Below are 115343 nucleotides of genomic sequence, written 5' to 3' on the forward strand. Positions count from 1 at the left end.
TTTCCTGGAATATGGAATCGATTATAATTATTTGCTTACACCGATAATAACTGATGTTCAAATAATGATGAATGAGGTTTCAAGTCTGCCTGCTGTAAAACAGTGCAGATAATTCTCGTAAAAGAAAGTCATCTAAAAGAACATTTATTTTAACAAGTACAAAAAAAGATTGTATTTACCAGGGTCTATTCAAGATAGCTGCTTTATCCAGAAAGATTAAATGCTAGTTTAATGGCAAATTTCATCTATAAAATACTGTTGTAAATAATTTTAGAAAAAATCTTTTAAAAACTTACCCAATGATACTCTCTCTAGAGAGAATTAGATTTAATAGTATTATTGCTATAATTGTTGATATTTTATCATTAATCGTTTGGAATAAATCTGAAAATTTTTCGTTTTAATAATGTTGCTCTCTTTTTTATTCTAAAAACCATGTAAATCATTTATGATAATGATCTTTGTTATAAATTAGAAATGTAAAAGCTGAAAATATTTATTTCCATTCACAAAATATGTTTCCTAAGAAAGGTTTTTTCAAAAAGAAAATTCTTTTTCAATAAAATTCTTTCTTGAAAAAGAAGGGTGTATCATTATACACATTCATATTTATGAACCAAAAGGTCATATCATCGATCGTAATCAATCATTAATAGTAATAAATTACATTGTTCGCACAACTTATATTGGATTGGTATAATAAATTTGGTCGTAAAACACTGCCTTGGCGATTAAGGAAGACACCATATATAGTTTGGTTATCAGAAATCATGCTACAACAAACACAAGTAACGATTGTCATCCCTTATTTTCGACGATTTATAACCAAATTTCCTTCTGTTGAAAAACTTGCAAAAGCATCACTTGATGATGTGTTGTATTTGTGGACTGGTTTAGGATATTACAAACGTGCACATAATTTATATAAAACAGCTAAAATTATTCATGAACAGTATGCAAACAAATTTCCAGAAGATTTTGACCTTATCTTATCTTTACCAGGAATTGGACGATCGACTGCAGGCGCAATACTATCAATAGCTTTAAATAAAAGATATCCCATTTTAGATGGGAATGTGAAGCGAATTCTTTCACGTTATTACGCTATTTCTGGTTGGCCAGGAAAAAGAACAATAGAACGTCATTTATGGAAATATAGTGAAGAAATCATGCCTGAAAAAAACATTTCTCAATTTAACGAAGCGATAATGGATTTGGGAGCAATGGTTTGCACTAGTTCTCAACCAAAGTGCAAACTTTGTCCATTATGCTTTGGCTGCCAGGCTTATAAAACTAATAGTTGGGTTGATTACCCTACAAAACGACCAAAAAAAGTTCTGCCAAAAAAAAGTACTTGGTTTTTGATACTGCAATATGCCAATTATATATGGTTAGAAAGATGTCCAGAAGTGGGTATTTGGAGCAAATTATTTTGCTTTCCTCAATTTTCTAATAAACAGGAGCTGTTGACATGGCTTTTTCAAAACAGTTTTTCCAATGGCCATTATGAAAAAATGGAAACTTTTTGTCATACCTTTAGTCATTTCTGTTTAACAATTACTCCAGTTTTACAATCAGTTAGTATAATGAAAAATTATACGAAGACAAACATCGGTATTTGGTATGATTTATTTGATCCACCAGAAATTGGATTGGCATCTCCAGTTAAGCGTTTGTTAATACAATTATATCGATCTGAATACATTTAATTTATATTGAAAAAAAAGAAGAGAGCAATTCATAATATGAAAAGAAAAATTTATTGTACATTTTTAAAACAGAAAGCTGAAGGACAAGAAATACAATGTTATCCTGGAGAGTTAGGTAAACGTATTTACGATAATATTTCTGCAGAAGCATGGGCAAAATGGCAGACTAGGCAAACAATCATGATAAATGAAAAAAAGCTTAATATGTTAGATTCTTTAGATCGTAAATTTCTAGAAGAAGAAATGATCAGGTTTTTATTTAAAAATTAAAGTATATAACTGTTAAAATATTCAATTGAATGAGTAAATAATACTTTTGAAATATTATTGGAACTGTTCCCAATAAAGGTTTCAATGTATGAAGAAAAAATTATTATCAATTATAGTTCCTATATTCCTAACTTCTTGTTCTATTAACAAGAACAGTATAGAAAGCGCATCCTATACCGTCCATACAAAAAATACGCATGTAATAAAAGATATTTACAGTTTTGACATTTTAATGTGGCAATTAGCTCATAACATAGAGGATCTTTGGGGACCAAATGAAATTCTAATCAATACATCAAAAGTTTATATAAACTACACTGATCAGTGTAAAACTCGTAGCCATATTAATTTTAATACTGGTTTGATTACTGTTGAAACTATCGCTAATAGTAATCCAAATATACATTTACGTGCAGCTATTATTAATAGCTTGCTGATAAATAATTATCTAAAAATGGAGGACTTACATCTAGAAAAAAATAACATTGCCTTGAGTAAAAAACCTTTTTTACATGGGCAAACATTTGATCATACAGGTAAAGTTATCAGATGGAAGTGGCGTGCCAGCCGTTTTGCTGATTACTTATTGCGCAATCAATTGCAAACTCGTTTTGCTGGACCAAAACAAGTTTTTTATATTACTATCCAATTAGTTCCAGATTGTATAAATGAACGTTCTTATAAATATCTTAATATGATATTTAAAGCTTCTAAAGAATATAATGTTGATCGATCATTAATCTTAGCAATTATACAAACAGAATCGAATTTCAATCCCTATGCAGTTAGTCGCTCTAATGCCCTAGGTCTTATGCAAGTGGTGCAACATAGTGCAGGACGAGATGTTTTTAAAATGAAAGGTAAATATGGACAGCCAAGCCGAAGTTATTTGTTCGATCCTAGAAAAAATATCGATAGTGGTACCGCTTACTTAGCAATGTTACAAAATGACTATTTCAGTGGAATTATTGATCCAATATCACGACGTTACGCAGTAATCACTGCTTATAACGGTGGTGCTGGTAGTGTATTACGAGTTTTTTCACCTGATCCAAATCAAGCAATACAGATCATTAATCGGATGCAGTCGGATGAGGTTTACCAAACTTTATTCACACGGCATCCTTCAATAGAGGCTCGTCAATATTTATATAAAGTGAACAATTTACAGAATAATTATTGGCAACATTAAATTCTACAGAATATGTATTTTCTCAACTTAAATTTAATAAAATTCCTTTATAATTTTTATACGTATAAAAATTTATTCAAAGTAAAAATAAACTTATTTTTTCAACTTTTTTCAAAAAAAGTGCTTTTAGAAACAAATAATATCTTTCTTTAAAATTAACTATTGTACTTACTTAAGTTAAATAGTTTTAATAAAATGTATTTTACATTACTCATCCTTAAAATGGAGTTTTTAATTAATTTTTAGATCAAAAAAAACAAACTACGTTTGAATGTATAATGAATATCATGTAACTAAAATCATGTCTTTTTTAACATAGTTTTAACGATAGTCAAAAAGAGACTTTACTGGAACGTTTTTTGACTTTAAATTTCCAAAAATATTTCTATAATCAACTTCAATTAATCTAAATAGATAAAAGTATTGATTAAATCAATGATAGATCGGTTTGAAAATTAGTGAAAAGATAAGTTGATTCAACATGAAGTTTTAGTAAACTTATTGAAGGCATCATATCAATTGTAAAAAACATTTAAAAATTCTTAATGCGACTTCTCTGCCCGGATAGCTCAGTTGGTAGAGCAGGGGACTGAAAATCCCCGTGTCCTTGGTTCGATTCCAAGTCTGGGCATTTTTATTTTTTAAATTTTTTATTGTCTGATTATAAATCAAACTATTTCGTAATACTTATTTGTTATTTAAACGGAATAATTTTTTGTTTTTTAAACAGTTAAATTATTGTTATGATTTTGAAGAAAAATTAGTGTTATTTTTATATTATCGAATAGCAATTCGATAATTTCATTAAATTATCTGCGTATAAATCAAAAAATCAGCACTTAGAAAAAAATTCTTACATGTATATATAATTTTTACGACTGTTACAAGGAAAACTCAAAACTAAAGATTTTATATAAAATCTAAGAAAGTAGTTCGTTTTATATTTTTTGTGGCAAAAAATCTAGAATTTTTATTTTTATGTCTTTGTAAAACCATAAAGCTTAATTTCATCTTTATTTAAGAATTGATGAATAATAATAAATATGATTAAATCCTAAATTTATAGCTTTTAGAATTAAAATTGTTATTAGATAAGACTTATTTTTAGATTACGCAACTGATTGATAATATTAATACATTCCTATCCTAGGATAGGAATAAGATTTTTCTCTAATTTTTTAAAAACTAAAAATTAACTAATTCAGACTGAATAATAAATATTACTTTTAATATATTTAGCTTTAAGCCATATATCTAACGCGTTTTATTATGTATACAGTGAAGTTTTATGTCTAATGTGAAGAGGTTAAGCATCATTTTTTCTTTTTTTTCTTTCAACGAATCTAATATTTAATTGAAAGAACTATCTTTAGTGTGTTGTTATCTCTTTTTTACTTTATCGATGGTATTTAATTAATTTTATCTTAGCACGAACAGAGTAATAATTTATGGTTTTTGCTATATGATATTTCATCAAAATAATTTGCAAATAATCTTTGAATGGTAATGTGGTATGTCATAAAACTTTTGCTAAATTAAAAAAAATTAAAATAGAAGGAAATGACATTGTGGAAGAACGACTACTTGCTAATGCTATTCGCTTTTTAAGCATTGATTCTATAGAAAAAGCAAATTCTGGTCATCCAGGTTCTCCGTTAGGTATGGCAGATGTAGCAACCGTTTTATGGAGGAACTTCTTGAAACATAATCCGATTGACCCAAATTGGATCAATCGTGATCGTTTTATATTGTCCAACGGACATAGTTCGATGTTGCTTTATGCTTTGCTTCATTTAACTGGTTACGATCTTAGTATTCAAGATCTAAAAAATTTTCGTCAACTTCATTCAAAAACACCAGGCCATCCTGAATATGGGTGTACACCTGGCGTAGAAGTTACTTCTGGTCCATTAGGACAAGGCATTGCTAACGCAGTTGGTATGGCTCTAGCTGAAAAAATTTTAGCAACGGAGTTTAATCGAAAAAACTATCCAATCATTGATCACTATACCTATGTTTTTTTAGGAGACGGTTGTTTGATGGAAGGAATTTCTCACGAAGCCTGCTCTCTTGCTGGTAATTTTAAACTAGGAAAATTAATTGCATTTTGGGACAAAAACAATATTTCCATTGATGGTCGTATAGATGATTGGTTTACAGATGATACAGCATCTCGCTTTCATTCCTACGGATGGCAGGTGATTGATGATATTGACGGACATAATTTTAAACAGATCAATTTTGCATTAAATCAAGCTAAAAATCAAAAGAATAAACCTACTTTACTTTGCTTTAAAACTGTCATTGGTTATGGTTCACCAAATAAAGCAGGTCATCATGATAGTCATGGATCCCCTTTGGGGAAAGAAGAAGTAGCCCTGACGAGAAAAGCTCTGGGATGGAGTTATGCACCATTTGAAATTCCAAAATTGATTTATGCTCAATGGAACGCGTCTGAAAAAGGGAAAGCAATTCAAGCTGTTTGGAAGAAACTCTTTTCTGAATATCAAAAAGACTATCCTAAAGAAGCAACTGAGTTTCTTCGTCGTATTTTAAATAGGTTTCCAAAAAATTGGAAAAAAAATACTCAAGATTATGTTTATAAATTACAAACACAGAGCTCACCAGCAGCAATAGCAACTCGTCAAGCTAGTCAAAAAACTCTCAATTATTTTGCTCAATGGTTGCCAGAATTATTTGGAGGCTCTGCGGATTTGTCTTCCTCAAATTTAACTCGACATAATCAAGCTCAAGATGTTACTCCGTCGGATGTATCAGGTAATTACATTCACTATGGCGTAAGAGAATTTGGAATGTCAGCCATAATGAATGGAATAGCACTACACGGTGGTTTTATTCCTTATGGAGGAACCTTTCTTGTTTTTATGGAATATGCACGCAATGCAGTGCGTATGGCAGCACTAATGAAAATTCGTACGATTTTCGTTTATACACATGATTCCATTGGATTAGGAGAGGATGGTCCAACACATCAACCTATAGAACAACTTGCTACATTACGTCTAACACCAAACATGGAAACTTGGCGTAGTTGCGATCAAGTTGAAACGGCTGTTTCATGGCAGCAAGCTGTTGAAAGACTAGATGGTCCTACTGCGTTAATCTTTACTCGACAATCGCTTGTACAACAGATGCGTAGTGCAGAACAGTTACAGCAAATTGCTAAAGGTGGTTACATATTACAAGATTGTAAAAATAAACAACCAGATTTGATAATTATTTCAAGCGGCTCGGAAGTGGCATTAGCAATGCATGTTGCTACACAACTGAACGAAGAAGGAAAACATGTACGTGTTGTTTCAATGCCATGTGTTGAACGTTTTGAAAAGCAAGATATTGCCTGGAAAGAAAGTGTTCTGCCGTTTTCTGTACGAAAACGATTCATAATCGAGGCCAGCATAGAAGGTTTTTGGCGAGGATATGCAGGTTTAGAAGGTAAGGTTCTTGGAATTAAAGACTTTGGCAAGTCTGCTCCTGCATCAGTGTTATTTAATTATTTTGGATTTACAAAGGAAAACGCTCTTTCGATTGCACGCTCTTTATTAGAAAATAAATCAAAAAATTCTATCAAATAGAATAATAACTTTAAAAAACTTAAACGTTACTAGCTCTAATTATAAAAGAGGCAGACATACTTTTAATGTTTCTTTTCGTAAGAACTCAACGAATTTTTTAAACAAAAAGTTCCTATCTCTCTTCGCATTGGTTACTTCTTAATGAAGCTTGGAATCTTTTTTTTAGCGCCGCAACACAATTATTAACAATGATAGTAATTTCTTTTTCCTCCAAAGTATGAAAAGAATCTTGCAAAATTAAACTAATACCTAAACTTTTAAATCCTTTTGGTATTCCTTTTCCTTGGTATACGTCAAATAAATTTATTTCAACTAATTGATTTTTGACAACTTTCTTACATTCTCTAATTACGTCCGCTGCAGGAATGTCAGAGGCTACTATTAAAGCAATATCGCGTCGATTGATAGGAAATCGTAAAATATCATTTACTTGACAAAGTTTTTTGCGTTTTTCAGCTTTTTCCCATAAAAACTCAAATATTAATGTCTGTTCAGTCAAATTAAGTTTTGTTTCAAGCATAGGATGAATAGCACCAACAAAGCCAATAATGTTATTATTTAAATAAATTGCAGCACTCTGTCCTGGATGTAGAGCTGGATGACTTTGTTTCTTAAATTCAATATCTTCTAATGTTCCAATAAGATTAAATATCGCCTCAAGATCCCCTTTAATATCATAAAAATCTACTAAACGGTTCGATTGACTCCAATGCTCATTAAATCGTGGTCCACTGATAACTCCGGATAACATAAGATCCTGACGAACACCTAAATTGGCTTTGTCATCAGGAATAAAACATAAGCCGCTTTCAAATAAACGGATTCGTCGATGCTGACGATTTTGATTATAAGTTGCAACAGCGAGAAGTCCAGTCCATAAAGATAAACGCATAACTGACATATTTTTAGAGACTGGATTAAGTAGTGCCATTGATTTTTGTTCTGGGTGTAGTTGTGTCTGTTTCTTTACATCGACAAAACTATAGGTAATAACTTCTCTATATCCACGATCCGCTAATAATTTTTTCGCTCGTGTTAATGGAAAAACTGGTTCATGATCACACGATGACATCAGTAAACTAGTACATATTGGAATATTTGGTATCAAATCATATCCATACATCCGTATGATTTCTCCTATTAAGTCTTCCTCAAAAGATATATCAAAACGCCAACTTGGTGTTATCACTTTCCATCCATGTTCAACATAGCCAACTTGAAAACCTAAGCGAGTAAGAATATCAATTACTGTTTTATCTGGAATAAAATGACCAACTAAACGATAAAGATTTTTTTTTCTTAAAGTTATTGAATTTAGTTTCAAATTTGCACTTGGAATCTTTGCTCTGAAAACTGGACCTGGTCTACCATTACAAATTGTTATTAACAGTTCGGTTGCACGCTCTATAGCATAATGCTGTATCATTGGATCTATTCCAAGCTCATAGCGATGCAATATATCATCATTCCATAATTGATAACGACGGACACCATTGGTAATGACTAAAGGATTGAAAGAAGCACACGATAGTACTATGTTCTGAGTGTTCAGACTAATATTAAATGGTGCATTGACAAAAGAAACTCCTGCTATTGCTAAAATTTGACGCTGATCAGCAACTACCAGTGTCTTTGGAAATAACGTTATATTACTACGATCAAGGAGAGTAAATGACTCGCCCAAACGAGAATAACGTAGCACCATATTTCCTTCAATATAATTTTTATTGAAAACACTTATTGGCTGTCCAAGTTCTAACAAAACATAGTTAGAGATATCTTTTACAACATTGATTGACTGTAATCCACAACGACGTAACTTTTCAATCATCCATAATGGAGTGTTAGCTCTAACATTGATATTTTCTATTACCCGTATTGCATAACTTTGGCAAGCATCTTTTGTTTTAGGATCAATACAAACAGACAATTTAGTGCTAACTTGGGGAAAAATTGTTTTGATGGTTGGCATAAATAATGGAAGTCGATTATATGTTGCTACATCACGGGCAATCCCTAACAAACTAAGACAGTCTCCACGGTTTGGTGTTACGTTAATGTCAATGATATTATCATTCATTTTCAGGTATGTACGAATATCTTGACCAATCGGTGCATCCTCTGGCAGCTCGATAATATCGTTATGGTTACTTGTAATTCCTAAGTCAAAAAAAGAGCAAAGTAGACCCTCTGTTGGTTCTCCGTGTACCAAAGTAGTATCAGTTTTATCTTTTTTACCTAAGGAAAAAAGTGTAGCATCAACAGTAGCTACGGCAACTCTTAAATTTGTACGACAATTGGAAGCACTACAAACAATATTCAAAAAATGGTTTTTCCCGATATCTACTTTAGTAACAAACAACTGCTTAATAGTAGCATGTCGCTGACACGCTATTATTAAACCAACTACTACCCCAGCGAATTGACCAGAAGCAGGATTAACGCAGTTCACTTCAAAACCTAGCATGGTAAGTTGATGTCCCAATGTTTTGCTATTGATAGCTGGGTTAACCCATTCGCGTAGCCAGAGTTCACTAAACTTCATAAATTAGATTATATTTTATTATTTAAATAGTTTAAGAAAACGTAAATTATTTTCAAAAAAAGAACGGAGATCAGTTACACCGTAACGAAGCATTGTTAATCTTTCTATACCCATACCAAAAGCAAAACCGGAATAAACTTCTGAATCGATACCAACGTTATGTAATACACTTGGATGAATCATTCCACATCCTAATATTTCTAGCCAACGACCATTTTCTTTCATTATATCAATTTCAGCCGAAGGCATAGTAAATGGAAAATAAGAAGGGCGAAAACGAATCTGTAGACTTTTTTTAAAAAAACTGTGTAAAAAATTACATAATGTTCCTTTTAAATTACTGAAGTTAATGTTTACATCAACAATTAATCCTTCCATTTGATAAAACATAGGCGTATGAGTTTGATCATAATCATTGCGATATACCTTGCCTGAAGAAATAATACGTATTGGTGGTTTTTGTGTTTTCATGATGCGAATCTGCATACCAGAAGTATGAGTACGAAGTAATCGATTTTTATCAAACCAAAAAGTATCATGACTAGTGCGTGCAGGATGATTAGATGGAAAATTTAAGGCATCAAAATTATGATAATTGTCTTCAATTTCAAGTCCAGAGACTATTGTAAATCCTAGTTTACTGAAACAACTTTCAAGGCAAGCAATTGTATGTGATATTGGATGCAAACTGCCAATATCTGTATCACGCCCTGGTAAAGAGATATCTATTGCTTCTCTAGCTAAAAATGTATCTAACCTGATTTTTTCTAACTTTTCCTTGCGATCTATTATTGCTTGCAATATTTCTCGTTTAGCTTGGTTAATCATTGATCCAATCACTGCACGCTCTTTTTTAGCAATTGATTGATCTCGCAATATTGTTATTTGTTTAGCGAAGTGTCCTTTTTTACCTAAATATTTAATACGTACTAATTCTAGTGTTTCTTTACTTAAAGAACGTTCAATCTCTATTTTAGCTTTTTTGACTATATCTATAGGGAGCACCGTCATCATTCTTTAATCTTTTTTTGTTTATTCCATTTGAAAGACATTTTTTTAACAGCCGTCTATAAGTTAATGAAAATTTTTATTTCTTCAAATAGGCATTGATTTACAAACAATTTATAAAGCAACATAAAGATTTTTTTATTTAAAATGATAAAGATATCTAGCTTTAGATAGGTTCTAACATTTAATTCTTAAAAACTGTTTCAAAAGGAAAATTTTTGAAGAGCAAATCTTTTTTCTTTTTTCTAAATTAGAAACTCACACTTCTTTTTATTTTAACAAAAATTTTTATTTTCGACATGTCATTTCTCCTCTTTATCAAGAGAGTAGCTATGATTCACTTCTTTCTAAAGCTTATAGGAATATAAATAGATTAATAACATAGCGAAAACGCAAAAAAATTATTAGAAATAATTTAAATCAAGGTAGTTTTTGCTCTGGTAGATAAGACAGAAAAAGCGTTTTTATCTGAAATAGCAATATCTGCTAGAACTTTTCGATCAATTTTAATCGAAGCTTTCTTTAAACCGTTAATAAATTTACTGTAAGATATTCCATTCCTACGAGCTTCAGCGTTAATGCGAAGGATCCACAGCTGACGAAAGCGACGCTTTTTCTGGCGACGATCACGATAAGCATATTGTCCTGCTTTAATAAGTGCCTGAAATGCAGTACGGTAAACACGAGAACGTGCGCCATAGTAACCTTTTGTTTTTTTTAGAACTTTTTTGTGGCGTGTATGTGCCACTACGCCTCGCTTTACACGGGTCATTTTTCTTTACCCTTCCTTCTTTTCTTAAGATCCCAATTAGTTTAAGCTAATTAACAGTTATATATATGGCAGACAACGGACGATCAAAATCGTATCTCCTTTGGAGATCGAAAATTTTGAACGTAAATGACGTTTTCGTTTGGTTGGTTTTTTTGTTAGAGTGTGACGCATATTAGCGCGTTTATGCCTAAAAGTACCTGAAGCTGTTTTTTTAAAGCGTTTTGCAACACTACGTACCGTTTTAATTTTTAACATGTATATTCATACACCTTGATGCTATAATGTTTTTTTTAAGTTACTGTTCTTCTTAGGCGCAAGAACCATTGTCATTTGACGCCCTTCAATTTTTAAAGGGAAAGATTCTACCACTGCAAGTTCGCTTAAATCGTCTCGAATGCGATTAAGAAGTTTGATACCAATTTGTTGGTGAACTATTTCACGCCCACGGAAGCGTAAAGTAATTCTTGTCTTATCGCCATTTTCTAAGAAACGAATTAAACTACGTAATTTTACTTGGTAATCTCCTTCATCAGTGTTAGGCCTGAATTTGATTTCCTTGATTTGAATAAATTTTTGTTTTCTTCTTTGTTCTTTAGCAGATTTGCTTTTTTGATATAAAAATTTTCCATAATTCATAATTCTACAAACTGGAGGTTTAGCATTAGGGCTAATTTCAACTAAATCAAAGCCTGCTTCTTCGGCTTTTCTAAGTGCTTCATGAAGCATAACAATGCCAATTTGTTCGCCATTGACGCCAGTTAGACGAACCTCTAAAGCTTGGATTTCTTCATTGATACGATTGGAACGCACTGTTTGAACTCGTTTTCCAACTTTAATATTCTATTCCTCCAACTGATGAAGATTTCGATTGAATATTTCTCTTGCTATCTTAGCAATAATTTCTTCAGCGTCAACATCGCCTAGATTTTTATTATGCTGTGTACGAACGGTAACTTTTTTATTTTTTATTTCTTTTTTTCCACAAATAAGCATATAAGGTACTCGTAGTAATGTATGTTCACGAATTTTAAATCCTATTCTTTTATTTCTCAAGTCTGCTTTTGCTCGAATACCAGCTAAAGATAATCTTTCTGTAATGTTTTTAACATACTCAGACTGATCATCAGTGATGCTCATTACAACGACTTGCACTGGAGCTAACCAAGTTGGATAATAGCCAGCATATTCTTCTGTAAGAATACCAATAAAACGTTCCATCGAACCTAAAATAGCACGATGGATCATTACTGGTATCAATTTTTCTTTATTTTTTCCTATATAAGTAGCATTTAAACGAATAGGTAATGAAAAATCAAGTTGAATCGTACCACATTGCCAGGTTCGATTTAGAGAATCCAGAAGAGTAAAATCAATCTTTGGACCATAAAAAGCCCCCTCTCCGTATTGATATCCAAAAGATATATTGTTTTTTTTTAGTGCGGTAATTAAATTTTGTTCTGCTTTATTCCAGATTTCATCGCTTCCAATGCGTTTTTCTGGACGGGTAGATAGCTTTACTGAAATTCTTTTGAACCCAAATGTTTCATACACATCGTATATCATTCTAATACAATTATCAACTTCATCGCAAACTTGTTCTTCGGTGCAAAAAATATGAGCGTCATCTTGAGTAAAATTGCGTAAACGCATTAAACCATGCAATGAACCGGATGGCTCCTTACGATGACAGCTACCAAACTCTGCCATTCGTAGCGGTAAGTCACGGTAGGATTTTAAGCTCTGATTGAAAATTTGCACATGCCCTGGACAATTCATTGGTTTAATACAATACTCTTCATCTTCTGATGAAGTGATATATATGTTTTCAACATAGCTTTCTAAATGCCCAGTTTTTTCCCACAGGATTCGATCCATCATGAAAGGACCTTTTACTTCTTGATAAGAATAAGATTTAAGTTTCGTGCAAATAAAAGTTTCTAGTTCTCGAAATATAATCCAACCGTTGTTGTGCCAAAAAACCATACCTGGCGCTTCTTTTTGAATATGATATAAATCAAGCTGTTTACCTATCTTACGATGATCACGCTCTATTCTTTCTTTTGAAGAATGTAAATACGCGTTGAAGTGTTGTTTATCATTCCACGCCATACCATAAATACGCTGCAAAATTTTATTTTCTTTATTTTTTAACCAATGAATGCTGGAAACTTCTTGCAGAGAAAAGAAACGACAAAAACCTATGTTAGGTACATGTGGACCTCGGCATATTTCAACATATTCATTATGATAATATAGCGAAAGACTATTGTTAGGGTTAGTGCTTTGATCAAGAATAGCAACTTTATAACATTCATTTCGTGCTAGAAAAATTTCTCTAGCTTGTTTCCAATTAACCTTTTGTTTTCTAATAGCGTAAGCTTTGCTAGCTAACTTTTTCATTTTTGCTTCTAACAAGCAAAGGTCCGATTGCGCCAAGTTATAATCAAGATCTATGTCGTAATAAAACCTTTTATTTATGACTGATCCAGTGACCATTTTAGCCTCTGGCCATAATTGTTTAATCGCATATCCTAACAAGTGTGCACAGGAGTAACGAATAATTTTTAATCCAGCGTCGTCTTTATAGTTAATAATAACGAGTTGAACGTAATCGGATTCAATTATATCGATAGCATCCGTTAGTTTTCCATTAACAAGACCAGCAATACAACCTCTAGCTAAATCAGGATTAACCTGTTTAGCAATATCAAGGATAGAAACGGGATAAGCAAACCTATGCTGACTTCCATTAGGGAGAATTATAACTGGCATAAAGTTTCCTTAGATTGTATCATTTAATGGTAATAATAACCAGTATGAGTTAAGATTACAAAAGGCTTTATTTTTTATTAAAAATAGTGTGACGATTTAATCAATAATGAATTAAATCTGTACTAGTTAGTACGCGTTAAATTAAGTTTCTTATTACTCATAGTAAAGTTATTGAATCAAATTATCAAACGCTAGCTTATTATAAATATACTTTAATGTCGTTATACTGCACAACGTAATAAACTACTTATTCATATACAATATGATGAAAAACCATTTAAAGAAAAAATGGAAATAGCACATATTCCGTAGTAGTATTTCCTGATCTTCAAAAACAAAATATAAAAAAGTTAATTAAAAAGTTAAAATTATACGCTCTTTCTATTTTAGGACAAAATAAAAAACTAAAAGAAAGTTGATGAACCAAGAAAAATTTTTAACATTAAAAAACAAGCTTCTTTAAAAGAAGAAAAAGTTTTCTTAATCTTTTAATTAAGATAATCTATTTTTTAATTGTGATAGGACGTATTAATACAATTTTTTTAAAAATTAGCTTCTTTTAGAAAAACGATCTTTCAATTTCGACTGAATTAACTTGCGTTAATTAAAATACGACTTTTAGTTGCTAACGTTAATTAATGTTGACAAAAATTTAGATCTAAATCTTCTTTTTTTTGTTTTAGTTATCAAATTTTTTTAAATAAAAACTTAAAATAATCCTAAATAATTTTTTTTATTTTTAATCTAAACTGATACTAGATCTGTTATCAATTTTAATAAATTGACTTTAGAAAATTTGTTTTTAGTAAAAATTACAATTTCTTTTTTTTGGTTTGACTTATGTTTTATATATAAATAAATACAAAGCTTTATTTCTACTTTTTATTAAAAATTACCTAGTGATTACGATTTGATCGTTCTCAATTAAGTTAGTTGTTGATGTCAAATACATGAATCTAATTTCATTACTAACAACAGGTAATGTGAAAATAAATTTTGATCTAAATTAATCTGTTTAGATAATAATTTAATTGACATTAAATAATGCTAGTGTAAGTTTCATGAACTTTAGCAATTACTTCTACCATATTTATCAACAAATAAATAGTGAAGTTACGCTCCTTTTCAAGGGAAAATACATGTCAAAACAGCAGGAAATTATAACAATTTTAGGTGTAAAATCAAAAATTGATCCAGCAATCGAATTTCGTATCAGTGTTGAGTTTCTCAAAAAGTATCTAAAGAAACATCAGTTCATACGGACACTCGTTCTCGGAATTAGTGGTGGACAAGACTCAACATTGACAGGCAGGATTTGCCAGCAAGCAATTAATGAGTTACGACAGGAAACTCATATTACGGATTATCAATTTTTTGCAGTTCGTCTTCCTTATGGAAGGCAAATAGACGAAACAGACTGCTTAGACGCAATTAAATTTATCCAACCTGATAAGGTGATAACAATCAATATTAAGAAAGCTGTTCAAACCAGTGAAGCTATACTATATGCAGCAGGAATTACGTTAAATGATCATGTGAAAGGAAATGAGAAAGCAAGAGAACGCATGAAAGTGCAATATAGTATAGCCGGTATGACTGCTGGTTTAGTAGTAGGCACTCATCATGCTGCAGAGGCGATAACAGGGTATTTTACTAAATATGGAGATGGAGGTACTGATATTAATCCAATCTTCAGACTAAATAAGCGACAAGGGCAAAGTTTATTAAAGTATTTAAAATGCCCCAATCATCTTTATTTAAAAATACCAACTGCCGATCTAGAAGACAACCGTCCTGCTCTTTCAGATGAAGAGGACATGAATATTACTTATGAAGTAATTGACGACTATTTAGAAGGAAAATGTATCAATATTGACCAGGCAAATATGATCGAAAATCAGTATCGATTAACCGAACACAAAAGAAGGTTACCAATAACAATTTTTGATAGTTTTTGGGAAAAATAGCTTATAAACTGATCAGATTTATTTTCAATAACTAAAAAGTTAAGATGTTTTACTGCAAACGCAAAAATCTATTACTTTTGATTTTACATGAATTGGTATAAGTTTATTACTAGATTAGTTTCGGTCAATTTTCGAATTCTGGAAATGATTTTACTAATTTATCAATTGCTTTTATTTGTTGTAGTAACGACTCAAGCTTAATAAGTGGTAAAGCTGAGGGGCCATCACATTTAGCGTTTTCTGGGTTTGGATGTGCTTCAATGAAAAGACCAGCAATTCCAATTGCCATGGCAGCGCGTGCTAACTCATATATTTGTTCTCGGCGACCTCCTGAAACTACATCATGTGGATTACGTATTTGTAATGCATGAGTAACATCAAAAATTACCGGACAACCTCCGGAGATTTTTTTCATTATATTAAAACTTAACATATCCACTACTAAATTATCATAACCAAAATTACTCCCACGATCGCATAAAATTAGTCGATGGTTACCAAATCCACGGAATTTTTCAACAACATTACCAATTTGTTCTGGACTAATAAACTGTGGTTTTTTCACATTAATTACCGCATTAGTTTGCGCTATAGCTTTAACTAAATCAGTTTGTCGTGCTAAAAATGCCGGTATTTGAATTACATCTACCACATCTGCTACACTTTTCACTTGATTTGGCTCGTGTACGTCGGTTATTATCTTTACCTTAAAACTCTTTTTTAAATGAGAGAAAATTTTCATACCTTTTTCTAATCCTGGTCCACGATAGGAATAAATAGATGAACGATTAGCTTTATCGAATGAGGCTTTGAAAATAAAAGGTATCTTTAGTTTTTCTGTTACATTAATGTAATGTTCGCAAATTTGCGTTGCTAAATCACACGATTCTAATACATTCATTCCACCAAATAGTACGAAGGGAAAGTTATTAGCTACTTGAATCTCGCCAATATTAACTATAATATGCTTCATTTTAAGTTCTATTGATCTACTATTTCTAATTTAAATAAACAATAACTATTCTATTTGAGTTATTCAGACCTTTCTTGATATATTGAATATCATTCACATCATGTGAACGATATACTTTATACCCATAATATATAATTTTACTTTTAGTAATTTCATATTAATTGCATGAAAAATTAGCAATTAGATATTCATTCTTAGTGAAAGAATGAGAAAGTATATTGATTTTATGGCAAAATCTTGCATTACGCTTTTTTTATCTTTACTTATTACTATTAATAATAAATTATTCTTTTATTTTCGATGTCTTTCTTTATCTATTAAACATCCATTTTCCTTGACTTACTCTCTCATTACCGCTGTAATCTTTTATTGTATTAACCTTTTCAAATCCAAATTTAGAGAACATTCTTCGGACAGATGGTCCTTGTTTCCATCCATGTTCCAAAATTAACCAACCTCCTTTTCTTAAATAATCCCTAGCGTATTTAGAAATAAACTCTAGATCTTTTAATCCATCCTTACCCGCTATTAAAGCTTCGCGCGGTTCAAAACGAACATCGCCTTGCGTAAGGAAAGGATCGCCCTCCTTAAGATAAGGAGGATTACTTACAATGAGGTGATAAAAATTTCTTTTCAAGAATTTGAACCAATCTCCCTTATAAAATTGAACGTTTTTCACTCCTATTTGTAAAGCATTAGCTCGGCAAAGACTTATAGCTTCGGATAACCGATCGATGCCAACTATATTCCATTTAGGCCGTTCTACAGCTAACGCTAATGTAATTGCGCCGCTGCCAGCACCTAAATCTAATGCTTTAGTATAAATTGGCAATGATAAATTTAGTGCACATTGAACTAAATGCTCAGTTTCTGGACGTGGAATTAAAGTACTTACCGATACTCTTAATGAAAGAGACCAAAATTCACGTTCTCCAATTAAATAAGCGATGGGCTCACCTTGTTCCCGTCGACTTAGTAGCATTTCAAGCGTATTGCCTTGTTTAGTTGTTATTAATGATTGGCTGAAAGCCAGAAGATGAGCACGTGTCGCGCCAGTTACTTTCATTAATAAAACTTCTGCATCACATTTGGGACTAGGACTTAACGATCTTAGCAAACGAAACGTAGCTTGATCGAGCCATTCTTTTCAGGTCATCATAAATTCTTACATAACAAAACAAGCTGATCTGATTGATATTTTTGAATAAGAGGCTGAATTAGGATATCTAGCTTCCCATCGATTATTTCATTTAATTTATAAAGGGTTAGGTTGACACGATGATCTGTTATTCTTCCTTGTGGAAAATTATAAGTGCGAATTCGATCTGATCTATCGCCGCTACCAAGTAAGTTACGACGTGTAGTTGACTCTTCTTGCTGTCGTTTTCGTACTTCAGCGGCGCGTAATCGTGAGCCTAACACTTCCAAAGCTTTAGCTCTATTTTTATGTTGAGAGCGTTCGTCTTGGCATTCTGCTACCAGTCCAGTAGGCAGATGAGTAACACGTATAGCAGAGTCAGTAGTGTTAACATGTTGTCCTCCAGCGCCTGAAGATCGAAATGTATCAACACGTAAGTCTCCTGGATTAATCTTTAATAACTCAACTTTTTGCATTTCCGGAGTTACTGCTACGGTGCAAGTAGAACTATGAACACGTCCTTGCGACTCAGTTTCTGGTATTCGTTGAACCCGATGACCACCAGACTCAAACTTCAGTAATCCGTATGCACCTTTATGAGCTACTTTGATAATAACTTCTTTAAAACCACCCCGCTCGCCGTAACTTATATTTATAACCTCTGTTTTCCATCCTTTAGATTCAAAATAACGACTGTACATACGAAAAAGATTGTTTGCAAAAAGAGCCGCTTCATTGCCCCCTGTCGCAGCGCGAATTTCTAAGAAGCAACCTCGTTTATCATCTTTACCCTCTGGTAACAGCAGTGTTCGTAGTTGATTTTCAATCTGTTCTAATCTTAGATTAGATATGCATATTTCTTCCTGAGCTATACCTTTCATTTCTGGGTCTTGCAGCAAATATTTCGCAATGCGAATATTTTCTTTTGTTTGTTTCCAGTTCTTAAAGTGACAAGTGATCTCAAAGAGACGTACATATTCCTTTGATAAAGTACGAAAGCTAACTTGATCAAATATAACCTCAGGCTTGCGAAGTAAAATTTCCACTTCTTTACAGCGTTTTCTCAGTGCATTTAATTTGGTAATCACTGAGTATTTCATAAATATGAATCCTTATTTTTACAGACGTTTATTAAAACGTACTAATTATAGTTTTATGCGTAAAATATAGATTTTTATTTTCTATAAAAATAGATTGTAGAAAAATTTTTCTTAAAAAGAAGATTAAACTTTATTGTCTTAATTAGACAATTAAAGCATTTTTAATCTATCATTAATTATTTTTCAATGCATTTGAAACGTTTTTAACTGAAAAACTTCTAAATTGATTTTAGATTCAAAAAAAATATCGCACTAGTTTGTTGGAAATAAACAATCATCAAAAGTTCTCGTATTTATCTTGCGCATTTTATACAAACAATTAAGATTAGAGCTAATAAAGAACGCATCACTACACTTTAACATAAATCTCTCGATAGAGAAAATTCTAATAAATTAGAAAAAATAGTTTACTTCTAAAATAAATTTTCCTCATGAAATGAGAAATATATCTAGTTCTTATCATTAAAGTATTTAATATCAAGTATTCTCTCTTAAAGAGAAAATTTTTCTAAAAAGCTAAAAATCCTTTCCTTTAAGAGGAAATTATAAATAAATTTTACTGTTTAAATTTACTATTAGTTTAATTTTAGTTAGTAAATTTGAATAAATGTTTTTATGAATTTAGTAATTTAATCTTAATTCCCTTAAGGGAAGACAAGAAAATTAAAATAATTATTAACATATATACTAGCAATATAGACATATAATTTTTTAAATCCTTTGTTTTTACTTTAAAAATTGGTTCTAAAAAGAGCTGTACTAGCGACACTATAGTAATAGGTCTTCACTAAGACACTTATTGAAAATGCGCAACATAGATTAGTAAAATAAACAAAGTAAGTCAGAGTCTTTCGGCATAGATAAAAATTTAATTGCTTTATAATGATTGAAAGGAAGATTGAAGTGATGTCTGGATATAGTTATATTATAATCTGTTTGTGTCTTCTATTTCCAGTTTCCTGTAGTATGTATACTCCCCCAGAAGCAATTAGGAATCAAATCCTATCTGAAAAGTGGAAACTTCATAAACAATCTTTATCTAAACTTAGCTCTTATCAAGTTCGTGGTGCTCTCTCTTTTCTTTCCGATAAAAAGAAAGTTTTTGCACGATTTAATTGGCAGCAAAAAAATGATAAATGTTATCGTTTAATCCTTACTAATTTGCTTGGTAGCACGGAACTAGATTTAAATATTAATCAAGGAACAGTGCAACTGATTAACGATCAAGGAAAATATTATATTGGCAGCAACCCAGAAGTAGCACTTCAAAAATTAATTAATATGCCTATACCACTCAACGAATTACGTGAGTGGTTAATTGGTCTACCTGGAAGTTCTACTAATTTTACTTTGAATTCTAATGGACTTATATATGTTTTGAATTCTGATGTTAATGGATACTTTTGGACCGTTGTTTACCACGGCTATTACGAGAATACGTTAGTAACTTTGCCGTCTAGCTTAGAGTTAAGACAAGGTAATAATCGAATCAAGCTAAAAATAGATAGTTGGAAATTATGATGATTCAAGAATGGCCATCACCAGCTAAACTTAATTTGTTTTTGTATATTACAGGACTTCGTGCAGATGGTTATCATTTTTTGCAAACATTGTTTCAGTTTCTTGACTATGGAGATGCTCTAACTATTATACCAACCAAAAATGGACGTATCCGTTTAACAAGTAAGATAGAAGGATTAAAAGAGCAAGATAATCTTATTATTCGTGCTGCAAGATTATTGCAGCGTTACTGTCCATCGAAAAAAAATTCCAAAAAATTGGGAGCAGATATTAAAATAAAAAAAATCCTTCCAATAGGCGGAGGACTCGGAGGAGGGGCTTCTAACGCAGCGACTGTTTTATTAGTTCTTAATATTTATTGGCTTTGTGGGATGGATATTGCTACCCTAGCTCAATTAGGATTAACTCTTGGTGCCGATATTCCGTTATTTGTATATGGAAAAGCAGCATTTGCAGAAAATATTGGTGAACGTCTTACTCCAGCAGTTCCAGCAGAAAAATGGTATTTGATTCTTAACCCACCGATTAATGTTTCTACACCATATATTTTTAATAATCCAGAGTTAGAAAGAAATACTCCACGTCGACCGTTTGCTCAACTCATGAATACTCCATTTCATAATGACTGTGAGTTTATTGTAACGAAACATTTTCCCATAATTCGACGTTATCTTTCATGGATTTTGAATTACGCTCCATCATCACGATTAACTGGAACAGGTTCTTGCGTATTTGCTGAATTTGATACTGAAGCAAATGCTCGTAAGGTTTTACTAAAGGCGCCTGCATGGATTCATGGCTTTGTAGCCAAAGGCGTTAATATTTCTCCATTGCATTCTTTGTTATCATCAATAGATATACAACATATTCGAAATATAGCTGAATAGTCTTCATGTATGTAGCTTTTACTGTATTTAAAATAAAATTATCCAGAAATTAAAAAGACTAAGGAGATTTCTCAATGATTGCATAGTACAATAAGCATTATTAATGTTAAAGTCACAACACATTCTTTTCTTTTAAAGAAACATTCAAGGTTTCTTGTGCGAGATATAAAACTTTTTGCTGGAAATTCTATTCCGGAACTAGCAGAGCGTATCGCCAATCATTTATATATTAATCTTGGAAATGCTACTGTCAGTCGTTTTAGTGATGGTGAAGTAAGTGTTCAAATTAATGAAAATGTCAGAGGTGGAGATGTTTTTATTATTCAATCTACTTGTGCGCCTACAAATGATAATTTAATAGAATTAATTGTAATGATTGATGCGCTTCGTCGGGCTTCTGCTGGCCGTATTACCGCCGTGATTCCATACTTTGGCTATGCACGTCAAGATCGTCGTGTGCGCTCTGCACGAGTTCCAATCACTGCCAAGGTTATAGCTGATTTTTTATCAAGTGTCGGAGTCGATCGTGTATTAACAGTTGATTTACATGCCGAACAAATTCAAGGTTTTTTTGATGTTCCAGTAGACAATGTATTTGGAAGTTCAATTTTACTAGCAGATATGTTACAAAAAAATCTGGAAAATCCAATTGTTGTTTCTCCTGATATTGGCGGAGTAGTACGCGCTCGTGCGGTAGCTAAATTGCTTAATGATACAGATATGGCAATTATTGATAAACGACGCCCTCGTATTAATGTATCTCAGGTTATGCATATCATTGGTGACGTGGCATGTCGTGACTGTATATTAGTGGATGATATAATTGATACCGGAGATACTTTATGCAAAGCCGCAGAGGCTTTAAAAGAAAGAGGAGCGAAAAGAGTTCTTTCCTATGCTACACATCCTATTTTTTCTGGTAAAGCGCATGAAAATATTAAAAATTCAGTTATTGATGAAGTAATTGTTTGTGATACTATTCCTTTGAATTCATCAATTAAAACACTTACAAACGTAAGTACATTAACATTATCAGGAATGCTAGCTGAAGCAATTCGCCGTATTAGCAACGAAGAATCTATCTCTGCTATGTTTAAGCACTAAATTTAAAATTAATTTAAATTTACCAAAAGTGCTAATTGGTCTCTTGAATGACTATGCATTACGCAACTTTGACAGTTTGAAATAGAAAGATTCTCCCTCTCTAAAAGAGATAAGATAATCTGATCTCCTATGGTTACAATAACTATTTTTATTAGTTAAACAGTGTTATCATTAAACTTTTAAGTCAGTTTGCATGCGAAAGAAGGGTTTAATTAAAAATTAAAACTATAGACTTTTAATTCTAAAATTTAATATAGAGTATTTCGGATATTAGTTTTTACTTCGGACCTTAAATAGGTTCTATACCAGACATTCTTTTTTTTAATTTTTGAAGAAACTATTTTTACTGCAGAACATAAACTTCTATTAAAATATAAACCCTATTATTATTACTAGTGTAATCGTGAGCTCTTTTCTCTAATTATTTAATAATATAATATCATTATGAAAATTAAATTAATTGCAGGATTATCTAACCCTGGACCTGAATATACTTTTACTCGACATAACGCTGGATCATGGTATGTGAAGTTATTAGCAGAATCTTACCAAGAAAGGTTAAAAAGTGAAAGCAAATTTTATGGTTACACTGGTCAGTTAACAATCGGTAATTATAATATTCGTTTATTAATTCCAAATATTTTTATGAATTTTAATGGTACAGCAGTAGCATCAATGGCGACCTTCTATCAAATAGAGCCAGAGGAGATCTTAGTAGCACATGATGAACTAGATTTATTGCCAGGTATAACTCGATTAAAATTAGGTGGAGGACACGGCGGCCATAATGGTCTTAAACATATTATTTCATGTTTAAAAAATAATCAACAATTTTATCGTCTTCGTATTGGAATTGGACATCCAGGGGAAAAAAGCAAAGTTTCAAATTTTGTTCTCAGCAAGCCTACCTTCATAGATTATCAACTGATGACGAATGCTATTAAAAAGGCAGTAGATTGTACGGAAACTCTATTTTTTCATGGAATTATAAAAACAATGAACCGACTACATACTACCATCCAAAGCTCAAATACTAAATTTTAGTCTGCAACTATAATAGAACTCTAAAGATTTAATTTCTAAATTTGATTTGCTAAATAGCAGCAATTTTTAATTAAATAAAGATTCCTCAGTGAGGAGATATGAATTTTAAGTGTGGTATCATCGGACTACCTAATGCAGGTAAATCCACATTATTTAACTCTTTGATTAAAGAAAATCTCAAAATAGCAAATTTTTTGCTTTATAAAATAAAACCAAATATCGGTACAATCATAATTCCTGATCCACGTTTAAATCAACTAGCAGAAATTGTTAAGCCAAAATACGTTTCGCCAGCAACTATAAAATTTATTAAAATTTCTGGATTGATAAAAAACAGTACACCTAAATGGCTAGAAAACCATTTTTTAAAAAAAATCCATAAAGTTCAGATTATTAATCATGTTATACGTTGTTTTGAAGATCACAAAACTATTTACAACAATAAAACTAGACATCTCTGTCCAACGAGAGATATCGATATAGTTAATACTGAACTAATTTTTTCAGATTTAGAAACATGTCAACGAGCGATTCAACAAATAAAAAAATTATCTAGTAGTTCTGATATCAGTTCTGAGTTTACACTGTCAGTTTTAGAAAAATGTTTTTCTCATTTAAACAGTATCGGCATGCTGCGTCTATTTAACTTAACAGAAGAAGAAAAAAATGCCATTCGTCATTTAAAATTTTTAACGTTGAAACCAATGTTATATATTGCTAATGTCAATCAGGACGGATTTGATAATAATCCTTATTTAAGAGAAGTATACAATATTGCTGTACGTGAAAAATCTTCAGTAATCGCTGTCTGTGCCAAAACGAAACCTGATAATGATACTAAACATAATGGAAGAGAGTATAAAGAAGATTTCATGCTACAAAATTCTTTCCAAAATTGCATTATTTCTGCTAGTTATAAATTACTTAATTTAAAAACCTATTTTACTACTGGAGTAAAGGAAGTACGTGCATGGATTGCACCAATCAATACTACTGCAATTCAGTCAGCTGAAAAAATTCATACTGATCTTAAAAAAGGATTTATCCGAGCTAAGATAATTGCCTTTTCTGATTTTATCCTTTATAAAGGGGAACATGGAGCAAAAAAAGCTGGTAGAGTTTATTTTGAAGGAAAAGACTATATAATTAAGGATGGCAATATAGTGTACTTTTTATTTAAAATTTAAATTAGAACAATGCATATTGCACGATTATATCGTTCTAGATTCCCTAAAAAAGATTTTTAATGTAAATTGAATAAAATTTAATACTTATTAAATTTTAGAAACGTCCTAGCGAAAAATTTAATATCTCCTCTTTCGGAAAATTGCAAACCTCTTTTAAACAAAAAGAACACTGCTGAAATTTAGATAATTTTACCTGAACTTGTATGTCAGTCATGGATAATAGAATCTTACTTAATGTAAACACGTTAAGTCGTTAACCTAAAATGAATTTTTTGTTAAAAAATTTATTTTAAAAGTAAAATAAAAATATTTTTGCCTAGAAAAACTCTTAGTTTAACAAAATTCTGGAAAAGAGATAAAAAGGATGTTGCTTTTGTAAGCAAAATATCTAAATATTTTAGGATGTTTTACTATAGCTTATAACTAATTTATTATTTTAACTTTAATAGAATAAAATTTACTTGTGGTATAACGATTCAGATAGTTTGGAATAAGTTCTTCAGAAAAGAACTGTTAGCTATGTTCTACTTGAATTCCTAAAATTTCTATTTATTTATTCTTAAATAATTAAAAAAGCTTTTTAAAAAGATTATGTATGGAGATTTTATTTGCAAAACTTAATGTTTGCTCTTCCGAGAAGAGCAGCTAAAGATAATTTCTTTAAGAAATTCTAATTAAAAGAAAAACTTGTTTATATCCATATGTTAGGAAAATTATAACTTATTTTTGCGTTCAAATTTATATGATAAAGTTAGTATTAATACAATATATCTTCTCGATTTACTTTTTTTACTTTGTAAAAAGAAAAAATCCCGATCTGTGTTTAAAATATTTTCTTTCAGATTAATAAATTATTTTTACAATTCTTAATGAATCTTAATAGTTTTCCGTTTTTATATAGTGCAATTTGTCAAAATTCTTATTAATTTAGAGTCTAAAGAAAAACTGACGAAAATTAATTTCCTTTTTTTTGGTAAAATTCCTCTTTTTTGCAAGAAAACGAATCATGTTTTATCAATTCTTATGATGATTTTTATTTTTTAGGTGATATACTACTAATTTTTAGGGATAAAAATTTCTCTAAAAATAAAAAAAGCGCATACTCTTGATTTAATAAAACAAATTAAAATTACCAAAGAAATAAAGTTTCATCGCATTTATTAAATGAGGTATCGTTTTTATATGCATACTAAATGCAGGCTTCTTTTGATAAAGAATGTTTAGCACGCGTATTTATTATTTTTTATTCATTACTGTAAAACAATTTTATCGTGTTTTTTGAAAAAATTTTAGTTTTTTAAACTATATTATTACTTCGTTAACAAAATAATATTTTTGTCAAATTAGTAAATATTCATTTTTAATTAAATTTGTTAAGAAGAAGAAAATAAATAACAATCTAATAAGTTTCAAACATTGTTGTAATTTATAATGGAACTATTTAGTATTCTGAATCTTTTTATTTAAAAATAGCAAAAAAAACAAGTTAATTATTAATTACTTATACTTATAAAGGTAACTAATTCATTGTAAATACACAAAAAATTAATAACCCTATTAAAGATAATCCCAATTGGAGCTTTAAATAAAGCTTATGACACAGAATCTCTATTTAAAAACCATCTTTATTCTAAACAGATAAGGTCAACAATAGAATTATATAATATGCAACATGCAACTTACAGTGAAAATTTGTTTATGAAAATGAAGTAAAACTTATGAACTATCAGGCACTTGCTCGTAAATGGCGTCCACAAATATTTTCTGATGTAATAGGTCAAGAACATATTTTGACAGTAATAAAAAATAGCCTCTCTTTAAATAGAGTTCATCATTCTTACCTGTTATCCGGAACGCGTGGTGTTGGTAAAACTACTATTGCTCGTTTATTAGCTAAGGGATTAAATTGCAAAAGTGGTGTTACTTCTACTCCATGCAGAGATTGTACTAATTGTAAGGAAATTGAAAAAGGGTGTTTTGTCGATTTGATTGAAGTTGATGCCGCATCTCGAACTAAAGTTGAAGAAATTCGCGAATTATTAGAAAATGTTCCATACGCTCCATCAAATGGAAATTTTAAGGTATATCTAATTGATGAAGCACATATGTTATCCCGATATAGTTTTAATGCTTTGCTTAAGAATCTTGAAGAACCGCCTAAACATGTTAAGTTTCTATTAGCTACTACTGAGCCGAAAAAACTACCAATTACTATTCTTTCTCGCTGTCTTCAGTTTCATTTAAAACTACTTAATGTCAAACAAATTTACAAACGACTATCTTTTATTTTAAAACAGGAAAAAATTATTACTGATTCATATGCGTTACAATTATTAGCTCGTGCCGCTAATGGCAGCATGCGAGATGCACTTAGTCTAACTGATCAAGCTATTGCTATGGGAAACGGCAAAATTAATTATCACACTACGCGATTAGCTCTTGGTTCGATTGATGATGAGCATCCGCTCGATCTCATCGAGGCGTTAGCTAATGCCAACGGAAAGGAAATAATAAAAAAGATTTCACAGTTTGCTGACTGTGATATAAATTGGGATAATTTACTTATTGAAATATTATCTTTATTACATCAATTAACGTTAGGTCAATTGTTTCCAGAGCAATTGATTAATGAAGATATGTCTAATAGAGCAAAGCGACTGAGTAATTTAACTGAACGTTTTTCATCAAAAGACTTACACCTATATTATCAATCCATCCTTACAGGGAGGAAAGTTTTACAATTTGCACCAAATCCTCGAGTTGGAGTTGAAATGATCCTTCTACGAGCTTTGTCAGTTAGCTCAACGCTATCAAAACCCAATATAAACAATAATAATTTACTTATCATAAACGACGAAAAACAGTTGTATTAAACAATAATAATCAGTATAATGACGCCTTTATCAAGGATAAAATATAATTAAAGGGAACAATAATTAACAAAGTTGGCCGTTGCTAAGTTTTCTACATTATCGTTGCCAAAAATTAATGATAAACCAACTAATTAAAAAAGTAAAATAAACCATTATTGGTATTTAGTAGTGTTCTTGTTTATTGATCGTTTTTTTTAAAAAAATTAATTAAATTGGAACAGTGAAAACAAAATGATGAAACTTTCAATTCTAATTCTATTAAATTTTTAACGATAAAATCAGTTTTAAAGAGATCGTTAACTGATAATGCACTGATTTATTCTTTATTGGTTAAAGGATCTCTTCTTAAGGAAGACAACAAAAAATAAAAAACGTAAAATATCTACCTACCTTTCTTTTAAAAGAAATTAATAGTGGAATAGGGCGTCCGAAAAAAATAAGAAAGTTTTTAACTTCAGAGGATAATATTGTACATGCTAGAAGCGATATACTCCCTTTCTGAGAAAGCCTGTGTTTCAGCATAATTGTATAAATCCTAAAAACTTTTATTATCCTAAAAAACTTAGAAAAAGAAAAAACAGAAAAACAGGTAGTTTTTTTAAAAATTAAATTAAAAAGTAAAATGTAAAATACGGTCATTATTCTTTTTTTATTTAAAACTTTTTGGCAAACAATCTTATGAAGATAAATCTATACCTTGTGAATCATTTTAGTCGAAATTGTTCTATATAAGTAAAAATTTAATAGAGATATTTCAAAAATATGAGCACAGCAAATTTTTATATACAAAATACATAAAGCCTCTTCCTATTCTTCTGCCTCACTAAAGAGTTTTTTTATGCAAACAAGTTCCTTGTTAGAGAAGCTGATAGAAGCTTTGTGCATTCTTCCTGGCGTTGGACCAAAATCAGCACGTCGTATGGTTTTTTATTTACTGAAAAATGAACGTAGTAACGGAATGCATTTAGCAAAATTGCTCACTCGTGCAATACTAGAAATTGGACATTGTTTAGAATGTCGTACTTTTACTGAGCAACCCATTTGTTCAATATGCAGTGATCCAAAACGAAAGGAATCTGGACAAATTTGCGTAGTGGAAAAACCAGCAGATATCGGTTTTATTGAACAAACTGGCCAATTCTCTGGTCGATATTTTGTATTAATGGGACATTTATCACCTATTAGTGGTGTTGGACCGGAAGATATTGGTCTTCATAAATTAAAAGAACGACTTAATAATGAAAACGTTGTGGAAATTATATTAGCCACCAACCCAACAGTAGAAGGAGAAGCAACTGTTAACTACATCGTTGAAATGTGTTCACATTATACAACAAAAGTAAGCCGTATTGCACAAGGAGTTCCAGTAGGAGGAGAGATTGAAATGATCGACGGCAGTACTCTTGCTCGTGCACTAATATTTCGCTACCTTGTAAAATCTTAATGTTAACCAACATTCTTATAGAAAATTATTTTCGGTAAAAAATAAACCATCTTATTAAAGTAATAATTTTATCATACAGTAGAGTAGTTAATGTAAACGTAGTAACCTATATAAATTTAAAAAGAAAAAACTAATCTTAATTTTTTAATAAAAATTAGAATTTACTTACTATTAACAATAACTGCAAAATTAAATGTAATTAAAGATCTTAGGATAAGATCTAATAGACTTGTATTGATCTTGCACAAATTTTTTTAGAAAAATTACAGTTTTTTAGATTGATTAATTTATAGTCTAAGCTTTAAGCTTAACAGAAGAGCTGAAAATTAAAAATAATAAGTCACAAAAAGCAGTAATTGTTTTTAGTAAGGACTTGCGAGAAGGTTTTTATTTTTTTTGGTATTTATAATTCCATTGAAGTGATTCTTTCTTTTAAGAAGAGTGTATTTATTGATCACTTCGGTGGTTCTAACTGGTTCTTTCTTAAAACTATTTTAGCTTATTGTTGTTTATTCAGTATAAAGCCTTCTATTGATATAGAAATTTATCAGTTAAAAAATTAAGAATGGAATTGCATTATGGTTCGTATTGTTTTATTAGGTCCTCCAGGAGTTGGAAAGGGAACTCAAGCTCAATTTATTGCAGACAGGTATAATATTCCGCAAATTTCTATAGGAAACATACTTCGCGACGCAGTTCATTCAGGATCTAAGTTTGGAAAAAAAATTAAAAACTTTATGGATACTGGAAAATTAGTAACAGATGAACTAGTTATTCCCTTAATTCAAAAGTTTATTAAGCATAAAGATTGTCGTAGAGGATTCCTTATAGACGGATTTCCTCGAACCTTTTTTCAAGCAATCTCTATGAAGCAATCAAATATTATAGTTGATTACGTTTTGGAGTTTAAAGCACCAGATAGCTTTATCATTAGTCGAACTGCTGGTCGTTTAATTCATCCTTCTTCAGGACGAATTTACCATACAAGATTTAACCCTCCTAAACAAAGGAATAAGGACGATGTAACTGGCGAACCATTAATTATTCGTAACGATGATAAAGAGTTAACTATACGTAAACGCCTAGAAACATACCATCAAACAGCAAAACTTCTAATTGATTATTATCATCAGGAAGCAAGTAATGGATATGTAAAATTTTTTACCATAAACAGTACAAAAAGTATTGAAGAAGTTAGTACCGAAGTAACTTCTCTCCTTGGTTAAAAATTAGTTTAATAATCTTTATGAATTTTATGTTTTGTAAAACAAAGTTAAATTAGTTAATCTAAGATGCTGCAATATTGTTAATTAATAATTTAATTACTTAAATGAAAGTATATGAAATTTGATTTTTCTAGAAGAAATCTCAATGGCTGATCCTAGGCTACTCCATGCACCCAAGACGATCCGACAGCGTTTTTTGGACAAAAAATGTACACCAGGACTATGAGTATGACCATGAATCATTATTTTTGCATTTGTTTTATTCATTATAGTCATAATTTCTTGAATGTTAACATTCAAGGTTTGATTAGTTTTATTAATTTTTTTACGCGAACTATGCGTACACACTTTATTAACGATGTATAGACGTATCTTTTTTGGCAAAAACAAGAAAAGTCGTTGCAAAAAAAGGCAACGCGCTAAATGACGAAAATATTGATAAATTTTATCATTAGTACATAATGTATCCCCATGCAGTATTACAATTTTAGTTTTATCTAGTTGAATTATCTGTTGTTCAGATGGTAACAATTCCATGCCACAAATGGCAGCGTAGCGTTTACCGAGCAAGAAATCACGATTACCATGAAGAAAATAGCAATGAGTGCCTTGCTGGGTTAACGTTTTTAATGCAATAGCAATTTTATAATGCAATGAATTTAGATCATCATCTCCTGTCCAAATTTCAAATAAATCTCCTAGAATATAAAGTGCTTCCGCATTGGTTACGCGTGTTTTTAAAAAACTTAGAAAATTCGCAGTAACAATTGATTCCCTCACTAAAAGATGTACGTCAGCAACGAAAAAAATTGACATAAGGATTCACCTTCTAATGCCATCAGAAGAATGGTTTTTCTCCCTTTGTAAGAAATTTTATTGTGTTTTGGTGAAATTATTTGCGATACTGCTTATGTTTTTGACAATGTAGTCAAGCTTTGAATTTTTGCTTTTATATTGTTTATTGATTAATAATTATAGTGTATATGACAAAAGTAATTTTCTTGAACGATTTAACACAAATCGATACAACAGTAAATAGAAATATATTTATTGATTCAATATTTTCGCGAAAATTAATTTAGAAATAAAAATTATTCTTATTGAGATGGCACCATTCTTTTAGAATTTACTTAGCTTGCTAGTAATTCTTTAAAAGTGTTATTCTCTGACTCAATTTAGATTGAAAATCAGGTAATTTTATACTAGATAAGGTATAAAATCAATGACCATCAATCTTAACTAATTCATTGAAAAGATACATAGATTTTATATAGCTCAACTATTTATGTTAAAAATTTTTAACACTTTAACTCGAAAGAAAGAGGAGTTTAAACCTATTCATGTCGGTAAAGTTGGCATTTATGTATGTGGAATCACTGTATATGATTTCTGCCATATTGGTCATGGACGTACTTTTGTTGTATTTGATGTTGTTACTCGTTATTTGCGTTATCTTGGTTATGAAGTGAAATATGTTCGCAACATTACTGATATTGATGACAAAATTATACAACGTGCAGCCGATAATGGAGAAACTTTTCAGAAACTTGTCCAACGTATGATTAAAGAAATGTATAGGGATTTTGATCAACTGGATATTCTTCATCCTGATCAAGAACCTCGTGTTACAGATTATATCAATGATATTATTGAACAGATTGATCGTCTTATTAAAAATAATCATGCCTATATAGCAATTAATGGCGATGTTATATTTTCTGTAGAAACTAGTAATAATTATGGATTACTATCCAACCGGAATTTGAAGCACCTTCAAATTAGCAATCACACTGAAACAATTGAAAAAAGAAATCCAATGGATTTTGTTTTATGGAAAATGTCAAAATTTGACGAACCAAGCTGGCCATCTCCATGGGGTTATGGGCGTCCTGGTTGGCATATTGAATGTTCTGCTATAAATAATCGACAGCTTGGTCATCATTTTGATATTCATGGTGGTGGTTCAGATCTTATTTTCCCTCATCATGAAAATGAAATCGCACAATCTACTTGTTCCTATGGAGGTCCATATGTAAACGTATGGATGCATACTGGCATGGTAATAGTAAATCAAGAGAAAATGTCTAAGTCGTTGGACAATTTTTTTACCATACGTAACGTTTGTCAACATTACGATGCTGAAATAGTACGCTATTTTCTAATGGCTAGTCATTATCGTAAACAATTAAATTATAGTGAAGATAATCTTAAACAAGCTAAAGCATCTTTAAAACGACTTTATATTTCCTTGCATGAAACTGATCCAAAAGCTGTTCCGTCTAATGGTAAATATTTTGCAATACAATTTTTTTCTGCAATGGATGACGATTTCAATACACCAAAAGCTTGCTCTGTTTTATTTGAAATTGCTCGTGAGATTAATCGATTAAAAAATAAACAAATGAAAATAGTGCAAGGATTAGCATCAACATTACGCTCTTTAGGTGGAATCCTGGGAATTCTTCAACAAAATCCTATTACGTTTCTTCAACAGTGCCGTGTTTCAAGATTTGAAAAAATTGGTAACGAAAAAATAGAAGCACTAAATCAAAAACGCAATGATGCTCGTAAAGCAGGTCAGTGGGAATTAGCAGATGCGCTTCGAAATGAATTAATTAATCTTGGCGTTGTTTTAGAAGATGGTCCTCATGGAACGACGTGGTATCGTAATTAGAAAAACCTGATTATTTTAAATATATACCTCTACTTTAGATTCTCATCGTAAGAGTTTCCTATTTAAGTTAACAGTACATCTTAACTCGTACTGATCGGAGTATAGTTAATTAGCAGAGTTATGGAAGCTCTTTTCATAAGATTGCATAGTATTCTGAATAAGCATAGCAATTGTCATTGGTCCCACACCTCCTGGAACTGGAGTAATATAGCCAGCGCGTTCAGAAGCACTAATATAATCAATATCGCCTACTACTTTACCGTTTTCAAGATAATTTATTCCTACATCAATTACTATAGATCCTGGTCTAATCCATTTACTAGAAATAAAACCTATCTTTCCTATAGCTACAACTAATAAATCAGCATTTTTAATATGTTGACGTAAATTGCGTGTTAAGCTGTGAGTAATAGTTACTGTACAACCTGCTAGCAATAATTCTAACCCCATAGGTCGTCCAACAACGTTAGAGGCGCCAACCACAACAGCATTAAGTCCAGGGGTATTAATATGATAGTATTCAAGCAGTTTCATTATACCTTGCGAAGTACAAGGGCGTAAAATAGGTTCACGTTGGCATAATCGTCCTATATTATAAGGATGAAAGCCATCTACATCTTTATTTAAGGCAATACGTTCTAATATATTGATAACTTTAATTTTTTTTGGAAGAGGTAACTGTACTAAAATGCCATCAACTGAAAAATCATTATTCAGTTCATCAATCAAAGTCAATAAATCTTTTTCTGTAATTGTGTCGGATAAATTATAAAGAAACAAAGAAAAACCGATGTCTTTGCAAATTTGTTGTTTTCTATTTACATATATTTTAGAAGCTGGGTTATTACCAGCAAGCACAACGGCCAGACCTGGAGGACGTTTTCCAGATTTTAGATACTTTTTTACTTTTAAAGTCATTTCATTTTTGATTTGTGAAGCAACAGCTATACCATCAATTATTTTTGCCATTATTACACTAAATAAATTCGTGATTTTTAATAAACTTACATGATTAAGATTTATATTCTGATATGATCTGAGAATATTATTTATTAACCATCAGAAGTGTTGCCATATAAAATATTTTCGAATATTAAAATTCTATTGAATAGAATTCAAAATCTATTTGACCTAATATCTCTTTATGGGATAGCATTTCCTCCTATCTAAAAGTGAAATAGTATATTATATTGCGTCCTTAGCTCAGATGGATAGAGCAACGGCCTTCTAAGCCGTAGGTCACAGGTTCGAATCCTGTAGGACGTACCTATTATATAAATGTAGCTGATAAATTCTTTTAATCTAACTTCTCTACTGTTTGATTTAATCTTTTGCATGAATAAAAGTTTTATATCGAATTTTTTACCTCTTATTTCATGTTTTCCACATGAGACTTATTTCGATGATAAATCTGTCGGAATCATCGGTTTTAACTTTTTAAAGATTTATTCTAGAATAATAGTATACTAATGTTGTGATATTTTAATCGTATTCGCAAAAATCGTTGATTTAGCTTGTTTCAGGTTAGATTAATCTTTTTTTAAAGAAAAATTTTCTTTAAGCAACATTTGCACCATCCAAATAATAAAATCAATTAAAATTTCAATATGCACTTTTTACTGGATCAAATCTTAAAAGTTGCTGTAAAATTTACAAGTTTAATTCTAATATAACTATTAGCATCTAAATTTAGATTTTTTGGATCTAAGTGTTAGAAAAAACAATTATCTTGTTGCTTTTTGAAAAAAAGTATCCTAAATCAAATTGAACTTTTTTCAGATAAAAACTATCCAACTTCTATCCCTTTAATTTGCAGGTCTGCATGATAAGATGAACGAACAAATGGACCACAGGAAGCCCGGAGAAACCCCATGCTTAAAGCTTCTTGTTTCATTTCCTTAAATTCGCTTAAGCTAACATATCGCTTAACCGGAAGATGTTGAGAACTAGGCTGCAAATATTGACCTAAAGTTAGCAACGTCACGCCATGACGACGTAAATCGCGCATAACATTAATTATCTCTTCATTCGTTTCTCCCAGTCCTACCATTAAACCTGATTTAGTTGGTATCTTAGGATGAAAAACTTTAAAAGTTTCTAAAAGTTTAAGGGAACAGTAATAGTTAGCTCCAGCACGTACTGTACGATACAAACGTGGCACACTTTCTAAATTATGGTTAAAAATATCAGGAGGTGTGGCGTTTAACATTTCTAATGCACGATTCATACATTTTCGAAAATCAGGTACTAATATCTCAATAAGAATATTAGGATTTTTAGAACGAATTGCGGTAATACATTTTGAAAAATGTTGAGCTCCTCCATCATGTAAGTCATCCCGATTAACAGATGTAATTACAACGTATTTTAATTTCATATCAGCAATTGTTTGTGCTAATTTTTCTGGTTCACTTAAATTTGGAGCAGTTGGACGGCCATGAGCAACCTTACAGAAGGAACAGTGTCTTGTACAAATAGCACCAAGAATCATAAAAGTTGCCGTGCCTCGATGAAAGCATTTTGGTAAATTAGGACAAGAAGCTTCTTCACAAACTGTGTGTAAGTTATTTTTATGAATTACTGATTTAACATCTTGCATTATCGCAGAATCAACAGGTAATTTAATTTTCATCCATAAAGGCTTACGAAGAATCTCTTTACGTTTTACCTTAATATTTTTAATTGGAATTAATGCAATTTCATTAGTATAGGAGTTAAATTGAAATGATTTTTTCATTAGCGCAACTATAACAACAAAAAGTTTGACTCTAAATCTTAATAAATGAAAGAATTCTTCTTCTGTCTTGCAGAAGAAGTTCAAATCGACATCATCACAAAATGATAACTTAAATATCTAATTTAGGTAGATAAATATTATCATATTTAGCTTATTAATCTTTTTTTTTGCATTACTTTATATTAAAAATACAAATCCTATTAAAAGTTTTTAGGAATCTTTTTCTCAAAATTTAAGCCAAAGAAGCATCTAATCGACGTAAACATTCCTTCAATAGGATTGGAGCAACATCGTCGATTTCAATATTAGGAATTAATTCCTTCATTTGTGTCATCCGTATATTTGCGTCACCGCAAGGATTAATGAGCAAAAAAGGAGATAAATCCATTGCTATATTTAATGCTAATCCATGAAATGAACAACCTCTATAAATACTCAATCCAAGCGAGCAAATCTTGTCTGTCCCAACATAAACCCCTGGCTTTTCTATATAAGACACACTTTCAATTGAAAAACGACTTAATGTAGAAATAACAGTTTCTTCTAGCAAAGAAACTAAACTTCTTATATTTAATTTGTATCGATCTAGGTTTAGAAGGGTATACATTACTTGTTGACCTGGTCCATGAAAAGTGATTTGACCTCCACGATCACTTTGCACTACCGGAATAGAACCGATATTTAATAAATGTTCCGTTCTTCCAGAACGACCTTGAGTAAAAACTTGAGGGTGTTGTACTAACCAAATTTCATCATAGCTATCTTTATTTCGTGTTTTAGTAAAGCAACGCATCATCGATAGGACTTCTGCATAAGGACGAAGTCCAAGTTGCCGTATAATTACTTTTTTAGTTTCACTTTTTATTTTCTTAATTTGTATCGATTAGTGTTTAGAATAATTCTATCATAGTTAGATTTTAACATTAAAAGATCTGAATGAAAGGATAGAAAATTAATCAAAAAAAACAACCTGGATTTTTTAAATTTGGAAAAAAAACAGTTATCAACTGAACGTAATTTAATAATCAGGTAAATCTAAACAGATTACATAATTTTCTATCTACGAATTTTCTAAAAAGAAAAAATCTAATCCTATTAAGTATGGGTTAACTTTTGTTAGTAAATTACTCGTAGTGATTTTTTTTTCAAAAAAATAGTCTTATCTAAATTAAAATCATAATATTTCCAATTGCGACAAAAAAACGGAAAAAATTAAACATTCCACGTCTGTTTATTCAGGATTAATTTAAAAAGTATTCATTAATCAATAGAAGCGTAAAAATAAAGTCAATTTTTTTGATGCATTATTCGTTAAAAATTAGTTTTTAAATTAAAATTATTAAAAAGTTTATAAAAAATAGCTCAATCATCTTTAATAAATTAATTGATAACCAGATTTTTTGAAGAAAAAAATTGATATAGGTGCTTTATTTATAAAATAACTCCGCATGGTACATTGTTATGTTCTCACTGGTAAATATTTTAATGTAATAAATAAATGTATGGTATTTATAAAAGGATTAATCAACAATGCATTGAGATTCTTTTATCGTTTTAACTCAAAATTATATTGCCTTAGATAATATTTTTTGATGAGTGCTTATTGACATAATAATACCAAACTCTGTCATTAGTACAATGAGTGATGAACCTCCATAACTTATCAAAGGTAACGGAACACCTACTACAGGTAACAATCCACTGACCATACCGATATTTATGAATACATAAGTAAAAAAAACCAACATCCAACTGCTAACTATTATTCGACTAAATGCATTTTTTGCTTGTATCGCAATTGTTAAACCGCGTATGATAATACCAAAATAAAGACTAAGGAGCACTAGGCCTCCGACAAGCCCCATTTCCTCCCCCAATACAGAAAAAACAAAATCTGTATGTCTTTCTGGTAAAAATTCAAGTTGAGACTGGCTTCCGCATAACCATCCTTTGCCAAACAATCCACCGGAACCTATAGCTATTTTTGATTGAATAATATGATATCCGGCACCAAGAGGGTCAATTTCAGGATCAAGCATAACTGCAACTCGATCTCGCTGATAATCGTGCATTAAAAAGAACCATAGTAAAAGAATAAGTATTGATACTAGTAATATAGTAATACCTATTGTTATCCAGCTCAACCCAGATAAGAATAAAACAAATAGTCCAGAAACTATAATAAGAGCAGCTGTTCCAAGATCTGGCTGTATAGAAACCAATAAAGAAGGGATCAAAATTAAAAAAAGTACAATTATAGTATCGGATAATGATGGTGGGTAGATATTTCGACGATAAATAAATCGTCCAATCATGAGCGGAACTGCAATTTTAGCGATTTCTGATGGTTGGAATCGAATAATACCTATATTTAACCAGCGTTGTGCACCTTTACTGATTTCTCCAAAAAACTCTACTAAAGCTAACAAAAGAATACAAAGAAAATACAAGTATGGCGCACTTATCTCGTAAGAACGAGGTGTGATCTGTGCTGTGATAACCATCACTATAAGACCTATTATTATTTGAATAATTTTATTTTCTATTATTTTGATATTTTGTCCGCTAGCGCTCCATCCTATCAGGATACTATATGTCAATAGTAGTAGAATAAAAAACAATAAAATTACATCAATATGTAATTTATTCCATATAGAAATTCTTTTTAGACGATAAATCATAATAATTAATTGTTATTTTTGAACAGAGTTATCGGAGAATTAGATATGTTTCTTGTATTCTCTGCAAGAAGAAGATAATCCAATATCAGACGGGTAATTTCTCCTACTGTTAGTCGCCCGATACCACCATTTTCTAAAATGGCTACTACGCAGACTGTTGGATTATTATAAGGAGCAAACGCAGTCATTAACTTATGATCACGTAATCGTTCATCGACTGTATATGCTTTGTAAGTTTCATTAATTTTCAAACTATATACTTGAGCAGTACCGGATTTGACTGCCGCTTTATATGGTGCGCTAAAGAAATTTTTCCATGCTGTGCCATTTTCTCGATTAGCAACCCCATACATACCATCTTTAGCTATTTTCCAAAAATCAGGATGAGAATTATCAATTTTTTTATTTTGCAATTGACTCAGTAAAGGAGCTTGATAATTATCGTTTCGTAATAGATGCGGCGTAAGCACTGTACCATTGTTAATTAATGTCATTAATGCCTTAGACATTTGTATTGGTGTAGCAGTCCAATAGCCTTGTCCAATCCCAATTGGGATTGTATCTCCTTGATACCAAGGTTTTTTAAAATGTGCAATTTTCCATTGTCTGTTTGGCATAACACCAGGATGTTCTTCTGATAGATCAATGCCAGTATATTTACCATATCCAAATTTAGTCATCCACTCAAAAAGTCGATCAATACCCATATCATAAGCTACTTGATAGAAAAAAGTATCTGCTGACTCCTCCAATGCTTGTACAACATTTAATTGACCATGGCCACAACGTTTCCAATCACGATACCGTTTATCTGATCCCGGTAATTGCCACCAACCCGGATCATATAAAGAATAGTTTTTATTAATAACCCCGAGAGAAAGTGCCGATACAGAAATATAAGGTTTAACGGTAGAAGCGGGTGGATAGGTTCCTTGAGTAGCACGATTAATAAGCGGACGATTTTTATCACTTAACAGATTTTGAAATTTTTTTTTAGAAATACCGTTAACAAATAAGTTAGGATCATAACTTGGGCTAGATATCATAGCTTGAACACTTCCATCTCTAGGGTCCAATACAACTACTGCAGAACGACTTCCTATAAGCAATTTTTCAATGTACTGCTGTAAACCTAGATCTAATGTCAAGGTAATGCTTTTTCCTGCTTGAGGTAATTTTTTACATAACTGACGAACTAGTCGACCACGATTATTGACTTCTACTTCTTCATATCCAGTTTTACCATGTAATATGTTTTCATAGTAACGTTCTATACCTAACTTACCGATATTGTGCGTTGAAACGTAATTAGATAAAATTCCATTTTTATTAAGGCGTTTTATATCTTGATTATCTATTTTTGATACATAACCGATAACGTGTGTAAAAGTCGAACCATATGGATAATAACGTTGCGAATAACCTTTTATTTCAATATGAGGAAAGCGATACTGATTAACTGCAAAACGAGCCTGTTGCGCCTCAGTTAAACCAGTTTTAAGTGGTAGCGAAGTAAAACGAGGAGCACGTTTTCGTGCTTTCTCAAAATTTGAGATATCTTCGTCAGATAAATCAACAATATGACGTAAATCAGAAATAATTTGAATTAGATCGTCAACTTTATCTGGAATGAGTTCTAACTGATAACTAATACGGTTTAGTGCCAAAGGAATGCCGTTGCGATCATAAATTAATCCTCGATTTGGTTCGATTGGAATTATCCTAATTCGATTTTCATCTGATCTAACTTGATAAGATTTGAAACAAGTAACTTGTAAATGGTACAAGTTGATAACGAGAACTACGCTTAGCAATAAAATGCCAAAAATTGCTACCAAAACGCGTTGCATAAATAATGCTGACTCAGCTGAATAATAATTCAGAAAGGAGATATACTTTTTTTTCATTTAGTAAACAAGCATTAATCCTTTTACCATACTTGCTTGGCTATGCGCTATTTTTTACTAAAAAGTAAGTGTCGCAACAGCATATCTATATAATTTAATCTCTTCAAGTTTTTATATTCATTAAAGTAAATGAAATTAAACCACTAATTAATTTGTTTAAGATTAGATAAGAAATAAAATTAAATTGGTTCTTTAAAAGAAAATATGATTATTATTATCCTTTCATTTTTAAAAAGCTATAAGCAATAAACTAATTTCTTGAGAGGTTCCATACAAGACCATTAATAAATAAATTTTCAAGAAAATAATAGTACTTCTCTCTTAGAGAGATACTATTTATTCCTTCTTTAAAAGAATTTTTCGTTTAGAATAAATAGTTTCGTTTATTAAAATAGTTTATCCAGATAACATCCTATCGATATAAGCCTTGTTGATCAATGTATCCCTGTACTGAAGAAGGGAGTAGCCCATCGCAAGCAAGACCATTCCTGTAGCGAGAGCGGATATTACTGGCAGAAATTGCTAATTGCATTGTAGTTGCACAATAAACGAGTCCTGCTGGTTTTTTATAAAGCGCCTGAGGATCATGAGTTAGTCTGTTAGCAAACCAAAAACTGTAGCGTCTAATGTCTGACCAATTGCTATAGCCAGGTCTAGCGCACATTAAGAGATGACAGAATATCGGCAATTCTAGGCCGCGATACCATCGCGGTAATGTTAATAAAGAATCCTGACCAATAATAAAAGCTAGTGGCGCACTTGGACCATACTCTTTTCTTATTGCTTCAAATGTATTTATTGTATAAGAAGGCGTTGAATATCTTAATTCCCGTGCATCAACGTCAAATGAACGGTTAGATAATTCAGAAATTGCCAAACGTGCCATTGCGAGTCGTTGCTGTGCTGATGCTACTGGAATTGGTCGATGAGTTGGAATGTTGTTTGGTAGAAAAACTACTCGTTGGAAATGGATAAACTTTGCTAGCGAAATAACCAGTCGTAAATGACCATAATGAATAGGATCGAACGTGCCTCCGTAAAAAGCGATAAGTCCGTGTTTTTCAGACATTCAATGTTGCCATTTTTGGTAATAGTATGATGATTTCTCGCATAGTAATAATATCAAGATATTTAGATCATTCCATATAGGATAATTATAATCTTGTTTAAGCATAATCTCCATCTCTGTTATTAACATTATCGCATTGTACAATTGCTCTGTAGAAAGTCGTTCCAAAGCCTTTGTTAAAAACAATCTACGTCTGCTCCAAACTCTATAATGGTTATATAACAAAGACAAAGGTTCAGTATTTTTTTTTCGACTGATTTTAAATAATAGCAAAATTTCTCTCTGTATACTGTGTAATAAAATAACTGGATCTATAACTTCCAATTTTAACTGATATAAGATGCGCATGGCACGTTGTCTATTACCTATTAGTATGGTTTCAATCCAAAGAAGTAAAGTAAAGCGCACATCGTTATTTATTGATTTTTGAACTTGAAAAAAAGTTATATCCTTTTTAGGATATAGTATAGCTAATTGATTTAAAGCTTGATTTAATCCTAGCAAATTGCCTTCATAGGAATCAGATAGCAATTGAAAAGAGGCATCGTCCAATATTAAACCCATACTTCTAGCGCGCTTCTCTATCCACTGTAGCAAACAAATTTGTTCTGGTGTATTACAATCTACTAATAATGCACTTTTTTTGATTGTTCTAAACCAGGCGCTTCCCTTTAAGGATTGATTAAGTTTATTTCCAGAAATAATTAAAATTATGTCCTTGTGTAGCATCGAAACCAAATTGAAAAGTTCTCTGTTAATGCAGGAATTAATACTTACTTCCGGCAAAGCAAGCAGAACTGTTCTTCGATCAGAAAATAAGCTCCTTATTTGAAACAAATTAAAAATTTTAATCCAATCAGTATTAGTTTCTATTGAAAAGTTGAAGTGTTCTTTAAATTGTTGCAGTCGTGCTAGTTTTTGGATATAAAGTTGGCTTTCTTGAATTAAGAATAAATCGTTTCCAAATAGTAGAAAACAAGATATACCTGATACATCATGTAATTGTATGTCCAGTTGTTCAGCATTTAGTTGAATCATAACATTTTGCTGTTTTTTGAGTTCATAAATCATTAAAAATTTAGACTACGTTTCTATAGAAACGTTATCTATTTTAATTTTTATTTACGAGTTTTTACTTCTTTTAAAAGAATTTTCAATAAAATTGTTAGCTATTATCAAGAATTGATGAACCATCTGATGTGCGGCTTCTTCTTGCATTTCTTGTCGAATGATTGATTCTTCAACGTTATTTGCTAATGCTGTGACTGGATTATTAAAGAACGAACGATATATTTTTATGTTAATAGGATAAGTATCCTTTCCTATAATTACCACTTGTGCATTTACGTTAAGTGTTATTTGACACTCAACAATTTTTTCGCTTTGAAATACTGAGGAAAAAATTTGATTTTCTGATGCATCAATAATATGTAATAGTGGTGAAGAGTTATTTTTATTATGAGCGCTATCATTGTTAACTAACTTTATATTATTCAGGCGAAGCTCCTGTCTTACTGCGTAAGTTAACGGTCCATAAGGATCATAGCTACTTAAAGTTACAATTTTTATTTTTTCTAATCGAGTCTCTGGTTTAACATCGCGCAAGTGGTAACCACATCCTGTAATGATCATTGTTGCTAGCCATATTACTAATGTCCAGCATCGGATCATACTTCTTATTTCCATTTTAAGTTAATTTACAACTAAATTAAAAAGTTTATTAGGAATGTAGATCACTTTATGTATCTTGGATTTCTTAATAAACTTTGCAACTATAGGTTCTTGAATAGCACGATTGTATACTAAAGTTTCGTCAGCATTGATGGGTACAGTCACTTTTCCTCGAAATTTACCATTAATCTGAATAATTATTACTTTATTGCTATCCTTTATAGCAGACTTATCCACAGTTGGCCATGCTGCTTTATCAATTTCTTCTTTTTTACCGAGCGCCTTCCAAAGAAAAAAGCAGATATGCGGAGTAAATGGATAGAGCATTAATACAATTGCCGTTAATGCTTCATGCAACAACGCACGGTCCTGCATAGTTGTCTGTGGTGCATTAATTAATTTATTTGTTAGCTCCATTATAGCTGCGATAGCAGTATTAAATTTCTTTAGACAGTCAATATCTTTGGTAACTTTTGCGATAGTTTTATGTATTTCTCGTCGCAATATTTTTTGTTCATCTTTTAATAAATCAGGATTTAATACACCTCCCAGACCGTTTATAGTATGTTTGTAGACTAACTTCCAAATACGATTTAGAAAACGGCTACCACCTTCAACTCCAGATTCCTTCCATTCAAGAGCCATTTCTACTGGTGCTGCAAACATTACAAAAAGACGGACAGTGTCAGCACCGTATTTCTTTACCATTTGTTCTGGATCGATACCATTATTTTTAGATTTTGACATTTTGATCATGCCAGCATATATCAATTTATGCCCATTAACATCAATAGCACTTATAATTCGTCCTTTTCCATCGCGTTTTATACTAACAACGTTCATTGGTGAGATCCAAACTGGATTTCCTTTTTTTTCAAAATAATAGAAAGCATCAGAAAGCACCATACCCTGGCATAACAAACGTTTGACCGGTTCATCATTTGAGACTAGCCCTGCATCACGTAATAATTTGTGATAAAATCGAAAATATATAAGGTGCATGGTTGCATGTTCGATGCCGCCAACATATAAATCTACGGGTAACCAATAATTAGTAGCAATTGGATCTAGCATGCCGTAGTCATAGTTTGGACACGTATAACGTGCATAATACCAAGAAGACTCCATAAATGTATCAAATGTATCCGTTTCTCGTAATGCTGGACGATTATTATAGATAGTCTTTATCCAATTTGGATTGGATTTCAATGGATTAGATATTCCGTTTACTAAAACGTTTTCTGGAAGAAGAACTGGTAACTGTTTTTCAGGTACTGGTACGATAGACCCATTTTCAAGAGTTATCATTGGAATCGGAGCTCCCCAGTAACGTTGCCGAGAAACTCCCCAATCGCGCAAGCGATAGCTTACCTTACGTTTCCCACTGCCTTTGGCAATCAAGGTATCAATAATAGTATTGATCGTTTTTCGCACTTTAAGGTTATCTTTAAGTTTATTAATTTGAAATACAGTATTATGTTTTTTTAACAAATTAAAAGAAAGGTTTAGCTCACTGTCATACAAATCATGGTTAATTACTTTTATTGGTAAACCATATTTACGGGCAAATTTAAAATCAATTTTATTGAATCCAGGAATTGCCATAATTGCATTTTTACAATAATTCGCTAATCTAAAGCTAGTAATCCAAATTGGCAACATCTCATTAGTTATTGGATGTACCGCATATAGACCAGTAGCTATTCCTTTCTGTTCTATTAGAGTTGTTTTTGATTCTGATAATTTCTTGGTCAGTTGACATTTTTGAATAAAGTCAGCGATTTTTTGATCGGACTTTGCAACTTTTAGAGAAAGAGGATGATCTATTGCTAGAATAATATAAGTTGCACTTATAATTGCATCTGGACGTGCAGTATAAGCTGTAATAACCTCCTTGCTGTTTGATATTTTTAATATGATTTCTACTCCATCTGAACGGCCAATCCAATTTCTTTGCATAGTTTTTACCTTTTCTGGCCAAAAATCTAGTTTCTCTAAACTATCCAAAAGTTGATCAGCATAAGAAGTAATTTTTATAAACCATTGTGGTATTGCTTTATATTTAACCTGTGTATTGCAACGCCAGCAATAACCATCGATAACTTGTTCATTGGCCAATACAGTTTGATCTTGCGGACACCAATTAACTACGGATTTTTTTTTATATGCTAATCCTTTCTTATATAAGAGAATAAAGAACCACTGTTCCCAACGATAGTAATTTGGACTGCAAGTGGTAATCTCACGACTCCAATCGTAACTAAAACCTAATAGTTTTAACTGTTTCTTCATATAATCGATGTTAGCATAAGTCCATTTTGCTGGAGCAACGTTATTTTTAATTGCTGCCCTTTCAGCTGGTAAGCCGAAAGCATCCCAACCAATAGGATGTAAAACATTTTTTCCTAACATACGTTGGTAACGAGCAATTACATCACTAATAGTGTAGTTACGCACATGTCCTATATGTAAACGGCCAGAAGGATAGGGAAGCATGGAGAGACAGTAATATTTTTCTTTGCTAGGATCTTCAGTAACCTTAAATGTATTATTTTCCTTCCAATATAATTGGACCATAGGTTCTATTTTTTCTGGACAATAAAATTCTTGCATAATAAAAAAAGTGTTCCTTATATTAAAAATAAAGATCAATGATCTCTTTAAATAAAGAGATAAAATCGCAATAGTTACGACAACTCGATAAAAGTCTTTTTTTAAATCATCAATCTAAGATTGATTGTATATCTAAAATAGATTTTTTATTTTTTCAACCGTAATAAACACATAGGCTATTATAAATAGTGATTGTATTTCAAACGAATCATAGATTAATTAATAACTACCTCGTAGTATGACTGAAAACCACTAACAATTAATTATTATAAATCTTTTCCTTATTTGCGTTGGTTATGAAAATCATAAAGATCCTCTTATTGAGGAAGAATAGTTGATAAGTATTGATAATATTTATTTTTCTTCTTTAAAAGAAAGCTATGCGATTGCTATTTAAAAAAAACAGTCTGTATTGTATTTTTTAGCTGTATATTTTATTTCATCAACTTATATTTCATTTTTTTAATTCAAATTTAAATATTCTATCTTAACTTCTATAATTTTTCTTGCCTATGTTATGAACTTTATTTTTCTACTTTTGATAAATTCCGACTGCATGAAATTGATGTTAGTTTTTTTAAAACGTAAATACATCATATAAAAAAATAAATGTTATTTAGTTGTTTTGATGGGGAATCATATTTTTTCTTTTGAAAAGTAAATTTAATGCTTAATTAAAATTTCTATAACGATCAAGAACAAATGCAACGAGACCTGTCAAGATTATAATAATCCATATTGGCCAGGAGCCAAGTTGAGCGTATAAGGTCATTCCTGTTGTTGGGGTTACGCACACGTTAAGGATCCCTCGAGTAAATTGTGGTAGTTGTGCTTGCACAGTCCCACTTGCACTAATAACGGCAGTGATGCCGTTATTAGTGCTTCGCAATAAAGGTCTTCCTAGCTCTAGTGAACGCATACGAGCCATTTGAAGATGTTGCCACGGTCCAATAGAGTTTCCAAACCAAGCATCGTTGGATACAGTCAGTAAAAAATCAGTGTCTGGACGAAAATTATCTCGTACTTGATTTCCGAAAATAATTTCATAGCAAATAACAGCTGTCAATTTTATTCCAGCTGCTTGTAGTTGGGGTTGCTGATAAGGACCTTGAGTTAGTGATGACATCGGTAGATTAAACATTGGAGCCAATGGTCGCAATAAATTTGCAAACGGTACAATCTCTCCAAATGGAACTAAATGGTGTTTATCATACCGTTCTTTAGAGGGATATTGGTACGGTACAGGTCCACCAAGTAAAATAATACTGTTAAAGTAATTTTTTCCATATGAGGAAGATCTTGCATCAATAATGCCGGTAATTAAATTAGTATTATTTTTTCGCAATTGTTTATCCAGCTGAGTTAAAAAATCACTTTGAGTAATTTCACTATCTGGTATAGCTGATTCTGGCCAAATAACTATTTTTGATTTACCAAGAACAGATAAGGTTTTTTGCAGATAAACTTCTAACGTTGATGCTATTTGATTTCGTTCCCATTTGATTGACTGTGGAATATTTCCTTGTACCAAAGATATGGAAACAGTACGCCAAGATTGAGATTGATACCAACGTAATGAACATAAAGGATAAAAAAGTATCGGTATAATTAAACCGGACATTAGTGCTAATTTTTGCCGCTGCAACAGAGCAAAAATGATCAGTCCACTGATCATTACTAGTAAGAAAGTAATTGTTTGTACGCCAAATAAAGGTGCAACACCTTTTAATGGACCATCTATCTGACTGTAACCAAATTCCAACCAAGGAAAACCGGTTAATATTCTAGCTCGTAAAAATTCAGTAACAGACCATAAAGTTGGTGCACCAAGGGCTAATCTAAAGCAGTTAAAGTAAGGCCATAATCTAACAAGTAAGATAGTAAAAAACATTGGATAAAGAGCCATATAATTCGTAAGAATTACTATTAATAGTATATTAACTAACTTTGGCAAACCGCTGTATTGTGCAATGCACACGTATATCCAATTAATTCCAACACCGAAAAATCCAAGGCCCCAAATAAAACCTAACCAGCTAGCTTGTCGAACAGATAGATTTAGTGTAATACCTAATAGTCCGCTTAGCGAAAAAATAGCTGCCGGCCAAAAACCATAAGGAGAAAATGCTAGAGTGCCAGAAGCGCCAGTAATAAAAGCAAAAGGTACACAAAATCTTTTTCGGTGTTTGAAAAATAATGACACAGCTTTTCTATTAGAAATAGGTTCTCTATGGTCGATTTTTTTGATTCTAAATTATTTAGAGTGATATTACTGAATAATAATATAGTTCTTATTGTGTTACATGATTATTGAGAAATAGAGCACACTTCTGGATCTTTTGTTTTGTCAGAAAAATATCGGTTCTTTTAAAGAAGAATCGAATTGAAAAAGTCACGGAAATTGTTTTTTAATAACAAAGAAAATAAAATCCTGTTGGAATAGAACATTAATAGTAGACGCACTCTTTTAATTTAAAAATATCTTTATAAGGATAAACTATTTTATAGTGAATTAAATATTTCTCATCTTAAATTTATTTTTTTATTGATAAATAGCATATAAGCAGTTCAACTAAAATTGGTACAAACTTCTTCTTTCTATATTATAGAAAGAAAATTAAAAGACATTTCTTTCCAACGAAAGAACTGATTAGTTTTTTTTATAGAAAAACTAAAAAAGAAAATTTTATTTAAATAAACTTAAATAGTTATAAAATAATTGACTTATCTTTTAACTTATTATTCTCCTCTTCAAGACATTTAAAAAATCTTTGCATAGGAACTCGTCGTTTGCTTGTTAAACAGTATGCAATTATTTTACACATTGCTTTTTTGATATTCAGCACTGTAACATTAAATTCATTTCAAAAGGTCAGAATTACTGTTTAATACGGATTTAAATAACCGAGTTTATGCATTATCTTAATTTCCAATGACTCCATCGTCAGAACCTCTCTATCTAAAATATGGTTAAACCCTAACAGATGTAATGAACCATGGATTGTCATATGTGCCCAATGTGACTCTAATTTTTTTTTCTGCTGCCTTGCTTCAAATTCTACCACTTGTCGACAAATTACTAAATCTCCTAGTAAAGAGGATTTTATTTCAGGTGGAGCTGTAAAATGAAAGGAAAGCACATTAGTTGGTTGATTTTTTCCTAGATAAATCATAGCTAATATACGGCTTTCTGCTTTGTCTACTATTCGAACGGTAATTTCTTTACTATTTTTCTGATGATAACATGATGACACCGCGCATTGTACCCAACGTAAGAAATCTTTCTTTTTTGGAAGTCCTTGTTTTTTTTTACAAGCTAACTGCAAATTAAGCACTATGCTTCTCATAATTTCTATTTCGTTAGAAATAAGTAAATAAAAGAAGATTAATAAATTAATATTCTATCAGAAGTCTATGAAATATAGCTTTTTTAAGCTTAAAAAAATTGATAAAATTTATTTATTTTCATTTTTTCAAAAAAACTTCTTCTTTATTTTATGGTTTACCTAAATAAAGAGGCTTCAAACATTGAATTTGCTTAATAAATTTTTTTATAAATTAATTTTTTTTTAAAACAAAAAATTTTCGGAAAATACATAAAAACTTTTTGTCTTTTAATTGAAAAACTTGTTTTAAAGACCGCTTTTTTTAAAGCGTGAATTTTAATTAATTTCGATTAATTTTGGTTTTTTTTATGCTGTATCCTTTGTTTGTTTATTATCATCAAAAGTCGCTAAAACTTAGAAAGTTATAATTTAAAAACCATCTTTAAGTTTTTTCCAAAATAACCTTTTGAGAAGGTCTTACCGTTTAACTATTTCCATAATGACATTTTAAATATTTTATTTTTGCTTGCAAGTTGTTGCAGTTTAGATAACTAAAAATAATCAATGAGTTAACTGGACATGTGGCATTTATTGTTTTCATGTAATTTTATCTGATCTTCTGTTTTTAACAGCAGACCACGAAGAAAATGTGAATGAACATCAATAATTTTTACATCAACAAACGTTCCTATTGTGGTTGGTAGACCTTTAAAATTAACTATCCGATTGGTCTCAGTCCTACCAAAAAGCTCCATTATATTTTTACGAGATACGCCTTCAACAAGAATACGTTGTGTTGTTCCTTGCATACGACGACTATGCTGCATAGTCTGCTGATTTATACGTTCTTGCAACATGTACAGTCTCTGTTTTTTTTCTTCTTCGCTAGTATCATCTAGCATATTTGCAGCTGGTGTTCCAGGACGAGGAGAATAAAGAAAACTGAAACTCATATCAAAATTCATATCGATAATAAATTGCATCGTTTTTTCAAAATCCTGTTTAGTTTCTCCAGGAAAACCAACAATAAAATCAGAACTGATGTGAATATTTGGACGCACCTTTCTCAATCGATCAATTATTGACTTATATTCAGAAACAGTATGAGAACGCTTCATCATCGTTAAGATACGATCAGAACCACTTTGGACTGGTAAGTGCAAAAAATTAACTAATTCAGTTGTATCACGATAAACTTCAATAATTTCATTAGTAAATTCTGTAGGATGACTAGTAATATAACGTATTCGATCAATACCATCGATAGATGCTACGAATCGTATTAACTCAGAGAAAGAACACAAACTACCATCATGATTAGTACCGCAATATGCATTAACATTTTGTCCTAGTAATGTAACTTCACGCACACCTTGTTTTGCAAGTTGAGTTATTTCAGATAAAATATCTTCACATGGCCGGCTAATTTCCTCCCCACGAGTGAAAGGTATAATACAGAAACTACAATATTTATCACAGCCTTCCATAACAGATACAAAAGCAGTTGGTCCTGTTGCCCGGGGTTTCGGAAAAAAGTCAAATTTTTCAAATTTTGGAAAACTGACATCAATCACAGGATTTCTAGTTTGATAGACCTGATCAAGCATTTTCGGAAGTCGATGTAATGTTTGTGGTCCAAAAATTATATTTACGTAATTGGCCCGCTCGTAAATATAAGCACCTTCCTGTGAAGCTACGCATCCTCCGACACCAATTATTATTTCTGGTCTTTTTTTAATTAATTTTTTCCATCGTCCTAATTGATGAAATACTTTTTCTTGTGCTTTTTCTCGAACAGAACAAGTGTTAAGTAATAAAATATTTGCTTCTTCAGGGTTTTCTGTCAGTTGATAATTATGAGTATTGTTTAATAGACTAACTATCTTAGATGAATCGTATTCATTCATCTGACAACCCCAAGTTTTGATATAAAGTTTTTTATTCATAGTTTTAAAATATTCCAATGTAGGTTTAAATGTAAAGCTGATCAAATCAAACATACTCTCTTCATTTGGAATGCTGTTTTATAGTTATTAGTTTATTTATTTAATAAGTTTTATAAAAAACATAAATATTTTATATTAATTTTTTATATAAGAGATAGTAGGAATAAAAAGAAAGTAAAAATAATGAAAAACAATAATGCAGATTATGACATAGCCGTAGTTGGAGGTGGGATGATAGGATCATCTTTAGCGTTAATGTTAGCTCAAGCAGGATTTCAGATGTTGCTAATAGATCCAACAGAACCGTTAGTATCCATTGAAAATGGCAAATTACCGGACTTAAGAGTATCCGCAATTAATCATGCTTCCATTTCACTTTTGCGTTGCATCAATGTATGGCATCGTATTGATGATCGTTTTATTACTCCATACGATCAATTAGAAGTTTGGGAATGGCCTATTTCAAAATTAGTATTCAATGCGTCTTATTTTAATCTACCAGAACTTGGTTTTATGGTTGAGAATTGGCGAATTAGGCAAGCCTTGTGGAAAGGTTTCGAAGACTGTAGTACATTAACAGTATGTTGTCCATCTTCATTAGTTACAATGATTCGAGAAGGCAACTTATGGCGTCTAATGCTTAATGATCATAGTAGCGTTACAAGCAAAATTGTAATTGGAGCAGATGGAGAAAACTCTTTAGTGCGCCAAAAGGCTGGCATTGTAGTTAATGGATGGGAATATCGCCAGTCTTGTCTTTTGTTTACCATAGAAATGAATTCTTCTAATAAAAAAAAAAATATAACTTGGCAAATATTTCATCCTTCTGGACCAAGGGCATTTTTACCTCTTTATGGATCATGGGCATCACTAGTTTGGTATGATAGTGTTGCAAACATACGCAAATTAGAAGCGCTTTCTTTATCAGAATTAACACATGCGGTAAAAACAGCTTTCCCAACACATCTTGGTGCTTTTTCTTTGCATAAAGCAAAGTCGTTTTCTTTAGTCTATCGGCATATCAATAACTATGTTACGTCAGGAGTAGCGTTAGTTGGAGATGCTGCACATACCGTCAATCCTCTTGCTGGTCAAGGGGCCAATCTTGGATTTCTTGATGTTAAGACCTTAGCAGAGATTTTAATTTCCGCTCTTAATCGAGGTGAAAATTGGGATAAAGAAATGGTACTAAAACGTTATCAAAAAAAAAGACAGTGCAGTAATTTTCTAATGCAAACGGGGATAAATCTATTGTATGTAATGTTTAGTAATGATTTGTTACCGATAGTGATAACGCGTAATTTTGGATTAATGCTTATGCAAAAAACTAACATACTTAAGCGGTTTGCTGTACGTTATATGCAAGGATTATAATGTTCTCTTTTTAAAAAGAACCAAAAGAAATCAATTTTTTCCTAAAAATTCTCCATTTTTAATTTTTAAATTCTTTAACGAAAGAAATATTAAAAATCGACCATCTAAATTAGAAACGAACGAGTTGTGATCTATATTTAAACTTAATTTCTACGTCTAGAATAGCTTTCGAAACAGAAAGAATCAAATAAATTTGTAAAATTTATTTATCTAATACATCAATTAAAAAATAAATATTTCTTCTTTTAAAGAAGACAATTAAAAATAAATAATGTTTTTATATGTTTACTGAGGCACCAGGATTCGAACCTGGGCATGGCGGGATCAAAACCCGCTGCCTTAAATTTTTATACTGATTTCTTTAAAAAGAAAACTTTTTAGATTTTAACTGGGGCACCAGGATTCGAACCTGGGCATGGCGGGATCAAAACCCGCTGCCTTAAACCACTTGGCTATACCCCATCTTTATAATAAAAGATAAAAAAAGTATACGGGAGGCGAGATTTGAACTCGCACATCTTCCGATGCCAGAACCTAAATCTGGTGCGTCTACCAATTTTTCGCCACTCCCGCAAAATTTTTTCAATGGCTACGACGGGATTCGAACCTGTGTCCTCAGCATTATGAGTGCTGCGCTCTAAACCGACTGAGCTACGTAGCCATATTTTCCTTATCCAAAGGAATCTAATAAACCTATCTTATGAGATTTTTTTATTTCAGTCAACTTACAGTGTTTTTAAAGCAGCTATTTTCATATCAGTAATAGAATATAATGATCACCCTTAATAGAAAAAGACCGTTCAATAATTAAATATTCATTCTAGATTTTATAATTCTTGAGTAAACATATTCATACTTTTTATACTTAATTTTAATCAGTGTTTTTCTTAATTTTACCTTAATAATTATTAAACAAATAGAGTATTCGCTAATTTTTTAATTATTAGGATTTTAAATGCTATTCAAGGACTCTTAATATATTCTAAAATAGAAATTTTTATTTAATAACATTATTTGAATAGTTATTAAATAATTTCTTGATTTTAATTTATCTAAATCGATGGTCTAAAATAGACACTGTTAGGACAGGCTTATCCTTGGATGAAATTTTTTTTGATTATTAATATTTCCTTATTAAGGATTAATCGTTATAAAACAAACAAGTTTCTAATTTCATTAGAATTTATTTGTCTTCCTTCTTTTGAAAGACTCCAGTGCAGTTTTATTGAAGATAGACTTATATGATACGTTTATTATCTTAATCTTTATTAATATGGAAAGATCAATAACTATTATATTTCTTTATTTATGAAACTGAATATCTTATGCATCTTTCTTCTAAAGAAAGTTTTAGTTCAAAATTAATATATCTTTTGAAAAATTCAAATAAAGTCAGTTTTTGCTGAAGCTCTAGTACACTAAAAATGTAAGTAATTCTAAATTCGTTTAATGAAAAAAACTTTTGTCTTAAAGAGGAAGAGCTATCTCTAAATAGAAAATATAACGTATTGTTTTTTTGTTATTAAACGTACAATCTTCTCTTCAAAAGAGACGTATTTTTGTTTACTAAATTATAAAATATTTTCTTAAATTTAAATCAGTAATGGTTTTTTAGAAACCTTATCAGAATAAATCAAAAAGTAACAGTCGCAAGGTTTCATATTATCATCAAACTCGTATATTATTGGAACAGCTGTTGGAATATTTAACTCTGAGATACTTTGTTCACTTACATTATCCAAAATCTTTACTATTACACGTATAGAGTTGCCATGGGCAACAATGATAATGCGTTTACCTGCACTTATATGAGGGAAGATAGTCTTCTCCCAGAAGGGAAGAATGCGATCAAAAGTCAATTTTAGACTTTCACCTGTGGGTAACTCATTAGTACACACATCGGTATAACGAACATCATGGCCGGGAAATCGTTCATCTTCACATGTAATTTTCGGTGGTGTAACTGTAAAACTACGTCGCCATTTTTTTACTTGTTCATTGCCATATTTTTCCGCAGTTTCTAATTTACTAAGTCCTTGCAGTGCTCCGTAATGGCGTTCGTTTAAACGCCAAGATTTCTCCACTGATAGCCAGGCTTGATCTAACTCGTCTAGAATGCCCCATAGGGAATGGATAGCACGTTTCAACATCGAAGTATAAGAAAAGTCAAAGGAATAACCTGCTAATTTTAATATTTTTCCTGCCGTTTTTGCTTCTGCATATCCTTTTTCAGATAAATCAATATCACTCCATCCAGTAAAACGATTTTCTTTGTTCCACTTACTTTCACCATGACGTATTAGAACTAATTTATTTATAGCCATAATATAAATCTCTTTTTTTTAAGTTCTTAAAAATTTTTCATGAATTATTAATAAATAAACTATTAGTTAATAATTGTATTGTGCTTGATAATTTTATAGACTCATATTGAGCTAATTTAATTAGCAACCCCACTCTTCTCCAGAGAAAGACCCCTTCTACTAAATTATAACTTACTCGTAAATAAAATATATCAAAAAATTAGATTTTTTGTTAATAATCTAGTTTAAACGCACAATAAAACGTTTTTAACGAACAAGAAAACAGGCTAAATTTTAATTTAGAAATTTTTCTATAGAAAAATGTGCCATTAAGCAAAAAGCCTTGTTTTTGAATAAAAAATTTGTAAGTAACTTGCTTAAATAAATTAATTTCATTAAAGTAGATTTTTGATTTTTTCGTTAAATTTTTTTGCAGTTTTTTGTTAAATCTTGATAGAAAATAGTTTCTATCTTATTCCCACGATATTGTAAAACTTAATATCTAAATTTTAGAAATTTTTTGATATTCGACATCAATGTATTTTGACAAAAATATAAAAACAAAAAAAAAACGAATAGCAGTGTTGTTTGGAGGTCAATCTACCGAACATGAGATATCATTGCGTTCATCAATTAATGTCATTCAGGCTATCAGTCAAAGAAAATATGACCTGACTCTTATTGGGGTAGATAAAAGTGGACGCTGGATATTATACAATAATCAGGATTGTCTACTTAATGCTAATAATCCTTCCTCCATTTGTTTGTTACCCATTAGTCGTTATCTAGCAGTAGTACCGGGTTATTTAAAGCCACAATTGATTGATATAAGTAGTGGTCTACCTTTACCATTGATTGATGTCATTTTTCCAGTGTTACACGGTGGAAACGGTGAAAATGGATCAGTACAAGGACTTTTACAATTACTCAATATTCCTTTTATCGGATCAAGTGTATTAGGTTCGGCGATATGTATGGATAAAGATATGACTAAGCGTATTTTACGTGATGCTGGTATTCCAGTGACACCTTCAATAACCTTATTACGCTCAAATAATATAATGAAAAACATTAACGTTATTTTTGAAAAAATCGGAGGTTTACCACTTTTTATTAAACCAGCAAGCCAAGGTTCTTCTATTGGAGTAAGTAAAGTAATCAATCTAAATGACTTTAGAGAAGCAATATTGTTGGCTTTTCAATATGATACCAAAATTTTAATAGAGAAAGAAATAAATGGACGAGAAATCGAAGTTGCTATTTTAGGAAACGATCTTCCTGAAGTAAGTGTTTGTGGTGAAGTGTTCACTGGAGATACATTCTATACTTACAAAACTAAATATTTTGAGGAATTTAAAGCAGAATTGCCGGCAAAGATTCCAATACCTATTTCTAGATCCATCCAGGAAATAGCCAAAAAGGCATACTTAGCGCTTAATTGTAGCATAATGGCGCGTGTGGACTTCTTTTTAACAAGCCAGGGACAGATTTTTCTTAATGAGGTTAATACATTACCTGGCTTTACATCAATTAGTATGTATCCTAAATTATGGGAAGCAAGTGGATTAGATTTTACTCTATTGATGGATCGTTTGATTAGTTTAGCGTTAGCAAGAAACGTTACAACAAAGCCAAAGCTTCAAGTTAAAAAAGATAAATACAAGCTCCCTATTTAAATTTTATTCATTAAGTTTTAAATGATTTGCTTAATTGTTTCTTCTTTTTATCCTAGTTAGTTTTTAAAATTACTAGGAAATTAAAGGTACATGGACTTATGTTTAAAATAAATGAAAACATAATTCTAGCATATTTCGTTTATTTATTGCAATAAAAGAAAATGGCGAAAAATATTAATCATAATTTAGATTTTATAGTAGAGGTATGTCGTAATTCTACAGTACGATTAAACACTGGACGAGTGGACTTAAAAGCATGATAATTATCATCAACATAAAAGTAACCTTCTCGTTCAAATTGAATAGGTTGATTTAAATTAGTTTGTAACACACCAGGTTCAACAAAACCATGATAAATATTCAAGGAATTAGGATTTAGAGCAGAAATAAAATTTTTTACAGATGTCGGATTAGCTTCTTTAAATAGTTGCTCGTAAAGCCGAAATTCTGCTGAAATGCCATGAGTGGCCGAAACCCAGTGAATTACACCTCTCACCTTACGTCCATCCACAGGGTCTTTACCCAAAGTATCAGGATCATGGTGGCAAAAGATCGTAATAATTTCCCCTTTAGAATTTTTTTTGATACTTTCCGCCTTAATTACAAAAGAATTGCGTAATCGCACTTCATTCCCTAATGAAAGTCTTTTATATTGTACGTCCGCTATCTCGCGAAAATCAGAACGATCAATATAAATTTCACGACTAAATATAACTTGACGAGTCCCCATTTCTGATTTGTAAGGATGATTTGGTATTAAAATATTTTGTTCATGTCCTATTGGTAGACTTGTGATTACCAATAATACAGGATCGATTACAGCCATAATGCGTACTGCTTGATTGTTTAGATCATCTCGAACACAAGCTTCAAGCATAGCCATCTTAATGTTTTGATCTTGTTTTGTCACACCAATTCGTCGGCAAAATTCTCGAATTGAAGCAGCTGTATAACCACGACGTCGAAGTCCTGCAATAGTTAACATACGAGGATCATCCCAACCTTCTACAAGTTTTGCTGTTACTAAAAAATTTAACTTTCTTTTAGACATAACTGTATATTCTAAGTTAAGTCTAGAAAACTCATATTGTTTAGGACGAAAATTAATCGTGATGTTATCTAAAATCCAATCGTACAAACGACGATTTTCTTGGAACTCTAATGTACAAAGTGAATGGGTAATACCTTCTAGTGCATCAGAAATACAGTGAGCAAAATCGTACATTGGATAAATACACCATTTATCTCCCGTTTGATGATGATTAACAAATTTGATGCGATATAGAACTGGATCACGCAGTACCATAAGTGATGAAGCCATATTTATTTTTGCTCGTAAACAAACACTACCTTCTGAAAATTCACCTTTTCGCATTTTTTCAAATAAAAACCTGTTTTTTACAACGCTCTGATCTCGGTAGGGGCTATTTTTGCCTGGACTTTTCAATGTGCCGCGATAGTCGCGGATTTTATCTGCAGAAAGCTGGTCAACATAAGCTAGCCCTTTATCAATAAGTTCAAGCGCATAATTGTAAAATTTATCAAAATAATTAGAAGTATAACGAACTTCGCCATTCCAATTAAAACCTAGCCATTTTATATCTCGTTGAATAGCATTAATATATTCCATTTCCTCTTTTGCTGGATTAGTATCATCAAAACGAAGATTGCATTGACCATGATAATCTTGAGCTATTCCGAAGTTAAGACAAATTGATTTGACGTGACCGATATGTAAATAACCATTTGGTTCTGGAGAAAACCTGGTACGTATTAACTTATGTTTACCTGAATTAAGATCATTATTGACTATTTGGCGAATAAAATTCATTGGGTAAATTGTTTTATTTTGATTCATAATTAACATCCTTCTTCTCTTTATGAGAGAAGATACTCTAACGTTTAGAATTCCGATATATTTATATTAAAAAGTTTAATTTTATTTTTTTCAGAAATTTTATTAAAATCTTAGGATAAATTATAAAAAGTTATTATATCAATAACTCTTCTTCAATAAAAAAGAAAAAGGCATGAACTACAATAGCATTGTAATACTATTTAGAATGCGACGCCCAGTTTAGATGATTGTTATCTAATATAATTTAGCTGTACTTGTTTTGTTAGAAATTGAAATAAGTTACAGGTTATTGATTATCGCTTATTTGTTAAGTAAGTGATTTTATTAACTTTAGTAAGTCATCTGGAATGAAATTCAATGTTGAGAAATGTCACATTTTTGCTATAAAAACATCGAAATGCATTTGATGGCGATAGAATTAGTTATGTGAGATTTTGTTGGAGGAGCAAGCGATAGTTTTAGAAAATATAACAAGAAGCCGCAATAAAACTAAAACCATATATTATAAAAGATTTTACTTGTCTTTTTCATAAATTATTTTTTTTGAGCTATGGTACGTTTTGCTGTCAGAGATTTGTAAGAAATATTTTCGTTTAAAAAAATTATTTATGATGATTATAAATCAAATTATTTTAGTGTTTGCTTAAGTAAGCAAGCTATGCATTGCATTTCAAAAAAATTCTATTAATTGAAATTGAGGTATTTTGATTACTTCTATTTTCAATTTAACCCTTTCGGAAAATTAACTCTCGCGATATAAACTTTTTATCAAAAGATTAGGTAATTTTCTTCTTGAAGAAAGAGATCAGGTATGGATCTTATTTCTTTCAATATTTAGATTAGATGCGAATGATAACATGCGATTTAGAGGAACCAAAGCCTGTCGACATAATTCTTTGTCGACTAATATCTCATGCTCTTTTCCACCTTGATACAGTCCTGTAAAAATAGTCTTAAGGCCATTCATTCTCATCCATGGACATTGCGCGCAACTTCGACAAGAGGCTCCTTCTCCAGCAGTCGGAGCTTCCATTAGGATTTTTTCTGGGCACAATTGCGTCATCTTATAAAAGATACCTCGATCAGTAGCAACAATTATTCGTTGCTGTTTGATTATTTTAGCGGCTTGAATTAATTGGCTAGTAGAACCAACCACATCAGCTAAATCAATCACTTCTTGCGGAGATTCTGGATGCACCAATACAGCAGCGTCGGGATAAAGTTTTTTCATACGAAATAAGGCTTTTGCCTTGAATTCATTATGTACAATACATGAACCTTTCCAACAAAGCATATTTGCACCAGTCCGTTTTTGTACATAGTTTCCAAGATGTTGATCTGGTGCCCATATAATTTTTTTCCCTAAACTGTCAAGATAATCAATAAGCTCAACCGCGATACTAGAAGTAACTACCCAGTCGGCTCGCGCTTTCACTGCTGCAGAAGTATTTGCGTAAACTACTACAGTTCGCTCGGGGTGAGCATCACAGAATACATTAAATTCTTCTTTTGGACACCCTAAGTCAAGGGAACATTCTGCGTGAAGTGATGGCATCAGAACTGTTTTTTCAGGACTAAGAATTTTAGCGGTTTCTCCCATAAAACGAACACCGGCCACCAATAGAGTAGTAGCTGGATGCTTTTTTCCAAAGCGAGCCATCTCTAACGAGTCCGCTACACAACCTCCAGTTGCTTCAGCCAAAGCTTGCACTTTAGGATCAGTATAATAATGAGCTATAATGACCGCATTATTCGCGCTAAGTAAATGTTCAATTTCACTTCGCAAATTAATTTCTTCTTTTTCTGTTAAAGGTTCATTTTTAACTGAAAATACGTCAGTAGCACTAAAGTTATTCATTAATTCGTTCATGAGTTATTCTCTGTCACAGATTTTAAATAGACATTTAAATCTATCTAATTTTTAAGTTGAGGAAGATTACATATTTTATTACGCATATTATGCAATAATTATTATAATTAAGTTATCTTCTATACTTAATTGGAAACATTAAAAGTAAAATTTTCATAGTCATTCCCGTATTTAATGAAATTAGAAATTTTTGTCTTTAATTTAAAAATTAAGGAATAACAATGATCTAACATTATTAGATATATGCAATACTATCTTATCAATTGATAATTTTTACTCAAAATCCAGCATTTATGTATTAAAACAAATTAAGTAGCTTTTTTTTTGCTTTTCCAGCTGCTTCATTATTTGGATATAGATGACTAATTGTTTGATAGACCGCTCTTGCTTTTTCTGTTTGATTTTTTTCTTGCAAAATGACACCTATCTTAAATAATGCATCAGGCGCTTTGGACGAATTTGGATATTTTTTTGCAACTAAAGCAAAGTAATAAATCGCTTCATTTTTTTTCCCTTGATTATAATTAATTTGCCCAAGCCAATAATTCGTATTAGCTTGATAATTTGAATTAGGATAACGTTTATTAAAGTTAGTAAATGCATTGATAGCTTGGTCGTACTTTTTTTTTTCCAAAACTAACGCTACTGCCTTATCGTATTCATTTTTAATATTTGAAGTCGCACTAGTTAGGAATTTATTCTGGATTTTACTAATATTTTTAATATTAGTAGTTTTTTCTTGAGATCGATCATTTTTTAGCAGTGGGTCTGATATTAGATTTGTCAGATCATTTATCTGATTAAGAATTTTTTTCTGCTTGTCAATAATTTTTGATAGTTGATATTCTTCCTCTTGAATCTTTCCACGTAATGTGTCTATTTCAAATTGATTTTCAGAAGACTGTTTCTGAAGTTCAATTAATAATTGACTATGTGAAGCAGTAATATGCTCAATCCCCGCAAGCCGATCCGTGATAGATGCGAAATTAGAACTGTCATTAATCATGAGTTCAATATTACTGATCGATGCTCTAGAAAATGCAAAAAAAGGAATTATCATATTTATAATTAACAAAAATGCACCGTATGAGTATCTCATAAGGTTGTTTCTCGCTTTTATTTTCAATAAACTAATATGGCGCGACGATTCTTAGAGTAAGATAATTCATCATGACCAAATGTAATTGGTTTTTCTTTACCATAAGAGATAATAGTAATTTGTTGTGCAGAAACGCCTTTGCTTTGAAGATAAACTCTTAAAGAGTTAGCCCGACGCTCTCCTAAAGCAATATTATATTCTGGCGTACCGCGTTCATCTGCATGACCTTCAATAATTACTTTTTGGAAAGGATTTTTAATTAAAAAAACAGCCTGCTTATCAAGCAAGTGATAAAATTCAGGACGAATACAGTATTTATTTAAGTCAAAATAAACAATATTATTATTTTGATTTTCTTGTTTGAACAAAGATTTTTTAGCTTCTTCGAAAGAAGAAGCTTGATTTATCCCCATTTCACTCTTTGTTCTTTTGTAAGAACTACTACATGCGCTTATAATACTTAATAAGCCTGTTATAAGCACTAGCTGCTTTAATATTTTTTTTGATTGCATCTCCTTTTTGCTCCTAAGGTTATAAACCATTTCATGTATATTAAAAATATGGTGACCAAGTTGGAAACTTTCCTTGCCCATCGATTATGGGAAGACATGTTTGAAAACGCCCATCAGAAGAGATCAACCTTAACTTAGAACTTAACCCCTGGGAGGTACTATAAATAATCATTACTCCATTTGGAGATATGCTCGGTGTTTCGTCTAAAAATGTATTTGTTAAAATTTTAAAAATCCCTGTCTCTAAATCTAGTCTAGCAATATTTTGCATATCATTGTTATTATTAACCATAACTAAAAATTTTCCATCTAAACTAATATCTGCATTTTGATTTCTAGATCCAATCCAAGATAAACGTTGTGGTATACCATTATTGTTGATGTTAATTTTATAAATCTGCGGTGCGCCTCCTTGATCAGAAGTATATGCCAGTGTTTGACTATCAGGAAACCATTTTGGTTCTGTATTATTACTACGATCATGTGTTACTTGGTAAATTTTTTCAGATTCCAGATCCATGACATATAAATTTAGACTACCAGTTTTCGATAACGCGAAAGCAAGTTTTTTTCCATCTGGAGAAAAGGAAGGTGCACCATTGTGTTGTTGAAAACTTGCAACCTGACGAACAATTCCACTATCCAATGTTTGAATAACTAGAGCAGAACGTCCACTTTCAAAGGTGACGTAAGCGAGTTTATTTCCATCGGATGACCAAGATGGTGACATTAATGGTTGTGATGAAAGATGTACGGGTATTTGATTTTGGCCGTCATAATCAGCAACGCGAAGCTCATAAGGGTACCGCTCATTTTTCGTTTTGACTACGTAAGCAATACGTGTTCGAAAAGCTCCTTTAATCCCTGTCAGTTTTTCAAAAACTTCATCGCTAGTTGAATGCCCAGCATAACGAAGCCATTCACGTCTTACCTTGAATTCATTCTGCTCTAAAATAGAGCTACTAAGATGATTAGAAGTATCCACTAATTGATAAGATACAATATAACTGTTTTCAGAACTGGGATAAACTCTTCCTACTACTACAATATCGATTCCAATTGTCATCCAGTCTTTTGACTTAACCTCTGATGCAGTCGACGGATATTGTGGTAAATCAGCAACATCAAGAGGATTAAATTTTCCACTGTTACGGAGATCAGAGGCAATCACTTCACTAATGCATTCAGAATATCCTGACGTGTTATCTGTTTTTGTTTCCCATTTAAATGGGACAATTCCGATTGGACGTGCTAAATTTACTCCTTGAGTAATTTCAATATGGATTTCTGCTATGTTCTGCATAGAAATGCATAAAAATAGAAAACTTATTATGATTCTAATAATCTGTCTCATTTTACTTTCTACCTTGGTCTAATTAAGGATGATAATTTAGATCTATTTTAGTAATTCACCTTAATTAAGTTGTTATACTAAACTTTTATTACTCCTTGAGTAGGTCAATTGCCTACTTTATTTTCTAAAATATTTATAAACATAGTGATAATTATTTTAATTCATTGGCTTGGTCAGGCGAAAATCTGAGAGTAGCGTTTTTGAAAATTTCGTAAACTTCCATATTTGGTGGTTTTGGTATTGTTGCCATCTTTGCTGCTGATATTGCCGCTTGACACAATGCTGAATTAGCATTATTAGCAGTTTCGATAGAAATTAATGCTCCACTAGGAGCTAGTCTGATATATAAGTTACAAATTTCTCCATTGTATCTGGATGCGTCATAAAATTTGCTGCTAATAGCTTGAATAAGTCTTCTTTTATAAGAATTTATTTCCGGACTTTGTGATAATCTTTGTTGCTCATTATTTATTTTTTCAGTATAAAATTTAGTTTTTGGAACAACTTTGGCGCTAGTTAACTGATTCAACAAAGCATCTACTTCTTTAAATTGTTTAGCAAAATTCTTTTTTTGATTTTTTCCTACAATATTTTTTTTCATAACATTATCTCTCTTCTCGAGAAGTTGAGGTCCATTCGTTTTGCTAAGATTTTTTTCAGGCTCTTTTTTTAGATTTTTTTTTGAACCTTGTCCTACTAATTTTCTCTTCTGACAATTTTTCGTTTTTTGTTTGATTTGCTCTTCGTTGTGACATTGATATTTATGTTTAGAATCAATGTTTTTTTGTTGCAACTGGTGATGATTATATTCTTGTTGAATTATCGCATCAGAGTTAATTATTAAAGTCTCAATGGAATCTTTTTTTGTATTTATATCTATTTTTGATTTATTGCAAATAGAAAACCATATTAACGCAGTAATCAAAATACAATGTAATGTAATTGAAAAAATGACAGCGGGTAAAAACATACCGTACCGTGCAACAACTTTTGTTGACACACTCTTTTCCTAAGTAAAGAAATAATATTTTTACAATTGATTGTCAGAAAAAAAGCTAGGAATTGCTAGGTTTTGTCATTAAACTAACCGATTTTACACCGGCTTGATAAAGTAAATGTAACACCTTGACAACTTCTTCATAAGGAGCGTTCTTATCACCACCAATCAAAAACATCGTTTTTGGATTAGTTGTCAAATAGGTATGTACTTTAGCAATTATTTGTTTAGGTAGCAATTTTTCTTGACGATAATTCTCAATTATTAAACTAGACTTGCCATTTTTAGAAACTTCTATAATTATTAGTGGACCATAAAGGTTTCTAGCTATTTTGGAGTTGACTTTTTCTTCTGGTAGAGAAACATCAGTTATCTGGATAATACTTGGACTAGTTGCCATGAGCATTAATAACAATACTAATAATACATCAAGTAGTGGAACAACATTAATTTCATACTTGACTCCTCTACATAAGTATTTTCTATTCATATTTATCTCTCTTGAGAGGCATTACTAAAAAAAACTTGACGGTGTAGAATAGCAATAAACTCTTCTGTAAAATTAATATAATTTTTCTCAAGTTTATTAATACGTAAATTTAATCGATTGAAAGCTATGACTGATTGAATAGCGGAAAATAAGCCTACCGCAGTGGCGATTAGCGATTCCGCTATCCCTGGTGCAATCATCTGTAGCGTAGTCTGTTTTGCTGCACTAAACTCAGTAAACGTGTGCATAATTCCGCATACAGTACCAAGTAGTCCAATGTATGGACTTATAGAACTAATTATTCCAAGAAATGGAACATTAGTTTCCAATATCTCTAATTCACGATTCATTGAAATACGCATAGCTCTCGATGCTCCTTCTATCATGGCTTCAGGAGTGTGTTTATTAGTTTGATGTAGATACGTAAATTCCTTAAAACCAGCATAAAAAATTTGCTCTGGTCCAGTTAAGTTATTGCAACGTCTTAACATATCTTGATATAAGCAAGATAACTCAATACCAGACCAAAATTTATCTTCAAAATTTTCTATTTCATTTGCGATAGAAGTTAAAACATAAGAACGATGAATGGTAATTGCTAAAGACGCAACAGAAAAACATACTAGGATTAGTATAACAATTTTTGCTAAAAAGCTCGTCTTTAAGAACAAATCAAAAATACTCATGATAGTTTTTTTTGCATTCTTTTATTACAATATTCAAACATTAAGAAAATACAATTAAGAATAATTCTTGTATAGATCAGTAATTCATTGTGCCTATATTTTTACATAAAAGTCGTACATACCTATCAAAAGCTTAAATAGTTGTTTTTGCCTGCCTTTATGTAATTGTAAATTCAACGTAACATCCTCTTTTATAAGGAAATTTTTTTATAAAAAGTGAATAATAATTCAAATAAAAATACTGAAATCAGTAATTGCAGAAAGTTTTAAATATGCATTGTAAGATCGATATTAACTCGTTGATATTGATACAATGAAAAACACTCAATTTTTGAAAATGAAAAGTCAATACGATTTTTTATTGTGTTGATAAACATTTGTATGCTTTATGCTAAAGCACTTATTATCTAATATATCCTATATAATGCGCTATCTTAGTTTACATATTTTGGTAACTCTCTCTAAATACATCTTTAGAACATGATTAGTAAAAGTTAAGAAGTAATAATTAGGCGTTCTACAAGTTTAATGAATTTTTATTGCTTAAATGTACTTAATTTCTTAAATTCACTTACTTTTCTTAAACAGAATTTTCAAATTTAGTAATAATCTAATTTGAAACAATTATTTCTTGATATGTGAGATCACTTGTAAAAATAAGTTCTTGAGATAGTTTTGACATTTTTAAGATAAAAAAATCTGCTATGTCAGCGAAAATTTACTATGTCGATTAAAAAAACTTAGTAAGACTATACTTATTCTTAAGTATATGAGTGAACAATAAAAAGTTTTTTTACAATCTAAGCATGGTCGGCATCCGCGTACTCTAACTTACTTCAGTTAAAAAAACAATCATATTTATACCTATATTATTTTTGTTATTGACTAATAAGACAAAAAAGTCATTAGCTACACAGAACAGCGCTAAATTGTTATCATCATAATAAATCGCAATTTGATTAAAAATTATAAAAAAAGATTAATATAAATATAATTAGTAATTTATGCGCTTTTTTTATTTAGCAAAACATTTGCAATGTTTATTAACTATAGGAATTGACTTATCATCAATAGTTGACTTCTCAATGAAATTGTTTTTAAATATCTTTAAGACTTTCCTAAGTTACAAAATGTTCGATCATCTTATTTCTCCTAAAAATCACTTAATACTTGAAAGTGTTAATTTTGTTTCTTTTCCAATATCGGCTAAATTTCTTATGATTTTAATACCAGCAGACATTAAAGCAGTACATTTTTCGTCTGCTGTGCCTTTTCCCCTAGAAACGATTGCACCAGCATGACCCATTTGCCTTTCTTTTGGCGCTGTCATACCAGCAATATAACTTATTACCGGTTTGGTAACATGATCCTTAATGTATGCAGCTGCCTCTTCTTCTAAGTTACCGCCAATCTCTCCAATCATTACTATGATTTTTGTTTGTAGGTCTTTTTCAAATAACTGAAGAATATCTATAAAATCGGAACCAAGAATTGGGTCACCACCGATACCTACGCAAGTAGATTGTCCTAATCCAATATCGGTAATTTGTTTTACCGCTTCATAAGCTAGAGTTCCTGATCTAGATATAATTCCAATTTGACCTGGTCTATAAATATACCCAGGCATAACACCAATATTGCATTCGCCTGGAGTAATCACACCAGAACAATTCGGTCCTATCATGCGAGATTTACTTTGCATAAGTTTTGTTTTCACAATAAGCATATCTTGTATTGGCATTCCCTCAGTAATACAAATAATCAAATTGACACCTGCATCAATGGACTCTAGTATTGAATCTTTACAAGATGGTGCTGGAACATAAATAGCTGAAGTTGTAGCGCCAGTTTTATCAATTGCTTCATGTACAGTATTAAATACTGGCAATCCAAGATGTATGATTCCACCTTTTCCAGGTGTTACACCACCAACCAAACGAGTACCATAGGCAAGTGCTTTTTTTGAATGTAGAGTTCCTTGATTACCAGTAAAACCTTGATAAATTACTCTCGTATTTCTATCTATCAGAATAGGCATTTTTATACTGCCGCAGTAATAACTTTTCTTACCATATCATTAAGATCGGTAGCAACAATAATATTTAGATTGCTATTTTTTAATTTCTGAGTACCTAGTTCAGCATTATTACCTTCCAAACGAACCACTATAGGAATAGCGATGTTCGATTCAGATACTCCAGTAATGATTCCATCAGAAACTAAATCGCAACAAACTATTCCTCCAAAAATATTAACTAACACTACTTTCACCTCTTTAATCAATAAAAGAATTTTGAACGCTTCAGCGATATACTCCTTTTCTACCGCACCCCCTACATCAAGAAAATTTGCCGGTTTGCCGCCATGCAATCTAATGATATCCATTGTTCCCATTGCCAAACCGGCACCGTTTGCTATGCAACCGATATTACCTCCCCCTAAAGCAACATAATTTAAGCCCCATCGAGACGCATGTACTTCACATTTATTTTCTTGTTTAAGATCACGCATCTCAAATAATCTCTTTTGACGAAACATTGCGTTGTTATCAGCGTTTAATTTTCCATCGAGACAAATGAAATTTTCATCACTATTGATCGCTAGTGGATTAATTTCAACTGAAACAAGATCTTTTTCTAAAAACAATATCGATAAACTCATAAAAATTTTACTGAATTGGATCAATAACTTTCCACTTAAACCTAATTTAAACGCCAATTTTCGTCCTTGATAAAGCTGCGGACCTGTAAGAAAATCTAAAGTAATTTTATGAATTAAATGTGGTGCTTCCTTTGCTACTTTTTCAATTTCTGTTCCTCCATTCATAGATGCCACGAATATTATTTGATTTATACTTCGATCGATTGTTATTCCCAGGTATAACTCTTTGGTAATGTCAGTGGTTGTTTCTATTAAAATTTGATTAACCGGATACTTTAAACAGATATTTTTTTCTTGGTAAATCGAGAAGTGTTTTCCTAACCATTTTTTTGCAAAAACATAGACTTCTTCCCGTGAATACACTATTTTTACGCCACCAAATTTCCCACGACCATTTGCATGTACTTGACACTTTACTACCCAAGGTCCGACACTTGCTTTTATAGCATGCTCCACTTCACTTAAAGTGCTACATAAATAACTATTTGGAACAGGTAATCCGTACTGAGAAAACAACTTTTTTACTTGATATTCATGTAAATTCATGATATTTATCCCTTCTTTGTCTTGAAGAAGTTCATCAACCATTAACACTTTTTCATTTGTACCTACATAGACGATAAATAATGTTACAGTATTTTAGTAATTTTGATATGAAATGATCTTTGAATCAAAAAAAAACCGTATTAAAAGGATTGTTACAGTCGCTTAATGTATAGAACAGTTTGGAACATTTTACTTTTTCTTTAAAGAAAGAGTGTAGAAGATCTCCGATAGAAACTAATCCGATTGATTAGTTAAACCAATTTATTATAGATAACATTAAACTCGATACTAAAATTGAACATTAAAGTTTTAATATTTGTTTTTATATAAAAATTTATATTTTAAAGAAAACACCTTAAGTCTTTTTAGTGACTGATATTAATTCTATTTCCAATAGAATCCCTAAACTCTACATGTGAAATGAAGAGATTTGAGAAAAAATTACATGTATTCTGTTTGCAAAAAAAGTAAATCTAAAATGACATTACTTTGATAATAAATCAAATTATGTATTGTGTGCATATCTTTGTTTTTACGCACCAACAAAACCTGTCAGAAAAATTTATAAATTTTAACGATAAGTTTTTTCTTAAAAAATTAATTATTAATTACAATTTGGCTAATTTATATCTTGTTAGGAATTTTAAAAAGTTATTTATTTTAAGTTAATGATTAAGCTTTCACTTTAGTGCTAAAAAATTTTTAAAAATTAACATTACATCATAGACACAATACGTTTTTTTAACTCAAGCGAGCTTCTATAGATTCAATTAGCTTTATTAAAAAATGTGAACTACTTAATAAAACGAGGTCATTTAATCATACTTTTTAAGATTTAAAATTAATGTATAGAACGTTCAAAAATGAAATCTAAAATTAAACCCCATATTCTCTAGCAATGTGGATAGTTTGTTCAGATACTTCTCCAGTAATAAAAGCATCCACACCGGCCTGTGCAGCTAGTTCAATAACATTAAGGTTCCATTCTTCTTTTTTAGAAGAATAAATTGCAAGCTTCTAGGCAGGATTTGGAATATCAATAAAAACTACATTTAAATTGCACTGCTTGCTCAACCAATCTCCTAGAGCAAGGATACCTCCACGTTCAGTGACATGATGACCGGCAGCATAAAAATGAACCCCATATTCTCTAGCAATGTGGATAGTTTGTTCAGATACTTCTCCAGTAATAAAAGCATCCACACCGGCCTGTGCAGCTAGTTCAATAAATTGCTGTCCGTTTCCTGTGCACCAAGCCAATCGTTTAATCTGCAATGGAGCATTATCACTGCATTGCAATATGTTATGTCCTAGCTTTTCTTCAATACGTCGACGAAAATCATCACCGTTGATAGGACTTAACAATTCGCCTTGTAATACAAATGGATTTAATGATCCAGTTATTTGAATATCTAACATTATTGCGAGCTGTGTATTATTACCTAATTCTGGATGAATATCTAGAGGTAAGTGCCATGCATATAAATTGATATCATTGGCTAGTAATGTTTTAAGTCGGCAACGCTTTATTCCACGAACAACGGAAGTTTCGTTTTTCCAGAAATATCCGTGGTGAACTATGATTGCATCAGCATTTTGTGTTAATGCACTATCTAATAATGCTTGACAGGCAGTAACGCCTGTAACGATGCGCTGTATAAATTGACGGCCTTCTACTTGTAGTCCGTTAGGAAGATAATCTTTCAACATGCTATCATTATTAAGTTTCTGATTAATAAGGTGTTCCAGTTCATTATTATGCATACACACTCTTCTCTCGCTTTCTTTATAATTAAAAAAGTATAGATAGTTTTATTTTTATGACTCAATTATAATTGATATTTAGGCAAATAAAGAATGTTTTTCTTTTTGATCTGCTAGCTTAGGGTCCAATGATAATACCGGTTAATGCATTAGGATTTGATACTGATAAAATTAACGTACCAACATTTTTATAAAGGGTTAGTGATAAGTTGGCATCTAATAATTATTTATTCTATCTTAACGTCCTTTTTAAGAAGTCTTTTTGAAGAAAAATTCAGCTTTCTAATTTTAGATGTCTGTAACAAGGTACTTCAAATCGTTGCAATACGTCTTAATATTTTTAGATGATAAGAAATAATCATGATTATTTCTTTATATAAAGAAGATAATCCAGCAAGGAAAGGAATTTATCAATGTTGCCCGTATTCAATAACTATTGTGCAATACTACGTAAGTATTACTCTATATTTTTTCGGTAATCTGTAAGTTAAAATTTAATAATCACATGATCGAAAATTATTAAAAGTAATTTACATTTAAATACACTGTAACGTTAATTACTCATCATAAAAAACTATTATTCTGATAATAATTATGATAATTTATTTATTTAATTCTTAATTCCCTAATTTGAAATTAATGATAAGCAATTACATTAATGTTAATCACATTAAAATCAAAAACGATATGACGCTAAATTTTAGAAAGATTTCTTATAAATTATTAATGAAGTAATTTTATTTTTAATGCTTAACCATAAGCAACAATTAAAATTAGATTTTTAATGATTGAAGTAGTATATTTCCAAATTGGTAACACGGTTTTCTTGCTTAAGATATATTTAGAAGCTATTCTAAATTATTTGAAGTAAATCGCACTGCTGTTTCGATTAATAAATTGAATGCTTTGATTTTTAATCAAACTAGCATATTTTTTTAATTATTTGAATGATAATTAATTCTAATTTAGGATTAGGACAGTGTTGCACGATTACAACATACATACGTTTTACTTTTCAATCGTCTTTTAATTCACTCATACTTTACATTATTTATTTTAAATAAATAGGTAATACAAAAAACTACACGTTTACAGCCTTTTCTTTTTAAATTGAATTACTGATATTTTTACATCTCTTTTACATCTGTCTGCTTACGAGTAAATTTACTGATTGTGATTTCCATAGAAATACTTCTTAAGATTTAAGAGGGATAAATATTTATAAATAGAAAAATCTATAAATATACTGATTCATGATTAATTTTTTTCAAAATTATATAAAATAACCCAATTTTAAAAATTAAAGGAAGCATAAAAATCATTAAGTAATTACAAACATGTTCTTAAATTTAAAAAAATAACCACCTATTAGTGAATATTTTCAGCAAATTAGTCGAAACTAAATACATTATTCCCTTTTAGAAAGAAAACAAATTCCCGTTTATTCTACATGTTTTTCCTTTGAATTTTTACGCAAAGCTTTAATTCTTCTAATTTATTTGATAAATAAAACATTTAAATAGTAAAAATTAACGCTTGAAAGAATCTAGTCGATTTTTTTCTGTAAAAAAAAGATTTTATGTGAAGATGATGCTATACTTCTTTCTAAGTAAGCGATTGACAACCGATACTAACAATTACTATCATAACAGATATTCTGATAAAAATATATGTACTATTTTTGAGGCAAAAAAGTCTATGTCTATTATAGGCATTTTTTTTGGTAGTGATACAGGTAATACTGAGAACATTGCCAAAATAATTCAAATGCAATTGGGTACTGATGTTGCTGACATTTTTAATATCAGCGAAAGCAATAAAGAAGATTTAGAACAATATGATCGCCTGCTATTTGGGATTCCGACTTGGTACTATGGAGAAGCCCAGTGTGACTGGGAAGATTTTTTTCCTACTTTAGAAAAAATTGATTTTAGTGAAAAAACTGTTGCATTGTTTGGATGCGGTGATCAAGAAGATTATGCTGAATATTTCTGTGATGCAATGGGTATATTACGAGAAATTGTAGTCTCAAATGGAGCCATGCTGGTTGGCCGATGGCCTGTTTCTGGCTATTACTTTGAAGGTTCCAAAGGACTTGTCGATGATAATCATTTTGTCGGTCTTGCTATTGATGAGGATAGACAACCAGAATTAACTGCTAAACGAGTCGATAGTTGGGTCAAACAGATAAGTATGGAGATGCATTTAAACTAGCTTAGTTTCTAAAAATTACAAGCATCATAAAAACCACTATTTTTAATAAAAATTTTTTAAATTACTCGTCGTTTGTCAAAACAAGTGTTCTGATTAATTTATCAAAAGTATTAACAAGTTAAACTAAAAAAATTTCCAAAATTTAAAGAAATTATACATGCTGAACATATGCCTATTATAAATATTGATATCTGTTTAAATCACTAAACTATTAAACTGGTTATAAACTTTATCCCATAAAGTAGAGTCCAAAAAAAACAGAAATCTCATAAAAAAGATCTAATTACATTTAGTTTATTGTTTCCTAATATATCTAAAGTTATAGATTAACTTTCTAAAGCGACATTTGGAAGAATCTTGGTATTATTTCTAAACAAAAAAAACAAAAATAATTTTTTCGAGATTAACAGTTGTGATTATTAGTAACTTTCAAATAATTCATAAATACGGATATTAGAGTCAAATTTAGAAAATTAAACAACAAACGCGCAAAAAATTTGAACTAATTAAAAAATTATTGGGGACTGGCATTTCAAAATATATTCTAAAATTCTTAATAAAAAACTGTAGAACATATTTAATTGGCATAATGGAACAGGTTAGTACTTACTTTTTTAAAAATCAAAAAAGTTAAGTCGAACAGGAAGGCGCATGAAACAAATAATTTATGTTGTTAGTTCAGATAGTCAGCAAATATATGTTTGGGAAATGAATAGCCGCGGCGCTCTAGAATTATTGCAAGTAGTAAGTACGCCTGGAAATGGACAGCCAATTTTAATCCACCCAGCGGGAACTTATCTTTATGTTGGCGTTCGGCCAATCTCTGGGATAGTTAGTTATTGTATTGACGAAAGAGGATTACTAACTGAATATAACACAACACCGTTACCTGCTTATCCAAGCTACTTGACAATTGATTGCTGCGAAAACACGTTATTCAGCGTTTCTTATCATGGGAATTGTCTTACAGTAAGTTCAATTGATATGAAAGGAATTATTAGCCCTCCATTTCAGATTTTAAATAATTTAAATCGTTGTCATTCTGTAAATATTAATACTATTAATCATACGGTTTGGGTCCCATGCTTAAAAGAAGACCGAATAAGGATTTATACCATTGATAAATTTAACAGTCTAACCCCACATAAATTAGAAGCGTTATCTGTCAAAATTGGTTCGGGACCTCGCCATATGGTTTTTCATAAAAATGGTAACTATGCCTATGTGATCAATGAATTTAGTGGTACTGTTGATGTAATTTCTACAAATTTCAAGTCTACGAGACCGCCACATATTGTTCAAACTCTTGATATGATGCCTTTTAATTTTGAAGGTAATCGTTGGGCGTCGGACATTCATATCACCCCAGATAATCATTGGATTTATTGTTGTGATCGTACAGCTAATATTCTCAGCAGATTTTTAGTTTCCAAAAACGGCGAAAATTTAACTTTTTTAGGGTATCACAATACTGAAACGCAGCCCCGTAGTTTCAACATAGATTCGCAAGGACGTTTTTTGATAACTGCAGGACAAAAATCAAATTATATTGCGGTTTATTCTATTAATAATAGATCGGGATCTTTATCCTTTTTATCTCGCTATAAAGTTGGAAAAGGGCCATCTTGGTTATCTATTTTAGAGCTTTGATAGATGTTCATGAACCATTCTCCATGAGAATAAAATTTATCTATACGATAAGGCTCATTAAGTAACGAATGTAACAACTCTTTTCAACTGTAAAATTGTTAGTAAAAAAAACACTAAAACAAGTACTACCTTGCAACTTAAAAAATAAAAAATTAAGAATAGTAAAAAAAATAAATCAATGCTATCTACTACTAGATCTTTTCTTTTGGAAAGAAATAAGAAACATTCAACGTAATTTTCTTTTTAAGAAATTAATAAAATACCCTACATTGGGAATCATATAATAAAATTTTTTCTATTACAACTAAATAGTTTCCATAATTTAGAATAACAACTATAAAAAAGTTTCCAAACATTCTGGAAATTTTATAAATTCAAAAAATTTATGGTAGATTCGTATAACGAATATTTTTCTTTTAAAGAAAAATTTCTCAACTTTAGTAAGTTAATAATTACCTAAATTTTTTCTTATAAACTGGAGAGTATCATTATCCTTACTTTTAGTAAAAACGCACCAATTACTATCTGAAACTCTAGTTATGCTTCGATAACAATTTTCTAACTTCCTAAATAAGACAGCCTTATGTAATTTTAATTGCATTAAAAATGCAAATGCTTTGTACGTAAAATGTTAATTTATAAAAGAAAATGTGACGGCAAATCTAGACACTCAACAATTGCTTCAATAAGCTTAGTAAGCTCTGATGACGAAATAATATAAGGAGGCATCAAATAAATTAACCTACCAAAAGGACGAATCCAGACACCATGATCAACAAACCAGCGCTGTAACGTTGCCATATTCACTGGGTGTGTTGTTTCTACTACTCCTATAGCACCCAGAACTCGTACATCAATTACTCTTGGATGATTAATTAATGGTAATAATCCAGATTTAAGCTGATTCGCAATTGCTGCCACGCAGGATTTCCATTGTTCATCTTCTAGTAATGAGATGCTGGCATTAGCAGCAGCACAAGCTAATGGATTAGCCATAAATGTAGGACCGTGCATAAAACAGCCAGCATCACTATTACTTATGGTATCTGCTACGTGGCGACATGTTAGTGTCGCTGAAAGTGTCAAAACACCGCCAGTTAAAGCTTTTCCAACACAAAGAATATCTGGGGAAATGCCGGCATGATTGCATCCAAACCATTCACCGGTTCGACCAAACCCTGTAGCAATTTCATCAGCAATTAATAGTATTCCATACTTGTTAGATAAATCTCGAGCTAAGCGCAAATATTCGGGATGGTAGAATCTCATTCCACCTGTTCCTTGCACAATTGGTTCCAAAACTATTGCTGCTAATTTGTAATGATAAGCTTCTAATAGTGCGATTAACGGAACACCATCTTCCTCATTCCAAACATCATCAAAACGACATTTAGGAGGTTCAATAAATTTATGTGGTGCCAAATAGCCACGGTACAATCTATGCATAGAACTGTAAGGATCACATATCGACATTGCACCAAAAGTATCGCCATGATATCCTTTTCGTAATGCTAAAAATTCATATCGAGGTTCTTTACGGCCTTGCCAATATTGTAGGGCCATTTTTATTGCTACCTCTACTGCTACAGAGCCAGAGTCCGCTAAAAAAACACAATCCAAACCTTCTGGAGTTAAAGAAATTAATCGACGACACAAAGCTACTGCAGGCGAATGAGTAATACCACCAAACATCACATGTGGCATACGAGCAATTTGTTCGTTCATTGCTTGATTAATTACAGGATGATTATATCCATGAACAGCTGCCCACCAAGAGGACATTCCATCTACTAAGCGACGACCATCCTTAAGGATTAATTCACAACGATCAGCAGAGGTTACCCAGTAAGTTGGAAGAGGTTTAGTCATAGAAGTATAAGGATGCCAAATATGACGCTGATCAAAGGAAAGGTCATCGACTTGTATCATTAAATTTCCTCCTTACTAACAAATCAAATTTTAATAGCTTCGTTGACATTTTAATACTTACCTGTAGTATACTGAAAGTGTTTAAAACCATACTTTGGACGGATTAACATGTCAACATCTCAACGCTGGACACTATCACAAGCAGAAAATCTATTTAATAAACCTTTTTTTGAGTTGTTATTTGAAGCGCAGCAAGTACATCGTCAGTATTTTATACCAGGCGAGGTACAAGTTAGCACGTTGCTGTCTATTAAAACAGGCGCTTGTCCTGAAGATTGCAAATATTGTTCACAAAGTATTCGATATACTACTAACATAGAAAATGAACGTTTAATGCAGGTAAGAAGAGTTCTTGATGCTGCTCGAAAAGCCAAAGAGGCTGGCTCAACACGATTCTGCATGGGAGCAGCTTGGGGGCGTCCACTTGATCGCGATATGCCGCTATTAGAAAAAATGATTAGTGGCGTTAAAGAAATGGGACTTGAAACTTGTATGACGCTTGGCAAACTCAGCGCAAAACAAGCTCAACGGTTAGCAGATGCAGGACTGGATTTTTATAACCATAATTTGGACACTTCACCAGAGTTTTATTCAAGCGTTATTACAACTCGTAGTTACCAAGATCGACTTGAAACTTTAAAAGAAGTGCGAAAAGCTGGCATTAAAGTATGTTCCGGAGGAATAATTGGCTTAGGAGAGAAAGTTCGTGATCGTGCAAATCTTATTGTTCAGTTAGCTAATTTGCCAACGCCACCAGAAAGTGTACCAATCAATATGTTAGTTAAGATAAAAGGAACGCCTCTAGCTGATAACAACGATGTGGATCCATTTGAATTTATTCGCACTATCGCTGTAGCACGTATTATGATGCCATATTCATATGTACGTTTATCTGCTGGACGAGAATATATGAATGAACAAACCCAAGCATTGTGTTTCATGGCTGGAGCCAACTCTGTATTTTATGGCTGTAAACTTCTTACAACTTCTAATCCAAAAGAGGAAATAGACCAAGCGCTTTTTCGCAAACTAGATATTAAAGTCATGCGTCGTCGTATTACGACTCATGATGATGAAGAACAGATAAATAAAAAATTTCTTACAGAAGATACACCACAATATTACAATGCAGCCTCTTGAAATAAGAAACTCTGTTGGATGGGAATCGCGTATTAACAATGCATTAACACAGCGACGTTGTACATGGTCTTATCGTGAACGCGTACCAGTGAAGGGTGGAAATAATCGACTTATTCAATACGAAAATAGATGTTATATAAATTTTTCTAGTAACGATTATCTAGGTTTAGCTTATCATCCTAAAGTGATCAAAGCTTGGCAGGATTATGCTTCACTTGAAGGAGTTGGAGCAGGAGGATCTGGCCATGTAATTGGATACAGTTCACATCATCAACAATTAGAAAAATGGTTAGCTAATTGGTTAGGCTTTCCTCGTGCATTGCTTTTTACTTCTGGTTTTGCTGCTAATTACTCTTTAATTAGAACATTAGTAGCTTCCGGCGATCATATTTTAGCGGATCGTTTGAGCCATGCTTCATTATTAGAAGCAGCCATATACTCTCCAGCAACGTTATTGCGATTTGCACATAATAATCCAAATTCTCTGAAACGTTTGTTGCATCGTAGTTGCAATGGGAATCGTCTTATTGTAACAGAAGGGGTATTTAGTATGAACGGCGATGTGGCACCATTAGAAGAATTAAAAAAAGTTATATGTGGTACTGGTAGTTGGTTAATGTTAGATGATGCTCATGGTATAGGAGTTATTGGTGAAGAGGGACGCGGTTGCTCTTGGGAGAAAAAAAATCAGCCAGATCTCTTGGTTGTTTCTTTTGGAAAAGCGGTAGGAGTTAGTGGTGCAGCTGTTTTATGTACTGAACAAGTGGCTGAATATTTATTGCAATTTGCACGTCATTTAATTTACAGTACGGCGTTGCCCCCTGCACAAATAGCAGCTATTCATGTTGCTTTAAACATCGTACGACATGAAGATTCTTTACGTCAACGCCTTTTAGAAAATATTGCATACTTTCGAAAAGGTATTGAAAATTACGGATTTATGCTTTCCTCTTCAAAAACCGCTATACAACCACTGATAATTGGTGATAATTTACGTACGTTGCAATTAGCACATCGTTTACGTGAGCGAGGTATATGGTTAACAGCGATGCGTCCACCTACTGTTCCGCCAGGTAATGCACAGCTTCGTATTACGCTTACTGCAACCCATCTAGCTGAAGATATCAATATGTTGTTAGAAGCATTGTCTAATGAACGAAAGGGTTAACTTAACATATGTCAATTGACGATCATAAATCCGGTATCGCCCTTTGTTTTAGTCGTGCTGCGTCGCAATATGATCGTTATTCTTCTTTTCAGCGGACTTGTGGGAAAAAGCTTTGTGATTTGGTAGGAACAATTAAAGGAAAATGGGTTCTTGATGCAGGTTGCGGAACCGGATGTTTTAGTCAATTCTGGAAGAATCAAGGAAATAAGGTAATTAGTCTTGATTTAGCAGGTGCTATGTTGGATATCGCTCAAAGACGAAAAGCTGCGAAGGCTTATATAATAGGAGATATTGAACAATTACCGCTAGCAACGGCGTCAGTTGACGTTATTTATAGTAATTTAGCAGTGCAATGGTGCAATAATTTACCGAATGCATTAGCAGAAATGTACCGTGTATTGCGACAGGACGGCATTTTAGCTTTTTCTACTTTAGCACAGGGTTCATTGAAAGAATTAGCACATATTTGGAAAAAAGTAGACAACAGAATACACATAAATCAGTTTTTACCACATAACGTTATTGTTAAGGCGATAATCCCATATCGTCATCGAATAGTAACCGAATTACACATTTTGCATTATGAAAAGATAACAGATCTGTTACGAGGTATTAAAGGAGTAGGAGCTAGTTATCTTCATGCAGGTCGGAATCCTGGACTTACTACTCGAAGTCATTTGCAAGCTTTGGAAACAATTTGGCAAAACCAGTCAGTCGATCTTCGTTTAATGAGTTATTATGTTGTTTACGGAGTAATTTATCGTGATAAGTAGCAAAATTTATTTTGGTTAAACGTTTCTTTATAACAGGCACCGATACTAATATTGGTAAAACTGTGGCAGCTTGCGCTTTGTTGCAGTCTGCGGTTAAGCGTGGTCACCGTGCTGTAGGTTATAAACCTGTAGCATCAGGATGTAGTTTAACTCAATACGGAACAGTAAGTCACGACGCATTAGCGTTAATGTCTAGCGGAAATGTAGCAATTAATTATCATCAGATTAATCCTTTTGCTTTTATTATGCCGACCTCTCCGCATGTTGCAAGTCGATACACAGGACGCGTTATTGAAAAAACAACATTATCTTCTGGACTACGAAAACTAGAAAATAGTGCAGATTGGATCATAATCGAGGGTGCAGGCGGCTGGTTTACTCCATTAGGAGTAAAATTTACTTATGCCGATTGGGTACTCTCTGAGCAACTCCCAGTAATTATGGTAGTTGGAATAAAGCTCGGTTGTATCAACCATGCATTGCTTACTGCATTAGCAATTCAACAAGCACATTTACTATTAGTAGGATGGATTGCTAATAACCTTAAGCCGATGATGCATTATTGTAAAGACTACATTGCAACATTACAGGATAAAATAAATGCCCCATTACTAGGAGTAATTCCTTGGTTAGATTCCGCAGAAAAAAAACATTTAGCCTGTTATATTGATTTTTCGTTACTGTAACATTACATCTAAAATGTAAACTATTGAAATATAGTTATTGATTATTTATAACCATAGTCGATATATTGCATGTATAGATAAAAATTGTCCGCTTCAATAATCGAACAGTGTAACATATTTTTAATCCTTAATAAGGATGATTTTTTAACAAAACAATTAAATGAATATAGTTAATTTTTTTATTAATTATCTGTATAAAAGGCTATTTAAAAAAAGTTTAAAACTTAGATTTTTTATTAGTTGTATTCATACGTAATAACTATTATGTTTAGACATAATATCTAGATTGTATTATTTTTAATTCAAAAAAAATAATTTCACATATAACCTCAATATTATGTATTTTTTTATTGTTAATCATAATGTTGCTTGTTAATTAAAGCAACGTTATCTAAAGTTATTGATGTCCAGAATGACCAAATCCTCCTTTATTACGTTTACTTTTACGAAAAATTTTTACTAAATTAAATTCTACTTGTACAATAGGAACAAAGATCATTTGTGCAATGCGCTCACCGGGTTCTATGATATAAAGTTTAGAACTTCTATTCCATATAGGAATAATTAATGGCCCTTGATAATCCGAGTCAATCAGTCCAAGTGAATTACTAAGTACAATACCATATTTGTGACCTAAGCCAGAGCGCGGTAAAAGTATTGCTGCTAAACTTACATTATCAATATGGATGGCTATTCCTGTCGAAATTAAACAAGTTTTTCCTGATGCCAAGAGAATATGATCGTCAATGCAAGCACGTAAATCTAATCCAGCAGACCCTTCAGTAATGTAAGTTGGGAATGGGAACTGATTACCAATACGATAATCCAAAATCTGGATATTTATTTTTTGCATCATAATAAATAATTAAATCTTCAGCAGAGTCAATTTTTAATTAATGAAAATGATTTTTGTTTGTTTGTCCTTCTTATAAAGCAAAATTTTTCGACTTATTAAAAATAAATATAGTTTTTACTAGTTTAGATAGAGAAACTTTTTTTATAAAATGCATTAAATTAATTTATAATTTTTTATGTTGGTTGCTAAATTGATTTTTATAGCATTAGCAAACCTTTTTTTCAAAAAAAATTAATTACTGAAAATAATAAAGTTATTTAGAATATTTTCCGTTATAATCATAATTAACTAATGAATATTAAAATAATTATGAGTACTTTTCAAAAAATTTTTGGACGATACTGATAATAGTTAAAGGTAGTGAATAATTTTATAATATCTTCTTCTTAAGAAGAAGATAGCATTCAATAAATAAAAATATGGTAATAAAGTGCTTTTTACTTGTTTTGTACAGCTATCTCGTTTTTACGTTTTGATATATGAAATAATCTTTTAAAGAAGATCAATTGTTTTCCATTGCAAAAAAAGTAATAATATGTTGTAGATCTATTCTAGTTTTAGAAAAATTTACTTGAAAAAGAAGACATTAAATTTCGAAAACTTTTTAGATTAAAAACTGTTTTTTTATAAAATTAAAGAAATCCAAATACACTAGAATTAAAGTTTGAACATGTCCAAAATTTGCCAAATTACCGGAAAGCGTCCAGTTAGTGGTAACAACCGTTCACATGCAATGAATGCAACAAAGCGTCGGTTTCTGCCTAATTTACATTATCATCGCTTTTGGATTGATAATAAAAACCGTTTTGTTAAACTACGTGTATCTGCTAAAGGTATTCGTATAATTGATAAAAAAGGTATCGAAACAGTTTTCGATAATCTTATTTCAAAAAGAAACAAACATAGTAATAATAAAAAAGTTTGAGAAAAAAGTATGGCAAAAAATGTTCGTGAAATAGTGAAACTTATTTCCTCTGCTGGTACCGGTCACTTTTATACTACTACAAAAAACAAACGTAATAGTGCATCAAAAATGCAACTTAAAAAGTTTGATCCGAAAATTCGTCAGCATGTAATATATAAAGAAACTAAAGTTAAATGATCTTTTAAAAAGTTCTAAATTAAAGCTCTAATATAGAGAATTTGAGAACTTTAAATTTTAATTTAAAAAAAGTGTTCTTTTTAAGAAATTAACATTCTCTCTACTGAGAATGAGTAAAAATTATTAATTTCAGTTGGTTAAAAATACATATACGTACATGGAAATTTAGTCTAAAAATTTTAGAAAACTAATTTCATCGTTCTTAAAATAAGAAGTCTTGACTTAATGAATACTATAGGGAAAATAAGTCAATAAGTTTTAACTATAGTAAATGAGGTTTTAATAAGTTTAAGAGGTGGTTTGATGCGCCTTTATTTTGGTGAAGCACCTTTGCTGCGTGATATCCACGATGTAAACGATAATTTTTATCTGTTAGCAAAGCGGAAACTGAGCTAATTAAGGAGATTACATTAGTAATAGTAATTAAACCTCCGGATTTATTTAGTTTTCTGCAAATATCGTGAAAGTTTAAAGTATGAGGCCCCATAAGGATCGGAATAGCATGTAGGGCCGCTTCTAGCGGGTTATGTCCTCCGTGTTTAACTAAAGTACCACCAATAAATGCTAAATCAGCAGTACCATATAGCAATATTAATTCTCCCATAGTGTCCACCATTACAACTTGTGTGGTACTGGATGGAGTTTTTCCACTACTGCGTAAGATATAATTAAATTTAGCCTTTATTATTATTTTTAATACTTTCGAAAAACGTTCCGGATGTCTTGGAGCCAAAATTAACAATAAATTAGGAAACTTAGTTAGTAACTTGCGATATGCTTGCAATAATATAATTTCTTCACCATCATGAGTATTTGTAGCAATCCATACTAATCTATGCGAAGCCCATTTTTTACGTAGAATAAGAGATTTAATCATTAAAGAAGAATTAACTGAAATATCAAATTTTAAGTTTCCGCTAATAACTAATTGGTTTTTTTGAAGACCTAATTGAAGAAAACGCAGTCCATCTTCTTTACTTTGAGCTGCGACAAATGTAATACATCGCATAATATCGGAGATAAAGTTTCTAAATTTTTTGTATCGATTGAAAGAACGAATAGATAGGCGAGCGTTAGCAATTATTAATGGAACTTTTCGAGAATGTAAAATTTTAATAAGGTTCGGCCATAGTTCTGTTTCCATAATGATTACTAGTTTTGGGTTTGTCTGATCAAGAAAGCGTTTCATTGAACCAGGGAGATCATAAGGAAGATATACATGATATATGTCTTTGCCGAAGATTTTCTGGACTCTTTCTGAACCAGAAGGTGTCATTGTAGTAACAGTGATAGAAAGAAACGGATAATAACGACGAAGCATAAAAATTAAGGGGACAGCTGCCATTGTTTCACCAACCGAAACAGAATGTAGAACAATACCTCCACGGCCAACCTTTCCATAACAAAAACCGTAACGTTCATTCCATCTTTGTCGGTAAATAGGTGCTTTCCTACTTTTCCACAAAAGTCGTACCCATATCAAAGGTTGAATTAAATATACTATTACACTATATATCATTCTATTTTAGAAAAATTCTTTACTTTAACAATAAAGTTAAAAGATCAAATTTAAAAAATAATAAACTGCTAGTTTTTGTATAAACTTGCAAATTTTGAACTAACAAACTAACTATTATTATTAATAAGTAAATCAAAATTAATAAATCTATATGCTAATCATTAAGTTTTTATTTATTTAATTTTAAATAAAAAAATATCTAATTTTTCTCTCTTGAGAAGAATCTAATAATTAGTTGCTAAAATAGCAACAATTAAAAATATGCTAGTTATTTTTGTTCTATTTAAATAGAACTTCAATTTCTGATTAGAATTCACGCTTTAATTCAGTTATTTTGTTACATAAAACTCTAAATTGATTAGGACTAAAAATTTTTTACTTATTCAATATGGAAATAACATTCCAGTTAAAAATTTCTTAAAAAGAAAAAATTGAAAACATTTTTATATTTATTGAGTATAATGGTTTATTTAGAAAAATTCGCAGAAAGTTTTTTTTGACATTTTTACTAAAAATTTTTAAATACTAAAAATAGTTATGCATGGCAATTTGGATTTTTCACTAAAAAAATAAAAGAATCATTAATTCGATTGAATAGATCAATATAATAAAAGACATTATTTCAAGAGATATTAATTTGAACCTTAATAACTAATCATTCCTCGTGAAATGATTCTCCTATAATCCAACTGTTTTAAAAACATTAAAATTTAAAAACTATTGATAATAAATGTTTTTTCTTAAATTAATTAACAAACTAAAAATAAATAACATGTAATATAGTTTTTGCAAAATTGGAATCTTCTTCTTTTGAAGAAAACTATTTATGATGATAAATTGTTTCATTCATAATAATGAATACTTTTTGATAAAATCAAGGAACTTTTATTTTAAAAACTAGGGGAGTTTTGTAAACTAGGCAAAACTATGACTGGCTAGTGCTGATAATAAAAAGCATCTTTCTTCTTAAGAAAGAAGAAGAATATGGGTATTAGTTTAAATAATTTAGAAAAATGCATTAGCAATGGTAAATATTTACATTAATTAAGTTGACAAGTAGCGTTGTCAAAAAGTTGATGAAAATAAAAGAAGATCTCTAGAGTTTTCTAAAAAAAATCAAGAGAATACTGCTATATCCAATAGATATATTTCAAATAATTTTAGTTTAAATTACAAAAAACTATATTAACAACATTTTTATTAATTTTTGTTCATAGTTTGGCGTTTATCTAACTTGAAACTTTTCTGCAATTCAAAAAAGTTGTCCTCATAAATCAACCGTAACGCACTCTATCTGAGTTAGAATTTAATTAATTATTCAATAAATATGAAACCTTCTTCTAAAGAAATTCATTTTTATTGTTTTAATAACATAATCTGTAATCGTTTCCAAACGTACTCTGCGGTTATACTTTCCATATTTTTATCTTTTGCTTGAATTACGCTTTGATAACGTCCATAACCGCCAACAAGCACTGAATCAGTAGGTCCAAATAATGTTAAGTTTGGTTTATCAAGTGCTGCAGCTAAATGACTAAGACCAGTATCCACCGATACAATAGCTATCGCATCTTTTAATTGTGCAGCTAATTCTTCTAATGTTAGAGGTGGAAGAACTTCCATCATATTTGGTGATTCTTTAGCAAATCGCTTGGAACGAAAGTATTCTTCTTTTGTTTTCCACGGTAATCTAATCTGATAACCAATATCGTTAATCAAGTAAATTAATTTTTTCCAGTGAGCTTCTGGCCAAAGCTTCCTTGATTGACTGGCTGAGTGTAAAAAAACTAGATAAGGTTTTTTTTTATAGCTAAAATGGAAATAATTAGAAATGGAATAGTTTCCAAACTTTCTAGAAAATGGATAATTTAAACTTTCAGCAAACAGTTTGCGAACTCGCTCAACAGCATGTTGTTGTTTTCCTATCCTATGTTTGCGATGATAAAATAAGCTAGCAAAAGGCTCCCGTGCACTTTTGTAGTCTAAGCCATGACTTTCTCCTCGCGCTATGCGCGTAATAAGTATCGCGGTTTTTATTAAACCTTGTGCATCGATGATTATATCGTAATCTTCATGTTGTAATCGTTGCTTAAAATGAAAACGTTCCTGACGTACATTTAAGCTAAACCAATTTTTTTTCCATCTTCGAATGGCAACAGGTATCACTTGACGCACCCCTGGATGCCAGGTTGGAATTTGAGAGAAGTCTTCCTCTACTGCCCAATCAAAACAAATTTCTGGCATTGCATACATCGCGTCAGTTAATGCAGGCAGTGTATGTATTACATCACCCATTGAAGAAATTTTAACAACAAGTACTCGCATTACTCTTCTTTTTTTTGAAAAAAATTAAATCATTAGTGCCCGATAATCTTGACAAAATACTTAACTTTTATAAACTCTATCTAAAGTTTGGATTAATTAGTTCCTTAAAGGAAGGAAAAATGTAACTATGTTTTTAGTTGATTAAACCTTTCGATTGTTATCATTACTAATATTGACTATGCACTTTTTCAATACTTTAAGCTAAAAATTAGTTCGATTAGTTTTAATTGATTTAAATAAAATATTATTTTCCTACCTTATTAATTGCAAATTTTTTTATTTATCGTTTAATAAAAACCTTTTTAAGAAGTAATTGGGTTATCTTCAGAAAGATTACAATCAAAGGTTTTTTAACACTTGTTTTAACTTTGACTCTTTTTCTTCTGACTTCATGAAAGAAATTTTACAATTCATTAAAAATCATCCCGTACTTTTTATTACATGGGCTTTTCTTTTTTTTTCTGTAGCTTTTATTGCAATTCGAAATTACCTTTCTAAGGTAATCAATATTACATGTTCTGAAGCTATTTATTTAATTAATAAAGAAGATGCCGTAGTTATCGATTTGCGAAATAGTGAGGATTTTTGTAAAAAACATATTGTTAATAGTTTAAATCTTTCTTCGAAAGAAATTAAAATTGAAAATTTAGGCAAATTAATAAGGACGAAACGTAAACCAATAATAGTTGTCTGCACTAACGGTACTATTTCTTGCGGTGTAGCAAAAAAATTGGTTAATTTTGGATTTGAACGGGTTTTTTTGCTTAAAGAAGGTATATTTGGTTGGAATAAAGAAAATTTGCCGCTAGTTCGTTCAAAGCAAAAAATATGACTTGTTATTAACAATGAGTGTTAATAAAGAAATTATAAATTTTGTTCAAAAAGATTTTTTTAAAAAAACGATTTGTTTATTATATTTGAGAATAAATAAATAGTGCTATTTTTCTAAATTTTATCTCTAGATAACTCTAGCATTGTTCGTACAATCTAAAAAATAAATAAAAGTACATACTAAAACTGAATTTTTTAGCATTAGCAATCAGAAAAAATGAATCTTTAACATTAAATCTTCTATTACGAAATACTCTTAATTTTTAAATTCGCACATGCATTATTATTCAATTGTTTCGTCATGCATTGCTTTTATGCAAAAAGATCTGATACTAGATAATTACCATGAAATATTTATAAGTTGTAAACAATGATAAGTAACAACCAAAAATATAATCGATTATTTTAGGAAATTTAAAATGCTTACTAAGTCTTTAATGACTATTGTTGGTGCCGGCGCGTATGGTACTGCACTAGCTATTATACTAGCAAGTAATGGTCGTGATGTATTATTATGGGGACGAAACCCTTCTCATATGCATGCCCTGAAAAAGGCACGATGTAATCAAATGTTTTTGCCTAACATCCAGTTTCCTCCGATTCTTCGACTGGAGTCATCTTTGCCAATAGCGTTATCCGTCAGTCGAAACATATTAATTGCAGTGCCAAGTCATGCCTTTGGATGTTTGCTTACTGAACTCAAACCATATTTGCGCAAGGACGCTCGTATTGTATGGGTTACTAAAGGGTTAGAAGCTGGAACCGGTCGTCTTTTGCAGGAAGTAGCAAGAGAAATTTTAGGTAAAGAAATACCTTTAGCGGTTCTATCAGGACCAACTTTTGCATGTGAATTAGCAATAGGGTTACCTACTTCTGTTGTGTTAGCATCTACTGATGTCACTTTTGGTATTGATTTACATCAAATATTACATTGTCGAAATAACTTTCGTGTTTATAACAGTGTTGATCTTACTGGTGTCCAAATAGGAGGAATAGTGAAAAATGTAGTCGCTATTGGTACTGGTATTTCTGATGGGATTGGGTTTGGTGCTAGTGCCCGTACTAATTTAATTACTCAGGGACTGATAGAAATGTCTCAACTAGGCTCCGTAATGGGAGCAAAATCAAAGACTTTTTTGGGGATAGCAGGATTGGGAGACTTAGTACTTACTTGTACTGAAAATCAATCTCGTAATCGTCGTTTTGGTATACTGATTGGAAAAGGAGCAACTACTGAAGAAGCGAAAAAAAAAATTGGAAGGTTGGTGGAAGGATATTCCAATGCTAAAGAAATATTAATATTGGCTAATCGTTATAAAATAGAAATGCCCATTATCGAACAAATTTACAAAGTGCTTTATCACAATCAAAACGCGCATCAAGCGATAGCAAGATTGCTTGATTGTAAGGATAATAATAAAAATGAAAAAAAATTATCTTTTTAGACCTAAAAGATATTTAGATATTGATTTTCTGATAAATAATTTTCAATTTATGGTTGCTTTATCTTCTTTTTAAATTAGTGCAATCTTCCTAATTCAATACTCTATTTTTAGAAATTTAAAATCTGTTTCATTATCTAAATAAATTTCTTGAAAAGAGATACACAAGAAAGAAAATTATCGGTTTTTATTAATTTTAATTGCTGTAATTGCTTTATGTTAATGGTCTGTCTAAACTAAGTGTGATATGAAATGAATCAAGTTTATTCTATTGAGTGTAACTAGCTTTTTTATTTTCTTAATCCAACCATTTAGTAGCTGGAACTTCATAATTAAAAAAATACTGTGTTATCTCTTCTAAATCTTCTGAAAAAAGAAGCATATCCTCGTAGATTTTTCTTAAAAATCCTTCCTTAACCATGTGATGAATCATATTTTTTAGCGGATGGTAAAATCCGTTAATATTTAGAAATGCGCAAGGTTTTTTGTGCAATCCTAATTGCGCCCATGTCCATTGTTCACAAATCTCTTCTAGAGTTCCAGAGCCTCCTGGCATAGTAATAAACGCGTCCGACATTGCTGCTATTTTCATTTTACGTTCATGCATATTTGTTACTACATGTAAATAAGTTAATCCAGCATGAGCGATTTCATGTTCAAACAATGAACTCGGAATTACACCAATAACGCGACCTCCTCTTTTTAAGGCTGCATCAGCAACAGCCCCCATAAGACCAACCTTTCCTCCTCCATAAATAATACCTATTCCTTTTTCGGCTAATGTTTGACCAACGCGTATAGCGGTTTCTCTGTAAATTAGATTTCTTCCGCTAGAGGAGCCGCAAAAAATCCCGATGTTTACCATACTTAACAACCTTTTATAAAACCAGTTTTAATCTAAAAATGAATTTTTTTAGAAAAATTTTAATTTGATATGTTCGAAATATATGAACCTATTAGTCATAATAAACATTTTCACTTTATGAAAAAATTATTGTTTTCAGCTATGTTCCAAAAAAGAAGGTATAGTACTTATATCTGAATTACATGATAAATAATGCTTTTCTTTTAGGAAGTGGTATATTTCTTATAAGTACACTGCTCTTTGAACAGGTAATACTCCATTCCGAAATTTACTTCATAATCTTACTTTTTGGCATAGATTTTATCAGTAAAAAGTTACTTCTATAGTAAGATTATAAAAGGACAAAATAGCATTTTTAATATTTTTAATAAAGTCTGATATACGCTTGAAAACTGACGTAATATTTTATATTACGTCAGTTTATAAAAAAATGATTAAGAAAACTACAAGTTGGAAAAGGGAACATAACATAAAATTTTTCTTCTGTAAAGACTACAAATTAAAGCAAATGTAAAACACTTACCGTATGGCAAAATATTAAAAATAATATGTTGAATCAAAGTAAAATAGTTAGTTTTAACTAAAACAATGAATTAATAAAAGTAATTCTTATTTAAGAAATTTAATGTTTAAAACAGTAAAATAAATAATCAAATAATCAAGTATGCCTTATAAAATAAAAAAAACTATTAATACACTAAGGTTTCTTTGCAGACCCTAATTTTTGCCTCGAGTAGAGAAATTAGCAAAATATACTGCAACCGAAAGAAACTCTACGTTTTACATATAGAGGTAATTATGACTAAAAAAATTGGCGTGTTAACAAGCGGAGGGGATGCGCCAGGAATGAATGCAGCTATCCGTGGTGTAGTGCGATCCGCACTTTATGAAGGATTAGAAGTTTATGGGATATTTGATGGATATTTAGGTCTTTTTCAAAATCGAATGATCAAGTTAGATCGTTATAGTGTGTCAGACATCATTAATCGAGGTGGTACTTTTTTAGGCTCTGCACGATTTCCAGAGTTTAGAGAAGAAAAAGTTAGGACTATTGCAATTAAAAATATGTTAAAACGAAATTTAAGTGCATTAATGGTAATAGGTGGAGATGGTTCTTATATGGGAGTTAAATATTTAACAGAAATGGGATTTCCCTGTATTGGTCTTCCTGGTACCATTGATAATGATGTAGCAGGAACTGATTATGCCATTGGATATTTTACCGCACTAGGAACCGTTGTTGAGGCAATCGATAGATTGCGTGACACATCTACTTCACACCAGCGTATTTCCATCGTAGAGGTTATGGGAAGGCACTGTGGTGATCTTACTATGGCAGCTGCTATTGCTGGAGGATGTGAATTTATCGTGGTTCCTGAAATTGAATTCAAATCAGAAGACTTAGTTTATGAAATCAAAGCAGGTATTGCTAAAGGAAAAAAACATGCCATTGTTGCAATTACTGAACATATTTGCGACGTTGTTAAGCTAGCAAAATACATAGAAAAAGAGACAGAACGTGAAACCCGTGCTACCGTTTTGGGACACATTCAGCGGGGTGGCAGTCCTATAGCTTACGATCGCATTTTGGCCTCTCGCATGGGAGCATTCTCTATATCTCTGCTCTTAAACGGTTATGGCGGTCACTGTGTAGGAATACAAGATGAGAAGTTAGTGCATCATAATATCATCGACGCTATAGAAAATATGAAACGACCTTTTCGAAAAGATATCCTAGAAATTGCAAAAAGACTTTTTTAAATTTAACCTCACAACGTCTCTCAAAAATAAATATTGATTTCTAATTACCCAAAAGTGTATGAAGGGATTATCTGATAGAGAGCTGTAAGTATAAAGTACACTTCTTTCAAGCATTTGACTAATATCTAATTTAGATTTAGCAATGCTCGTACAAATTAGTTAGTAAAATAATGAACGTTTATTATATAGTGATTTTACTAAATTCAAGCCTGCCACCTATTCATGTGGCTCAAATGAAGAAGTGGCAGAAGAGATCCATCGGATTTGCAAAATAGAAGTTATCGTCGGTTACTGCCAAAAATACGCAGTAACATTAAAAATAGATTAATAAAATCCAAATATAAGGTTAAAGCACCAATGATAGAGTATTTTCTAAACTGATCTTTTTCATCTAAAGATAATTGAGTACCCATGTTTTTTAATTTCTGAGTATCATAAGCAGTCAAACCAACGAAAACGATTATACCAACATAGGTCATTATCCACATTAGTACGGTGCTTTTTAGCCAAACATTCATTAATGATGAAAAAATAATGCCAACAAGAGCCATGAGAAGCAAATTACTATAGCTGCTTAAATCTTGTTTGGTGAAATAGCCATATAAAGTCATGACTCCAAACATACCAGCAGCTACAACAAATGTGCCTGTCACAGATGATGCAGTATAAACAATAAAAATACTTGAAAGCGTCAGTCCTGTCAAACCAGAATGAAGCATAAAAAGCGATGTTGCCATTGCGCCATTAAGACGGCTAACCATACCTGAAATAATAAACACCAGCGCTAGTTGAGCAACAATTAAACTAAAAAAAACTAGCTGATTTGTAAAAATACACTGTAATAAAACAGGAGTGCGAGCTGTATACCAAGCGACAAAGGCAGTTAATAGCAATCCACAAGTCATCCAACCGTAGATCTGAGCCATAAACGGTTGTAGTACACTATTCACGCGTGATACAAGCGGACCCTGAGAGTGAGGAAAGCGTTCCATTACCATATCATCATACCTTTTAGTTAAGAAAATAAATTATATAAGTGATTTAACATTATCTAATTTAATATTGTACCATAGTTAAATATATTTTATATAGTAATTCATTATTTAAATGAAGTGCGTTATGAAACAATTTTCTTCTTCTTAAGATTAGTTTTGTAAGATCGTCAACAAATCTTTGAAAAAAATCTGTTTGTTTCTTATTTAAGAAGATGTGTATTCTACCATGGGTTAAAATATGATTTTAACTAAAAGTAAATTCTTTATTGATTCAGACTAGTTATATAAATAGAAGGAACGTAATCATTTCATATTCAACATTTATTGAAAATAATGAATGAAGGCAAGAAAAAATTTTTCTATTAAAAGGTAGTATTTTAATTTTAATCAATCAATGATTCATTGTTTAATGAAAAGAGCGATAAATTATTTTAATTTAAAAAGACAATGTACAATATTATAATTTTTTTAAAAAACAACTGATGATTGTAAATCTATAAAAAGTAAGGTTATGGTTAAGTCTAACCAGTTTTGTTTTATGATATTTTATCTTTTTAATTGTTTTCTTTAGTGATTAAATTTTTACTAAAATTCGACATACAATTTTTAATTACAAATAAAAAATGCAAAAAATCTTGCATAGAAAGAATTTAAGCGTATGGAAGAACAAAGAAGACGCTAATAAATTCAGTAAATTTCAAGTTGGAATTGTTATCGTTAAGTAAACAAGAATTTTTTCTTCTTTTTTATCTTCAACTATTTTTTGCGTTGTTCTGAAGAGCAATTATTAACTAGCAATCAGTTATAATTAGTTCGATTTTATTTTTAGAAAAAAGTAGCAGTCATTTTTTTGTAAAAGCTCTTGTGAAGTATTCATGCTTTAAAATTTTTTCCTTAATTATTAAGAATTGACCTCTCCTCCTAAAAGGGTTCTTCAAAAGAAGAATGCATATTCTTTATTGCTGTCAAGCAGGATAAAAATTGAGTCGAATATACCATACCAATTATTGAAACATGATAGCGTTTTAAATAAATTCTATTTAGAAAATTAGAAGAGATATTAATCTCCTCTACTGTACATTTTTGTGTGTCAGAAAAAATGTAGGTTGAAATTTTTTTCAAAAAATCAGCATACATGTACGTATATCAAAAAAATTTCAAAAACACTCTAAAAAATTAACACTTTATTGAGATTAAAATGGTTTAGCACAAAAATCAGTAATCTAGTTATCGAGCATAAAGAAAAACGTTATATTAATTTTACCATGTTAAGAATTATAATCACTGTCTATTTTCAAAATATGTATAGTTAATATGTGTCTAGTTCGGTTTTTTTGTGAAATTCTCTTTTTTAGCGCTATAACCCCCTTACTACTTTAGATGAAAAATATTTTGTCATATCAAATGTAGGAGATATATGTGCACAGCCGAACGTTAGCTGATTTAAACCAAGTAGTCGCTTTAGGTGGAGGACACGGTTTAGGTCGAGTTATGTCCACACTCTCTTTTCTTGGACCGCGATTGACAGGTATTGTTACAACCACTGATAATGGTGGTTCGTCCGGACGTATAAGAAAATCTGAAGGAGGTATTGCTTGGGGAGATACCAGAAATTGTCTTAATCAGTTGATTACTGAACCAAGTATTACCTCGGCGATGTTTGAATATCGATTTGGCGGAAAGGGTGAGTTATCGGGACATAATTTAGGTAATCTAATGCTAAAAGCGTTAGATAATCTTAGTGTTAGACCGCTTGAAGCTATTAATCTTATTCGCAGTTTACTAAAAGTAAATGCTAGTTTAATTCCCATGTCAGAGCAACCAGTAGACTTAAAGGCAATTGCAACATCAGGTGATACAGTATATGGTGAGGTAGCTATTGATCAGCTGAATGAGTTACCTTTAAGATTAACATTAACAGCACCAGTTACAGCTACACATGAGGCACTTTTGGCTATTGCGGATGCTGATCTGATTATCATTGGTCCAGGTAGTTTTTTAACTAGTCTCATGCCTTTGCTTCTCCTAGAAGACTTAACAAAAGCACTGCGTCAACGTCGTGCACCAATGTTTTATCTGGATAATTTAGGTCGAGAGTTTAATGTAGCCGCAGCCAATATGACATTAGCACAGAAAGTGCAAATGATGGAAAAAGCGATTAGCTTGGAAAAAGTAATTGATGGAGTAATTATTAGTCCAACCACAGCTACAACCCATCTTAGTGACCGTATTATCATTCAATGCCCACTAGCTACAGTAGATGAACTGCATTATCATGATCGTGCATTATTGCATCAAGCATTAAATTTAGCTTTACAATCTTTAAAATAGCTCGTATCAGATTGTTAAAATTATCACAAAAAATTTTTTACGAATCTAAAAATGAAATGTTTCAAACATAAGGTCAATCTGTCATTTTTAGTAGATATACCTAAAATTTATAAAGAGCTTTTCTTATTACTAGCAGATTGAACCGCATTTGTAAGTGCAAAAATTTCATCTCGTACAACTGCAGCTTTTTCAAAATCTAGATTTTGTGCATATTTTTGCATATGAATTTTTAGATTTTGAATCTTTTTTTCTAGTTCTTTTTGAGTTAAATGATCTTTTTCTGTTATTTTTGTTGTTATCTTCTTACATTTTTTATTTTTAAAATAAGTTGATTGGCTCAGTTCCATAATGTCTTTAATATGTTTATTAATTGCTTTTGGAACAATTTTATTGGCTTGATTATAAGCATGTTGTTTCTCTCTTCGACGCTCAGTTTCTTCAATTGCACTTGCCATTGACGAAGTAATTTTTTCTCCATAAAGAATAACTTTACCGTTAATGTTGCGTGCTGCGCGGCCAATAGCTTGAATAAGTGAACGTTCAGATCGCAAAAAACCTTCTTTATCAGCATCAAGTATCGCTACTAAAGATACTTCAGGTATATCAAGTCCTTCCCGAAGCAAATTAATACCGACTAACACTTGGAACTCACCGAGACGTAAATCTCTAATAATTTCAACTCGTTCTATGGTATCTATATCAGAATGTAAGTATCGTGCGCGTGCACCATGTTTTTCAAGATATCCAGTTAGATCTTCTGCCATTCGTTTAGTCAATGTTGTAACTAACACTCGTTCGTTAATATGTATTCGACGATGAATTTCTGAAAGCAGATCATCTATCTGGGTATTTACTGGTCGTACTTCAATTTTAGGATCTAAAAGACCAGTTGGCCGTACTAGTTGATCAACAACTTTGTTATTACATATTTTTAGTTCATAAGGTCCCGGTGTTGCAGAAACATAAATAGTTTGTGGCGATAATGCAATGAACTCTTCAAATCGTAGTGGTCGATTATCCAACGCTGAAGGCAATCGAAATCCGTATTTTACCAAAGTTTCCTTACGCGCTTGATCACTACGATACATTCCACTAATTTGTGGAATAGTAATATGAGATTCATCTATGACGACCAATCCGTCTTTTGGCAAATAATCCAATAATGTCGGAGGAGGTTCACCAGGATTTCGGACTGATAAATAGCGAGAGTAATTCTCAATGCCTGAGCAATATCCTAGCTCATCCATCATTTCTAAGTCAAAAGAAGTACGTTGGCGTAAACGTTGCTCCTCTAGAAGTTGTCCTTTAGATAAAAATACTTGACATTGTTCGGATAATTCTTTTTTAATGTCTACTAGTGCCCTTTTTAATTGATCGTGCGATATAATATAGTGGTTTTTTGGATAAATAGTATATCGACCTATTTCTTGATCAAGAAAATTTAAAAATGGATTAAATAAAGAAATTCTTTTAATTTCTTCATCAAATAATTCGATTCTTAATGCAACTTCACTAGATTCAGCAAGAAAAATATCAATTACTTCGCCGCGTACACGAAAGGTGCCACGTTTAAGATCTTGATCATTACGATGGTACTGAAGCTCTAAGAGTTGACTAATAATTTCTCGTTGGGAAATAATCATTCCGCGTGCTAAGTGAAGAAGAGTTTTCAGATATGACTCTGGATCTCCAAGACCATAAATAGCAGAAACTGAGGCGACTACAATAACATCGCGTCGTTCTAGTAAAGCCTTGACAGCAGATAATCGCATTTGTTCAACATGTTCATTAATTGAAGCGGTTTTTTCAATAAAAACATCAGAGCTTGGCAAATAGGCTTCTGGTTGATAATAATCATAATAGGAAACAAAATATTCAACTGCATTTTCTGGAAAAAACGTCTTCATTTCTCCGTATAACTGTGCTGCTAGTACTTTATTAGGCGCTAATATTATAGTCGGGCGATTTGATTTTTCTATTACATTTGCTATGGTAAACGTTTTTCCTGAACCAGTTACTCCAAGCAAAGTTTGGTAAGATAAACCATTTTTTAGTCCTTTTTCTAGACTGGAGATAGCTTCCGGTTGATCGCCAGATGGTTGAAATGATGAAACTAGTTTAAATGTTTTTTTCATAGAAATCGAACATACTAGGAGAAGGCAAAAATTAGCTGCATTCAAATGCAATATTTAGCTTTTCATAGTAGAAATAAGTATATTTAGAAATACGATTAAAAAATGATACTACTTTTACCAACAGCAAATAATTATTTAATATAATACTGATTGGCTTTTATCCAATTTTTTTGTCGAAAGAATTCTTACTGCTAACAAGAAAAAATACGAGAATTTATAGGCTTGAAAAAGATAATTCTTCATGTACAAAAAAACAAAGACCGCGTGATTTGTTTGATTTTACATAAAAAATGTAATACAACAAAAATATTTTTAATTTATAAGGGTAAAACTAATTGTCTTTACATTATGAAATATATTTTATAGAAAGTTTTTTATTACTTTAAAGAGCCTTAAAGTGAATTACTTAATCAAATTAATTTAATACTATTTCTTTATCATGAAAGATAAATTTTTTATGAAAATAATTTGAAGTCAAGTTCTTTCTCTTTTACGAAAAGAAAACTATAATCTTGATAATTTGTTGTCTCAAACAAGTTTTGAAATGAAAAATTTTTTTAGAACCAGCACGTACTAATTATACAACTAATAGTTATATTACTTTAATCAACGTAAGTGTTTGCTTCAAGGTGGTATTATTAATAATAATAACATTGCTCTAAATTTTTTAGAGCTATTAATCATTCTAAATCTTTTTTTAGTAAAAAATTTTTCAAAATTTCTTTTCGCTGATCAACCGGAAAAAATATTACAATTTTTCATTCTACAACATTCTTTTTATAGTAGAAGGAATTATCTTATGATAAAGAGTTAAATTTGTAACATTGATATTAAATTAAATAAAATTTTATCCTTTCCTTTAAAAGGAAAAGGTCATTAGTTCTTTGTATAAATATAGGTTTTAGCTTTATTTTTAATTGGTTTCATATTGTAGCAATTGTGCATAAGATGTGGTTATTTAAAAGAACTTAAAAAATCTAGTTAAAAGCTTTATTATGTAAATGTACTTATCTATTAATAATCGTGAATATGAAATAAATTTTTTCATCTTTCTTAGAAAGAATTTTTTTTGACGAAATCATGCTTTTATTTTTATAAATATAACCAAAAAAAATATAACTCTATATTTATATAACCTTTAAAAAAGGATGTCTAAGCAGCTTGTATTATTCTGTTAACAATACTGTTCTGTATTGGATTTTAAATAATTAATCAAGATTAATGATCTTAAAATAATTTCTTTCCTTTAAATAATTTCTCTAAAATTTTTCTACTTTACATACTATTTTTATTTTTCATTAATCTAAAATAGATACGCGAACGCATTTATAACTGTTGTAATTATAAAGCTACGTATAATGATATTTTCTACCATTATTTATTCCTTTAACTGAAAATCTTTTTTACGATCATGATTAAAGGTACACTTTATATCATTTCTGCACCAAGCGGTGCAGGAAAATCAAGCTTAATTCGGGAATTACTGAAAATAGAACCATTCTATAAAACCTGCATATCAATTTCCTATACTACTCGTCCTGTTCGTCAAGGTGAATGGCATGGCAAACATTATTTTTTCGTGTCAATAGAAAAGTTTAAACGCATGATTGAAGAAGATGCTTTTCTGGAATATGCACAAGTTTTTGATAATTATTATGGTACCCCACGTGAACCTATTCAACAAGCTCTATCAAAAGGTGTTAATATGCTTCTTGATATTGATTGGCAGGGAGCACAACAGATTCGTACTAAAATTCCTAATTCACGAAGTATTTTTATTCTTCCTCCTTCTAAAAAAGAATTAAGTCGTAGATTACATAGCCGTGGACAAGATAGTAAAGAGATGATTAACAATCGTATGCAACGAGCAGTTATTGAAATGAACCATTTTTTAGAGTACGATTATTTAATTATTAACGATGATTTCAATATTGCATTACTTGATCTTATGGCTATTTTTCGAGCTGAACGGCTTCGCGTTAATTGTCAGAAACCGCTCAATAGTATGTTGATTAAAAAATTATTAGACAACCACTAATATAGTTATGCAATTAAAGAAACTAATTTCTTCCCATTAGGAGGTGAAGAATATGGCACGTGTAACTGTACAGGATGCTGTTGAGAAAGTAGGTAATCGTTTTGACTTAGTACTAATTGCTGCTCGTCGTGCTCGACAAATCCAAAGCAATTACAAACATTTATTAATTTCGGAAGAAAATGATAAATGTACTGTTATTGCTCTTCGTGAAATCGAACAGGGTATAATTTCTAGTCAAAATTCTGAATTTTAATGTCAAAAAATGGTACTTAAATCTTTTAATTATATAAATTGTTGATATAACGAAGATGTTTTATTAAATTTATTTTTGATATTCATCAATTACGAATTATATTACTTGTCAGATTACGTTCAATCAGATTGACCGATCCTTCCTATATAGGAAGATGCTTTCTCGATATTTATATATAGATGACTTTATTGTTATTTATTATTTTTTAAGTTCAGCCTTTCTTAGAAAGAGAACGATTAGTGATAAAAACTTATTAATTTTTGGCAATTTCATATACTAAAAATTTTTATTTATTGCAAAAATGGAAATAGTTTAATCAATTCCTAAAAGGAATGTTGATTCATCAAAATTAAATGAATTAATTTAAAGTTATACAAGCCTTAATCAATGTTATTAATTTCCTTTATATTAAATGGATAATTATGCTAAATCGAAATCAGAGAAAGGAAGGTAGCATTTTATATTTATAACAACTAAAAAATTTCTATTTTCATTATTTATAAATACATGCTAAAAAATAATTTTTAAGTAAAAATATTAGTTTACTTATCTTTAGCAGGGAAAACTAATCTGATATTGTTTTTAACACCAAGAATATACTATTTATACAGTACAATTCATTAGTAATTTCCAAAAAGTTTTAATTTTTTTGTTAAAGCTGAATGAAAAAGAAATGCAGTACACCTCACGATTTACTTATTTGACTATGATGTTTTACTTTTTTTTATAAACAGTGCAAATAAGTTAATCATGCACGTACACAAATATGAAACATGAGAAAGACTCGTTTTGTTAAACACTATTTCGCTTAGTGCTTTGTCAGGGGTTAACCAAATTCTTGCTGAAAAATTTTTTCGTCTTGGAATAAAAAATATACAGGACTTGTTATTATATTTACCAATTAGGTATGAAAATCACGCTAAAGTTCTTCCTATTAGGAAAGCCCTATCCGGGATGGCAATAACAGTACAAGGAAAAATTTTAAATAGCAAAATTAGCTACAATCCTAAAAGGATGCTTACGTGTTATTTACGTGACAATAATGGTGAAGAATTATCTCTGCGCTTTTTTTATTTTAGCAAGGCAATGGAAAGTAATCTTTCTAAAGGCAAATGGATAACTGCATTTGGCAAAGTTTATCATTATAAATACAGTGATGAAATGATTCATCCTAAATATCGTGTAATTAATAAATCTCATAAAATGAATCTTCCTAAATCACTAACGCCGATATATCAAACTATTAAGGGGCTTCGACAAGAAACTTTCCGAAAAATTATTGATCAAGCTCTAAAAATGTTAGAAATTGTTCCTTCTATAGAACTTCTTCCAAGAGGGGTCAGTTATAAATTAGTAGATTTTCAAGAGGCGCTACGAACACTTCATCATCCATTATTAAAAAATTCTCTAGAAGACGAAGAAGCAATTTTAGAAAATTGTCGTCAAGCACGTTATCGGTTAGTTATGGAAGAATTATTAGCACATAATCTTAGTTTGTTGTCAGCTAGAGATAAACTTCAAAATGATCGAGCTATGCCATTAAATGGCAATGATTTTTTGTCTCAGCGTTTTGTTACATCCTTACCTTTTGATCTTACCTTTGCTCAGAAACGTGTAGCAAAGGAAATTAATCAAGATTTGAAACGTAATACTCCAATGATGCGATTGTTACAAGGAGATGTTGGGTCTGGAAAAACATTAATCGCGGCATTAGCAGCATTACGCGCTATTAGCAGCGGTAGGCAGGTTGTATTAATTGCTCCAACTGAGTTGCTAGCCGAACAACATATACAGAAATTTCGAAATTGGTTTTTACCACTTGGTATTAAAATAGGTTGGCTTGTTGGAAGACAAACAGAAAAAAATCGTCAAAAACAACTAGAGGCTATTTGTGATGGAAGAATAATGATGGTAATAGGCACTCATGCTGTCTTTCAGAAACAGGTATATTTTGCTAATTTAGCATTAATAATCATTGACGAACATCATCGATTTGGTGTTCACCAGCGGCTTTCTCTTTTAAAAAAGGGATTTAAAAAAGGATTACGTCCACATCAATTAATTATGACTGCTACTCCAATTCCTAGGACTTTATCCATGACAGCTTATTCTTATTTAGATAATTCAATTATCGACGAGCTTCCGCCAGGGCGGATGCCAGTAACTACAGTTGTCGTTACAGATAAAAATCGGAATAAAGTTATTCAACGAGTTTGTCAAGCATGTCTGCAAGAGAATCGGCAAGCTTATTGGGTTTGTCCTGTAATAGAAAAATCAAATATAGAGAATATAAGGACAGTAAAATCAACTTGGCAAGAGTTAAAAAACGCTTTACCTGAGGTTCGCGTTGAACTTTTACATGGACGTATGAAAACTTTTGAAAAAAATCAACTTATGGAAGAATTTAAAGTAGGTAATATAAAACTATTAGTAACGACTACAGTTATTGAAGTCGGTATTAATATACCTAATGCTAGTCTAATAATTATTGAAAATTCCGAACGGCTCGGACTAACGCAATTACATCAACTTCGTGGAAGAGTTGGAAGAAGTTCAAAAGCTGCTTACTGCGTTCTTCTTTATAAATCCCCAATTAACAAAAAAGTTCATTCTCGTTTGAAAATTCTTCGAGAAAATAATGATGGATTTATTATTTCTGAATTTGACATGAAAATCCGAGGTCCAGGAGACCTTTTTGGTTTTCGCCAAACTGGTAACTCGTTATTTCGAGTGGCTAACTTGATTCGTGATCAGGAAATGATTCCAATTGCCTATAGATTAGCACAACACATTCATAAGCATTATCCTGATGCAGCTAATGAATTAATGAAACGTTGGATGCCAGATAGAATGCGCTACTATACTTTTACTTAGTCAGTTATTCGTTTTTTCATAAAAATTTATAGTTTATTTTTGCTAATTATAAAAACTAAATACTTGCTATGTACAAGGTTACCTTATATACTCAAAGAGACAATTAGTAATTACTAAGCATGCTTGGTTAATGACCCGGCGTCTGATCAACTTTTAATAATTCATTTTTAAACTATATTTAACTAAAATATTAATGTAAAGCTAGCTTCGCTGTTGTAGAATTTTGTAACAGATCGCTGGTTAGTATTTAATTCCTGTTTAAAAAATAGCATTATCAACTAATGACTTCGTACGTGACGAAGAAATATCCGTAAAATACACTAGCATAGAAAGGAAATTTTTTTCAATGAAACTTTCCGTTGGAGCGTCTTTGTCGTCTTTTAAAAAAAGTACTTCAAATGAACTAATTTACGGTCCAGATGATCAACCTCCATTAATACAAACGTTATTTGCTGCCTGTCAACACTTACTTGCAATGTTTGTAGCGGTTGTTACTCCTTCACTTTTGATTTGTCAAGCGTTAAGTCTTCCAGAGGAAGATACTTGCCATATTATTAGCATGTCATTAATATCTTCTGGATTAGCATCTATATTACAAATAAGAACCTGGGGACCAGTGGGATCAGGCTTACTTTCTATTCAAGGGACTAGTTTTAATTTTGTTACGCCATTGGTTATAGGGGGATTAACATTAAAAAATAGTGGAGTTGAAACACAAACAATGATGGCAACATTATTTGGTACCTTGATGGTAGCTTCTTTTGTTGAAATTTTCTTATCAAGAATATTACATTTAGTTCAACATATTATTACCCCCCTTGTATCAGGGATAGTAGTTATGATTATTGGGATTTCTCTGATTCAGATAAGTTCGATTTCTATCAATGGTAATTCTGTCGCTTTAAGCAATCATATTTTTGATTCCCCAAAAAGTTTAGTTCTTGCCATTATGGTTTTATTAACTGTTGTTTTTTTAAACCTACAACGTAATTCCTATTTAAGAGCCGCCTCATTATTAGTTGCCATATTAATAGGCTATATCTTATCATGGATAATCGGAGTTGAATTACCAGAAAAATCTGCATCAACGCGATCATTAATAATCGTACCGAAGCCTCTATATTACGGTTTGGATTTTGACTGGAATCTACTTATTCCATTGATGTTAGTTTTTTTTATTACTTCCGTTGAAACCATCGGTGATATTTCTGCCACTTCGGATGTGTCAGAACAACCAATACAAGGTCCATTGTATATACGTCGATTAAAGGGTGGCGTATTGGCCAACGGGTTAAATTCCATGCTTTCGGCAATACTTAACGCTTTTCCAAATTCCTGTTTTAGTCAAAACAATGGCGTGATTCAACTTACTGGTATTGCTAGTCGATATATTGGATTTATTGTATCAATAATGCTCATTATACTTGGATTATTTCCGGCAGTCAGTGCTACGGTCCAATATATCCCTAATCCGGTACTAGGAGCCATAACGATGGTGATGTTTGGAATTATTGCTGCGTCAGGAGTTCGGATTATATCCCGCGAGCGCCTTGATCGTCGAGCCATAATAATTATTGCACTATCTTTATCAATAGGTCTCGGTGTATCTCAACAACCTTTTATTTTGCAACATGCTCCTCAATGGTTAAGAACCTTACTATCATCCAGTATTGCCTCTGGTGGAATTGCTGCTGTTTTTCTTAATTTTTTATGTTTTCCAAAAAAGGAAATACGTCAAAATAAATAGTATATTCAATTAGTGACAATAAAATAAACAGTAAAATTTATGTTTACTTTACTTTTGAAAATATATTTCCTATCATGAATTAAATGCTTCCAGCATGAAAGCATTTATTTTTAGGTAAACGTGTGGACATCATAACTTCACTTAGGAAGTGGTTACTTACTTTTTTATTATTCAATATTTTGCGATAGGAAAATTATAACTTTAATTTAAAAAAATAAAATATTTAGTTAGTTAAATTCTTCGGTTAACAATTAATCTATTTTCATTATTCAGAAAAACATGCTGTTAATTAATAACTAGATAATATATTAAAATAACTTTATAGGATATCTTAACTATAATAGGTAGATTTATTTTAATAAATACATTAGCCAATGAGAAAAACTTAGCTAGAATTAGTAAAGTAAAATATACAAATGCAATTGATTTGATATCAAGCCTAGTATTATATAATTAATTTGCTCGATCATGAAGTATATTAAAGATATTTAGAAATTTAAAAAAACGACTAAATCAGTTTAGAGAAGACTTACAGATACCCTTTAATCTTAAAAAACCAGAAACGTAGTAATTGTTCCTCATTAGTGAGGAATGATATTAAAAATTGTTTATTGCGTACTATAAACTTAAATACATTCACGTTAATTCTATTTCTTTGAGTTTGATTATACAATTTTTTGTTTTAACATAGAGAATAACAAAAACGATAAAACTTTATTTCGTTCTTTGCGAAAATAGAAATAAATTACTTATTTTAAATATTGTTTTAAGTTTTCTGATTTTAGCAAACTTCTATGTTCGCTTTTTTTCTTAAATGTAATGATTTTAGCTATTTAAGGGCATTAGCGTATTTGATACTTGATCTAAATTATTTTCATAATGCAATATCTATTTAGAGCGGAATGTTTAATTTATAAAGTTATTCATTAAAAATGAAACTATCTTGTCATATTTTTAGCTATATTGCGATCATCTTCAAAGGCGGATTCATTGTGAGTTTCCATAATAATTCGGATCAAAGAAGACTTTCTCTGCAACCAAGTTACCAATATATTTAATAGATAAAAATGACGTCTGTATAGAGTTCTAATTTAGAAATAGTTGTTAACTTTTTACAGATATATTTTTTATATACTTTAAAACCTTAGAGTATTATTCAAAATAAAGACACATATGTTTTTTGCCTTCAGTTCTAACACAGACAATTGATTTTTTAAACTAAAAATACTAATTAAATAAATTAAACCAAAGTAAGAATATTAACTTTAAATTTTTAATTTTTAGTTACTTTTTTCAATGGAATTCCAATCGTTTTATAAACGATGAAACCATGAATTTCTTTCTATAGGAAAAAACATTAAGCATCCTAAGTTTTAAGTAAAATATATAATAACATATAACTCAATTTACGAGTCGGTTTTTACAATGAAAACGGTGACGAAGCGATCTGTTGAATACGTTTTCTTCATTCCCTTGCAGGAATATTCTACATCTAGATCAATTAAGGATAATTTTCCAGCAGATAATAGCGCTTTGAGGAAGATATGCTCAATGAAGTATATCACTTGTCTTGGGTTAGTTTATACTATAAGTAAGCTTTGTCTTATCTAACAAATTAAGATGCTTTTAAATTAGTTTGATAAGGAGAGGATAAAATACTAATTTACTGAGAATTTTTTCATTAGCAAGGAAAATCATTAGATGTTTTTTTAAGGATTGGCAGTTTTTATTTATCAAAGAAAATTGTCTGTAACTATTTAGTAACAAGTGACGTCGAACTTTGTTTTATTAAGTGAACAAGTTTTTTGTTCAAATTTTACTAAAATTCGTGATAGTTCAATTAAAAATCTAGTCAAAGCTGAATTACCAACTGAAATACTTACTGTTCAATGGGACAGAATAAGAACTGAAGGTGTTTCAATTTTCTTGAATACTTTTTTTAGATTTTTTTAAGCGACGATCATGCTTTTTGATTTGAAAGTAGTAACTTCAAAGAAGAAAATGTAATGTTTCACTTTTTTGCAACCAAAAAGTTAAGTGTTGTTTGATTGTGACATTTGTTTTCTATAAGTTTAAAAAGAATTTTTTTGCAAAAAAAATATGTAGCAAACCGGCAATATCACACTATTCCGCAATATAATTTAGCATATTTTAATATCGTATTAAGCCAGCATCAGCCAATTAAATATTAGATTTATTTAGAATCCAAAATTTAATAAAATCATTTGACTAATTTTTTTGATACTGGGACTTTCCAAAGTTGATTTCAATCTAAACATGATGCCATATAATCCAACATAGTCTTGTTAATCTCATTTAATTCTCCTACTGTTAAATAGGAAAGTAAGTAAATTTAAGAGAACGTTGATAACAGGAAAAAGTTCAAACAAATTAAAAATAAGCATATCTACATTATCAACTTAAATTTCAAAAGAAAAAGTTTTTGTGACCAATAATTTTTAATTAATTTTTCTAGAACAAACATAGCACTAAAAATCTTGAAAATATGTTTTTTGAGTTACTAATTTGTTAATCCTTTAGATAGAGTTAAATGTGGTTTATTACAGCGCGACGAATTGACAATAATTGAAAATGTTTTCGACTGTTTAACCATTCTTTCCTTTTTTCTAAATCATCTAAATAATTTTTAAACTCGTAGTGCTGAAACAATAGTGTTAATACTCTTATATCTGGTAGCTTCATTGTTAATTGTTTATAAAACAAATCGAGAGATATGTTAGTTTTGATAGTGGCTAATTGATAAGAAAGAAAAGCTACTTCGCGGTGTTTCTTAAGTTTATCAGCTATAAATTTGGCGCCGTGAAACTTTAGTTTACTGATTACATTAAGCTGTTGATATAAACGCTCAAGTTTGCCTATTTTTATTAATAATGTTTTTGCAGTTTTTTTCCCTATTCCAGGAACACCTGGAATATTATCGGAACTGTCTCCTGTCAACGCCAAATAGTCAACAAATAATTCTGGTGGTAAACCAAACTTTGATTGTATCTCTTTTGGACCAAAAATAGTATTTGACTTAATATCAATTAAAGCAATCTTAGGTGATACTAATTGTGTTAAATCTTTATCACCAGTACTAATTAATACCTTTCTTCCATCACGTGCATAAGTTAATGCTAATGTTCCAATAACATCATCAGCTTCAACATTGTTGATAGTTAACGTTGGCAAACCTATTGCTTTTATTACATTATTTAATGGTTCTATTTGATTAATAAGGTCACTAGGCATAAGAGACCGATGAGACTTATATTCATTAAACAATTTATTACGAAAGGTTTTACCTTTAGCATCAAATACAACTATAACCAAACTTTTTCTATATATTGTTAACAGCTTCTTAAGCACATTTAATACACCATACATTGCTCCGGTGGGTTCTCCTTTCGTGTTAATTAAATATGGTAGGGCGTAATAAGAGCGGTACAGGTAAAAGGAACCATCAACAAGAATAACTGGATTATTTACATCTTTATCCATATAATGTTTTGGCTAACCTAATTGATCGTTAAAGTATATGAAATATTATTCTCAAATAACTTTTATGTATTTTATTCTAAGTAAAGCATTATTTCAAAGTTAATAAAAAATTTATAACATTGACGAGCTCCTTAATATAAGCGTCTATTGACGACATATCTAATCCATCATTTTTAATCATATACTTTTCATTAATAAAAACAGCCGGTACACCACTAACACGCAAATCAGAAGCCATCTTTTCTTGTTCTAATACAAGAGTTTTTACAGAAAAACTATTCCATGCCAAATTATACTCTTCCTCACTAATACCTATTTTAGAAAATATTGTACGAATATCGTTTAATGTTTTTATAGTTTTTTTTTGCTGCAACTCTTCAAAAAGAAGAGGACTAACTTTATCTTCGATGTTCAATAGCATCGCCACGGCCCAAGCTTGGGTTAATTGTTTCCCCATTGGCCCAAGAAAATCTACATGATATTTTTTTAGTTTAACTCCAGTTGGTAATTCCTTTTTTATCAAGCTAGAAATATTATATAAACGCTCAAATTGATAACAATGTAAACAATAAAAGGAAAAAAATTCTAATACTTGTAACTCAGAACTGGAAGGTCTTCTTAGCTGAAGATACTGATGACCTTCAGAAAAGGGTGTAGCCAAAATAGAAAATGATAAAATTAAACTTGTTAAAAAACCCAACATTTTTTTTTTCATAACTTGAAAATAATCACTCGGAACTTAGAAAAAATAAGGTTTTACGATTCTAGGTTTTGGAGACCGGTGCTCTACCAAATTGAACTACGCCCCTATGTAGAATTTTAAAAAACCTCCTTCAGAACTTAAAAAACATATTTTTCCCTCTTTTCTTTTTAAAAGAGAGGTAATAGATAGAAAGCCTGGCGGTTTCCTACTCTCGCATGGGGAAGCCCCAAACTACCATCGGCGCTACGACTTTTCACTTCTGAGTTCGGAATGGTATCAGGTGGGACCACCGCGCTTTAGCCACCAGGCAAGTTCTTTATTTATCAAGCAAGATAGATAAGCAAAATATCTCCATCATGTTTTTAGATAAGTTTTTGTTCAGATCTATTAAACAGCTTAGGTGTTGCAAGGTTAAGTCTCACGGGTCATTAGTATCGGTTAGCTGAACGTTTCGCAACGCTTACACATCCGACCTATCAACGTTATCGTCTTTAACGTCCCTTCAGGAGGCTTATGGCCTCAGGGAAGACTCATCTTGAGGCAAGTTTCCCGCTTAGATGCTTTCAGCGGTTATCTTTTTCGCACGCGGCTACCGGGCAATACCATTGGCATGATAACCCGAACACCGGAGGTGCGTCCACTTTTTTATCAAGCAAGAAAAATTTTTTCTATTAAAAATATTTTTTAATAAAAATTATCTATTAACTAATTAAATAATTTAAATATTACTGTTGGACAGCAATGATATGATCATTGTGTACATCTAATTGAATCGATTTTCCAGGTAATAACTGTCCGGAAAGAATTTTTTGCGATAATAAGTTTTCAATTTCCTGTTGAATTGCTCGTTTTAGAGGACGAGCTCCATAAACTGGATCAAATCCGAGTTTTCCCAATAGTTCTAGCGCTTCGTTACTAATAGTCGTTCCAGCGTAACCTTGTTCTTCTAATCGCTGATATAGATGATTCAGTTGAATTTGTGCAATTTTTGCGATATGTTCTCGCTGCAGTGGATGGAATACAACAACTTCATCTATACGATTAATGAATTCTGGTCGAAAATGATGATTAACTACGCTAAGCACAATATCTTTCATCTCATGGTAATTTATTTGTCCAAAACGTTCTTGAATAATATCTGAACCCAAATTAGATGTCATAATAATTACAGTATTACGAAAATCGACTGTATGTCCTTGACTATCAGTTAATCTGCCATCATCCAGTAGTTGTAATAAAATATTAAAAACGTCATGATGTGCTTTTTCGATTTCATCTAATAAAATAACTGAATAAGGCCGCTGGCGGATTACTTCTGTTAAGTATCCTCCTTCTTCATAGCCAATGTAACCTGGAGGTGCTCCAACCAAACGAGACACTGAATGTCTTTCCATAAACTCAGACATATCAATGCGAACCATGGCATCACTGGTATCAAATAAGAACAAAGCTAATGATTTACATAATTCTGTCTTTCCTACTCCGGTTGGTCCTAAAAACATGAAAGAACCTATAGGACGATTAGGATCCGATAAGCCAGCACGACTACGACGGATAGCGTTTGCTACTGCTTCAACTGCTTCGTTTTGTCCAATAATTTTTTGATGTAAACTTTCTTCCATACGAAGGAATTTTGAACGTTCATCTTCCAACATGCGCGAAATTGGAATTCCAGTCCAACGAGCCAGGACTTCAGCAATTTCGATATCAGTTACACGATTTCGAAGTAAATGCATATGATTTCCTTCGGTTTGCGCAGTTATTGCAAGTTGCCTTTCTATTTCAGGAATTTTACCGTATTGTAACTCAGACATGCGAGCTAAGTCACCAACTCTACGCGCTTGTTCAATTAAAATCTTTGTTTTTTCCAATTCTGCTTTCAAAGTTTGCGTGCCAGACAAAGAAGCCTTTTCTGCTTTCCATCTTTCCTCAAGATTAAAATAATCATGCTCTTTTTTTATAAGTTCATCGTTTAGAACTGCTAATCGTTTGGCGCTAGCTTCATCTGGCTCTTTTTTTAGTGCTTGCTTTTCCAGTTTTAGTTGAATAATGCGACGTTCTAGTCGTTCAAGTTCTTCCGGCTTAGAATCAATTTGCATTCGAATACTAGATGCAGCTTCATCAACAAGATCGATAGCTTTGTCAGGCAATTTCCGATCGGAAATGTATCGATGAGAAAGCTTTGCAGCAGCGACAATGGCTGGATCAGTAATCTGTACATGATGATGCACTTCGTACCGCTCTTTTAATCCACGTAAAATAGCAATAGTATCTTCTGTGCTTGGTTCTTGAATAAATACTTTTTGGAAACGTCGTTCTAATGCACCATCTTTTTCAATAAATTTACGATATTCATCTAATGTAGTTGCTCCAACACAATGAAGTTCGCCTCGTGCCAACGCAGGTTTTAGCATATTACCAGCGTCTATTGCCCCATCAGCTTTTCCAGTTCCAACCATGATATGTAATTCATCAATGAATAAGATAACACTTTTTTTTTGTTTAGATAAATCTTTTAAAACACCTTTTAAACGTTCTTCAAATTCTCCACGATATTTTGCTCCAGCTACAAGAGCACCCATATCTAATGATAGTACACAGCTATTCTTAAGGCCTTCTGGAATTTCACTATTAACGATACGTTGTGCTAGTCCCTCAACAATAGCAGTTTTACCTACCCCTGGTTCTCCAATAAGAACTGGATTATTTTTAGTACGTCTTTGAAGTACTTGAATGGTTCGTCGAATTTCTTCATCACGACCTATAACAGGATCAAGCTTTCCTTGTTCAGCACGTTCAGTTAAATCAATAGTAAATCTTTTTAAAGCTAATCGTTGGTTCTCTGAGTTTTGATCTTTCACTTCCTCTCCATTACGTATGTGTTCGATTGCTTGAGTAACAGATTTTTTTGTAGCGCCTACAGACTTAAGTAAATCAGATAAAGTATTACGTAATTGTAATAAGGCCAAAATAAAAAGTTCGGAAGAAATAAAATTATCACCACGTTCTTGTGCTAATTTATCACATAAATTTAAAACGCAGATTAAGTCCTTTGAAGGTTGCACATTTCCAGCGATACCTTCTACTTGTGGAAGACGTTTGCACGCTTCTTCTACTTTATTAGTAAGCGTTGCAAGATCAATACCGATAGACTGTAAAAGAGGACGGATAGTACCATCTGCTTGCTTAAGCAAAGCTATCATGACGTGTAACGGTTCAATAAATTGATTATCTCGTCCAAGAGCTAAAGATTGAGCATCAGCAAGAGCAAGTTGAAATTTATTAGTAAATTGATCAAAACGCATATATCGTTCCTCATGTCTACTTAAGAGTCACCATTTTAAATAAGTTAAAAATTTTGTCTACTTTAAAAGTATTAAAGATATAATTCTTTATTGAATTTAAAAAGACGTTACTGTTTAACACTGCGTTGTCTGATCGAAAAGATATTTTAACTATTTTTTGTAATCAGTTTTTTAATTAAATTGTTAACTATTCGCTATTTTTGTATGATCGTGGTTATTTAAACAAGTTGTTTCTAGCTAAAGGGTTTTGGTAATTTTTGACTATTTTTGATTATTTTATGATAGCTTGTTTATTAGTCATTGACGCAATATCTAGATCTAATTTCTAAATGTATAGGACTATGATAGCGTTGTGGTTTTGTTATACACAAGGTAATATATACAGAGTTTATTACTTTTATGATTAATTGTTGTGATTTTTAATCAAAATTATGGAGTTTAGTTTTGGAAAAACATGTTTTCTTTAAACTAAATCAGTATTTTAATGTAAACTTATGGAATAAATATTTGTTTTATAAATTTTTGAAGTGGTCATTCTAAAACTTAATTATTTTTATAGTCATTTCTTAATGCTGTTATTAATGCTAACATATCCTCTTGAAGAGGAGCATTCCATGTCATTTCTACTGAAGTGACAGGATGATATAACCGAAGAAAAGTTGCTTGAAGTGCCTGACGGTTAAAATTATGTAATAATGCACTAAGAGCGTTAGAAACTAAACTCAATGAGCGATTTTTCCAACCATAAATTGGATCTCCTACTAGTGGATGGTTAAGGTGTAACATATGAACACGAATCTGATGTGTTCTTCCAGTTTCCAATCGTAAGCGAATGTATGTATGAAAACGAAAATTTTCTATTACACTATAATGAGTGGTCGCCGGTTTTCCTTTCGGATTTATTGCCATGCAAATACGTTTAGTAAAATGTCGTGCAATCGGTTGTTCTATTATTCCATTTTTTTTCATATTTCCAATAACAATTGCTTCATACTCGCGAATAATCTTACGTGTTTGTAACTGTTTTATTAGATTAGCTTGAGCTAATAAATTTTTAGCTACTACCATTAACCCACTCGTGTCTTTATCTAAACGATGAACAATGCCACCTCGAGGGATATTAGCAATTGGCGGAAAGTGATATAATAATCCGTTTAACACAGTTCCATCAATATTGCCAGCGCCTGGATGTACAACAAAATTATGGGGTTTGTTAATAACAAGAATGTCCTCGTCTTCATAGATAATATTTAGCGGTATAGCTTGTGGCTTCAGATAGCTTGTTGTTTCAACACCTAGCTGAATTTGAACATGTTCATTGCCAAAAACTTTTTTTTTAGGTATAACTGCTATTTTTCCATTTATTTTTACTAGACCATTAACAATGAAACTCTTTATTTTTGATCGCGTGTAGTAGGGAAATAATTCTGTTAAAGCTTTATCTAAACGGTGTGCTGCTTGTGATTTTTTTATCATTCCAGAAATAGATCGGGCCTTTTTCATAACTATTCATTTTAATGAAATTCATTCAACTACATTTATAGACGTAATTCACACTAAAAACTAAAGTGTTCATAACATAAACAGAAAAAAGTAAAAAATAATCAACATATGATAGTAAAAGTATACAAGGCAGTATTTATCGTACTTTGTTTATCTATGTCAAGTTGTACTAGTAAAAGAGATACTGTTTCCAACAATATTGTCTCTGAAATATATTTAGCTGTACAAAAGAAACTAGAGGTTGGTAATTATTTAGATGCAATCAAAGATCTTAAGACATTAAACCATCATTGTTTAGTTGGCCCTTATGCACAGTATATTCAACTTGACTTAATTTATGCCTATTATAAATCTTCTAACTTATCGTTAGCAAAATCTTTAACTGATTATTTTTTACAACTGTATCCTGCTGATCCGAGTATTGATTATGTTCTTTATATGCGTGGATTGATTAATATGGCACTAAGTGAAAATGCATTACAAGATTTCTTTGGAATAGATCGATTTGATCGAAATCCGGCACTATTGCAGGAAGCATTTAGTGACTTTAAAAAATTAATTCAAACTTTTCCTAATAGTCAATACTCTATGGATGCTAGCAAACGTCTAATTTATTTAAAGAATCAGTTAGCTAAGCATTTTCTATCTGTGATAAAGTACTACAGTAGACGAAATGAGTACACTACAGTTGTTATACGAACGAAAGAAATGCTAAAAGATTTCCCAGATACGCAAGCCACAAGAATAGCTTTAACACATATGGAACGTGCATATCGAAAAATGCACTTGAGTAAACAAGCAGATATAATCTCAAAAATTATAACTTTAAATGAAGTCAAATGATTCAAATAAATTTTGAGTTACGGGGATCAACTAAATAATCTGCTTTATAGATGTTGAAATTTAACAGTTGTTTTTAAAACACTTCTAATTTGATTGAAAAAAAATTCTGATTAATTTTCTATCAAACGACGTCTAACACGTTTATATGCTTAATATTAAATACAATTTAATCCAATTAAATAACCTCTTTCATAGGTAATTAAAAACTAAAAAATATTTTGAGATTAACGGAACCTTCTGCAAAAAAAACGAATAAAAACTAAAGACTTGTCAATAGGCAAGTCAATTGCTTTTGTCTTTAGTTGGAGATTTTTATTATTGATTTTATAATTTTGCATTTAAAATTTTTTCTTTAATACGAGAGGCTTTGCCTATACGATTGCGCAAATAATATAGTTTGGCTTGGCGTACTGCACCACGACGTTGTATAACGATACTGTCAATAATTGGAGAATGTATTTGAAAAATTCGTTCTACACCTTCTCCATTAGATATTTTCCGAACAGTAAAGGAAGAATGTAGTCCACGATGACGAACAGCAATAACTATTCCTTCGAATGTTTGTAATCGTTTTTTGCTCCCTTCTAAAACCCACATATTAACTTTAACAGAATCCCCTGAACAAATAAGTGGAACATTTAATTTCATTTGCTCTTTTTCTATTATTTTAATGATATGATTGCTCATTCTATTTTCCACTAGTCAGATACGTTGGTTGTATTATTTGACCAATATTCACTCTGAAACTCAACTAACAATTTTACTTGTTCTTTAGAAAGAGTTATAGATTCGAGTATTTCAGGTCTTCTTAACCAAGTGCGACCTAAAGATTGTTTCAATCGCCAACGATGAATCTTGTTGTGATTACCAGAAAGTAAAACGTGCGGCACTGCCATGGTATTATCCAATAGTCTTGGACGAGTATAGTGAGGACAGTCCAGCAGCATTCCTTTGGAAAAAGAATCCTGTTCTGCTGAAGAGCTATGCCCTAATACACCTGGGATAAGACGAGATACTGAATCAATCATTACCATTGCTGCTAACTCTCCCCCGCTAAGTACATAGTCACCTATCGACCATTCTTCATCAATTTCTGAAATACATAAACGTTCATCAATGCCTTTATATCGACCGCAAACTAATATTATTCTTGCGTTGGTAGCTAATTCATTTGCTCCTTGCTGATTAAGTGTTCGCCCTTGAGGGGAGAGATAGATTACCTTTGCTTTTCCTCCAGCTTTATTTTTTGCTGCATGAATCGCATTTCGCAGAGGGTATGCTGTCATTACCATTCCAGGTCCGCCTCCATAAGGACGATCGTCTACAACATAATTTTGATTCACAAAATTACGTGGATTCCAGCATTCTATATTGAGTAATTTTTTTTTCACTGCACGACCCACTACTCCGTAGTGTATTACAGCCTGAAACATTTCAGGAAATAAAGTAATAATACCAATCCACATATAATTATTTCTATCTACAGTTATCTCTAATTTTAAAAAGATACTAAAAATTTAAATCCCATTCTACTTTAATGAGGCGATTCATAATATCGATGCTTTTAATTACTTTTTCATTAATGCAAGGAATTAATCGTTCTTGAGGAAGAAAAGTAGTTGCTAAATGATTAGCTTTTACTACCAAAACATCATTTGAGCCAGTTTCTATTAGATTAACAACTGTTCCTAATTGATAACCATTAATTGTTATAACACGACATCCTAAAATATCCTTCCAATAATATTCCTCGTTAGAGGAATTTAAAAATAGGGATGTTTCAATGAAAATTTTATGATTTGTTAACAACGATGCTATTTCTCGTTCTTCAATATTTCTAATTTTTACAATTAAATTCTTTTTATAAAGTCTCCAGTTTTCTAAATGAATTGGTTTCCAATCAACTTTATCTTTGATAAACCAAGGTTGATAAGAAAAGATATTTTTATCTTTCTCACTAAATGAGAATATTTTTAACCAACCTTTTACTCCATATGCTGAGCCGATTTGACCAATTATTATAGGATTAATAGGAAATTGCTGTGAAGCACAGTAGTAGGATGTTTTTTCATTTCTTTTTCTGTATAGAGGAATCACGACTATTTTTTACTTCTTTAATTAAAGTAGAAACACGTTTAGAAACTTTTGCACCTTGACTAATCCAGTAATTAATACGATCCAAATTTAAAAACAAACCTTTTTTCTCATCAGCTGCAATTGGATTAAAAAATCCGATGCGCTCAATAAAACGACCATCTCGTGCATTACGATTGTCTGTCACGATAACTTTGTAAAATGGACGTTTTTTAACACCGCCTCTAGCTAAACGAATTGTAAGCACCATATCCTCTTTATTCAAAAAGTGTTCTATCTTTAATAGACAAGATTATTTTTAATAAATAACTTGTTTTTAAAACAAAACAAACCTTAATTCTTATTAAAGATTCCAAAGAATCACTTTCTATATTTACTTTGTTAATAAAACGACTAATTATTCTTTAATAATCACTTTTTTGGAAGGTAAAATTAATAACATTTTATTTTTGTAAATCTGAGACTATAAAGTAACTCAGTTCTTAAAAAGAGATTTATGTAGTGCATAAGATCCACTTGTGTTACGTAATTTGTGTATAAAAATAAAATTATTAACTTTTCTTCTTTTCATAAGAAGTTTTTCCATTTTTAACATTTTTTGAGAAGTGACTTTTCAAA

General features: G+C 31.2%; 80 protein-coding genes, 5 tRNA genes, 1 rRNA gene, 4 pseudogenes and 1 other annotated feature (1 of these 91 cut by a window edge). Of the genes and pseudogenes, 36 read left to right on the plus strand and 54 right to left on the minus strand.

What is annotated here, in order from left to right; translation table 11 throughout:
• The 6 genes from JK145_RS01140 to tkt form a co-directional block, all read left to right on the plus strand.
• On the plus strand, positions 1-27 hold the 3' portion of the coding sequence (locus JK145_RS01140; RefSeq protein WP_220665037.1) for a YggT family protein. 531 nt of this gene lie to the left of the window's left edge; only the last 27 of its 558 coding nucleotides appear in the window; its start codon lies beyond the left edge, outside the window; the stop codon is at positions 25-27.
• Positions 28-668: 641 nt separating this feature from the next.
• Positions 669-1709 (plus strand): A/G-specific adenine glycosylase, encoded by a 1041-nt coding sequence (mutY, locus tag JK145_RS01145; protein WP_255555782.1) that lies wholly within the window; start codon positions 669-671, stop codon positions 1707-1709.
• Positions 1710-1745: 36 nt separating this feature from the next.
• Positions 1746-1979: an oxidative damage protection protein gene (locus tag JK145_RS01150; RefSeq protein ID WP_220665038.1), complete on the plus strand. Its 234-nt coding sequence runs from the start codon at positions 1746-1748 to the stop codon at positions 1977-1979.
• An 88-nt stretch (positions 1980-2067) separates the two neighbouring features.
• Complete coding sequence (gene mltC / locus JK145_RS01155) at positions 2068-3171, plus strand: membrane-bound lytic murein transglycosylase MltC (protein ID WP_220665039.1); 1104 nt, start codon at positions 2068-2070, stop codon at positions 3169-3171.
• A gap of 558 nt (positions 3172-3729) precedes the next feature.
• Positions 3730-3802: transfer RNA gene (locus tag JK145_RS01160), tRNA-Phe, on the plus strand.
• Positions 3803-4739: 937 nt separating this feature from the next.
• Positions 4740-6767 carry a transketolase gene (gene tkt / locus JK145_RS01165; protein WP_220665246.1) on the plus strand — a complete coding sequence of 676 codons (2028 nt, stop codon included), beginning with the start codon at positions 4740-4742 and terminating at the stop codon, positions 6765-6767.
• A gap of 112 nt (positions 6768-6879) precedes the next feature.
• On the opposite strand, the gene pheT is transcribed toward tkt, so the two are convergent.
• The 6 genes from pheT to thrS form a co-directional block, all read right to left on the minus strand.
• Complete coding sequence (gene pheT / locus JK145_RS01170) at positions 6880-9312, minus strand: phenylalanine--tRNA ligase subunit beta (RefSeq protein WP_220665040.1); 2433 nt, start codon at positions 9310-9312, stop codon at positions 6880-6882.
• An 18-nt stretch (positions 9313-9330) separates the two neighbouring features.
• A complete protein-coding gene (gene pheS, locus JK145_RS01175; protein ID WP_220665247.1) occupies positions 9331-10323 on the minus strand; it encodes a phenylalanine--tRNA ligase subunit alpha in 993 nt (330 codons plus the stop codon).
• Positions 10324-10735: 412 nt separating this feature from the next.
• Positions 10736-11092 carry a 50S ribosomal protein L20 gene (gene rplT, locus JK145_RS01180; RefSeq protein ID WP_220665041.1) on the minus strand — a complete coding sequence of 119 codons (357 nt, stop codon included), beginning with the start codon at positions 11090-11092 and terminating at the stop codon, positions 10736-10738.
• Between the two features lie 57 nt (positions 11093-11149).
• Positions 11150-11347, minus strand: coding sequence for a 50S ribosomal protein L35 (rpmI, locus tag JK145_RS01185; RefSeq protein ID WP_220665042.1), 198 nt, complete (start codon positions 11345-11347; stop codon positions 11150-11152).
• A 21-nt stretch (positions 11348-11368) separates the two neighbouring features.
• Positions 11369-11929 (minus strand): translation initiation factor IF-3, encoded by a 561-nt coding sequence (infC, locus tag JK145_RS01190; protein WP_220665248.1) that lies wholly within the window; start codon positions 11927-11929, stop codon positions 11369-11371.
• Between the two features lie 3 nt (positions 11930-11932).
• Entirely contained in the window at positions 11933-13864 is a 1932-nt protein-coding gene (gene thrS, locus JK145_RS01195; protein WP_220665043.1) for a threonine--tRNA ligase, read from the minus strand.
• A 1139-nt stretch (positions 13865-15003) separates the two neighbouring features.
• Between thrS and nadE the strand changes: the two genes are divergently transcribed.
• The gene (nadE, locus tag JK145_RS01200; RefSeq protein WP_220665044.1) at positions 15004-15831 is read left to right on the plus strand and encodes an ammonia-dependent NAD(+) synthetase; all 828 of its coding nucleotides are present in this window, start codon (positions 15004-15006) and stop codon (positions 15829-15831) included.
• Positions 15832-15955: 124 nt separating this feature from the next.
• Here the strand turns inward: nadE and kdsA are convergent, their stop codons facing one another.
• The 3 genes and pseudogenes from kdsA to prfA form a co-directional block, all read right to left on the minus strand.
• A complete protein-coding gene (kdsA, locus tag JK145_RS01205) occupies positions 15956-16804 on the minus strand; it encodes a 3-deoxy-8-phosphooctulonate synthase (RefSeq protein ID WP_220665045.1) in 849 nt (282 codons plus the stop codon).
• Between the two features lie 310 nt (positions 16805-17114).
• Positions 17115-17936: pseudogene (gene prmC / locus JK145_RS01210) on the minus strand (peptide chain release factor N(5)-glutamine methyltransferase); the annotation flags it as partial.
• A gap of 23 nt (positions 17937-17959) precedes the next feature.
• Positions 17960-19042, minus strand: a complete 1083-nt coding sequence (prfA, locus tag JK145_RS01215; protein ID WP_220665046.1) for a peptide chain release factor 1 — start codon at positions 19040-19042, stop codon at positions 17960-17962.
• Between the two features lie 906 nt (positions 19043-19948).
• On the opposite strand from prfA, the gene lolB reads away from it, so the two are divergent.
• From lolB to adk, 8 genes and pseudogenes are all read left to right on the plus strand, one after another.
• Entirely contained in the window at positions 19949-20563 is a 615-nt protein-coding gene (gene lolB / locus JK145_RS01220) for a lipoprotein insertase outer membrane protein LolB (RefSeq protein WP_220665047.1), read from the plus strand.
• The gene (gene ispE, locus JK145_RS01225) at positions 20563-21450 is read left to right on the plus strand and encodes a 4-(cytidine 5'-diphospho)-2-C-methyl-D-erythritol kinase (RefSeq protein WP_220665249.1); all 888 of its coding nucleotides are present in this window, start codon (positions 20563-20565) and stop codon (positions 21448-21450) included. Before lolB ends, ispE begins: the two co-directional genes overlap by 1 nt.
• Before the next feature lie 156 nt (positions 21451-21606).
• Entirely contained in the window at positions 21607-22554 is a 948-nt protein-coding gene (locus tag JK145_RS01230) for a ribose-phosphate pyrophosphokinase (protein ID WP_220665048.1), read from the plus strand.
• Between the two features lie 441 nt (positions 22555-22995).
• Positions 22996-23598, plus strand: a complete 603-nt coding sequence (gene pth, locus JK145_RS01235; RefSeq protein ID WP_220665250.1) for an aminoacyl-tRNA hydrolase — start codon at positions 22996-22998, stop codon at positions 23596-23598.
• 98 nt (positions 23599-23696) lie between these two features.
• Entirely contained in the window at positions 23697-24785 is a 1089-nt protein-coding gene (gene ychF / locus JK145_RS01240; protein WP_220665049.1) for a redox-regulated ATPase YchF, read from the plus strand.
• A 1718-nt stretch (positions 24786-26503) separates the two neighbouring features.
• A pseudogene (gene dnaX, locus JK145_RS01245) lies at positions 26504-27610 on the plus strand (DNA polymerase III subunit gamma/tau); the annotation flags it as partial.
• Between the two features lie 886 nt (positions 27611-28496).
• Positions 28497-29102: a recombination mediator RecR gene (gene recR, locus JK145_RS01250; RefSeq protein WP_220665051.1), complete on the plus strand. Its 606-nt coding sequence runs from the start codon at positions 28497-28499 to the stop codon at positions 29100-29102.
• 578 nt (positions 29103-29680) lie between these two features.
• Positions 29681-30328: an adenylate kinase gene (adk, locus tag JK145_RS01255; protein ID WP_220665052.1), complete on the plus strand. Its 648-nt coding sequence runs from the start codon at positions 29681-29683 to the stop codon at positions 30326-30328.
• Between the two features lie 96 nt (positions 30329-30424).
• Here adk and JK145_RS01260 read toward each other — a convergent pair whose 3' ends face one another.
• A complete protein-coding gene (locus tag JK145_RS01260; protein ID WP_220665053.1) occupies positions 30425-31144 on the minus strand; it encodes a UDP-2,3-diacylglucosamine diphosphatase in 720 nt (239 codons plus the stop codon).
• Between the two features lie 469 nt (positions 31145-31613).
• On the opposite strand from JK145_RS01260, the gene cysS reads away from it, so the two are divergent.
• The gene (cysS, locus tag JK145_RS01265) at positions 31614-33002 is read left to right on the plus strand and encodes a cysteine--tRNA ligase (RefSeq protein ID WP_220665054.1); all 1389 of its coding nucleotides are present in this window, start codon (positions 31614-31616) and stop codon (positions 33000-33002) included.
• 105 nt (positions 33003-33107) lie between these two features.
• On the opposite strand, the gene folD is transcribed toward cysS, so the two are convergent.
• Positions 33108-33974, minus strand: coding sequence for a bifunctional methylenetetrahydrofolate dehydrogenase/methenyltetrahydrofolate cyclohydrolase FolD (folD, locus tag JK145_RS01270; protein WP_220665251.1), 867 nt, complete (start codon positions 33972-33974; stop codon positions 33108-33110).
• A gap of 220 nt (positions 33975-34194) precedes the next feature.
• Here folD and JK145_RS01275 point away from each other — a divergent pair.
• Positions 34195-34268, plus strand: a tRNA-Arg gene (locus JK145_RS01275).
• 520 nt (positions 34269-34788) lie between these two features.
• Here JK145_RS01275 and lipA read toward each other — a convergent pair.
• From lipA to miaB, 11 genes are all read right to left on the minus strand, one after another.
• Complete coding sequence (gene lipA / locus JK145_RS01280) at positions 34789-35739, minus strand: lipoyl synthase (protein ID WP_220665055.1); 951 nt, start codon at positions 35737-35739, stop codon at positions 34789-34791.
• A gap of 232 nt (positions 35740-35971) precedes the next feature.
• On the minus strand, positions 35972-36604 hold the full coding sequence (lipB, locus tag JK145_RS01285; RefSeq protein WP_220665252.1) for a lipoyl(octanoyl) transferase LipB: 633 nt from the start codon (positions 36602-36604) through the stop codon (positions 35972-35974).
• A 700-nt stretch (positions 36605-37304) separates the two neighbouring features.
• Entirely contained in the window at positions 37305-38420 is a 1116-nt protein-coding gene (rodA, locus tag JK145_RS01290; protein WP_220665056.1) for a rod shape-determining protein RodA, read from the minus strand.
• A 5-nt stretch (positions 38421-38425) separates the two neighbouring features.
• Positions 38426-40327: a peptidoglycan DD-transpeptidase MrdA gene (gene mrdA, locus JK145_RS01295; RefSeq protein ID WP_255555787.1), complete on the minus strand. Its 1902-nt coding sequence runs from the start codon at positions 40325-40327 to the stop codon at positions 38426-38428.
• A gap of 412 nt (positions 40328-40739) precedes the next feature.
• Positions 40740-41396, minus strand: coding sequence for a nicotinate-nucleotide adenylyltransferase (nadD, locus tag JK145_RS01300; RefSeq protein WP_220665057.1), 657 nt, complete (start codon positions 41394-41396; stop codon positions 40740-40742).
• Complete coding sequence (holA, locus tag JK145_RS01305; protein WP_220665058.1) at positions 41397-42434, minus strand: DNA polymerase III subunit delta; 1038 nt, start codon at positions 42432-42434, stop codon at positions 41397-41399.
• Between the two features lie 84 nt (positions 42435-42518).
• Positions 42519-43082, minus strand: coding sequence for an LPS assembly lipoprotein LptE (gene lptE, locus JK145_RS01310; RefSeq protein ID WP_220665059.1), 564 nt, complete (start codon positions 43080-43082; stop codon positions 42519-42521).
• 6 nt (positions 43083-43088) lie between these two features.
• Positions 43089-45680, minus strand: coding sequence for a leucine--tRNA ligase (gene leuS, locus JK145_RS01315; RefSeq protein WP_220665060.1), 2592 nt, complete (start codon positions 45678-45680; stop codon positions 43089-43091).
• Between the two features lie 670 nt (positions 45681-46350).
• A complete protein-coding gene (lnt, locus tag JK145_RS01320) occupies positions 46351-47883 on the minus strand; it encodes an apolipoprotein N-acyltransferase (RefSeq protein WP_220665061.1) in 1533 nt (510 codons plus the stop codon).
• Positions 47884-48565: 682 nt separating this feature from the next.
• Complete coding sequence (gene ybeY, locus JK145_RS01325; RefSeq protein WP_220665062.1) at positions 48566-49027, minus strand: rRNA maturation RNase YbeY; 462 nt, start codon at positions 49025-49027, stop codon at positions 48566-48568.
• 548 nt (positions 49028-49575) lie between these two features.
• On the minus strand, positions 49576-50952 hold the full coding sequence (gene miaB, locus JK145_RS01330) for a tRNA (N6-isopentenyl adenosine(37)-C2)-methylthiotransferase MiaB (RefSeq protein ID WP_220665063.1): 1377 nt from the start codon (positions 50950-50952) through the stop codon (positions 49576-49578).
• A 183-nt stretch (positions 50953-51135) separates the two neighbouring features.
• Here miaB and JK145_RS01335 point away from each other — a divergent pair, with 183 nt between their 5' ends.
• Positions 51136-52326 carry an FAD-dependent monooxygenase gene (locus JK145_RS01335; RefSeq protein WP_220665064.1) on the plus strand — a complete coding sequence of 397 codons (1191 nt, stop codon included), beginning with the start codon at positions 51136-51138 and terminating at the stop codon, positions 52324-52326.
• A 388-nt stretch (positions 52327-52714) separates the two neighbouring features.
• Here JK145_RS01335 and JK145_RS01340 read toward each other — a convergent pair.
• The 4 genes from JK145_RS01340 to gpmA form a co-directional block, all read right to left on the minus strand.
• Positions 52715-52788 (minus strand) — tRNA-Gln (locus tag JK145_RS01340).
• 27 nt (positions 52789-52815) lie between these two features.
• Positions 52816-52899: transfer RNA gene (locus tag JK145_RS01345), tRNA-Leu, on the minus strand.
• Between the two features lie 13 nt (positions 52900-52912).
• Positions 52913-52987, minus strand: a tRNA-Met gene (locus JK145_RS01350).
• Between the two features lie 931 nt (positions 52988-53918).
• Complete coding sequence (gene gpmA / locus JK145_RS01355; protein ID WP_220665065.1) at positions 53919-54650, minus strand: 2,3-diphosphoglycerate-dependent phosphoglycerate mutase; 732 nt, start codon at positions 54648-54650, stop codon at positions 53919-53921.
• 515 nt (positions 54651-55165) lie between these two features.
• On the opposite strand from gpmA, the gene ddlA reads away from it, so the two are divergent.
• On the plus strand, positions 55166-56305 hold the full coding sequence (gene ddlA, locus JK145_RS01360) for a D-alanine--D-alanine ligase (protein WP_220665066.1): 1140 nt from the start codon (positions 55166-55168) through the stop codon (positions 56303-56305).
• A 178-nt stretch (positions 56306-56483) separates the two neighbouring features.
• On the opposite strand, the gene glnS is transcribed toward ddlA, so the two are convergent.
• The 12 genes and pseudogenes from glnS to JK145_RS01420 form a co-directional block, all read right to left on the minus strand.
• Positions 56484-58163, minus strand: a complete 1680-nt coding sequence (gene glnS, locus JK145_RS01365) for a glutamine--tRNA ligase (protein ID WP_220665067.1) — start codon at positions 58161-58163, stop codon at positions 56484-56486.
• A gap of 805 nt (positions 58164-58968) precedes the next feature.
• The gene (nadA, locus tag JK145_RS01370) at positions 58969-60033 is read right to left on the minus strand and encodes a quinolinate synthase NadA (protein WP_220665068.1); all 1065 of its coding nucleotides are present in this window, start codon (positions 60031-60033) and stop codon (positions 58969-58971) included.
• 298 nt (positions 60034-60331) lie between these two features.
• The gene (ybgF, locus tag JK145_RS01375) at positions 60332-61132 is read right to left on the minus strand and encodes a tol-pal system protein YbgF (RefSeq protein WP_220665069.1); all 801 of its coding nucleotides are present in this window, start codon (positions 61130-61132) and stop codon (positions 60332-60334) included.
• 23 nt (positions 61133-61155) lie between these two features.
• The gene (gene pal / locus JK145_RS01380) at positions 61156-61644 is read right to left on the minus strand and encodes a peptidoglycan-associated lipoprotein Pal (RefSeq protein ID WP_220665070.1); all 489 of its coding nucleotides are present in this window, start codon (positions 61642-61644) and stop codon (positions 61156-61158) included.
• Positions 61645-61684: 40 nt separating this feature from the next.
• On the minus strand, positions 61685-62998 hold the full coding sequence (tolB, locus tag JK145_RS01385; RefSeq protein ID WP_220665071.1) for a Tol-Pal system beta propeller repeat protein TolB: 1314 nt from the start codon (positions 62996-62998) through the stop codon (positions 61685-61687).
• A 151-nt stretch (positions 62999-63149) separates the two neighbouring features.
• Positions 63150-63998 (minus strand): cell envelope integrity protein TolA, encoded by an 849-nt coding sequence (gene tolA / locus JK145_RS03030; RefSeq protein WP_220665072.1) that lies wholly within the window; start codon positions 63996-63998, stop codon positions 63150-63152.
• Between the two features lie 55 nt (positions 63999-64053).
• Positions 64054-64485 carry a biopolymer transporter ExbD gene (locus tag JK145_RS01395; protein WP_220665073.1) on the minus strand — a complete coding sequence of 144 codons (432 nt, stop codon included), beginning with the start codon at positions 64483-64485 and terminating at the stop codon, positions 64054-64056.
• Positions 64486-64487: 2 nt separating this feature from the next.
• Entirely contained in the window at positions 64488-65171 is a 684-nt protein-coding gene (gene tolQ, locus JK145_RS01400; protein ID WP_220665074.1) for a protein TolQ, read from the minus strand.
• 1159 nt (positions 65172-66330) lie between these two features.
• Positions 66331-67209 (minus strand): succinate--CoA ligase subunit alpha, encoded by an 879-nt coding sequence (gene sucD / locus JK145_RS01405; protein WP_220665075.1) that lies wholly within the window; start codon positions 67207-67209, stop codon positions 66331-66333.
• A 2-nt stretch (positions 67210-67211) separates the two neighbouring features.
• Complete coding sequence (gene sucC, locus JK145_RS01410; protein WP_220665254.1) at positions 67212-68378, minus strand: ADP-forming succinate--CoA ligase subunit beta; 1167 nt, start codon at positions 68376-68378, stop codon at positions 67212-67214.
• Positions 68379-69257: 879 nt separating this feature from the next.
• Positions 69258-69347 (minus strand): annotated as a pseudogene (locus JK145_RS01415) (Nif3-like dinuclear metal center hexameric protein); the annotation flags it as partial.
• Positions 69348-69395: 48 nt separating this feature from the next.
• Positions 69396-70142 (minus strand): type 2 GTP cyclohydrolase I, encoded by a 747-nt coding sequence (locus JK145_RS01420; RefSeq protein ID WP_220665076.1) that lies wholly within the window; start codon positions 70140-70142, stop codon positions 69396-69398.
• A 1698-nt stretch (positions 70143-71840) separates the two neighbouring features.
• Here JK145_RS01420 and fldA point away from each other — a divergent pair.
• A complete protein-coding gene (gene fldA / locus JK145_RS01425) occupies positions 71841-72356 on the plus strand; it encodes a flavodoxin FldA (protein ID WP_220665077.1) in 516 nt (171 codons plus the stop codon).
• Positions 72357-73007: 651 nt separating this feature from the next.
• On the plus strand, positions 73008-74006 hold the full coding sequence (gene pgl / locus JK145_RS01430) for a 6-phosphogluconolactonase (protein WP_220665078.1): 999 nt from the start codon (positions 73008-73010) through the stop codon (positions 74004-74006).
• A 636-nt stretch (positions 74007-74642) separates the two neighbouring features.
• Here the strand turns inward: pgl and bioA are convergent.
• A complete protein-coding gene (gene bioA / locus JK145_RS01435) occupies positions 74643-75932 on the minus strand; it encodes an adenosylmethionine--8-amino-7-oxononanoate transaminase (protein ID WP_220665255.1) in 1290 nt (429 codons plus the stop codon).
• 111 nt (positions 75933-76043) lie between these two features.
• Between bioA and bioB the strand changes: the two genes are divergently transcribed.
• From bioB to bioD, 4 genes are read left to right on the plus strand one after another with little or no spacing between them, the layout of a single operon-like run.
• Positions 76044-77075 (plus strand): biotin synthase BioB, encoded by a 1032-nt coding sequence (gene bioB, locus JK145_RS01440; RefSeq protein WP_220665079.1) that lies wholly within the window; start codon positions 76044-76046, stop codon positions 77073-77075.
• Positions 77062-78243 carry an 8-amino-7-oxononanoate synthase gene (gene bioF / locus JK145_RS01445; RefSeq protein ID WP_220665080.1) on the plus strand — a complete coding sequence of 394 codons (1182 nt, stop codon included), beginning with the start codon at positions 77062-77064 and terminating at the stop codon, positions 78241-78243. The genes bioB and bioF overlap by 14 nt, the downstream gene beginning before the upstream one ends.
• An 8-nt stretch (positions 78244-78251) precedes the next feature.
• Positions 78252-79016 (plus strand): malonyl-ACP O-methyltransferase BioC, encoded by a 765-nt coding sequence (gene bioC, locus JK145_RS01450; protein ID WP_220665081.1) that lies wholly within the window; start codon positions 78252-78254, stop codon positions 79014-79016.
• An 11-nt stretch (positions 79017-79027) separates the two neighbouring features.
• Positions 79028-79702, plus strand: coding sequence for a dethiobiotin synthase (gene bioD, locus JK145_RS01455; protein WP_220665082.1), 675 nt, complete (start codon positions 79028-79030; stop codon positions 79700-79702).
• A 397-nt stretch (positions 79703-80099) separates the two neighbouring features.
• Here the strand turns inward: bioD and dut are convergent, their stop codons facing one another.
• Positions 80100-80558 carry a dUTP diphosphatase gene (gene dut, locus JK145_RS01460; protein ID WP_220665083.1) on the minus strand — a complete coding sequence of 153 codons (459 nt, stop codon included), beginning with the start codon at positions 80556-80558 and terminating at the stop codon, positions 80100-80102.
• A gap of 670 nt (positions 80559-81228) precedes the next feature.
• Here dut and rpmB point away from each other — a divergent pair.
• Together rpmB and rpmG are read left to right on the plus strand one after the other, a co-directional pair.
• Positions 81229-81483, plus strand: a complete 255-nt coding sequence (gene rpmB, locus JK145_RS01465) for a 50S ribosomal protein L28 (protein ID WP_220665084.1) — start codon at positions 81229-81231, stop codon at positions 81481-81483.
• A 9-nt stretch (positions 81484-81492) separates the two neighbouring features.
• Positions 81493-81660: a 50S ribosomal protein L33 gene (rpmG, locus tag JK145_RS01470; protein ID WP_220665085.1), complete on the plus strand. Its 168-nt coding sequence runs from the start codon at positions 81493-81495 to the stop codon at positions 81658-81660.
• A gap of 262 nt (positions 81661-81922) precedes the next feature.
• Here the strand turns inward: rpmG and waaA are convergent, their stop codons facing one another.
• Both waaA and rfaC read right to left on the minus strand, forming a co-directional pair.
• Entirely contained in the window at positions 81923-83179 is a 1257-nt protein-coding gene (gene waaA, locus JK145_RS01475) for a lipid IV(A) 3-deoxy-D-manno-octulosonic acid transferase (protein ID WP_220665086.1), read from the minus strand.
• A gap of 1356 nt (positions 83180-84535) precedes the next feature.
• Positions 84536-85504 (minus strand): lipopolysaccharide heptosyltransferase RfaC, encoded by a 969-nt coding sequence (rfaC, locus tag JK145_RS01480; protein ID WP_220665087.1) that lies wholly within the window; start codon positions 85502-85504, stop codon positions 84536-84538.
• Positions 85505-85895: 391 nt separating this feature from the next.
• Here rfaC and JK145_RS01485 point away from each other — a divergent pair, with 391 nt between their 5' ends.
• Positions 85896-86336 carry a rhodanese-like domain-containing protein gene (locus tag JK145_RS01485; protein WP_220665088.1) on the plus strand — a complete coding sequence of 147 codons (441 nt, stop codon included), beginning with the start codon at positions 85896-85898 and terminating at the stop codon, positions 86334-86336.
• Positions 86337-86754: 418 nt separating this feature from the next.
• Positions 86755-87780 carry an NAD(P)H-dependent glycerol-3-phosphate dehydrogenase gene (gpsA, locus tag JK145_RS01490; RefSeq protein ID WP_220665089.1) on the plus strand — a complete coding sequence of 342 codons (1026 nt, stop codon included), beginning with the start codon at positions 86755-86757 and terminating at the stop codon, positions 87778-87780.
• 295 nt (positions 87781-88075) lie between these two features.
• Here the strand turns inward: gpsA and JK145_RS01495 are convergent, their stop codons facing one another.
• Positions 88076-88642 carry a TIGR00730 family Rossman fold protein gene (locus JK145_RS01495; RefSeq protein ID WP_220665090.1) on the minus strand — a complete coding sequence of 189 codons (567 nt, stop codon included), beginning with the start codon at positions 88640-88642 and terminating at the stop codon, positions 88076-88078.
• A gap of 798 nt (positions 88643-89440) precedes the next feature.
• Here JK145_RS01495 and pfkA point away from each other — a divergent pair.
• The gene (gene pfkA / locus JK145_RS01500) at positions 89441-90403 is read left to right on the plus strand and encodes a 6-phosphofructokinase (protein WP_220665091.1); all 963 of its coding nucleotides are present in this window, start codon (positions 89441-89443) and stop codon (positions 90401-90403) included.
• A 278-nt stretch (positions 90404-90681) separates the two neighbouring features.
• On the opposite strand, the gene JK145_RS01505 is transcribed toward pfkA, so the two are convergent.
• Positions 90682-91395: a Bax inhibitor-1/YccA family protein gene (locus JK145_RS01505; RefSeq protein ID WP_220665256.1), complete on the minus strand. Its 714-nt coding sequence runs from the start codon at positions 91393-91395 to the stop codon at positions 90682-90684.
• 1422 nt (positions 91396-92817) lie between these two features.
• On the opposite strand from JK145_RS01505, the gene yvcK reads away from it, so the two are divergent.
• Positions 92818-93729 carry a uridine diphosphate-N-acetylglucosamine-binding protein YvcK gene (gene yvcK / locus JK145_RS01510; protein WP_220665092.1) on the plus strand — a complete coding sequence of 304 codons (912 nt, stop codon included), beginning with the start codon at positions 92818-92820 and terminating at the stop codon, positions 93727-93729.
• Positions 93730-93836: 107 nt separating this feature from the next.
• On the opposite strand, the gene uvrB is transcribed toward yvcK, so the two are convergent.
• A complete protein-coding gene (gene uvrB / locus JK145_RS01515; protein ID WP_220665093.1) occupies positions 93837-95864 on the minus strand; it encodes an excinuclease ABC subunit UvrB in 2028 nt (675 codons plus the stop codon).
• Between the two features lie 1411 nt (positions 95865-97275).
• Here uvrB and gmk point away from each other — a divergent pair.
• From gmk to JK145_RS01535, 4 genes and pseudogenes are all read left to right on the plus strand, one after another.
• Entirely contained in the window at positions 97276-97902 is a 627-nt protein-coding gene (gene gmk, locus JK145_RS01520) for a guanylate kinase (RefSeq protein WP_220665094.1), read from the plus strand.
• 52 nt (positions 97903-97954) lie between these two features.
• Positions 97955-98140 (plus strand): annotated as a pseudogene (gene rpoZ, locus JK145_RS01525) (DNA-directed RNA polymerase subunit omega); the annotation flags it as partial.
• An 804-nt stretch (positions 98141-98944) separates the two neighbouring features.
• Positions 98945-101029 (plus strand): ATP-dependent DNA helicase RecG, encoded by a 2085-nt coding sequence (gene recG / locus JK145_RS01530; protein WP_220665096.1) that lies wholly within the window; start codon positions 98945-98947, stop codon positions 101027-101029.
• A 346-nt stretch (positions 101030-101375) separates the two neighbouring features.
• Entirely contained in the window at positions 101376-102776 is a 1401-nt protein-coding gene (locus JK145_RS01535) for a uracil-xanthine permease family protein (RefSeq protein WP_220665097.1), read from the plus strand.
• Between the two features lie 2547 nt (positions 102777-105323).
• Here the strand turns inward: JK145_RS01535 and JK145_RS01540 are convergent.
• The 5 genes from JK145_RS01540 to rluD form a co-directional block, all read right to left on the minus strand.
• Entirely contained in the window at positions 105324-106277 is a 954-nt protein-coding gene (locus tag JK145_RS01540; RefSeq protein ID WP_220665098.1) for a 5'-3' exonuclease H3TH domain-containing protein, read from the minus strand.
• Positions 106278-106365: 88 nt separating this feature from the next.
• Complete coding sequence (dsbA, locus tag JK145_RS01545) at positions 106366-106992, minus strand: thiol:disulfide interchange protein DsbA (protein ID WP_220665099.1); 627 nt, start codon at positions 106990-106992, stop codon at positions 106366-106368.
• A 180-nt stretch (positions 106993-107172) separates the two neighbouring features.
• Positions 107173-107288, minus strand: a 5S ribosomal RNA gene (gene rrf / locus JK145_RS01550).
• A gap of 112 nt (positions 107289-107400) precedes the next feature.
• Positions 107401-107662 (minus strand) — a sequence feature (23S ribosomal RNA rRNA prediction is too short).
• Between the two features lie 43 nt (positions 107663-107705).
• The gene (clpB, locus tag JK145_RS01555) at positions 107706-110285 is read right to left on the minus strand and encodes an ATP-dependent chaperone ClpB (protein ID WP_220665100.1); all 2580 of its coding nucleotides are present in this window, start codon (positions 110283-110285) and stop codon (positions 107706-107708) included.
• A gap of 543 nt (positions 110286-110828) precedes the next feature.
• Complete coding sequence (gene rluD / locus JK145_RS01560; protein ID WP_220665101.1) at positions 110829-111788, minus strand: 23S rRNA pseudouridine(1911/1915/1917) synthase RluD; 960 nt, start codon at positions 111786-111788, stop codon at positions 110829-110831.
• Positions 111789-111896: 108 nt separating this feature from the next.
• On the opposite strand from rluD, the gene bamD reads away from it, so the two are divergent.
• The gene (gene bamD, locus JK145_RS01565) at positions 111897-112631 is read left to right on the plus strand and encodes an outer membrane protein assembly factor BamD (RefSeq protein ID WP_220665102.1); all 735 of its coding nucleotides are present in this window, start codon (positions 111897-111899) and stop codon (positions 112629-112631) included.
• Positions 112632-112955: 324 nt separating this feature from the next.
• Here bamD and rplS read toward each other — a convergent pair whose 3' ends face one another.
• The 4 genes from rplS to rpsP are packed head-to-tail and all read right to left on the minus strand — an operon-like array spanning position 112956 to position 114972.
• Complete coding sequence (gene rplS / locus JK145_RS01570; protein ID WP_220665103.1) at positions 112956-113318, minus strand: 50S ribosomal protein L19; 363 nt, start codon at positions 113316-113318, stop codon at positions 112956-112958.
• Positions 113319-113329: 11 nt separating this feature from the next.
• Positions 113330-114097, minus strand: a complete 768-nt coding sequence (trmD, locus tag JK145_RS01575; protein ID WP_220665104.1) for a tRNA (guanosine(37)-N1)-methyltransferase TrmD — start codon at positions 114095-114097, stop codon at positions 113330-113332.
• 43 nt (positions 114098-114140) lie between these two features.
• Positions 114141-114728, minus strand: a complete 588-nt coding sequence (rimM, locus tag JK145_RS01580; RefSeq protein ID WP_370627582.1) for a ribosome maturation factor RimM — start codon at positions 114726-114728, stop codon at positions 114141-114143.
• Positions 114700-114972, minus strand: coding sequence for a 30S ribosomal protein S16 (rpsP, locus tag JK145_RS01585; RefSeq protein WP_220665258.1), 273 nt, complete (start codon positions 114970-114972; stop codon positions 114700-114702). Before rpsP ends, rimM begins: the two co-directional genes overlap by 29 nt.
• Positions 114973-115343 lie beyond the last annotated feature (371 nt).

Source organism: Sodalis sp. CWE (genome assembly GCF_019646055.1).
Classification (GTDB): domain Bacteria; phylum Pseudomonadota; class Gammaproteobacteria; order Enterobacterales; family Enterobacteriaceae; genus CWE.

Coding starts and splice junctions, on each gene's coding strand:
- dsbA (WP_220665099.1), bottom strand. CDS start 106,992: ATGAAAAAAAAAATGTTGGGTTTTTTAACAAGTTTAATTTTATCATTT.
- gpmA (WP_220665065.1), bottom strand. CDS start 54,650: ATGGCTATAAATAAATTAGTTCTAATACGTCATGGTGAAAGTAAGTGG.
- adk (WP_220665052.1), top strand. CDS start 29,681: ATGGTTCGTATTGTTTTATTAGGTCCTCCAGGAGTTGGAAAGGGAACT.
- bioC (WP_220665081.1), top strand. CDS start 78,252: ATGTCAATTGACGATCATAAATCCGGTATCGCCCTTTGTTTTAGTCGT.
- sucD (WP_220665075.1), bottom strand. CDS start 67,209: ATGCCTATTCTGATAGATAGAAATACGAGAGTAATTTATCAAGGTTTT.
- JK145_RS01495 (WP_220665090.1), bottom strand. CDS start 88,642: ATGGTAAACATCGGGATTTTTTGCGGCTCCTCTAGCGGAAGAAATCTA.
- bamD (WP_220665102.1), top strand. CDS start 111,897: ATGATAGTAAAAGTATACAAGGCAGTATTTATCGTACTTTGTTTATCT.
- tolQ (WP_220665074.1), bottom strand. CDS start 65,171: ATGAGTATTTTTGATTTGTTCTTAAAGACGAGCTTTTTAGCAAAAATT.
- pal (WP_220665070.1), bottom strand. CDS start 61,644: ATGCAATCAAAAAAAATATTAAAGCAGCTAGTGCTTATAACAGGCTTA.
- uvrB (WP_220665093.1), bottom strand. CDS start 95,864: ATGAAAAAAACATTTAAACTAGTTTCATCATTTCAACCATCTGGCGAT.
- ybgF (WP_220665069.1), bottom strand. CDS start 61,132: ATGAGATACTCATACGGTGCATTTTTGTTAATTATAAATATGATAATT.
- cysS (WP_220665054.1), top strand. CDS start 31,614: ATGTTAAAAATTTTTAACACTTTAACTCGAAAGAAAGAGGAGTTTAAA.
- thrS (WP_220665043.1), bottom strand. CDS start 13,864: ATGCCAGTTATAATTCTCCCTAATGGAAGTCAGCATAGGTTTGCTTAT.
- prfA (WP_220665046.1), bottom strand. CDS start 19,042: ATGAAATACTCAGTGATTACCAAATTAAATGCACTGAGAAAACGCTGT.
- nadD (WP_220665057.1), bottom strand. CDS start 41,396: ATGTCTGAAAAACACGGACTTATCGCTTTTTACGGAGGCACGTTCGAT.
- rfaC (WP_220665087.1), bottom strand. CDS start 85,504: ATGCGAGTACTTGTTGTTAAAATTTCTTCAATGGGTGATGTAATACAT.
- pfkA (WP_220665091.1), top strand. CDS start 89,441: ATGACTAAAAAAATTGGCGTGTTAACAAGCGGAGGGGATGCGCCAGGA.
- miaB (WP_220665063.1), bottom strand. CDS start 50,952: ATGAATAAAAAACTTTATATCAAAACTTGGGGTTGTCAGATGAATGAA.
- tolB (WP_220665071.1), bottom strand. CDS start 62,998: ATGAGACAGATTATTAGAATCATAATAAGTTTTCTATTTTTATGCATT.
- JK145_RS01540 (WP_220665098.1), bottom strand. CDS start 106,277: ATGGATAAAGATGTAAATAATCCAGTTATTCTTGTTGATGGTTCCTTT.
- pheT (WP_220665040.1), bottom strand. CDS start 9,312: ATGAAGTTTAGTGAACTCTGGCTACGCGAATGGGTTAACCCAGCTATC.
- kdsA (WP_220665045.1), bottom strand. CDS start 16,804: ATGAAGCATATTATAGTTAATATTGGCGAGATTCAAGTAGCTAATAAC.
- lptE (WP_220665059.1), bottom strand. CDS start 43,082: ATGGAAATAAGAAGTATGATCCGATGCTGGACATTAGTAATATGGCTA.
- rluD (WP_220665101.1), bottom strand. CDS start 111,788: ATGAAAAAGGCCCGATCTATTTCTGGAATGATAAAAAAATCACAAGCA.
- mltC (WP_220665039.1), top strand. CDS start 2,068: ATGAAGAAAAAATTATTATCAATTATAGTTCCTATATTCCTAACTTCT.
- rpmI (WP_220665042.1), bottom strand. CDS start 11,347: ATGTTAAAAATTAAAACGGTACGTAGTGTTGCAAAACGCTTTAAAAAA.
- JK145_RS01395 (WP_220665073.1), bottom strand. CDS start 64,485: ATGAATAGAAAATACTTATGTAGAGGAGTCAAGTATGAAATTAATGTT.
- gpsA (WP_220665089.1), top strand. CDS start 86,755: ATGCTTACTAAGTCTTTAATGACTATTGTTGGTGCCGGCGCGTATGGT.
- JK145_RS01505 (WP_220665256.1), bottom strand. CDS start 91,395: ATGGAACGCTTTCCTCACTCTCAGGGTCCGCTTGTATCACGCGTGAAT.
- ddlA (WP_220665066.1), top strand. CDS start 55,166: ATGTATTTTGACAAAAATATAAAAACAAAAAAAAAACGAATAGCAGTG.
- nadE (WP_220665044.1), top strand. CDS start 15,004: ATGTCAAAACAGCAGGAAATTATAACAATTTTAGGTGTAAAATCAAAA.
- rplT (WP_220665041.1), bottom strand. CDS start 11,092: ATGACCCGTGTAAAGCGAGGCGTAGTGGCACATACACGCCACAAAAAA.
- holA (WP_220665058.1), bottom strand. CDS start 42,434: ATGATTCAACTAAATGCTGAACAACTGGACATACAATTACATGATGTA.
- dut (WP_220665083.1), bottom strand. CDS start 80,558: ATGATGCAAAAAATAAATATCCAGATTTTGGATTATCGTATTGGTAAT.
- rpmG (WP_220665085.1), top strand. CDS start 81,493: ATGGCAAAAAATGTTCGTGAAATAGTGAAACTTATTTCCTCTGCTGGT.
- lolB (WP_220665047.1), top strand. CDS start 19,949: ATGTCTGGATATAGTTATATTATAATCTGTTTGTGTCTTCTATTTCCA.
- ybeY (WP_220665062.1), bottom strand. CDS start 49,027: ATGAGAAGCATAGTGCTTAATTTGCAGTTAGCTTGTAAAAAAAAACAA.
- ychF (WP_220665049.1), top strand. CDS start 23,697: ATGAATTTTAAGTGTGGTATCATCGGACTACCTAATGCAGGTAAATCC.
- recR (WP_220665051.1), top strand. CDS start 28,497: ATGCAAACAAGTTCCTTGTTAGAGAAGCTGATAGAAGCTTTGTGCATT.
- gmk (WP_220665094.1), top strand. CDS start 97,276: ATGATTAAAGGTACACTTTATATCATTTCTGCACCAAGCGGTGCAGGA.
- JK145_RS01335 (WP_220665064.1), top strand. CDS start 51,136: ATGAAAAACAATAATGCAGATTATGACATAGCCGTAGTTGGAGGTGGG.
- pheS (WP_220665247.1), bottom strand. CDS start 10,323: ATGACGGTGCTCCCTATAGATATAGTCAAAAAAGCTAAAATAGAGATT.
- nadA (WP_220665068.1), bottom strand. CDS start 60,033: ATGAACGAATTAATGAATAACTTTAGTGCTACTGACGTATTTTCAGTT.
- bioB (WP_220665079.1), top strand. CDS start 76,044: ATGTCAACATCTCAACGCTGGACACTATCACAAGCAGAAAATCTATTT.
- rodA (WP_220665056.1), bottom strand. CDS start 38,420: ATGATTTATCGTCTAAAAAGAATTTCTATATGGAATAAATTACATATT.
- glnS (WP_220665067.1), bottom strand. CDS start 58,163: ATGAATCAAAATAAAACAATTTACCCAATGAATTTTATTCGCCAAATA.
- bioF (WP_220665080.1), top strand. CDS start 77,062: ATGCAGCCTCTTGAAATAAGAAACTCTGTTGGATGGGAATCGCGTATT.
- JK145_RS01260 (WP_220665053.1), bottom strand. CDS start 31,144: ATGTCAATTTTTTTCGTTGCTGACGTACATCTTTTAGTGAGGGAATCA.
- waaA (WP_220665086.1), bottom strand. CDS start 83,179: ATGATATATAGTGTAATAGTATATTTAATTCAACCTTTGATATGGGTA.
- trmD (WP_220665104.1), bottom strand. CDS start 114,097: ATGTGGATTGGTATTATTACTTTATTTCCTGAAATGTTTCAGGCTGTA.
- leuS (WP_220665060.1), bottom strand. CDS start 45,680: ATGCAAGAATTTTATTGTCCAGAAAAAATAGAACCTATGGTCCAATTA.
- JK145_RS01485 (WP_220665088.1), top strand. CDS start 85,896: ATGAAAGAAATTTTACAATTCATTAAAAATCATCCCGTACTTTTTATT.
- sucC (WP_220665254.1), bottom strand. CDS start 68,378: ATGAATTTACATGAATATCAAGTAAAAAAGTTGTTTTCTCAGTACGGA.
- JK145_RS01150 (WP_220665038.1), top strand. CDS start 1,746: ATGAAAAGAAAAATTTATTGTACATTTTTAAAACAGAAAGCTGAAGGA.
- fldA (WP_220665077.1), top strand. CDS start 71,841: ATGTCTATTATAGGCATTTTTTTTGGTAGTGATACAGGTAATACTGAG.
- mrdA (WP_255555787.1), bottom strand. CDS start 40,327: ATGAAAAAAAAGTATATCTCCTTTCTGAATTATTATTCAGCTGAGTCA.
- ispE (WP_220665249.1), top strand. CDS start 20,563: ATGATTCAAGAATGGCCATCACCAGCTAAACTTAATTTGTTTTTGTAT.
- clpB (WP_220665100.1), bottom strand. CDS start 110,285: ATGCGTTTTGATCAATTTACTAATAAATTTCAACTTGCTCTTGCTGAT.
- rplS (WP_220665103.1), bottom strand. CDS start 113,318: ATGAGCAATCATATCATTAAAATAATAGAAAAAGAGCAAATGAAATTA.
- rpmB (WP_220665084.1), top strand. CDS start 81,229: ATGTCCAAAATTTGCCAAATTACCGGAAAGCGTCCAGTTAGTGGTAAC.
- JK145_RS01420 (WP_220665076.1), bottom strand. CDS start 70,142: ATGCATAATAATGAACTGGAACACCTTATTAATCAGAAACTTAATAAT.
- lipA (WP_220665055.1), bottom strand. CDS start 35,739: ATGAAAAAATCATTTCAATTTAACTCCTATACTAATGAAATTGCATTA.
- pgl (WP_220665078.1), top strand. CDS start 73,008: ATGAAACAAATAATTTATGTTGTTAGTTCAGATAGTCAGCAAATATAT.
- JK145_RS01535 (WP_220665097.1), top strand. CDS start 101,376: ATGAAACTTTCCGTTGGAGCGTCTTTGTCGTCTTTTAAAAAAAGTACT.